The sequence below is a fragment of the Microbulbifer sp. JSM ZJ756 genome, assembly GCF_044383805.1.
GTDB lineage: Bacteria > Pseudomonadota > Gammaproteobacteria > Pseudomonadales > Cellvibrionaceae > Microbulbifer > Microbulbifer zhoushanensis.
This window is the reverse complement of sequence record NZ_JBISER010000012.1, coordinates 1-82,543: the sequence shown is the minus strand read 5'-3', so window position 1 is coordinate 82,543 and position 82,543 is coordinate 1. Positions and strand designations below refer to the sequence as shown.

The window sequence follows — 82,543 nt, the reverse complement described above, 5'->3', positions numbered from 1 at the left end:
GCTACACCACCACCCGTTACTTCGACGCCAACGGCCGCCAGGTGGCCGAGCTGAGCGCGGACAACGTGCTGACCGAGTGGAGCTACAACGCCTTTGGCGAGAAGGCCAGCGAGACCCTGTACATGACCCGCCTGGCATCCGCCGCGCACACTGACCCGAGCGTGCGCCCGACCGGGCTGGGTGATACCCGCACCACCGACATGTCCTACGACCGCATGGGGCGCCTCACCCGCACCGTGTACCCGCAGGTGACAGTGACCTCCGTGGACACCAGCACCGGCGAGCCGGTGGCCACCACAGGAGAGGTGCGCCCGGAGGCAACCACCGTCTACGACGACTTCGGCAACGCCATCGAAGTCACCGACAAGAACGGCAACACCACCTACGCCTGGTACGACGACAAAGACCGCCTGCTGGCGCAGGTGGACCCGGAAGGCTACCTGGTGGAGTGGGACTACGACGCCCAGGACAATGTGCTGGAGCAGCGCGTCTACACCCAGCCGCTGGACACCACCGGCATCACCTCCGCCACCCGCCCGGCCGCGCCGGCCGGCGAGGTGTACACCGTCAACAAGACCTACGACGCGGCCAACCGCGTGATCGAGGAACGCTCACCGCTGGTGGACGTACTCGACAACGACGGCGTACAGACCCGGGAGCGCGTGCTCACCCTGTACACCTACGACGGCAAGGGCAACCAGACCAGCCGCACCGTGGCGGCCGGCACCAGCCAGGAAGCCACCGAGTACAGCTACTACGATGCCGCCGACCGCAAGGTGGCGGTGATCAACAGCGACCGGGTACTGCACACCTACAGCTACGATGAAAACGGCAACCTGACCGAGCGCAAGCGTTACTACAACGCCGTGGCTGCGGGCGTGAACCTGGCGAGCCTGAGTGGCGACACCGCGTTCGCAACGCTGGTGGCAAGCCACACCAACGACCAGGCCACGACCATGGGCTACGACGCCGGCAACCGCCAGACGTCGGAGACCGACCTGATGGACGCGGCCAACGACGCCGACGACATCACCAAGACAATCCGCTACAACGCCCGCGGCGAGCAGACCTGGGCGCAGGACGGTGACGGGTTCGTCACCGAGATGGCCTACGACGCCGCCGGCCGCATCACCAAGAACATCTCCCCGGACGGTACCGGCTCCAGTATCCGTTACGACGCTGCGGGTAACCAGGTGGAGATGTACACCGGTGAAATCGAGAACAATGTCCAGCAGGTGGAAAACATTACCGCCGAGTTCGGCGACATGCTGGTGGTGCAGTGGGATATGCCCCAGGGCGTCGACCAGAAGAGCTGGGTAGTCTGGGGTTCCAGCAGCCAGGAACAGCCGGAGTCTTACAGCTCGCGCAGTGCGGAACTGGGCACCTGGTTCTCGGAGACCGGCGAGGTCTATATTCCCAGCGAGGAGTTCGGCGAGGGCGAGGCACTCTATTTCCGTGTGGTCACCGCCGACCGCGCCGGCAACCTGGCCTGGTCCGAGGAAAAAGTACTGCAGGTACCGCCACTGTTGGGCGATATCGAGGTAGAGCGCGTTGACAGTGACAGCGTCACGATCACTGTGCAGCCCGGCAGTACCGCCAGCAACCTGGTGCTGAATTACGGTGCCGCGGGCAGCACCACCAACCAGGTGGCCATGACTGAAAACGCCGATGGCAGTTTCAGCGTTACCCTGGACAATGTCACCAACCTTGCCGAGCTTTCTTACCGTATCGGTTGGGAAGACGCTAGTGGCAGCAGTTTCCAGAGTGGTGAAAAAACTTTTGTCGCCGACTCCCAGCATGTCGGGGTGAACACCGGGCTGTCACAGACTTCTGTCGTCAGCGGCGAGAATACCAACTACATCATCAACCTCGACAGCAGGGTGCCGGCGGAAGTCGCGAGCCAGTTCTCCACCGTGGTGGCGAGCTGGACCGGCCCCGATGGCACGACTGGTACAGCCGCGGTTGAGGGTGTCGACAACGGCGACGGCACCTGGAGCTATGCCCTGGATCTTGGTACCAGCAGCAGCCCGCTGGCTGCCGGCAGTTACCAGATCACGCTCGAGGGGGCCTACGCCGATGCCACCCTGTTCGGTGCCCAGGAGCTCCTGCTGGACCAGTTCACCGTCGAGGTTGGTGGCGCCGAGCCATTGTCTGGCTCACGCCAGGGACTGAGCTGGCAGGCTGCCGACGTCGGCTCCGAAGGCGCACGTTCCCAGCTGGTCCTGATCGACGGCCAGTGGGTGGAGAGCACCCGGGATGCCGACGGCCAGCTGGTGGTATCGGCTGAGTTGGCGGCCGGTACGCACAGCTATAACGCTTTCTATGGCGAGCAGGTGGGCACGGGCCACAGCCTGGATATCACCAGTACCGAAATCACTGAAGACGTGGAGGATCCCGATAACCCGGAGAATCCCCCTGTCACCAACGTACTGGGCTACGACCAGGACTTCAGCCTGACCCTGGACCCGGCGGAGGTGGCCAATATCAATGGCGACCTGACCCTGTCCTGGCGCGCGGCGGGCAGTGGCCTGGACTTCACAGACAGCACCGTGATGGCGTTCGACGGCACCAGCCACTCGGCCACCCTGGCACAGCTGCAGGAGGGTGCTTACGACGTCAAGCTCAGCTATACCGATGCCGATGGCAACGAGGTGATCGTGCAGTGGCTGCGGCTGGACAGTGACCAGGTCACCAGCGGCACCAGCCAGAACTACCAGGGCAGCAGTCTCACTGTGCTGGGCAGCGAGACCGGCGGCAACCTGGAGGTAACGGCGGCCGGCCACATCTCGTTTGCAACCGGCCTGTATTCCGGTCCCAGCAATGACGAGCGGAATTTTGTCAGCCTGGCAGTGGAGGACAGTGGCCTCGGGCAGGGCGGCCGTGCGGTCGATGGCAAGTCAGCGGGTTACTACACGCAGTATGTTTACAACGCGCTGGACCAGCTGGTTGCCAGCAACGAGGGCGATGGCGTCTGGCGGGAATACGGTGTCGATGCAAACGGCAACCGCGTCGTTACGGAGATTACCGGCGAAAGCGGCACCGCCACCGGACGTGACAGCTACGCGGTGTTCGACGGCCGCAACCGCATGGTGGCCGAGTACGGCGTGGCCACCGAAGTATTTGGCCAGGCTTCCTCACAGCGTGCATTCACCCAGTATGGCTACGATGTACAGGACAAACAGGTCTCTGTGACCGATGCCCGTGGCTATACCACCACACGTGAGTTCAATGCGCTGGGCATGATGACCTGGGAGGATGACAACCGCACCGGGCAATACAGCGGTGTGACACAGCATTTCTATGATCGCCTGGGCAACGAGACCCGGACCATCGACCAGCTGGGCAATGAGACCAGCATGCGTTACGACGACGCCGGTCGCCTGGTGGAGGAGATCAACGGCGAGGGCGAACTCAAGCGTTACACTTACGATGTCTTCGGGCGTCGCCTGTCCATGTCCCTCATCGATACGGTCGGTAACCTCGGGCAGCGCACCACCAGCTTTGAGTACGATCATCGCGATCGCCTGACCCGGCAAACCGATGCCGGTAACCGCAGCCTGGAGTTCGAGTACGACAATCGCGACAACCGTACCGGTAGCCGTGATATTGCCGGCGACTGGACATACCAGGAGTACGATGGCCTCAACCGGGTTGTGTCCACCTCTTATGAGGGCGTGAACGGCAACACCGTTACCGAGACCCGCCAGTACGATGCCTACGGCAACCTGGTTGCCGAAAAAGACGCCGCCGGCCGGGTAACCAGCCATGAGTATGGCGCCTTCAGTCGCAAGGTGGCGACGGTCGACCAGGGTGGTCGCAAGACCGCCTATGAGTATGACGACTTTGGCAACATGATCCGTGAGTTCCGGCCGGTCTCCAACAGTGCGATCAATACCGGCCTGTGGAACTTCGGTTTCGATCCGCTGGACGACAATTTCTATTACAACTTCTCACAGATATTCCGCACGCTGGAACTGGTCGGGGCGAGCAGCACCGGTACAGGTGGGCCGGACATCCGCAAGACCTACGACACATCGGGGAATCTCGAATCTGTCGAGGACATAAAAACCGGCATTTCCACTTTTTACCAGTACGACCTGATGGGCAACCGGATGTCCGAGGTCATTACCGGGGCCGGCGACCACAACCGCAATATCACCTATGGCTACGATGAGTCGGGGCAGATGGTCCGCTGGCATGACAGTGTCACCGGCCAGCACCTCAACTACCTGTGGGATGCTGCGGGCAACCAGAAACATGTCTTTACCGATGCGAGTTACACCGGTGAGGCGGTTGATCACTGGTATGAATATGACGGTGCCAATCGCGTTACTGAAATGCGTGACGGGATTGAGAACAAGGTAATCAGCCAGTTTGGCTATGACGGCCTGGGGCAGCGGGCCACCTGGAACAAGGGCGACGCCGTCGTCTCCTACCAGTACAACCAGAGCGGCTGGGTGACCCGGGCGGAGTGGACCGACCAGGACGGCGAGGATGCCGGTAACTGGTATAGCACCTGGCAATACGACGCCGATGGTAATGTAAGGCGTTACGAAACCTTCAAGGACGGCAGCCGCGAGACCTACAGCTATACAACATACAGCGCCAATGGAATCTCGACTTACAGCGACAGTGATGACCAGAAGACCTACAGCACCTATGACGACTCCGGTCGCCTGCTGAAAACCAAGCTCGTCACCGAGGACGCCACTTATACCTATACCTACTACTACCACGCCGATGGCCGTGAGCAGAAAATCGTGGGCAAGGGTGATGCCAATGGCACCAGCCGCTATACCTACAATGCCAACGACCAGCTGACGCGCCTGGACAAGGGGGAAGGCGACAACCAGGACCGCAGGGAATACCTGACCTTTGTTTACAACAACGACGGCCAGATCCTGTACCGCTACCACGACGAGGGTACCGATAACGACATCAGCGAGACCGAGTTCCAGTATGCCAACGGCCACGCCGTGGGCGAGAAGAAAACCTGGGCCAACGGTGATGTGGAAGAGCAGCTGGATACCGGTGACTACAACCTGATGCAGAACATCGGTGAGGATTACCCGTCCGGCTCCGTCACCACTGTCACTGCGGTTGAGGGTGACAGCCTGCAGTCCATCGCTGCCCGCGTTTACGGCAACCCCAGCCTGTGGTTTGTGCTGGCACAGGCCAACGGCCTGGATCCCAGCCAGCCGATCAAGGGCGGTGTCCGTATCACCGTGCCCAATAGCGTTGAGACCGGCCGTATCGATGCGGATACCCACAAGGTCTACAACGAAAACGACATTATCGGCTCCACGCTGCCGAACCTGAAAACCCCGCAGGACGACGACGATTGCGGCAACATCCTGATGATCATCATTGTGGTGGTCATTGCGGTAGTGGCCACCATCGTGACCGCCGGCCTGGCCGGTGCGCTGCTGGGAGCGGCCGGTACCTTCCTGGGTCTGAGCGGTACCGCGGCCTCGCTGGCCGCCTTCGCCGTGGCAGGCGCGGTGGTGGGTGCGGCGGCCGCCATTGTGCAGCAGGGGCTGTTTATCGCCCTTGGCTACCAGGAGAGCTTCAACTGGAAAGAAGTGGCTGCCGGCGCAGTGGCCGGTGCCTTCAGTGGTGCCGCCCAGGGGCTTGGCGCCGCCGTCAAGGCTGCGGATGTCAGCGCAAAAACCCTGAAGTACGCCAAAACCGCTGCTGCTGCCCTGAAGGTCGCGGGTGCGGCCTCCAAGCAGCTGATCACCAGCGGCAAGATCACCAGCTGGTCCAGCCTGGCTGCCGCCGCCCTGACACCCACAACCAGCCAGGATGGCAGCGTGGCGATCCAGGGCATTGGTGGCCTAAGCTCCAGCACGGTGCAGATGATTACGCCGTGGCTGGATGTGGCCGAAACCTATATCCGTGAGGGCGAGGTAACTACTGGTGACTGGGTCAACGCGGTTGGCAGCACGATCGGTGCAGCGGTAGGCAAGACGGATAAGTTCGAAATTGCCGGGAGTAACCTGGGCGCAGACCTGCTGATTGGCGGCGCTATGAGCCTCGTAGACCGGAATGCCGGTACATCGTACCTGCAGAATGCCATTGGCAACGAAATCGGCAAGTCGATCGGCAACGTGATTGCCAGCAAGAGCGGCCTGCAGCGCTGGGCCACTACACAGCAGAAGCGTGCCAGCAGCGGGCTTGCCGAATATTTCGAGGAGCAGGCCAGGAATACAGCCGCTGCCTCTGGCGCAGTGGCAGTAGGCCGCCCGATGATGGTGCCGGTACTCGAGGCTCCCAAGCTGGAGAACCCGCTCGAGACCCTGACTCCACTCGAGCCGCTGCCACTGGAGGAGCAGGCAGGGCCGGAGACCTATACCTTCCAGTCAGGTGACAACCCGAGCGCGGTTGCCCGGCAGGTGCTAGGCCCGGAGGCTTCCGAGCGTGATGTCCAGCTGTATGTCCAGCAGATGGTCAGCATCAACCCGGAGCTACAGGGTATCAATACCCGTGGTATCCAGGTGGGTACAGAAGTAATCCTGCCTTCGGGCTCCGAGGAGATTACCGCTGCTGCATTGAAGACCTATGGCGGTGATGTTGCTGTCACCGAGCTGGAGAAAATCGCCAATGGGGATCCACAAGCACTGGTCAACCGGGATGGCACACTGAACCTGGAGGCAATTGAGGCGGCGCAGGCGAATTTCCGGAATGCTGGCCTGGAGTTCAACCTGGACGTCAACAACACCCAAACAGAGGAAACCGTTGGCCAACTATCCCGTACAGAGATGGTCGCTGGCGGGCTCTACACCGTGGAGGGTGACCTGGTGCGCCGGGCCCAGGATCTCCAGATCGCCTTCAATGGCAATAACGCACGATTCCTGGATACCTGGGAGGGCGTAGAAAACGTCACTGAGACCTTTGAGCCGATCGCTGGCTCCGACGACGTTGACACTGACGATGCCGTTGAGGATATCGCTGTCCTTGCCAAAAGCGTCAAGGGAATCAATAACCGGCGTGTCTATGACGAAAACGGACGCTACCGGGATGTGGAAACCGGTCGGTTTGCCACTAACCCCTGGGATGACCGGGAAAGCATGGAGGACTACGCCCGCGAGAAGCGCTTTGAAAACGAAACCGATTTTTCCGTAGTCTTTGCCGAAGACAAGCTCTTTGACGAGGATCTTTCCGGACGTATTGATTTCGTCAGCGAGACCTGGGGCGACAGCGAGGACTTTGTAAGGATTGGTGTTGGCCTGGAAGGGTCTACTAATGCCGGGTATAAGTTCGAACTCAACAAGAGTGGTTTCCAGGGTGAGTTGTCAGCTCACGCGACTGCAGAGTTGTCATATCTGGATGCGAAGGGAGACTACGTTTTGCCGAGCGAATACGGCAACACCACATTTGCGGGAAGCGGGTCGATTGGATCTGTCGCCCAGGCGGACGGCCAGTTGAAAGCGGTATTCTCCCGCGGTAGCGGCATTGTTCCCAAGGTGGATGTAAATGCACAGGGTTCCCTGGAGGCAGTTGCCCTGAAGTTCCAGGGCCAGGGCGAAGTGAAATATGAATCCATGTGGGGCATTACCGTATCGGTAAAAACGGAAGGTGACTTCAATGTCGGGGCTATCGGGGTTTCCGGCGAAGCCGGTTTCAAGACTTATGAAACCAAGCCCGGCTTCTCTGCGACCCTTGGTGGCGGTGTCTCTGCGCTGATAGGCGGCAAGCTAAAAACCACTGTAGGAGTACAGTTTGACTATGATAAGCTAACCGAAACAATCGACAGCGCAATTCCCGCGATTGAATCGGCTATCGACACCGGTATTAACACAGTGTCAGACGGCATTGATGAGGTCTCTGAATACTTTGATTTCGATTGGTGGGATGATTAAGCCGGTCGTAACGGGTTGAGAGCGGTTAACACTATGAAATTTCTAGCTTTTTTGTTCGGGTTGTTATTTATGCAACATGTCTATGCTGACAATTGTCGGGAAGTCGTTGACTCGGTGCTGCACCGGGATGCCACGGATGGTGAAAAACTGAACATGTTGCTGGAGAAGGAAAAGCAGTGTTCAGGTGATGCATACTATGAGCTGATCAAAGCCCAGTTTTACGCCAAGAACCGCGATTTCAACAAGGCGATCGAACTGGTCGCCGCTGTTGAAGACACCGGTAAATACCGATATGAGTTTGTTGTTCTGGATGCGAAGGCGCATACGATGATCGGCAAGACTGATACCGCAATCGCAAAGGTCAGGGCGTATCTCCAGGAGGAGCCGGATAACTTCAGGGCGCACCTGTTCCTGGGCGAAATGCTGGTGACTGAAAGCGAGTTCGATGAAGCGGTACGGAGTTTTATCAGCTCCATCAAGTTGAAGCCGACTCCCAAGGCGTATGTTGAGCTGGCCAAGGCTCTGTATATCGTCGACAACTGTGGTGAGGCAATTGTCGCGATAGAGCAGGCTGCGTCGCTCGATAAGGCTACCTACGGTAATACGCAAGCCATGGTGGTTGCATCCCGGTGTTATGCCAAGCAGGGTAAGTTTTTAGTGGCTCGTAACCTGTTGGGTGTGCTGTCCGAGAACAATCCCGAGGCTGAGAATGACAAGCAGTTTCGCCAGGCTGTCGCAATGCTGCGAAGGGATATCAAGGCGGCACAGGAGTCCGGGGACAAGACAACTGACGCGGACAAGCTGAACGTAGAGGATATCTAAAGCCTCCCCGGTTTCCGGGAAGAGCTGACCAGGATGGGATAACCCCGCACTCGCTGCGGGGTTTTTTTATATCGTTGCATTGGTGCGGCTGGTTGAGCCATATCCTGCGGCAGCTATCAAAAGACAGGGCGAGGTGGATGATTCGATGTCCACTTTCGCACCCTGGGTTCACTATCAATTCATGTTGCTTTTTGGGGGGATTATGAGGATTAAAGGTGTAATTGTTTTACTGCTTGTTTTGCTTTGTTCCGGATGTGTCAATGATGGCTATTACTATTCACGCAACCCGGACTTCCGCTTTTACCAGGACGAAGCGGTCATGTTGCTCGGGGTTGTCGGCAGTTATGACCTCAATGTCGTCAAGGGCAAGAATGCCGACGGCAAGCGCTATTCCCTGGTCGTGCATCCCCGCAATCACTCGTCGGAAATAGTCGACGTCTATGCGCTTGCGTTTCCCGCAGGTGAAAGCCTGGCCATCGAATATATACAATTTGAAACCCTGCCCGGTTCCAATGCTGTGCAGGCCAGGTTCCCCTATCTCGATGTCAAGGATCCCAGGTTGATGCGCTTCGATAATGAGGGAGTGTTCTATTACGGGACCGTGGTTACCTCGGACAAGGGTGTCGGCCTCACCGATGAATACCGTGACCAGATGATTGCCCTGGCGAAGAGGAAGTATCCCTCGCTGTTCAGCGGTGCAGAGCCCCGCGAAATCATCTTTCCCTAGGCTCCAATAACCGCCTGCCAGGGCGGGCCGGCAGACCTGAGTGGTGGTCCCCTGACGGGACCGCCCGCTTCCCTTCCTCTCTACTCTTGCCAGTTCTCCTCTCAATTCAACAACCTCGCCAAAAGTGAGACGGGGGTCACATTTTTGACGCTTCGGGTTAAACATTCGTGCCACTTGCTGGATACCACGCGTGATAGGGAGATTTCCACTATTCGACGTGGAATAGGACTCGCAGGGATGTGTAGTTAACGAGAATCTGGATCTTTCGGGTTAGTGCTGGCCGGGCGCACCTGTGCCGTATGCATACCGCAGGATCGGGATAAACACTTTGGGATGCCTGTGAGCGCAGTATGAAATACGCGATTGTTTTGTCTTTGTTTATGGTCCTGGCCGGTTGTGGCGGGGGCGGGTCCGGCGGTGGTGGCGACAGCACCGATCCGGTGCCCAGTGGTTCTGACAGCGGTTCCGGTGACGGCGGGACCTCTGATGGTGGTGGCACCGGGGACAGTGGTTCCGGTAGCGGTGACACTGCTGGCGATGGCTCCGGGACCGGTGGTGATAGTTCTGGGGACACGACTACGGAGCCGGATCCCGTAAACGCACCAGCCGAGCTGGCCGTGACCGGGGTCAATGGCAACAGCATAACCCTCCAGTGGGTGGATATGTCCGATAACGAACAAGAGTTCGTTATTGAGCGAAAGCTGGATGGGGGCACTTTCAGCCGTGTCACAGCCGTCACAGCGGATGTGGAGCAGTACACGGATTCGGGTCTCGCCTACGAAACCACCTACGTTTACCGAATTTACGCCGCCAATAGCGATGTGGTGTCGGAGTATTCCAACCAGGCCACTGTCACCACGGGAGAGCAGTTTGCTGCGAACGCATGGATCAGGACATACCCGGGGGCTAGCGGGGCGATTACGCCGAAGGAGTTGCTGGCACTCGGTGGCGGCCAGTACCTGGTCGTAGGTGAGTCGAATTTCCAGACCCAGTACTTCAGGCTGGACCAGTATGGGCAGGTGGTCTGGGCGAAGGAGTTCACCCAGGCTGAAAATGGCGGGAAAGTGGAGTTTGGCGGTGTAGTAGCGGCCTCAGACGGTAATCCGGTATTCCTGCTCAATGTCCGTCGCTACACGGACATTTACCAGAAGAAGTTGATCAAGGTAAATGCCGCTGATGGTTCCAAATTGTGGGAGAAACACCTTGAGGACGATGCTTATACTAGTGAGCCGACCTTCAGCGAGCTGGAAGCGCTGGATGAGGATCGCGACGGGGTAACCGATGGCTTTGTGGCGGTGGCCCGCCAGAATGCCGTTGAGGATTTCTTTGATATCGTAAAAGTATCCAGCCAGGGGGAGCTGGTCTGGTCGAAGCGCTATACCGTGGACGTGCTCGGCGTCCCGGCCGATGTGCTGCAGGTTGCTGATGGCAGCATTTATGTGGCCTTTGATCGCGCTGAATCCAGCAAGCTGCCGCAGCTGTTCAAGCTGGATGCCTATGGCAACCTGCTCTACCAGCGGAAGTACCCGGTGCTGGATGCCAATTACCACTTCTCCGCCCGCCTGGCCGAGGTCACTGATCCGGATAACCCCGCAGAAGTGCTGTTGGTGGGCACCGCTGATTTTGATCCCGAGGCGGCCGTTGACCTGCGCCCGGTAGTGGTTGCCCTGGATAGCCTGGGCAATATCAGTAGCAGCTATCGTTACACACAGTCAGTCGCCTATGGCGATGTAAGGCGAGTGATACCCACGCCGGGAGGGGATATCTGGATGCTGGGCTCGGGTGCCGGCGGATACTGGGTATCGAAAATGGGACCGGATGGGCTGATCCAGCAGCATCTCAGTGTCGCCGTAAGCGCAGAGTTTTACGGGGAGAGTATTGCAGTGGCCGCGGACGGTGAGCCGGTGGTGTTGAGCAAGAATGGTTTTACCGAGCACAATTCCATGCCGGAACGCGGTGACCTGGCCGTCTGGCGTTTTGCGCCGGTGCAGAGTTTTGCCTTCAGGGACGGGTACAGCGGGACCATTACTGACGAACCGGCAGAACAGGAAAGCGCAACCCTGCAGATGCCCCAGGAAACGACCCTCGTGGGTGAGACTGGTCCTTACTCCAGCAAGGCCCTGGATCTCACGCCGGCGGTAGACTACGCGGTTGACGTGATCACAATCGCCAACGGCACCATGTAGCGATTTGTTGGCAGAGATCGGGTAACAGGTTATCCGGATACGAGTAACCGGCTGGGAAAGCTCCTGGCCGGTTGGCGATTACGGGATTACGACTGCCCCATCGACAGGGCCGGTCGCCCCCGGGGCTACCCCGGGGGCGACCGGCCCTTTTTTCATCTGTTTCCAGCCTGAGTCGGTTCACCGCTAGTGCCTCCGCACTGCGGTATTTGCCGCTTCCTTGCTCACCAGGTAATCCGGATGCAGGTACTTGGTGTAAGTCAGCAACGTATAGTCGTGCGGGTCCGCATGGGCCTGGAACCCCATGGCCCTTGCCAGTCGTTCACCGTGGTGGTTCTCCGCGGATTCAATCGAGTAGATCTCATCGAGACCGTGGCCACTGGCGATTTGGGTCAGTCGATCGAGCAGGGTGCTGCCCAGCCCCTGGTGTTGCCAGTCGTCCGCAACCACGACTGCACATTCGCAGGCATGGCCACTGGCGTCACAGGCATAATGGGCCACGCCCACCGCCCTGGGATCGGAATCGGCATCGGCGATAGCGATCAATGCTTCGTGGATATGGTGGTCGTTGTCAGTAAGCAGGGACAGCAGCTTGTCACTGACCTTGCAACTCCCCCCCAGGAAGCGGTCGCGGCGGAGTTCCGGTGACAGGCCTTCAAACAGTTGTTTTTCCAGGTCACCGTCAGTGCTGCATACGGCGCGGATTTGCACAACGCGACCGTCGTCGAGGGTGACAGTTTCCGGCTGGAAGTTTTCACAATAATAGGCAGACATGGCCATAACCTCCCGCTGCCCAGCACAGCATTATTAATGTGTTACATCGTAAATTTCGCTTATACGATACCTTCGCCGCTACCGGCCTTTTCCGTAGGCTAGGGTGGCACCAGCTGCCCGCAAATACCCGCTAGTCCTATGGGGGCAGCTGTAAATAGGCGTTGTCTATTACCTGCGCGAGCAGGGAGGCAGGGTGGGATGCGCCGGCAGCGGGGCAGATTGCAGCGCCCCAAAAAAAGAACTTACCGGTCAGTTCATGTGTGGTATAGTGCCCGCGCTGGTGACATGCCAGCAGCGTCATCTGTAGGCCGCTCGACCTCCCTGCGGCACCCCTCCTGGAACACTTTCCCAAAAGTCCCCCTGGAACTCACTACTGAATGCCGCACCGAACCGGTCGAACAATTCCCGGTCACATGACGGCAGAGCGAAACGATCCTCTTCGTGATCTCTGGTTTTCCCCGATGTAACCGCCTGGGGCGGGCATCTGTGCGGTCGCGCGCGACGCGACCTGAGGACTGATATGTTATTTGAAGAACTGGGCCTGGCCGATGAGCTGGCCCGCGCGGTAGCTGAACAGGGCTACGAAAAACCCACCCCGATCCAGTCGCAGGCCATTCCTGCGGTGATGCGTGGTGGCGACATTATGGCGGCGGCGCAGACCGGTACCGGCAAGACTGCCGGATTTACCCTGCCGCTGCTGCATCGCCTGATGCAGGGCGACAAGGCCCGCAACAAGCAGGTGCGCGCGCTGGTGCTGACACCGACCCGCGAGCTGGCTGCGCAGGTATTCGACAATGTGCAGCTGTACAGTAAATACCTGCCGATGAAACACGCCTGTGTGTTCGGCGGGGTGAAAATCAACCCGCAGATCTCCCGGCTGCGCGGCGGTGCGGATATCCTCGTAGCCACTCCCGGACGACTGCTGGACCTGCACGGCCAGGGCGCCATCCGCTTTGACGAGCTGGAGGCGCTGGTACTGGACGAGGCCGACCGCATGCTGGACATGGGCTTTATCCACGATATCAAGCGCGTGCTGCGACTGCTGCCGGAACGCCGCCAGAACCTGCTGTTCTCGGCCACCTTCTCTCCGGAGATCCGCCAGCTGGCCCGGGGTCTGGTGCACGACCCGGTGGAAATCGACGTGAGCCCGCGCAACAGCACAGTCGAGTCTGTTCGCCAGACGCTGCACCCGGTGGACAAGGCGCGCAAGCAGAAGCTGCTGAGCCACCTGATCCACGAGAACGGCTGGCACCAGGCGCTGGTATTCAGCCGCACCAAGCACGGTGCCAACCGCCTGGTGAAGCAGCTTGAGGGTGATGATATCCGCGCGGCTGCGATCCATGGCAATAAGAGCCAGAATGCCCGTACCAAGGCCCTGGCGGATTTCAAGAACGGCAAGGTGCAGATCCTGGTGGCGACGGATATCGCTGCCCGCGGTATCGATATCGACCAACTGCCGCAGGTGGTCAACTTCGACCTGCCCAATGTGCCTGAGGATTACGTCCACCGTATCGGCCGTACCGGCCGTGCCGGTGCGCGCGGCCAGGCCGTGTCGCTGGTGAGTGCGGACGAGATCAAGCAGCTGCGGGATATCGAGCGCCTGATCAAGAACCCGATCAAGCGCGAGGAGATCGAGGGCTTCGAGCCTGACCATGCGCTGCCGGAGTCCGGTCGCGCGCCGCGCGGCGGGAACCAGGGCAACAGGAAGCCCGGTAACGGCAAGCCCGGCAATGGCGGTGGTGGAAACCGGCGCGGCAACGGTGGACGTGGTAACGGTGGCAATCGTTCCGATGCCCCGCGCAGCGACAGCCAGCGCCCGCGCCGTCGTCGTCGCCCGTCCCGGTCGACAGAATCGGCCTGACGTTCGTGTTGAGGGCGAACCCGGTGTTCGCCCTCAGTCGATCAGGGCCCGGTAAAGGATCTTGAGGGCGTCGTCGGCAACTGACTGCTGGACGCCGATATGGAAACAGATTTGCGACGGGCTCTGGTCGATCATCTCGATGGGGATATGCGACTTGCCCAGCGCACTCAGCGCATCGACGATCGGGTAGGAGTTGCCCTGCAGGCCCAGCCCCACGGCCGTCAGTATCGACAGGTTGTAAACCACGTCCATAAAGTCCGGTTTCAGCTGCTGCTCGATACGCCGGCGCAGGTCGTTGATGGCCCCGGTCAAATCATCCTGGTTGACCACCACAGCGATATCATCCTTGTCCGTCGGAAAGTGATAAGTCTGGATACCGAACTCCCGCAGGATACCCAGCAGGTCGGCGGTAAATCCCACTTCCTCCCCAAGCATGTCCTTTTCCAGGTAGAGATAAGCCACACTGTCCAGGCGCGCAACACCAACCACTCCCTCTTCCGGCACCCGCTCGAACAGGATGACGGTGCCGGGATCGTCAGGGGCATTGGTATTGCGAATATGAATGGGGATCTTCAGTTCCTTGCAGGGCAGCATGGCGTTCAGGTGGAAAACGTTGAAGCCCTTGCTGGACAGTAACCTTATCTCCTTGAAGGTGAGCCTGGGAATGGCCCTGGCCTCTGGCACCAGGCGCGGGTCGGCCTCGAAAACACCGCTCACATCGGTCCAGTTTTCATAGCTGCCCGCGTAGACACCCTTGGCGATCTCGCCGCCGGTCAGGTCGGAGCCGCCGCGGGAAAACACTGCCACTTCCCCGCTTTTGGTGACGCCGTAAAATCCCGGCACTACCGTAATTTTTTCACTGGCCGCCAGTTTCCGGATATTGACGTAGGCTTCTTCCAGGAGCTTTGCGTTCAGGAACTGCTCGCTGACCAGCATGCCGAAATCCTCCGGCAGGCCGACCTCTGCGTCCATATCCGATTGCTGGAAATACCTGGCAATCACCCGCGCGTTGTAGTGCTCGCCCCGCGAAGCCAGGAATGCCACCCGCCGGTCGCCCCTGAGTTTGCAGTCCAGGTCCTGTTTCAGTGACTCGACCAGGTCGTTGTCGGTGATTTCCAGCTCGTGCATGATTTTGGTGAAGCGCTCGATGACGGCGAGTTTGCTGTCAGCCACCGGGATATTGATGCGCTGTTCGCGGAAATGTGTGCCGTCGGTGGCGATATTAATCAGGTGGTCGGTGAGCTTCTGTTCTCCCGGCTGGCTGCGACCGGGCGCCGACACCACCACGATGCGCCGGCGCTTGTCGCCGGCGACGATCTGGCGGACTTTCTCGATTTGCCCGGCGCTGGCCACCGAGCTGCCGCCGAATTTACTGACGATAATATCTGACATGCTCAACTGCCCTGGCCGCCGACGGTTTTCTGTCGCTGCTCGACAATGGCACCGAGTGCCTCATCCACGATACCCAGTCCCTCCCGCAGCAGCTCTTCCTCGATCAACAGTGACGGCAGGAATTTCAGTACCTGGTCGCGATCGCCGGCAGTCTCGATCAGCAGCTTGCGCTCGAAGGCCTCTCTTGAGGCTGCGCCGGCGACACCGGTCTGCGGCAGCTCCAGGCCCCACACCATACCGATACCGCGCACGCTGGCATCCAGCTGCGGATACTTTTCCACAATGCGCTGCAACTCTTCCTGCATCAGTTCGCCGTTGCGCTTCACCGCCGCGGACAGGTCGTCATTGTCCCAGTAGCCCAGGGCTTCGGTGGCGGCGACAAATGCCAGGTTGTTGCCGCGGAATGTGCCGGTGTGCTCACCCGGCTGCCACTGGTCCACGTCCGGACGCATCAGCAGCAGGGCCATGGGCAGGCCCGCACCAATGGACTTCGACAGGGTCACCATGTCGGGATAAATCCCGGCGCGCTCGAAACTGAAAAAAGTACCCGTGCGGCCGTTGCCTACCTGGATATCGTCAACGATCAGCAGGATATCGAATTCGCGGCACAGGGCCTCCAGTTTCTGCAGCCATTCCACACTGGCGATATTGATACCGCCCTCGCCCTGTACTGTCTCCAGGATAATCGCTGCCGGCAGGTCGACGCCGCTGCTACCGTCCTCGAGGAAGCGGCGCATGTAGTCGATGGTATCCACGCCGGGGCCGAGGAAGCCGTCGTAGGGCATAAACGCCGTATTGCTGCGGGAGCCGTAGGTTTCGTCCTTGTAATCGTAGTTACCGGTAACAGCCAGCGAGCCCAGGGTCAGGCCGTGATAGCCATTGGTGAAGGTGATGATGTTGGAACGCTTCTTCACCAGGCGCGCGAGCTTCATCGCGGTCTCTACCGCGTTGGTGCCGGTAGGGCCGGTGAACTGCACTTTGTAGTGCAGGTTGCGGGGTGCCAGGATGGTATCCCGCAGCTTGGTCAGGAATGCGCGCTTGGCCACCGTGGCCTTGTCCAGGCCATGCACGATGCCACCCCTTTCCAGGTAGTCGATCATCGCACGGGTGACCTTCGGGTTGTTGTGGCCGTAATTCAGGGTTCCGGCGCCGGCAAAAAAGTCCAGGTAGCGGGTGCCCTGTTCATCGAACATCTCCGAGCCGTGCGCGGTGTCGAAGATCGTGGGGAAGGAGCGCACATAGCCGCGCACCTCGGATTCCATTTCTTCAAAGATTCGCATGGGGTTGCTCCTTCTTGCTTTGTGCCGGCATTAAATCAGTGTGTGTCCGGCCTGTTTCAGGGCGCCGGGATCGAACGGGCCCAGCCGCAACAGGGGTTCCGATTCGTGCTCGCCCTCCGATCCGGGGAACAGGGAAGCGTCGAACAGCGGGCTTTCCTCCAGCCGGGTTTCAAACTGCCGGGCGATACTTTTAAACAGTGCGCGGGATGCTGTGTTGGAGGGGGATACAGTGGTCTCCAGGTAGCGCACCTCACCGGGCACCAGTGCGCCCAGCGCGAAGGTGACCATGCGCTTGGCGAGTCCCTGGCCCCGCGCCTCTGCCGCCACACCCACCTGCCACAGGAACCAGGTATCGGGACGTGCCGCCGCACGATAGCCGGTGGTAAAGCCGAGCAGGGATGTGCCCCGTTCCGCCACCACGCAGCAGTCGGGGAAGTCCCGGCACAGCAGCAGGTACAGGTAGCTGGAGTTGCGGTCCAGCGTCCCGGCGTCTACCACCAGTTGCCAGATAGCTGCGCCGTCGGCCACAGTTGGGTGGCGAAAATGGATACTGCTTTCTTCTTCACCGGGCGTCATACAGGTACCTCAATGGCGCCAATGGCCGTTCTGTCCTGGCGTGCAGCCGGGATCAATGACGCAACTAAAAGTCACGCGTCACTGGCTCAGGGTAGTTTGCAATATGCCCATCGACCAATCGGGGAGGGCGGGCCAGCGTCAGGGGGGGCGAGCAGGGGAAAGGGGGCAAGTGGTGGGAGACCGGTAGGGGTGACCGGAAGGGGGCTGGAGAGCCGGCCCGGGGCGCTGTGATCGCGGCACCGGACCGGTTGGCCACCCGATGGGGGAGTTAACCGTCGCTGTGCTGTTCCATATAGTCCAGCGCCAGCCGGGTCAGGGCCTCGGTGCCTACCTGCAGGGCCGCCTCATCCACGAAGAAACGCGGAGAATGGTTACTGGGGGCCTGGGCCGGGTCCTGGCCCGCGGGGGTTACACCCAGGAAGTAGTAGAAGCCCGGTACCTCGTTGGCGAAGAAGGAAAAATCCTCGGCGCCGGTGATCTTGGGAATCTCGATCACTTTCTTTTCCCCGGCAGCCTCGCGCAGGGTCGGCAGTGCCGCCTTGGTCAGGTCCGGGTTGTTGACGGTTACCGGATACCCCTCGTAGATGGTGACATCTGCCTCGGCCCCGGCGCTTCTGGCGATGTTCTCGGCGGTGATGGGCAGCCGCTCGAAAATCCGCTGGCGATTGTCCATGTCGAAATTGCGGATGGTGCCCACCAGCTCCACGTTATCCGGGATGATGTTGTTGCGCACCCCGCCGTCGATCTTGCCGAAAGACACCACCGCGGGTTCCTTGGTAATGTCGATCTGGCGGCTGACAATGGTCTGGGTGCCCATGACGATCTGTGCCGCCGTGGTGATGGGGTCGACGCCGCCCCAGGGACGGGAGCCGTGGGTCTGGCGGCCCTTGACCATAATGCGGAACTTGTCCGAGCTCGCCATCAGCGGGCCGGAGCGGTATCCGATCACGCCGGTGGGCAGGTTGGAGGTCACATGCTGGCCAAAGGCCACGTCCGGCTTGTACTTCTTGAACAGGCCTTCCTTGAGCATCAGCTCGGCACCACCTTCCTCTCCCTCGGGGGCGCCCTCCTCGGCGGGCTGGAACACGAACAGCACATTGCCCTGCAGCTCGTCGCGCATGCCCGCAAGCACTTCCGCAGCGCCCATAAGCATGGCCACATGGGTGTCGTGGCCGCAGGCGTGCATAACGCCGACTTCCTCACCGTTGAAGGTGGTGGTGGCTTTGGAGGCAAACGGCAGGTCGACCTGTTCGGTGACCGGCAGTGCGTCCATATCCGCCCGCAGTGCCACGGTGGGACCGGGTTTTCCACCCTTGAGCAGGCCCACCACGCCGGTGTGGGCAATACCGGTTTCCACTTCCAGGCCCAGTTGCTCCAGGTGCTTCTCGATGTAGCTGGCGGTCTCGACTTCGCGATTGCCCAGCTCCGGGTTCTGGTGGATGTGGCGGCGCCACTCGATCACCTTGTCTTCGGTTTTCTGCAGCAGTTGTTCCGGGTCCGCGGCGGCCGCGGCAGGATTGGTGGCGGCCAGTGCGGCGCCGACCGCCAGTGACAGAAGCGCTCTTTTCACGGTGGTGTCCCCTGATTATTGTTACGTGACCACAAATTCTAACCCGGGGGAAAACCGAGCACCCATGACCAATCCGATCATCCAGCGCCTGCGGGCGCAACTCGAGGAGGGGCGGGACTCGCCGCTGCTGCGCTTTGGCCTCGGCAGTGCGCTGTTCAATGCCGGGGACTATGCCGAGGCCGCCGACCACCTGCAGCGGTGCACCGAGCAGATGCCGGAGCACTCCGCGGCCTGGAAGCTACTGGGCCGCAGCCGCATGGCGCTAGAGGACAGGCCGGGCGCGAAACAGGCATTCGAGCGTGGACTGGAGGTGGCGCGAGAGCGCGGGGATGTGCAGGTGGAACGCGAAATCGGCGTATTCCTGAAAAAGCTGTCTAAAAATTGACCTTTCCGGGCTGTTCAATTAATGTTCAGCGCTTTGGCTGCTGTCATTCGCGGTTGCCAGCCGGGTAGCCGCCGACCCCGTGGTTCGTGCTGTCTGGCCCCATCCCTACGCCCTTGGCGGGGTGGATGCCGTGGCGGACCTGAAGGTCAAGAATACCCGGCTGTGCTGCAGGTGAATGCATGGCAGTATTGTGCGCGATACAGAACAAGACGAAGTTGTGCGTCGATGACTAATCCCAGCTCCCAGTTTCCCACCGGCGATCGCGCCATTGCGAGGTATCGCCGTGGCCGGCATTGAATTCAAGCGCGTAGCCAAGCAGTACCCGGGCAGCCAGCCAACGGTGCCGGGCCTGGACCTGTCCGTGCGGGACGGGGAGTTTATGGTACTGGTAGGGCCCTCCGGCTGCGGCAAGTCCACCACCCTGCGCATGATTGCCGGCCTGGAGTCGGTGAGCGGTGGCGAGCTGTGGATCGGCGATCGGCTGGTCAATGACGTGGCGCCCGGCGAGCGCGACGTGGCAATGGTGTTCCAGAATTACGCCCTCTACCCGCACATGACCGTGTTCGAGAACATGGCCTTCGGCCTGCGGGTGCGCCGGGAGCCGGAAGCGGTTATCCGCGAAAAAATCGAGCGCGCCGCCCAGACCCTGGGGCTCGCCGAGCTGCTGGGGCGCAAGCCCGGGCAGCTGTCCGGGGGGCAGTGCCAGCGTGTGGCCCTGGGGCGCGCCATGGTGCGCGACCCGCAGGTATTCCTGTTCGACGAGCCTCTGTCCAACCTCGACGCCGAGCTGCGGGTGCAGATGCGGGCCAATATCGCCCGGCTGCACCGGGAGTTTGCCACCACCTCGGTTTACGTTACCCACGACCAGGTCGAGGCCATGACCCTCGGCCAGCGCATCGCGATCCTCAACGCCGGGGAGCTGATGCAGGTGGGAACCCCGATGGAACTCTACAACGACCCGGACAATGTGTTCGTGGCCGGTTTCATGGGATCGCCGCCGATGAACATCATCCCGGTGCGCAACGGCGGCGAGCGGGTATCCAACCGGCTGCTGGACCTGTCGCTGGCGGGCCTTTCCGGGTTGGGCGGCGAGCTGCTGCTGGGGCTGCGCCCGGAAAAACTTGAATATGCCGCCGCCGCGCCGGACCACTGGCCGCGCCTGCGCGCCGCTATCGAGATGGTGGAGACCCTGGGTGCGGAAATGCTGGTGCACCTGGGGGTGGGCGAGGAGCGCCTGGTCGCGCGCCTGCCCGGCCTGCGCCCGCTGGCCGCGGGCGAGACCATTGAACTCGCCTTCGACCCGCAGGCGGTCTACCTGTTCGACGCCGGCAGCCGCCAGCGTATCCGGCTGGCGCAGCCGGCCGGGCACGCGGAGCCGGTGCTGTGACCGGCACCGCCAGCGGCCGGGACCTGACCGACGGGGAGTTGCAGTGCAAATTCCCTGTGCGTGGGCGCCTGCCCGCGGGTCACCTGTTGCTGTCGGTGCTTTTCCTCCTGCTTGGCTTTGCCACCCTGCCGGTTGCCGCCCAGCAGCCCGACGAGCTGCTGCTCTGGCACGGCTATCGCGGTGAGGAGCGCCAGGCACTGGAGCAGCTGCTGGAGCAGTACAACCGCAGCCAGCGGGAAACGCGGGTGCGGGCGCTGGCGGTGCCATTTGGCAGTTTTGCCGACAAACTCTCCGCTGCAGTCCCGCGCGGACAGGGGCCGGACCTGTTCATCTTTGGCCATGACCGCATCGGCGGCTGGGCCCGCGCCGGTAACACCGTTGCCCCGGTGGATGACCTGGTTTCCGCAGAAGTCCTGCGGCGCTTCCCCGCCAGCCTGGTGGAGGCGATGCGCTTCGAGGGCCGCCTCTACGGCCTGCCATTCAACTTCAAGAGCACCGCGCTGATCTACAACCGGGCGCTGGTGGACTCCCCTCCCGGGACCACGGACGAGCTGGTGGCCCTGGCCCGCAGCCACACCGACCGCCAGCGCGGCCGCTTCGGACTCGCCTACAACTACACCGAACCCTTCTTTCACGGCGCCCTGCTGAACAGTTTCGGCAGCGGGCCATTCGATCGCTCCGGTCGGCTGGCGCTGGACAGTGACGGCAATATTCGCTCGCTGGAGCAGCTGCTGGGCTGGGTGCGCGAAGAGCGCATCCTGCCGGAAGAGCCCAACAGCACCCTGGTGACCAACCTGTTCAACCAGGGGCGGGCGGCCATGGTAATCAGTGGCCCCTGGATGCTGGGGGAAATCAGCCCGGATATGGATTACGGGGTGGCCCCGCTGCCCTACAACAATGCCAGCGGTGCGCCGCTGGCGCCCTGGATGGCGGTGGAGGGCATTTTCCTGTCCCCGTGGAGCCAGGAGCGGCAGGCGGCCTATGGCCTGATGCGCTACCTGACCGGCGAGGAGGCCGGGTTGCGCATGGCGGTCGCCGGTGGCCAGTTGCCGGCCAACCTGGCCGTTTTCTCCCATCCTGAAGTGATGGCCGACGCCAGTGCCCAGGCATTCCGTCGCCAGCTGGATACCGCGGTCGCTATCCCCAACCTGCCGCAGATGACATTGCTGTGGAAGCCGCTGGAAAACGCCCTGAAAAAAGTGGTGAAGGGCGCGGCCCGGCCGGCGGAGGAAATGCAGCGATTGCAGGGCGAGGTACAGCGGGATGTGGCAGCCCTGGAGCTGGCGCAGCAAAGAAGTGACACACCCCGGTCGGTACCGGGCTGGGTCTGGCTGGCCATCGCACTGTGCCTGTCCGGGCTCGCTGTGCTGCTGTGGCGGCGGCGTCGGCGAATTGCGGCCAGCTGGCGCACCCATCGCACCGCCTACCTGTATATCCTGCCGGCCATGCTGGGCATGCTGCTGCTGGTGTTCTTCCCGCTGCTGTATGGCCTGCTGCTGTCTTTCACGGACACCACCCTGCTGAACGAAAACACCCCGTTTGCCTCCCGTTGGCTGGGACTGGATAACTACGCCAGTATCCTCGGCGACTGGAACCTCTGGTACGGCGAGGGCGACGGGCGCAGCATCAATTACGACAACTTCTACTGGACCCTGCTGGTGACCATTGCCTGGACCGCCAGCAATGTGATCCTGGCCGTGGGGCTGGCCCTGGTACTGGCGCTGGCGCTGGACCGGCCCATTTTCGGGCGTACCTGGTTCAGGGTGCTGTTGATCCTGCCGTGGGCGATTCCCAATTACATCACTGCGCTGGTGTGGAAGGGCATGTTCCACCCGCAATTTGGTGTCATCAACCAGGCGCTGCAGGTGGTGGGGCTGGCGCCGGTGGCCTGGTTCGACTCGGTGGGCACCAGCTTCTTTACCGGGCTGGTGACCAATGTCTGGCTGAGCATCCCGTTTATGATGGTGGTGATCCTGGGCGGCCTGCAGTCGATTCCCCGCGACCTTTATGAGGCGGCGCGGGTAGAGGGTGCCAGTCGCTGGATCCAGTTCCGCCGGATTACCCTGCCGCTGCTGAAACCGGTGCTGGTGCCGGCGGTGATCCTGTCGGTGGTGTGGACGTTCAACATGTTCAATGTGATTTACCTGGTCAGTGACGGGGCGCCGGCGGGCGCCAACGATATCCTGATTACCCGGGCGTTCCGTATCGGGTTCGAGAAATACCAGTACGCTTATGCGGCGGCCTATTCCATGGTGATCCTGGTGTTGCTGCTGTGCTATGCCATGTGGCAGATGCGGGTGTCGCGCACACTGGAGGCGGGCCGATGAGCAGTTCGCGGATCGCCACGGGAGTCCTGGCCGCGGCGGCCGGGCCGGGAGCCACTGCGCGTATTAAAGCCGTGCTGGGTGATATCTTCAGCTGGCGATTTGCCCTGCTGCTGTTTGCCGGCGCCGTGGTCGTCTACCCCCTGCTGTGGGTGGTGAGCCTGGCTTTTTCCGGGCAGCAGTCGCTGCAGCTGGTGGAGCTGCCGGATGATGCCGGCTTCTGGCAGCAGCTGGTGGCGCTGGTACCGCTGCCGCAGCAGTGGTCCCTGGAAAACTTTCGCGCGGTGCTTACTGAGCAGCCGTTTATGCGCTGGCTGCTGAACAGCCTGGTGGTCTCACTGTCCACCACGGTGGTGGGGGTGGCGCTGTCCTGTTCTGCCGCTTACGCGTTTTCCCGTTTCCGTTTCCCCGGTCGCGACCGGGGACTGGTGCTGTTCCTGATTTCCCAGATGTTTCCCGCGGTGCTGATGCTGATTCCGCTCTACGTGATCGTGGTGCAGTGGCTGGGGCTGGGGAACAGCTGGCTGGGGCTGATCCTGGTCTATGCCATTACGGCGCTGCCGTTCTGTGTCTGGATGCTGAAAGGGTACTTCGACACCTTGCCGTACGAGATCGAGGAATCGGCCCTGCTGGAAGGGGCGTCACGGTTCACGATTTTTTACCGGATCATCCTGCCGCTGGCGCGACCGGCGATTGCCGTGACCGGGCTCTTCTCATTTATGACGGCCTGGAACGAGTTCATCCTCGCGTCCATCTTCATGGATGATGAGGCGCTCTACACGGTCCCGGTGGGGCTGCGTTTTTTCGTCAGCGACTATGCGTCGGAATGGGGTTACTTCGCCGCCGGGGCCATCCTGGTGTCGTTGCCGGTGATTGCCCTGTTTATGGCGCTGCAGAGATTCCTGGTATCCGGGTTGTCCGCCGGCGCGGTCAAGGGTTAGGAAGACCGGGACCACTGACCACAGCAGGAATCGAATTCACCTCTTACAATTTCTGGATGCCCGGGTGGGAAGGTGACGCCCGGTTCACTAAAAAAGCTGGTGAAAAATCATCCAGAAAACTGGATTTATCGGGGCGGGGCCCGTAACTTACGCGCCCGCCGACCCCGGGGGAAGATAACAGGAAGACCAATGACAAGTATCGTCGCGGATATCGGTGGCACTAACGCCCGATTTGCCATTGCCAATCCAACCGACACCGGTTACTCGCTGGATGCGCTCAAAGTGGTGAACTGCCGCGAATTCGGCGGTTTTGACGCCGCACTGGAGCACTGGCTTGAGGGGCTGGAACAGCCGGTACCTGAGCGGGCGTGTATCGCCTGTGCCGGACCGGTGGAAAAAAATGACACCGGTGGGCGGGTCTACATGACCAACCTGGGGTGGCATATCGATGCCGCGGGGCTGCGGGCCCGACACGGGCTGGCCGAGGCGCAGCTGATGAATGACTTTGCCGCGCTGGCACTGTCCCTGCCCCTGCTGGGAGAGCATGAATACAAGGTATTGCGCGCCGCGCCCCGGATCGAGGACGCCACCATGGCGGTACTGGGGCCAGGTACCGGGCTGGGGGTCGCCGGCCTGATCCGCGAGGACGGGCGCCATTACGTGGTGGCGGGCGAGGGCGGGCATGCCAACCTGCCGGTGGCGAGCCAGCGGGAAATGGAGCTGCTGCAGATCCTGGTGCGGGAACAGCAGCCGGTGTTCAACGAGTGGATCCTGTCCGGCAGCGGGCTGGTTAACCTCTACCGCGCGGTCTGTGCGCTCAACGGCCGTGAGGCCGAAGAACTCACGCCGCCGGATGTCAGCGGTCGCGGGCTGGAGGGGACTGACCCCATGTGTCGCGAAACACTGATCGATTTTCTCAACTTCCTGGGCAGCACTGCCGGGGATGTAGCCGCCTATTTCGCTGCCCGCGGTGGCGTCTTCCTGGGCGGGGGGATCCTGCCGCGGATCGAGAGCCTGCTCCCCGAGAGCGAGTTCGAACAGCGCTTCCTGGCCAAGGGGCGCCTGCGGGAATGGATGCAGACGGTGCCGGTATACACACTGAATGCCGGTTTCCAGGCCCTGTTGGGGGCGGCGGCCCAGCTGGACCGCTGAGCAACGGGCCATTTGAAGCACTTTTAACCAGAAAACCAGACAAGTGATGGTGCGATCTGACGCCCCAAGAAGGGGCGCCGTGATCTCTCCCCCCTCCTCCCCCCTCGGGGGAGGAGGTCAAGGACGATGGGTAAACCTAGGATTAGGGTACTCACCATAACGATAAGTCCAGGGAGATGATGATGAGTTCTAACAACAAGCGGTTCCGGCCAGCCCTGCTGTCCGCAGCCATCGCAGCCTCTGTGGCCACTTCCATTGGCGCCTACGCACAGGAAGAGGGCGCGAGTTCGCTGGAAGAGGTAACCGTTACCGGTTTCCGCAAGAGTGTGATGGATTCCATCGACACCAAGCGCGATGCCAAGGCCGTTGTTGAGGCCATTTCTGCAGAAGATATCGGCAAACTGCCGGACTCCTCCATTGCCGAATCCATTGCCCGCCTGCCAGGCCTGGCCGCGCAGCGCCTCGATGGCCGCGCCAGCCGGGTGTCTATCCGTGGTTTCGGTGAAAACGAGAGTGCCACCACCTTCAATGGTCGTGAGCAGGTTTCCATCAGCGATAACCGCGGTGTGGAATTCGACCTGTACCCCTCCGAGATCATGAGCGGCGTGACCGTCTACAAGACGCCCACCGCCAGCCTCGAGGCCGAGGGTATCGCCGGTGTCATCGACATGCAGACCGTCAAGCCGCTGGAGCGTGGCGAGCGTGTCGTCAAGGTGAACACCCAGTACGAGATGACCAGCTTCGACAAGCTGAACCCCGATGGTGAGGACGACGGCCATCGCGCGACTTTCTCTTACATCGACCAGTTCGCCGATGACAAGATTGGTGTGGCTTTCGCCTACAACACCATGAGCTCCCCGAACCAGGAAGAGCGCTGGAATTCCTGGGGCTACCCGGAATTCACCGCGGATGATGGCAATACCTACTCCATCCTGGGCGGTGCCAAGCCGTTTGTACGTTCCTCTGTCCTGGATCGCGACAGCACCATGCTGGTGGTCGAGGCGCAGCCGAACGAAAAACTGAACATGACCTTCGATGCCCTGTATGTGGACTTCACTGACGAGAAGATCCTGCGCGGTATCGAGATTCCCTTTGCCTGGGGCCAGGGTTCCATCAGCCCGGAAAGCGCCACCGTGGACCCGTCCAGCGGTTTTATCACCGGTGCCACTACCGAGGGCCAGCGCGTTGTTGTGCGTAACGACCTGGAAACCCGCGCTGCGGACCTGAAGTCTTTCGGCTTCAACACCAAGTACGACCTCACCGATACCCTGCAGATCGAATTCGACGCTGCCCACTCCGCAGTCAAGCGTGATATCTGGAGCTTCGAGAGCTATTCCGGTACCGGACGTGGCGACAGCGAGGGTGTCGCGGACAACCTGTCCTACACCTTTGACGGTGGTAATACCGGCGCCAAGTTTGATCACGACCTGGATTACAGTGACTGGAACCTGATCCAGCTGGGCGGCCCGCTGACCTGGGGTTACAGTGCAGCGCTGAACAGTGAATACGGCCTGGTAGATGGCGACCCCTACGTCAACGCGGCGCAGGACGGCTTCCTGAATACCCCGGAAATCGACGACGAGCTGACCTCCCTCAAGCTGGCTGCCAGCCAGATGGTGGAAGTGGGTATCGTTAACGAAATCTCCTACGGCGTTTCCTACCGTGACCGCGAGAAGTCCAAGAAGTCGGAGGGTTTCTACATGACCCTGTCCAACTTCCCGGGCACCCTGGAAGTTCCGGAAGAGTACCGCCTGGGGACCGCTTCCCTGGATTTCATCGGCATGGGCGACATGATTGCCTATGACGCTGCTGGCCTGCTCAATGATGGTTATTACAACCTGCTGGCCGAATCCCTGACGGACATCAAGCACCTGACCGGCTCCTGGACTGTGGGTGAGGAAATTACCTCTGCCTTCGCCCAGGCCAACTTCGAGACCCAGGTCGCGGGCCTGCCGCTGACCGGTAACGCCGGCCTGCGTTATGTCTACACCGAGCAGAACTCCCAGGGTTTCGCGGCTGAAGCGATTGACGGCCTGGTAGTGGCTACCCCGACCGACATCAGCCACGATTACAGCCACTTCCTGCCGAGCCTGAACCTGGCCCTGGAACTGGACGAGCGCCAGACCCTGCGCTTCGGTGCAGCCCAGACCATCTCCCGTGCCCGCCTGGATGAGATGAACGCTTCTGTCTCGGTTAACTACAACCAGCAGCCGGACGACAACGGCAACTTCTGGAGCATCAGCGGTGGTAACCCGCAGCTGGAGCCGAAAGAAGCGCTGGGCGTGGACCTCTCCTACGAGAACTACTTCAGCGAAGAAGGTTACTTCTCTGTGGCGCTGTTCTGGAAAGACCTGGACCAGTGGACTTTCGACGGCAACTACCAGGTTGAGCTGGCTGGCGTCGCGGATCCGGCTACTGGTGAAGTGCCCGAGTTCTCCACTGCCACCGGCACCGGTAAAGTGAATGGCGGCGGCGGCACCCTGAGTGGCTACGAGCTGGCGGTTACCCTGCCGTTCAACATTTTCTCCGAGAGCCTGGACGGTTTCGGCCTGCTGGCCAGCCATACCGGCCTGGAGTCTGACATCCAGGACCCGAGCGGCAACGACTACCAGCTGCCGGGCCTGTCCGACAGCATCCAGACGCTCACTGCCTACTACGAGAACTACGGTTTCTCCGCCAGGGCCAGCATGCGCAAGCGTGATGACTTCAAGGGCGAGGTATACGGCCTGGGCTTCAGCACCCAGCAGGTTGACGTTGTCGGCGAGACCATTGTCGATGTCCAGCTGGGCTACGACTTTGCCGATGCCGGCATCAGCGGCCTGGAAGGGCTGTCTGTGTACCTGCAGGGTCAGAACCTGACCGATGAACCGTTCACCACCCTGAGTGGTGACAACTCTCTGCAGGTTCGTGACTACCAGAGCTATGGCAGCATCTACCTGCTGGGCTTCAGCTACGAGCTGTAATCCCCGCGGTTAGAGGTTGAGCCAACCAAAGCCCTTGTAATAGTTTTATTACAAGGGCTTTTTTGTTTCTGAAAATCACTACCCATCCCGATTTCAGGTGTACACAGTGAACGACAAAATAATAAGAGAGGTGGTCATACTGGGTGGCGGTACCGCCGGCTGGATGACCGCGGCGCTGCTGGTCAAGATGCTCGGCAAGTCCATCAATATCACCCTGGTGGAGTCCGAAAGGATCGGTACAGTCGGCGTCGGTGAGGCGACCATTCCGCCAATCCTCAATTACAACCAGGCCCTGGGGCTGGATGAGCAGGACTTCCTGCGGGAGACAAAGGGCACGATCAAACTGGGCATCCAGTTTGAGGACTGGTTTCGCCGCGGCGAGAGCTACATGCATGCCTTCGGCTCCATCGGCAAGAACTTCCCCTTCTGCGACTTCCACCATTTCTGGAAGAGAAGCCGCGAGCGGGGTGATGACTCCAGTCTCTGGGATTACTCCCTCAACTACCAGGCTGCAAAGCAAAACAAGTTTGGCCACCTGGCGCAGATCCCGGGAACCAGCCTCCCCGGGATTTCCTATGCCTATCATTTCGATGCGGGCCTGTATGCACAGTACCTGCGCCGTTACGCCGAGAGTAAAGGTGTAAAGCGAATTGAAGGCACGGTGAGTGAGGTCGACGTGAAGCCCGACAATGGGTTCATTGACAGCCTGGTCCTGGAAGGCGGCCAGCGAGTCGGGGGAGATCTCTACGTGGACTGCTCTGGCATGGCGGCGTTACTGATTGAGAAAAAGCTGGGTACCGGGTACGAAGACTGGTCCCACTGGCTGCCGTGCGATCGGGCGCTGGCCGTGCCGAGTGCTGCAGTGAAGCCCATTATTCCCTACACACGCTCCATTGCCCACGAGGCGGGCTGGCAGTGGCGTATACCGCTGCAGCACCGCACGGGCAATGGGATGGTGTATTCCAGCCGTCACTGGAGTGACGACCAGGCCCGTGATGCCCTGCTGGCCAGCCTGGATGCAGAGCCGCTGGATGAGCCGCGCGAGATCCGCTTCCGGACCGGCCGCCGCCGTAAGCAGTGGAACAAGAATGTGGTCAGTATCGGCCTGTCGAGCGGTTTCCTGGAACCGCTGGAGTCCACCAGTATCCACCTGGTGCAGTCGGCGGCAATTCGCCTGGTCAAAAGTTTTCCCCACGCAGGTGTATGCCCGGCGGAGGTGGCCGAGTTCAACCGGCAGTCGCGGGTGGAGTTGGAGCGTATCCGTGACTTTATCATCCTCCATTACAAGGCCAACCAGCGACGGGACAGCGACTTCTGGCGGGAGTGCGAGCGCATGGATATTCCCGCGACACTCGGTGACAAGATTGAGCTATTCCGCAAGACCGGCAAGATGTTTCGGGACTACGACGACCTGTTTACCGAGGTGGCCTGGCAACAGGTGATGATCGGCCAGGGCATCATTCCGGAGGACCACCACACCATCGCCGATTCGCTGTCGGAGGCCCAGCTGGCGGACCTGATGTCCAGCCTCAGGACACTGATCGGGGGGACTGTGCAGAAGCTGCCCGACCACGAGGCCTTCCTGCCGGGTAAGCCGGGTAAATAGTGCCGCAGTGACACCACACTGACGTGTAAATATAAAAAAGATGGAGACTGACAATGATCCGCTACCTGCTTCCGGGCCTTGCCGTTTTGTTGCTGGCAGCCTGCCAGGACAATGCCGAACCCGGTCCGGATTCTTCTGCAATCACCTATGAGCCTCGGTCCTATGTCAAGGTCGAGCACCCGGCATGGTCCCGCAATGCATCTATCTACCAGCTGAATACCCGCCAGTTTACCGAAGAGGGCACGTTCAGCGCTGCGCAGGAACAGTTGCCGCGTATCAAGGCCCTGGGTACCGATATTATCTGGTTGATGCCGATTCACCCGATCGGTGAGGAGAACCGCAAGGGGAAGCTTGGAAGCCCTTATTCGGTGAAGGATTACTACGGCGTTAACCCTGAATTCGGGTCACTGGATGACCTCAGGCAATTTATCGATGCGGCCCATGCACTGGATATGTATGTCATCCTGGACTGGGTAGCCAACCATACCGCCTGGGACAACGGGATGCGTTACCAGCACCCGGAGTGGTATGAGCGGGATCACAATGGCGATTTTCGGCCGACGCCCTGGTGGGACTGGAGCGATATCATCGACCTCGACTACAGCAAGCCCGGCCTGCGCAAGTATATGACGGACGCCATGGCCTATTGGGTCGAGGAGGTCGGCGTTGACGGCTTCCGCGCTGACGTGGCCGGTTTTGTGCCGCTGGATTTCTGGAACACGGTGCGCAGGCGCTTGGACCGGGTCAAACCGGTGTTCATGCTGGCGGAGTGGGAGTCCCGGGACCTGCACGAGCATGCGTTTGATATGACCTATGCCTGGAGCTGGTGGGATACCATGCATGCCATTACCCATGGCAAGGCCGATCTGGGCCGCCTGTTCACGTACTACTCCTGGAATGAAAGCGCCTTTCCGGAAGATTCCTACCGCATGGTGTTTGTCTCCAACCACGACAAGAATTCCTGGGAGGCGACCCAGTACGAAGCCTTTGGTGAGGGCCTTGAGGCAACAATCGTGTTGTCCGTGGTGGGTGAGGGTATGCCGCTGGTCTACAACGGCCAGGAGGCCGGCAACCGCAAGCGCCTGGAGTTTTTTGAGAAGGACCCGATCGAGTGGAAGGCCGATCCCATCGGGGATCTTTACCAGCAGTTACTGCACCTGAAAAAAGAAAATACTGCACTCTGGAACGGTGCTGCCGGCGCAACCATGGTACGGGTGCCGAACTCCCAGCCCCAGCAGGTTTTCAGTTTTGTCCGGGAGAATGACCGGGACAAGGTATTTGCAGTGATGAACTTTTCCGGGGAGCCACGACAGGTGAGCTTTTCCGACACACTCTTTCCGGGTGCTTACACGGAACTGTTCTCACAGCAGGTGGTTGAGCTCGATAAAGGGTTTACCCTGGCCCTGCAGCCCTGGGAGTATCGCGTTTACGTGCGATGAAAAATGTGTGTATCTGCCCGGGGCCAGCCGGCGCTCCCCCGGGCAGTCACGGGAATTTACTGCGGAGGCTGGAACTGCTCCAGCTCGCTCTTGAGCGCCCGGAGTTTCTCCTGCACCCGCGCGGCATTGTCTGGCCCCATGCGGATCATCAGCTTGTGTACGCCGGGTAACCTTTCCATCTTGGGGTCGGCAAACTTGAAGTACACCGATGGGCGCACCAGCTGGATCGGCTGGTCGGCTTCAGGTGCATCGAGGGCCACATCGATGGCTTTCAATACCTGGCTGTGGAAGGTCTTGTCCGGCATCCCCAGCTCGCCGAATGCCTCGGCCAGGCGCGGGTACCAGAACTTGTACAGCGCCATCGCGGCATCGTTGTCCATGTTGGCCAGCAGGCGCACCGGGGTATCGTAGCGCCGGTAATTATCCTCGGAGAGTGTCATTCCGGTGGCGCCTTGCTCCTCAACCGCCAGCGAGCCCCTGGGCGATTTGTATGGGCGGTTCTTGGCCATCATCTGGCCGGAGGAGGCCGCGTTTACAGCGGCAACCCACTTGCGGATGACCTCGTCGGATACCAGCCAGCGTCCCAGGGCGCCATCCGGGGCCAGGCTCAGCAGGTCCTTGCGCACCTCCTCATCACTCTCGTTGAGCGGTGGCAGCTCCCGCTCTGGCTCGGGGGCGGGCTCGGGCTCGGAGGTGTCGGCGACCTCGGGTTCAGGTTCCGGCTCAAGTTCCAGGCCCGGCTCAGGCTCCGGTTCCGGCTCGCTCACGGTGGGGGGCGGCGCCTCGGGTTCAGGGGCGGATGTAAGGTAGAAATAGGCGCCAAGCGCCACCAGGACTACTACCGCAAGCCCGATGATCCAGCCGCGGCTCGAATTCTCTTCTGACATACTCTGGGTCCCCTGTCCTTGAATGGAATGTCTGTCCGGCGTTTTGCGAACACCCGATCTGTAATGTGCCTATAAGGGAGCATAAAACTTCAGACAGCGGGTGCAAGGCGCAGTTTCGTTCCAGGTGGGTGCCCGGGCGGAGTTCCGGCCAGCTCACTGTCTCTACTGCCTCTATATGGCTCTGGAAAAGGTATCCTCGACGCCGGGTCGTCACAATGGCGGTTCAGGATTCCCGCGCTGCGAACAGCCAGCGCACGGCGCGAGCGAACTCCTCCCGCCAGAATGCCTCATTATGCCCGGCGCCCTCTACCAGGCGGGCGCGCCAGCTTCCGGCCGGTCGCTGCTGCCCGAGCAGCCTTTCCATATCGCGGTAGCCCTGCACCATCTCATCACCCTCGGCGCCGCCAACCAGCAGGTACAGGCGTGTGTCATCCCCCCTGGCTGTGTCCCTGGCAAGGGCGTGGAATTGCGGCGCGATCCAGTAGGCGGGGGAGAAAACACCGGCACGGGAGAAGGTTTCGGGGTGCTGCAGCAGGGCATAGTGGGACATCAGGCCGCCCAGTGAGCTGCCCATGATGGCAGTGTGTAGCCGGTCGGGCAGGGTGCGGAAACGGGCATCCACCAGGGGTTTTAGCTGGTTCACTATGAACTCCAGGTAAGCCTGTCCCTCGGCGGGGCCGTATTCAGGGTGATCGAAGGGGACCAGTTCGTGGATGCGGCGCTCATTACCATGGTCAATGCCCACCACGATCAGTTCCAGCCCGGTTTCCGCAGCGAAGCGATTGAGGGTTTCGTCCACGCCCCATTCCCGTGCATAGGCGGTGGCGTTGTCGAACAGGTTCTGGCCGTCGTGCATATACAGAACCGGGTAGCGCCTGTCCCCATCGCTATACCCCGGTGGCAGGTAAAGACGGATGGTGCGCTGGCGACCGAGGCTGTCCATGGTCACTGGCGACAGTATCTGGACATTGCCTGCGACGGTGTGCGCTGGCATGTCACTTTCACCGGTTGCCGCAGCGGGAAGTGCTGCGAGGGTCGCGGCCGCAACGCCGGCCAGCAGCGTGGCAAGCCGGGAAAAAGCTCGGATGGGGGGCATGGTGCCTCCAGCGACGGGAATCATGTCGATTCTGCCACAGATTCCGGCCCGCCACCCACAGTGCAGCCCCCGGCCCCGGCTACGCCCCCGATGCGGGGGAGGTAAGCTCACGGCCGGGCGCTAGAGTAACGGGATAAATTACGACAACTGAGTTCGGACAAGCAGCATTGCTGACAGTGAGCGGAGAGATGATGAAGAAAAGAATTGCAGGTGTGCTGGCAGGCCTGGGCCTGCTGGCGGGCTGTGGCCCGGCGGTCGATACGGCGGTGGCCAAAGATGGCGTGGACCCTTTCTGGCGCAATGCAACCGTGTACTTCATGCTGCCCGACCGCTTTGCCAACGGCAATCCTGGCAACGACCTGGCCTACGGCCGCAGGGATGACGCTGCCCCCTTGCGCGGCTTCATGGGGGGCGACCTGCAGGGGGTAATCGACAAGCTCGAGGTCGGTTATTTCAATGACCTCGGGGTCAACGCCATCTGGATGTCCCCCCTGTACGAGCAGATACAGGGCGCTACCGATGAGGGTACCGGCCGCACTTATGCATATCACGGCTACTGGCCCAGGGACTGGACCGCTGTTGACCGCAATTTCGGTACCGAAGCCGAGTTGGCGCAACTGATTGAGACGGCACGAAGCAAGGGTATTCGTGTGTTGCTGGACGTGGTTATCAATCACACCGGGCCCGTCACCGAACAGGACCCGCTGGCTCCGCAATCCTGGGTCCGGCCCGCCCCGACCTGTGACTGGCAGGGCTTTTCCGGCACAGTGAGCTGCACACTGGTCGAGAACCTGCCGGATATCCTCACCGAGAGTGAAGAACCGGTGGAGCTGCCGCCGCAGCTGCTGGACAAGTGGCAGCGTGAAGGCCGGCTGGAGCAGGAGCTGGCGGAACTCGATGCCTTCTTCGACCGCACCGGATATCCCCGTGCGCCCAAGTACTACCTGGTGAAGTGGGCCACCGACTGGGTGCGCGACTACGGTGTGGACGGGTTCCGCGTGGACACCACCAAGCATGTGGAGCCGGAGGTCTGGGCTCTACTGAAAAAGGAAGCGCGCCAGGCACTGGCTGAGTGGCGGGCAGAAAACCCGCACAAGGCTCCCGGGGATCGTGACTTTTTCATGGTGGGGGAAGTTTACGGTTTCGGCGCCAACGATTTTGGTGTGACCCGTGGGCGCAATTACGATTTCGGCGACCGGCAGGTGGATTTTTACAATTATGGCTTCGACAGCCTGATCAATTTCGACTTCTCCCAGCGCGCCGGTGAAGACTGGGAGACCCTGTTCTCTACCTACGGGGAAAACCTGCACGGCGGTCCGCTCGACGGTGTTGGCGTGCTCAACTACCTGACTTCCCACGACGACATGAATTCCTTCGACCGCAAGCGCCAGCGCGCGCGGGAAGCCGCAACCAAACTGATGCTCGCACCGGGCGCGGTACAGATCTATTACGGTGATGAGCTGGCACGGCCGCTGCACGCTCCTGAAGCCAAGGGGGATGCCCAGTTGCGTAGCGCCATGAACTGGGAAGACCTGGAGCGACAGGATACCCGCGAACTGCTCGAACACTGGCAGAAACTTGGCCAGTTCCGCCGCGCTCACCTGGCGGTTGGTGCGGGCGAGCACCACAAGCTGGCGGACCAACCCTACACCTTCGCCCGCACCCTGGACGGGAAGCCGTCAGTGGTCGTTGCGCTGGACCTGGGCGCCGGTGAGAAACAGGTACCGGTGGGCGACGTCTTTGCCGAAGGCTCGGTATTGAAGGACTTCTATTCGGGCCAGGAGGCCAGGGTGAAGGATGGCGCCGTCACCATCGACAGCGCTTTCGATATGTTGCTGCTGGGACCCGCCAACAAGGGCTGAGTGGCCTGTTGGCATTTACGCGGGCCGGTGGCCCGCGTAAAGCCGCCACCATCCAGGCGGTGGCGGCCAGCCCGGTTCAGCTGCTTGCTTCCGCGGGTTCAGCTGCCGGCGTGGTCACTTCTTCGCTGTCCGTGGAAGTGAACTCGTTACACACCATCACATCCACATCCAGTCCACCGATTACCCGCTCGGCGGTATTGCCGCGCAGCAGGGTGCCGGTGGCCCCGTACTGGTTGAGGGTGCCCATCACCACGACATCCGCATCGATTTCCCCGGCGACGCTGGCCACCACATCGCTGGTATAGCCGCGCCGCACGTGAATACGGCTGGCGGGCACGCCGGTCTTGGACGCCAGCTTCGCCAGTGCGCCACGGTCCGGGTAGAGCATGGAATCCAGGTAGGCATTGACCAGGTGCAGTTCCGCATCATAGCAGCCGGCAATATAGCGGGCGCGCTCGGTGATCTGGCGATTCAGCTGGCGCTGTTTGGCGGTCTTGGCCTGGTAATTGACCGTGGCCAGGACCACCTTGCGCTGGTCTTTGGCACCGGGACGGATCAGTACTACCGGGCAGCGGGCGCCCTTGAGCACCTGCCACTTGGACTCGGCGAAGGTAAAGCGGCGGCTGGTCTTGGCGTGCGCGGGCAGGTAGACCATCTCGGCATTGCAGCGCTTGGACTCCTGGATGATGGCGCCCTGCCAGTCGCTGGACCAGCACACCTGTATTTCGCACTCCAGTCCGGCAGCAGCCACCGGTTCGCGAATTGCCTCGCGGAACCAGTGCTCGTCGCGGAACAGGTGGTCGTTGACCGCCCGGGTATCGACGGCCTCGCCGTCCACGGCGACAAAAACCGCCAGCCGGGGCTGCGGAGAACGCAGGCGGGCGGTAGCCAGTGCGCGTTCCAGCGCCACGTGTTGATCGTCATTGGGGTCGACGACGACGAATATGGTTTTCTGTTGCATTTTCTCTCCTTGATATCGCTGGTTTCTGCCGTGCCAAACCTCTGACCGGTAAGTCAAATTTTACCATGGGACGGGGTCCGGTTTGCAGGGGCGATTATCAGTGGTCTTCATGAAAACTGGTGTGTCGAATACTGCCGGCGATCGCCGTGGGCGTGTTTGAGCTAAATCAAGTGGCAGGTCGAGGAGGGGCGCGAGAGAAGCGGGATGACGAGAAAAGGGGAGAGCGGGCGGCATGGTAACGACGCCCGCTGATGGTCTGAGACCTATTGGCCGATACGGAAAATATGCGCGGCCATCGGCGGTAACCGGAGGTTTACCCGGCCGGCGCCATCCTGCACCTGCAGTTCTGCAGTGCTCGACGGGTCAAGCTGGCCGGCCAGCCCGTAAGTGCCGTCGGCGAGCTGCCACTGTTCAATCAGCGCTGCCGGCACCTGCAGGGCAATGTCGGTGGCCTCGCGGTTGAAACTGGTTACTACCAGCAGCTGCTCGTCGCCGGTCCAGCGGGCAAAGGCGTAGTGCTTGTCGCCATAGCCGTTATCGGTGTCGCGATTGGCAGCATGCAGGTCCATGAATTCACCCTGCAGCGCTTTGCTGTCGGTAGAGAAGTTCAGCAGGCGACGGTAGAAGTCCTGCAGGTCCTTTTCGTACTGCGCCAGGCGGCCGCCATCGAAGCTGCCTCCATCCACCCAGCGGCGCACACTCGGCACTGACCAGTAGTCGAAGATGGTGGTGCGGCTGGCCTTGCCAAAGCCGGCATCCTCACTGGCGGGCTCACCGAACTCCTGGCCGAAGTAGTGCAGGGTGGGCGCCGCGGAGACCGTGGCGGAGACCACCATGGCCGGTTTGCCCATGCGCGCATCGCCGGCAAACTCCGGGCTGGCAATGCGCTGTTCGTCATGGTTTTCCATAAAGCGCAGCATGTGGGGCGCAATGTCCCGCAGTTCGGCCTGGACTGCCGCAACCGTGTCGGTGCTGCCCTCACCCTCCATCACCGCGCGGATGGCATCGTAGGTGCCGACCTTGTCATAGAGGTAATCCATCTTGCCCTGGTGGATGTAGTCGCGGTAGCGCTCCGGGGTATAGATCTCGGCCAGCAGCAGGGTATCCGGGGCTTTCATCTTGATGGACGAGTTCAGGTAGCTCCAGAATTCCACCGGCACCATGCCGGCCATATCGTAGCGGAAGCCGTCGACACCGAAATCGAGCCAGTAGTGGGTGATATCCCGGAATTTTTCCCAGGAATCCGGCACGTCCTTGTCCGCCCAGAATTCCGCGTGGGCCCGATAATTCTTTTCCGCATAGCCCGCCGGTAATTCGGGGAAGTCCTTGCTGTCGTCAGGGCGCACACCGAAGTTGATCTTGACGGTTTCGTACCAGTCATTGATGTCCGGCTGTGCCGCGCGGGCACCGTTGCCGGTCCACTTGGCCGGGCTCTCTGCGAATTTGCCGTCCGCCAGGGGGTGCGGTTCGCCGTCCAGCGGCTGGTAGTCATCGGCTTGCGGGACTTTGAAGTCCTCGCCCACCACATAGTAAAAGTTGTTATCGCGGGTGTAGGTCACCGAGGTGTCGTCTTCGCGACCAAAGTCCTTCACCCCTTCCGGCTTGTCCAAAGATTCATAGGCGCGCGCCACATGGTTGGGCACGATATCGATAATCACTTTGAGGCCGGCGTCATGGCTGCGCTGGATCAGCTGGCGGAATTCCTCCAGTCGCCGGGCCGGATCCTGTGCCAGGTCCGGGTTCACGCTGTAGTAGTCCTTGATCGCATAGGGCGAGCCGGCACGGCCCTTGACCACGTCCGGGTCGTCGTTGCTGATGCCGTACTCGGTGTAGTCACCTACCAGGGCATGGTGCAGGGAGCCGGTATACCAGATATGGGTGGCGCCCAGGTCACTGATTTTGTCCAGGGCCTTGGGGGTGAAGTCATTGAACTTGCCGACACCGTTCTCCTCGATGGTGCCCCAGGGCCTGTTGGTTTCGGTGGTATTGCCGAACAGGCGCGGCAGGGTCTGGTAGATCACCGCTTTTTGTGGGTGGCTGTTTACCGCTGTGGCATCCGTTGCTGGTGCATCCGGTTTTTCCCCGGCGCAGCCGGCGGTTGCGGTGAGGAGCGCGGTGGCGATCAGTTTATTGAATGTTTTCATCAAATCCCGTATTCCCGGTTTGGTGTCTGTTAAGTACGGCCTGTCGATGCCTGGGGGCGTGGCCGCGCGCCCGCGAGGCAAGCGCCTGCGGGCAGCGTTGCTAATTGTTCAGTGCTCGACGGTCAGTTGCAGGGGCTCCCGGCCCCAGTTGAACTTCACCCGCAGCTGGTTGGTGCGCCGGTCCAGCCAGGCCCCTTCGCCGGCCTGCTCCAGCGCGCGTTCACTGCCCAGCACGGGGATCGCCGTGCCGGCGGCCAGAACCTGTGACGGCTGCAAATCCCAGTTGTGGATGTTCAGCTCCACGCTGCGTTGCTGCGGCTCGCCCCGGTAACCGCCGCCGTCCCGGCGGAACCCGAAGCGAATGCCGTCGGCACTGCGCTCGGCCTGGAAATGCAGCCTGGCATAGCGATCGCGCGCAAAGGCGTCGACGGTTTTGCCATCATCCTCGTAGATGTAGCCGCTGGACTCCAGGGATGTCGGGTGGGCGTAGTAGTCCAGTGTCAGGCTTTCACTGGAATAGTCCCGGGTGGTGTCCATGTCGTCTACGGTGGGGATAAAGGCACCGGCGCGCACCAATACCGGTATGGTCTCCAGCTCCACGTCGATGGTCGCCTTCTCGCCACTGTACTGGTCGTCAGTCCAGTAATCGAACCAGACACCACCGGGCGGCAGGCGCAGCTCCACCTCGTCGACACCGGCTTCGGTCACCGGGGCCACCAGGAAGTCATTGCCCCACAGGTAGGCATCCTTGTAATCCATCAGCGCCGGGTCACTTTCGTCGGTGAAGAACAGAGGCCGCATCAGGGGTATGCCGGTCTGGCTGTTCTCGAATGCCAGGGTGTAGTTATACGGCAGCAGGCGGTAACGCAGCTTGATATATTCGCGGGTGATGTTGCGGGTGGTACGGTCGTGGAATACCGGTTCCGGGGCGATATTTTCCTGTGCATGGGGCCGGTAAACCGGCTGGAACACACCGTATTGCAGCCAGCGGATATACAGTTCGCGATCAAATTCCTCGCCGCCGGCAAAGCCGCCCAGGTCCGAGTGGGTATAACCGAAGCCCAGCAGGCCCATCGACAGCGCCAGTTCCACCTGCGGTTTCAGGCCGCCCCATTCGCGGGCAACGTCGCCGGTCCAGGGAATCATGCCGTAGCGCTGTGAGCCGGGGAAGCCGGCGCGCATCATGATAAAGGGGCGGCGTTCCGGGTATGCGGCAGTCTGCTTTTCAAACAGCGTCTGCGCCCAGCGATGGCCGTAGGCGTTGTGCACCTCGTCTGCCATGCCGATGGCATGGACGGTATCGGACGGGTGCACTTCCGGTTCGCCCAGGTCACCCCACCAGCCACTGACCCCCTGTTGCAGCAGTCCGTCGTAGATATTCCAGAACCAGTCGCGCCCGTTCTCGTCGAACACGTCGATCAGCCCGGTGTTGCCGAAATAGAAATCAAAACGCTTGGGTTCACCGGCCAGGTTCTTCGCCAGCGCATCAGCGGCCACCGCCTCATCCCAGCGCCCAGAGCTGGTGAGCACGAACGGTTCGGTCACCAGGATGGTCTCGATACCGCGCTCGCTGAAGTCGGCCATCATTTTTTCCGGCTGCGGGAAAGCTTTCCGGTCCCAGGCCAGGTTGCCCATATGCCCCTGGATGTCGGGACCGAACCAGAACAGGTCCAGTACCACGGCATCCAGCGGGAAATCCTCCTCGGCGAATTTATCCACAGTCGCGCGGACTTCCGCCTCGGTGTGATAGCCGAAGCGGGAGGCAAAGTTGCCCAGGGCCCAGCGCGGCGGCAGCGGTTGGCGACCGGTGACATCGACATAGTTTTCGACCAGTTCCGGATAGCTGCCACCGCTGGCGACAATATAGGAGGTGCGGCCGCCGACGGCCTCGAACTGCAGTACATCCTCCTCACTGGCACCCAGGTCCAGGGTGCCGGTGGCGGAGTTGTCGAACATCAGGATGTACTTGTTGCTGGACATCACTGCCGGCAGGCTGAAATACATCTGCTCGGACTCGGTGGTGTAGCCATAGTGGGCGCGGTTGTAGAGCGGCAGGCGCTTGCCGCGCCGGTCCATGCCCAGCACACGCTCACCGCCACCCAGCAGTTTCTCGCCGTCTTCCAGCGCGAAGCGGAAACCGCGTATGGTCTCGGTGGCAAAGAACCCGGTTTCCTCGCTCAGCAGCTTCTCGCCATCGCGGTGGTAGCTGATAGCGAAGGGTGACTTGTGGATTACCGCGTGCAGGTCCCCGAGGTCGTAGGTCAGCTGGTCTTCGCTTTCCTCGATACGGGCTTCCACCGCCGCGCGTTGCGCGTCGGCGAGGGCAAAGGAGGGTAATTGCTTAACGCCCTCGCGCCGATAATGCACGGCTATCGCATCGTCATTGATCGGCGTCAGGGTGACTTCACCATCGCTGGTTTCAATGGTGAGTGCGTCCCCGTCCAGGTGGTGGTCCAGGTACTGGCGTGATTCCAGTGCAGCGGCGCTGTGGCTGGCAATGGCGCCGGCGAGGGCGCACAGTTGCAGGGTCTGTCTAAACTTCATCATCATCTCTGTCTGGGCCCGGGGCCGATAGGCCGCCGTATTGCCGATCGTTATTGTATTTCCATCACCAGGACGTCGCGGGGCGGGATTTCCAGGCCGTCCAGCGGGTACTGGCGGCCGCTGACGACGTCCACTGCACGCCTGCGATCGCCGAGTACCTCTGCGAAGCGCGCCCGGTTGAAGGGTACCGCGTCCTCCCCCTTGTTCATTGCCACCATCACGACATCATCGGCGTCGTGGCGGAAGTAAACGTAGGTACCGTCGACCGGGGCGAAGTGCGTGACATCGCCGCGGTGGATCACCGGCTGGGTGCGGCGCCAGCGGAACAGCGCGCGGACATAGTCCTGCGCCTGCCGCTGTTGCGCGGTGAGCCCCGCACCGGTAAAGCCATTGGCTTTATCGCCGTCCCAGCCGCCCGGGAAATCGCTGCGCACGATACCGTCGGCGCGGTGGCGGGGGCTGGTCATCAGCAGTTCGTCGCCATAGAAGAACTGCGGGATACCCCGCATGGTGGCAAGGTAGGCCACCGCCATGCGGAACAGGGCCGGCTCGTCATGCAGCTGGCTGAACAGCCGGCTGGTGTCATGGTTGCCACCAAATATCACCAGGCGCTGCGGGTTGGGGTACTGGAAATCGTTGGCGAGTCCCTCATAGAGCTGGATCAGGCCGCTGCTCCAGCTCTCTTCCGCGGTCAGTGCTTCCCGCAATGAATAATGCAGGGGGAAGTCCATCATGCTCTTCAGGCGCCCGCCGGTTGCCGGCTCGCTCTCGCTGCGCTGCCAGTGGGCCACCAGCGCGGCGTTGCGGGTCCACTCCTCGCCGACGATATTGAAGTGCGGGTATTCACGGCGGATGCGCTCTGCCCATTGCTCCAGGAAGCCCGGGTCAGAGTAGGCGTAAGTATCGGCACGGATACCGCTCAGGCCCGCGTACTCGATCCACCACAGGGTATTCTGGATCAGGTAGTTGGCCAGCAGTGGGTGGCGCTGGTTCATGTCGGGCATGGAATCCACAAACCATCCCTCCAGGAACAGGCGCCGGTCGGCGTCGCTCGCGTGGGGGTCGACCGGGGTGAAGCGGCTGTGGTTGGTAATCGCAAACTCACCCCTGCGAGTGCCGGCACCGTTCAGCCAGTCGCTGTCGGGCAGGTCGTCCATCCACCAGTGGCCATCGCCAATATGGTTCAGTACCACGTCCTGGATAACGCCAATGCCTTTCTTGCCGGCGGACGCGACAAATGCACGGAACTCCGCATTGCTGCCGAAGCGCGGGTCGATGCGGTAGTGGTCGGTGGCTGAGTAGCCGTGGTAGGAATAGCCGGGCTGGTCATTTTCCAGCAGCGGGTTGGGCCAGATCGCGGTGAAGCCCAGACCCTCGATGTAGTCCAGCGCCGCCCGCATGCCGGCGATATCCCCGCCGTGGCGCCCCCCGGGCGCGTCGCGGTCGAGGCCCTCCTGTACGCCCTCCGCCGTATCGTTGCCGGGGTCGCCATTGGCAAAGCGGTCCGGCGTGACCAGGTAGATGGCGTCACTGCTGTCGAAGCCACGCTCGCCGCGGGGAGGGGCGGTGCGGGTGCGCAGTTCGTAGTCGAACGAACTGTGGGGGATGCCGTCCTCCTGCAGCCGGATCGCAACCGTGCCCGGCTCGACATCGCTGGCCAGGCGCAGGTTGATAAAAAGGTAGTTGGGATTGTCGGTGGATTCGGTGCCGAGGACTGTCACCCCGGGATGATCCACGGTTGCGGTGAGATCGCCGATATCCTTGCCGTGGAGCATCAGCTGGAGACCGGGTTCCTGCATACCGGCCCACCAGAAGGGAGGCTCTACGCGATCGGGCGCCGCGGCCATGGTGTACTGGCCCGCCGCCAGGGCCAGTACCTGCACCAGTGTGAGTAAGCGCTTCATCACCGTTTCCTCCGGTCGCAAATGGAACTAGACGCCCCATTGTGCGGCACCTGGTGGCGGCAAAGATCCCCCTCCCCGGCAGGGGGAGAGCGCTGGAGCGTGTGCATTCTTGCGAAGGTGACAGCATCCCGTCGACTGCCGGGTCATTCCCCGGGTGTCCGCCATGATGCAGGCCGGCCGCCTACTCCCCCGGCGGGGGAGGATGGAGGGCCACCCCCGCCGTGCCATGATCCGGCAAAATCCTATAAAGGGAAGCTCCGGACCGGGGGCTCCCGCGCAGTCAGCGATGAGTCTTTGCCCCGCCGGCACTGCCCGGCCAGGGGAGCCCTGCACGGTTTCGTGCGCCGATGCCTCGCTGGCTAATGGCCCCGGCCCGTTGTGCGAACCGAGATTCTTCCCACAACGATAACGAAACTCGCAGAGATGAAGATGAAACAGCCCAAGTTACCCTTCTGGCAGGTCTGGAATGTCAGCCTCGGCTTCCTCGGTGTGCAGTTTGGCTTTGCCCTGCAGAATGCCAACGCCAGCCGGATCCTCTCCGACCTGGGCGCGGACCTGCACTCGCTGTCCCTGTTCTGGATCGTCGCGCCCCTGATGGGACTGATTGTGCAGCCGATCGTGGGCTCCGCCTCGGACCGTACCTGGAGCCGCTTCGGTCGCCGCAACCCCTATATCCTGTTCGGTGCCATCGCCGCGGCGGTGGGGATGGCCTTTATGCCCAATGCGGGGATCGTGGTGGCTTTCGTGGCACCGATCCTGTTCGGCGGGGTGATGCTGGCGCTGATGGATGCCGCCTTCAATGTCACCATGCAGCCGTTCCGCGCCCTGGTATCCGATATGGTGCCCTCCGAGCAGCGCACCCTGGGCTACTCGGTGCAGTCGCTGCTGATCAACATTGGCGCCGTGCTGGGATCCATGCTGCCGTTTATCCTCACCAACGTGATCGGCCTGGAGAACACTTCCAGGGCCGGTGAGGTGGCGCCCTCGGTGATCTGGGCCTTCTACATTGGTGCCTCGGTGCTGCTGGGCAGCGTGCTGTGGACCGTGTTCCGCACGAAGGAGTACGCCCCCAGAGAGTACAACGCCTACAAGGGGATCGACGAGAAAGCGCTGGCCCGCGAGCTGGCCGAGCGCAAGACCCTGCTGCAGCGCCTCGGTGGTTTCACCCGCCTGCTGTTCAATATGCCCCGCACCATGCGCCAGCTGGCAGTGGTGCAGTTCTTCTCCTGGTTCGCCCTGTTTATCATGTGGGTGTATACCACCCCGGCCATTACCCAGCATGTCTGGGGCGTGGACGCCAAGTGGTTCGACCACGATTACCTGGCCACCGTGGGCCAGATCCCCGACCATATTGCCGCCGCCAAGGGCGCCGCGGGTGACTGGGTGGGGATTATCTTCGCCGCCTATTCGCTGTTTGCCGCGATCTTTTCCATTGCCCTGACCCGCATCGCCGGTGCCCTGGGCCGCAAGCCCACCTACGCGCTGTCGCTGCTGCTGGGGGGCGTGGGCTATATCAGCTTCCTGCTGTTCAAGGGCGGTGCGCCGACCCAGGTAGACCTGCTGATCACCGAGGTTACGGTGCCCAGCGGCGCGCTGGGGCTGTTGCTGCCGATGGTGGGAGTGGGCATTGCCTGGGCCGCGATCCTGGCCATGCCGTACTCGATCCTGTCCGACTCCCTGCCGGCGAGCAAGACCGGCGTTTACATGGGGATCTTCAATTTCACCATCGCCGCACCGCAGATCCTGTCGGCGCTGGTGGCGGGCCCGATCCTGCACAGCGTGTTCGACAACCAGGCCATTTACATCATCGTGCTGGCCGGTGTGTTCATGATCCTGGGTGCCCTGTCGGTGTTCTTCGTGCGGGAGCCCGAAGTGGCCCCGACCGGGCTGGAACCCGAGCCGGCGGTTGCCTGACCGGCTCCCGTTGTTGCCAACCAAGAAGCCCCTCAATGAGGGGCTTTTGTGTTTTCTGGCCGTCGAGCCTTCGCTTGCCTGTTTTGACAAGCGGGCGCGCCGCTTCATAGACTCCCGGATCTACCCGTAATTGACTGAAACCTGCATGTCATTCCTACAATCCATCGATGCGGCACTCGCCGCGTTCGCCTCGTTTGTCTGGGGCACTCCGCTGCTGGTCCTGCTGGTGGGCGGCGGGCTCTATCTCCTGATCGTCTCCCGCGGCCGGCCCTATCGCCACCTGGGGCACAGTATCGACCTGCTGCGGGGCAAGTACGATAACCCCGATGACCCCGGCCAGGTGCCACACCGGCAGGCGCTGTCCACCGCCCTGTCCGGAACGCTGGGGCTGGGCAATATCGCCGGTGTGGCGATTGCCATCAGTACCGGTGGGCCGGGTGCGATCTTCTGGATGTGGGTGACCGCCCTGGTGGGGGTGGCGACCAAGTTCTACACCGCCAGCCTGTCGGTGATGTATCGCGGGCGGGATGCCGCCGGCGAGCTGCAGGGTGGCCCCATGTATGTGATCCGCGAGGGCCTGGGACGGCGCTGGATGCCGTTGGCGCTGCTGTTTGCGGTGGCCGGGCTGTGCGGCATGCTGCCGGTGTTCCAGTCCAACCAGACCGTGCAGTTGCTGCGGGAATCCTTCGCCGTGCCACTCGGGGTGGTGGGCGAGGACGGTTCGTTGTGGTTCGACTTCGCCATCGGCCTGGTGCTGGCCATCGCCGCCGCGGTGGTGATTGCCGGGCGCATCCAGCGCATCGGCAAGTTTGCCGTGCGCGTGGTGCCGGGCATGGTGCTGTTCTACCTGGCGCTGACGTTTATCGTCATTGGCTATTTCTGGCAGGACGTGCCGGCGGCGCTGTGGCTGATTGTGAGCGACGCCTTTTCCGGGCAGGCGGTGGCCGGTGGTGCACTGGGCGCGGTGATTGCCACCGGTATCAGTCGCGGGGCTTTCTCCAATGAAGCCGGTATCGGCACCGAGTCCCTCGCCCACGGTGCGGCCAAGACCACCGAGCCGATCCGCGAGGGTGTGGTGGCGATGGTGGGCCCGATTGTGGATACGCTGGTGGTGTGTACCTGCACGGCGCTGGTGATCCTGCTGACCGGGGTGTGGCAGCACGGGGAGGGGATCGAGGGCGTATCGCTGACCGCCGAGGCCTTTTCCCAGGTGTTTGGCCACTGGGGACCGGTGTTGCTGTTGTTGATGGTGTTGCCGCTGGCGTTCAGCACCATCGTTACCTTCTGGTATTACGGCGTGAAGTGTTTTGTGTTCCTGTTCGGGACCCGCTACCAGGCGCTGTATACCGCAGCCTATATCGCCCTGATTGTCATCGGCGCGGTGGCGTCCCTGAATGCGGTCAACAGCATCATCATCGGTATGTACGCGGTGATGGCGGTGCCCACCATGACCTCGACCCTGGTACTGGCAAAACGGGTCAACCGGGCCGCCCACGATTACTTCACCACCCACGACCTCGAGGCAAGCGGGGTAAGCAAGGGCTCACCTTCCTGAGGCACCGGGACGCGCTGGTACGCTGGCGCAGTCGCTGAATCGCGCGGCAGTACTCGCAAACGAAAGCCCCCTTCCCGGGCAGGGAAGGGGGCTTTTTTTATGCCCGCCAGGTGAGCGGGTCAGTGGACGATGCTGACCTTGGTGCCCGTTGGTGTATGGGCGAAGAAAATCTTCGCCATATGCCAGGGCAGGCGGATACAGCCGTGGGAGTCGGGCCAGCCCGGCACGCGGCCGGCGTGCATGGTGATGGCACCGTTAACGCGCATCATGAAGTCCATCGAGGCACCGCGGAAGACTGCACCCGGGGGGCGGCGATCGCGGCGCACATCCACATTGCTGCGCATTACATAACCCCGCGGGCTGACATAGTGGCCGTAGAGGTTGGAGCGGTGGTTCACCTTTTTCTCGGAAATACGGAAGGTGCCCGTGGGGGTGCGGTGGCCGGGCTTACCGGTGGATACCGGCGACATTCCCACCAGCCGGCCGCCCTTGTAGTAGTAAGCCATCTGGTCACTCAGGTCGATGCGGATATGTGCCGCTCCGTGCCCCGCGTCGGGCCGGAACCAGGCCGAGCCATTGTGCTGGGATGGATGGCGCTGGTAGGGGTACGCATAGTCGCGGGCCTGGGCCAGCGGCGCCAGTAAGCTGCCGCTGCCGATCAGCAGGGCTGCGGTGATGGAAAAGATCTTGGTTAGCGAACGACGGCTCTGCATTGCACACCTCTCTTGCAAACAGCTGCATCTGCGAGATGAACCCGCCGCGCGCACCTTCGCGAGGCAAAAGGAACCTACACGTCCGGCAGACGCGACAACAGGTTGTGTATTTCCCCAAAGCGGCGACCGGTGTTTCCTGGTCTCTGCCGCAGACTGGGCCCGGGCGGTAAAACCGCGAACGAGTGGTGTGGATAGTAGGGTTGGGGCTGGCGCGCTTTTACACGAATTAGGTATTACGCCCCGATGGGATAGATACAAGGGGCATAGATGGCAGTTAGGGCCGTTCTGGCTGGCGGCCCAGAAGTAAAACTTTGTTTTGTAAAAAGGAAAATTAATCGAACTTTTATTCAGTTTTGGGTCGCAATCTGTAAAATGGGGTTGGATTATTTCGATTCTGAATAAAAAATCCTCTTTCTATAGCAGGCTTTGCAGTAGCTGGAGGCGCCCCGGGGCGTGGCTGTTCAGGGAATCGGGATAGGCAAGCAAACCGGCCCCCAGAGGTACCCGGGCCGAAAATCCACCGGGCTCCAGGAAGACAACAATGAGAAGCCGTAAGACCCTTTCCCCTATCGCGGGACTGCTGCGCCGTATGCGCGCGGCACAGGAACTCTCCGACAAAACCGGCATTCCCGCCGACGAAAGTCTCGACATCATCAATGAAGGTGCACGCCACGGCGGCAAGAACGCCTCCGAAGAAGGCCGTCGCCAGTTCCTCAAGCAGCTGGGCCTGGGCGCCGCAGTGCTGGGCACCGCCGGTGCCGCGGGTACCGCCTCACGCCCGGCGCAGGCCATTGCCGGTGGTGCCACTGACCCGGGCCGTGTCGCCATTATCGGTGGCGGCGTTGCGGGCATCCGCTGTGCGCACCGTCTGTACCAGTACAACGGCGCCACCAGCAAGGTATTCGAGGGCAACACCCGCCTGGGCGGTCGTGTAAACACCAACCGCGATATCTTCGGCCGTCCCGTGGAGCGTGGTGGTGAGCTGATCTCCACCGAGCACAGCTATGCGCGCAACCTGGCCAACCAGCTGGGGCTGGACGTTGAGGACGTGAACGGCAATGCCGTGCCCGGTGGCAATGAGCTGTACTGGGTGAATGGCCAGCGCTATACCGAGCACCAGTTGAATGCCGAGTGGCGCGACGTGTACAAGGTTTTCAAGCAGGCCCAGCAGGATGCGCCCTGGCTGCCCACCTACGACTGGCACAATGCCATGCACAAGGAGCTGGACCATATCGACGTGAACACCTGGCTGGATCACGTGGGTATCGGGGCCAACTCCAATATGGGCCAGGTCTTCCAGGCGGACATCGTGGCGGAATACGGTATACAGCCGGAAGACACCACCGCCCTGAACCTGATCTACCTGCTGGCCTGGAACCCGATCAACACGGCACTGCCGCTGGCGGGCACCGATGAGCGCTTCCGTATCTCCGGTGGTAACGACCAGCTGGTAACGCGCATGGTAGAGGAGTTGCCGGAAGGTACCATCGAGACCGGCCGCAAGCTGATTGCCGTCAAGGGTGATATCAACGGCCCGTACAAGCTGACTTTTGCCGATGGTTACGAGTATGTATGTGATCGGCTGGTACTGGCGCTGCCGTTCTCGGTATTGCGCGATGTGGATATCGATGCGCGCATTTACGACTCCTTCCTGCCGCAGAAGCGCCGTGCGATCGAGGAAATGGGCTTCGGTACCAACGGCAAGCTGGCGGTGCATTGCGCGACCCGTCCGTGGACACAGCCGCAGGTGGTCGACGGCCAGCAGTTCACCCCGAATGGTGTTACCTATGTGGGCCGTCCGGAGCTGTTTGATACCTGGGATTCCACTTCGGTAACCGGCAGCCAGGATGGCATCCTGGTGGACTTCTTCGGTGGCAGCTACGGCAGGGAAATTGGTGGCGACAAGCCGTTCGCGCCGCCGTCGAAGAGGGACCTGGACCACTTCTTCGGCATCGTGGATAACGTATTCCCGGGCACCAGTGATGCCTTTACCGGCACCGCCATGCTGTCCAAGTGGGCCGCGAACCCCTGGTCGAAGGGTTCCTACTCCACCCAGACTTTCGGTGGTTACACCGGCTGGTGGGGGGCGCAGGGCCTGCAGGAAGGCAACATCCATTTCTGTGGCGAACACACCGCCCTGGAAATGTTTGGCTATATCGATGGTGCCATCAGCACCGGCGAGCGGGCCGCACAGGAAATCCACCAGGGCTGACAGCCGCTGGCTGGGTTTTGCCTGCGAGAGGCGTACCGGAAACGGTGCGCCTTTTTTATTACGTAATGGATGTTTTATGCCATATGGCTGCGGTGACCTGCGCTGGATCCCGCACGTCTGTGCGACCGGTCTACGCATGTTGGGAGGCTGACCCTACTATCTGCCGTGTATACAGCCTGTGCCCGGCGGGAGCACCTGTTGGTTTCCCTGGTGAGTGCGGTCTCCGTGCATTTCCCGCGCGGGCGCGAGCAGGTTCCGTGAGGAGTAGAGCCAATGAAACGAGTATCCCTGGGCCTGTTGGCCTGGCTTGTCCTGGTGCCGGCTGTATTAGCAGCGGACCGGAAGCCAACCGAAGAAGAGAAGGCGAAAATTGAGGCGGCGCTCGATTCGGTCAGCTGTGAGCTGGGCGTCATCGAGGTAAAGGATTACGGATACCGGGTAATCAGCGCCAGTTGCGAGGGGCGGGGAAGCTGGGTGGTCAAGCTCGACCAGTCTTTCCAGGTGATCAGCCGCAAGCGCGACGATTGAATCGTGCTCTTGGGGCCCGCCTGACACCCGGATGCACTGCCCGAGGGAATTGCGGGCAGAAAAAAGCCGGCTCGGGGCCGGCGAAGAGAGATGTCAAAAGTGCCATCCATTGCGGTACAAGTGACGAGAGAAATAGGGTGAGGTGAGGCGCCCCGCGGTGACGAATGGCGGTTCAGGGCCGCGGGGTGCCTCGTAAACTGACTGATTCGGGCTACCTGCCGTTCTCTAGTTAATTTTCCGGTAGAGCACGCGGGCACCCGCCACGGGCAGGGCGATGCTGCTGTCGGTGACCTTGCCGGCGAAGCCCGCCGGGGTGATATCGCGTGCGTTGCTAAATTCTGCGGGCAGCTCCAGGGAGCCGGCTTCGTGGCCGAAGTTGGCGACCACAAAAAACTCTTCTGTCCCGGTGCGGCGGTAGAACGCCAGCAGGTCGCCGCCGGTGTCGACGATTTCCTGCTCGGCAGTGGCCAGTCCCGGCCACTCGTGGTGCCACTTGAGCAGCGCGCGGAAGCGGTTCAGCATCGATGCGGAATCGTCCTCCTGCAGGCTTACCGCCTTGTGGTAATGCTCGTCCGGCACCGGCAGCCAGGGCTTGACCCGGGAAAAACCGGCATTGATCTCGCCGCCGTTGGACCAGGGCATGGGAGTGCGACAGCCGTCGCGGCCCTTGAATTCCGGCCACAGGTTGATGCCGTAGGGATCCACCAGGTCCTCGAAGGCGATATCCGCCTCCTCCAAGCCCAGTTCCTCACCCTGGTACAGGCACACGCTGCCGCGCAGGGCCAGCTGGGTCAGCAGGAACATCGGCACGCGTGCCGCAGCCTGTTCCGGGTCAAAGCCCCTGTTCCAGCGGGTCATGGGGCGCGGCACATCGTGGTTGCTGATGGACCAGCAGGGCCAGCCCTCCTCGATCACCCGCTGGTTCTTGCGCAGGGTCTCGCGCAGGAAACCGGCACTGCAATCCTCGGCCAGCAGGTCGAAGGAGTAGGCCATGTGCAGCCGGTTTTCGGTGGTGTAATCGGCCATGATCTTGTGGGTATTGTCGTCGCCCACTTCGCCCACGGTCACGGTTTCCGGGTACTGGTCCATCAGGGCGCGCACGCGCTGCAGGAATGCCAGGTTCTCCGGCTGGGACTTGTCGTGGATGTGCCACTGGTAATGGTAGGTATTCACCGGTGGCTGGCCCTTCTCGTCCAGCTCCAGCGGCCGCGCAGGATTGTCCTGCAGGGACTGGTTGTGGAATGCGTGGTTGATGGCGTCCAGGCGGAAACCATCGACGCCGCGGTCGAGCCAGAACTTCAGATCTGCCAGCAGTTGCTCCTGGACTTCCGGGTTGTGCAGGTTCAGGTCCGGCTGTTCCTTGAGGAAGTTGGTCAGGTAGTACTGGCGACGGCGGGTGCACCAGCGCCAGGCGCTGCCGCCGAAGTTGGACATCCAGTTGTTGGGGGCGCTGCCATCGGGCCGGGGGTCTGCCCAGACATACCAGTCCGCTTTCGGGTTGTCGCGACTGGAGCGGCTCTCCTGGAACCAGGGGTGCTGGTCGGAAGAGTGGCTGAGGATCTGGTCGATGATGATCTTCAGGTCGCGGGCATGGGCTGCCTCGATCAGGTTGTCGAAGTCCTGCAGGTTACCGAAGATCGGGTCCACATCGCGGTAGTCGGACACGTCGTAGCCGAAGTCCACCATCGGCGACTTGAAAAAGGGTGAGATCCAGATGGCATCCACGCCCAGGGACTGCACATAGTCGAGCTTGCTGGTGATACCCGCCAGGTCACCGATACCGTCGCCATTGGCGTCGCAGAAGCTGCGCGGATAGATCTGGTAGATAACGCTGTTGCGCCACCACTCGGTGTTGTTGCCACTCATAACTACGTCCCATCGGCAGTCGTTTCTCAGGATAGGGTCAGTATGGCGATGGCGGGCAACTGATGCCTCCTCCCCGAGTGGGGAGGAGGGCGAGAGAAAGTCAGGAATGACCCTGGTCGGAGGGCTGGTCCTGCACCGAGCGGAGCATCTGCTCGGCCAGGGCAATGGCCTCCTGGCGGTCCTTCACATCCAGTTTCTGGTACAGGCTGCGAATATGGGTCTTGATGGTGCTGGGCGCTACCTTGAAGTGCCGGGCGATACGCTCGTTCGACAGGCCGGAGTGGATGGCGTTGAGCACCTGCCACTCCCGCGGGGTAAGCGGCGAGTGTCGCAGGAAGTCGGGCACCGCATCGCTGTCGAGGATTTCACGGATGATGGTCTCGTCCAGCTCGATCCTGATTCCGCCATCCAGTTCCGGTTGCTGCTGGGCCAGGCGGATCAGTTCCTGGGCCTTGTCCTGCTCGGCTTCACCCAGGCCGCTGTCGATGGCGGCCTTGAGGATCACGATCAGCGGCTTGCCGACCTGCAGGAAGCTGGCCTTGAAATCCCGTTCCACGGCGATGCTGAGGGCCTCGCGGATGGCATGCACGGCGGCCTCGCGCTGTTCCCGCAGCCACAGCAGGTGCGCTTCCAGCACCAGGTTGCGCAGGCAGTCGGTCACCAGGCCGCACTCGCGCGCCACCTGTTGCAGCCGGCTCAACAGCCGGTTGGCGTCAGACCAGCGGTGTACCTCGATCAGGGCGCGCACATGGTTGCGGCCATGGCACTGCTCGAAATGGTTGCTGGGACGGTCCGCCACCGGCTGCGCCTGCTCCAGCCAGGCGGCGATGGCCTGCTGGTCGTTGAGGGCGCGCCAGGCGCGCAGCCGCGCCGCATCGGCATTGGCGACCCAGTCGCGGTGGTAGCGCTCGCCGGCCAGCAGGCGGTCGATGCGCGACAGCCATTCCAGCGACTCGTCCCGCTCGCCGCGGGCCTGGGCCACCTTGAGCAGCAGGCTGTACTCCTGCAGCAGCCAGCGTTCGCCGGCCTTGCGGTTGATCTGCATGCCGCGCCGGGCCGAGGCGGCAGCGTCTTCCAGGCGGCAGTCCTCCCACTCCAGCTGGCCGCCCAGCCGGCAGATAAATTCGGAGATGGGCAGGCCCACCAGGTGGTGTTCCTCCACCAGCCGCTGGGCCCGTTCCTGCAGGGCGGCAGCCTTCTTCAGCAGGCCCTGGGCGATGGCGATCTCGGTCTGCTGGCAGATGGCCCAGGCGGCACTGGGATGGTCATTCTCGGCCAGCGCCAGTGCTTCCACTTCACGCATATGGTCGATGGCATCATCCAGCGCGCCGAGGCAGAAGCCGGTTTCCCCCACCACCAGCAGCGCGGCGATACGCTCGCCCAGCTGGTCGGGGCGCAGCAACTCCAGCGCCTCCTCGGCATACTCCTTGGCTACCAGTGTCTGGCCGCGGGCCACGGCGGCCTGGGCGCGCACGGTGGCAAAGGCACCCTCGAAATCACGCCACTGCTCCGGGTCCTCGCGCTGCAACCAGCTCTCTGCGGCGGTCAGGACCTTCTCGCACTGGTCGTATTCAAAATTATCCCGCGCCAGCTTGGCGGCAATCAGGGTAAAGCGGGCGTTGCGCTGCAGCTTGTCGGCGCCGAGCCAGGTCAGGCAGTCATTGAGGACGCGGATCTGCCCCTCACGCAGGAACTGCTCGCCCTGGGTGTGCAGCAGCTGCTGCAGGCGCTCGGTATCCTCCGCCGCCAGTGCGTGGCGCAGGGCCTCCAGCGGCTGCCCCAGCTCCTGCCAGGTGTCACTGGCGATACGGTGCAGTTCCTGCAGCCGGGTTTTCTCGGTCAGCTGGCGCTGGAGGAAGCGCGCGAACACCGGGTGGTAGCGGAACCACTGGCGACTGGAGTCCTGCGCCTGCAGGAACAGGCCGCGGCGTGCCGTCTGCTCCAGTAGCTGCTGGCCGCCCTCGAGGCCACTCAGGCGCTCCGCCAGGGTGGCATTGACGCGGGTGAGGATGGAGGTGCAGGCGAGCAGCTCGCGCAGTTGTGGCTCCAGCCGTTCCAGCACTTCCTCGGCCAGGTAATCGAGGATATGGGAGTGGCCCTGCTCCAGCTCACCCAGGTATCGATCCACTTCCTCGGCGTTGCGCACGGACAGGGCGAACAGTTGCACCGCCGGGGGCCAGCCCTCGCTGAGCTGGTGCAGCTGCTCGACGCGGTCGTGGTCGAGGCTGAAAGGCAGGCGCTGCTGCAGCAGTTGTGCGGTTTCCGCGACATCCAGGGCCAGCTCGTCGCTGCCCAGCTCCAGCAGGCGGCCCTGGACCCGCAGGGTGGCGAGCCCCAGCGGCGGCTGGCTGCGGCTGGTAAGGACCACGCCGATACCCGCGGGTGCGTGGCGCAGCAGGAAGCGGGTGATGTCGTGCACCGCCTCGCTGTCGATCTGGTGGTAGTCGTCGAGCACGATACGCAGCTCGCTGGGCAGGCCGCGCAGCTCCGCCAGCAGCTGGCTCACTACCAGCGACGGGTCGGGGCGTTGCTGGGCGCTGACCAGGGCGTGGGTTTCAGGCACGCCATTACCGGTGGCGCGGTGGACGCTCTCCACCAGGTAGCGGCAGAACTGGCTCGGTTCGTTATCGCCACTGTCCAGCGAGAACCAGGCCACCGGGCTGTCCTGGTTGGCGGCCCAGGAGGACACCAGGGTGGTCTTGCCATAACCCGCCGGGGCGGTCACCAGCATGACCTGGTCGATATCGCCCCGGTCCAGCAGGGAGAGCAGGCGCGGGCGCGCCAGGGTGTTCTCCGGGCAGTCCGGCAGGCTGTATTTGGAGGCTAGTAGCATCGCTGAGAGTCGGCCCGTTGATTGGTTTTTGTACAGGCGTAATTATGCATGATGAGCATCCCATGGCTACCGCTGCGTGACATCCTCCCTCGCGGGGGAGGATGTCGGCATCGATCCCGGCGCAGGGTGTCCTCCCGGTGGTTTGGCCGGGCGCTTGCAAAACCGTGACCAGATGGTACTTTCGTGTTCAACCTGCGACCAGGTTCCGGTTTTTCAGCGGTGCCATTACACACAATGTGACAAAAACGAGCCGCGCAGATGTCCTGACGTGGCCAGAACAACAAACACAACAACAAAAAAGAACAACCAATCAGGGGCATTCATGACCGATATAGTCATTCTGGCAGCGCCGGGAATGGGGGCGGCAGACGATAGTTTCGCCGAACCGCTGTTCCGCGCCTTGCGCCAGGGGCTGGGGGACGACTGGGGGCGGCTGCACTGCGACACCATTCCCTGCCACGAACACCTGCACACCAACGTCGAGCGCGTCTTCGAGGGGATGAAGAAGCGCGATATGGATTTCCTGCGCGCGCGCCGCTTTATGCTGTACGGCATGGCCGAGAGCGCCGCGCAGTTCTCTTCTTCGCAGCAGCGCGACGGCAACTACGACAAGACCCAGCAGGCCATTTACCGCACCCTGGAAAAGGCCGCCGCCGCTGCCGGCGACACCGCGCCGGTGTTGCTGCTGAGCCATTCCGCCAGTTGTGCGACGCTGTCCAATTACCTGTGGGACGCCCAGCGCCCCACCATCGGCCATGGGGTCTGGCGCGACGGCGGGCCGCGTGGGGTGCACAAGGGCTCGGCCCGCGACCTGTTCCTGCGCCTGAAGACCCTCAGTCACTGGTACACGCTGGGGCCCACCATGCCGCTGTGGTCCGCCGCCCTGCCACGGGAGCAGATCCAGGCGGTGACCGCCGACACCCGCGGTTACAGCTTCCGCTGGAAGAATTTCTACCACCCCGATGACCTGTTCGGATGGCCACTGAAACCCCTCAGCCCCTCCTACAACCAGGCGGTGTACCGGGATTACGAAACCTGTTCGCTGGCAGAAACCGGTGCGGCGCAGTGGGGGCCACAGCTGGTGGCGCACCAGGGATACTGGGACAGTGAGCTGGTGCAGGAGCAGTTGCTGCAGGATCTGCGTGCCCTGTTGCAGCGTACCGGAGGGCGTCCGGTGGCGGGCCGGGGCCACACCGCCGCCACTGCCTAGGTGTCCGGAGCGGTGCCGCTGAATCGTGTGTTCGCCTCTGTATAATGGCGGCTGAATTCAACGTTGGTGGTTTACTCCTATGTCCCTGCAGTTTCATACCGTCCCGGTCACGCCCTTCCAGCAGAACTGCACGCTGCTGTGGTGCAATGACAGCAAGCGCGCCGCGGTGGTCGACCCCGGCGGCGATATCGAGCGTATCCTGGCGGCGGTGGAAGAGCGTGGCCTGGAACTGGAGAAGATCCTGCTCACCCACGGGCACCTGGACCACGTCGGTGGTACCGCCGCGCTGGCGGCGCAGCTGCAGCTGCCCATCGAGGGTCCGCAGCGCGAGGATGCTTTCTGGATCGAGCAGCTGGCGGTGCAGACCCAGATGTTCGGTTTCCCTCCGGTGGAGACCTTTACCCCGGATCGCTGGCTGGAGCAGGGCGACACCGTCACCGTGGGTGAGGAGACGCTGGAGGTGCACCACTGCCCCGGCCATACGCCGGGCCATGTGATCTTCTTCCATCCCGGCAGCCGGCTGGCCCTGGTAGGGGATGTGCTGTTTGCGGGCTCCATTGGCCGTACCGATTTTCCCCGCGGTGACCACGACACCCTTGTCCGGTCTATCCGCGAGAAGCTGTGGCCGCTGGGTGACGACGTGCGCTTTATTCCGGGCCACGGCCCCATGTCGACCCTTGGCCACGAGCGCGAGACCAACCCCTTTGTCGCGGACAAGCGCTTCGGCTGATGTGCCCGCGAAAGCGATTCAGGGCAATGCAGTAAGCCAATGACAGGACCGCGTGCCGCGTGGTCAATCGAGAGGCCAATCATGATAAGACTGAAGAGCCTGCTGATCCCTGCCGCCGCCCTGGTGCCGGTGCTGCTGTCCGGCTGCGCGGTGATTTCCGAGGAGCAGTGCCGCGCGGGCAGTTGGTATGAGCTGGGCGTCCAGGATGGCAGCCGCGGTGTCGGCCAGGCAAAGGTCTTCGAAATGGCGCAGGAGTGCCAGCATTACGGTGTGCGGGTGGACAGTGAGGCCTGGCTGCGCGGCCACGAGGAGGGGGTGGAGGAATACTGCACCGCGGCAAATGGTTTTTCCCAGGGGCGCCGTGGGCGCAATTACCAGGGCGTGTGCACCGGTCCCACCGCCGACCTGTTCCTGAAAGAGTATGAACGTGGGCTGGCGCTCTACCGGGTGGAACAGGAGTACCGCCAGCTGGTCAGCCGCCACGAATACCTGCGGGATGAGCTGTATTCGGTCCGCGCCGCGCTGCGCTCGGCGGAGTCCGAGGAGCAAGTCCAGGTGCTGCAAATGCGTCGCCGGTCCCTGCGCCGCGAGCTGCGAATGCTGGACCTGGAACTGCATCGGTTCGGCGCCCCTGGCGTCAATTTCTGGTACTGAGGAAGTTTGTATGGGTATCTGGCACCGGGAAGTCTCCCTGGCAGAGCTGAACGAGATGTGCAGCGGCTGTATGCCGGCGCACGTGGGCATTGAAGTCACCGAGCTGGGTGACGATTACCTGACCGCCACCATGCCGGTGGACCGGCGCACGCGCCAGCCGTTCGGTATCCTGCACGGGGGTGCCAGTGTGGCGCTGGCGGAAACACTGGGGTCCATTGCCGCCAACCTGGTAGTGGATGGGGAAAAGTTCTACTGCGTCGGCCAGGAGATCAACGCCAATCACTTGCGCCCGGTGGCGGAGGGTGTGGTTACCGGCACCACGCGCCCGGTACACATTGGCCGCAGCAGCCAGGTGTGGGAAATCCGCATTACCGACCCGGCGGGCAAGCTCAACTGTATCTCCCGTATCACCATGGCCGTTCTGCCCCACGGCGACCGATGATCGACGCCGGGCAGTACGTATTCGAGGAAGTGCCGTACCGGCTGGTGCGCTCGCCCCGGCGCAAGCGCCTGGGCCTGGTGCTGGCCGGGGCCGGCGTGGAAGTGCGGATACCGCAGCGCTGCGCGGCGCGCCACGGCCATCGCTTCCTGCAGGAAAATATCCACTGGGTGCGTGCCCAGTTGCTGCAGGCGCGCCAGCGCGCGGCGGAAATTCCCCGGCATCGTTTTGCCTTCGGTGAGGCATTCCCCTGGCTGGGAGGCCGACTGCCGCTGTTGCGCGCCGCGCGCCCGGCAGACGCCGGTATACGCGATGATGCCATCTACCTGTATACCCGCGCGCGCGAGCCCGACGCGCAACAATTGCAGGCCGCCCTGCAGCGGCTCTACCAGCGCGAGGCACTGGCGCAGTTCCAGCAGCGCTCGGCTGAAGTGGCGGCGCGGCTGGGATTGCGCTTCAGCTCGGTAAGGGTACGGCGCACACGCAGCAAATGGGGGCACTGTACCCTGCGTGGCGAATTGCAGTACAACTGGCTGGTGTGCCTTGCGCCGGTAATGGTGGTGGATTACCTGGTGGCGCACGAGGTGTGCCACCTGCGGCACCATAACCACAGCCCGGACTTCTGGGCGCTCGTGGCAAGTGTCTGCCCGGATTACCGCGAGCAGCGGCGCTGGTTGCGGGACAACGGCCACCGGCTGGTACTGTGAGTCCGTTTCGTGCCGGTCCCCTGCGCCATGTTGTCTTTGGTGCCTTGCGCGAATCTGGCGTAAACTGCCATCGAATTCCAAGGTACCGCTGCCATGCAAGTCGAACCCCTGAGCAATGATTTTGAAGACAACTGCGCGCGCTTCCTGCCGGAAGCCGCTGGGCAGGGCTGTGTCTGGGCCCTGGAGGGCGAGGAGGGTTTCGCACTGTGCGCGTCGGAAAAATATCCGGAAACGGATGTGATGCCCTTCTGGTCGCAGCGGGAATTCGCCGAGGTACATATTTCCGGCGACTGGGCCGGCTACCGGGTGGTGGCAGTCGACCTGGAAGAGTTTATGGATGACTGGCTGACCGGCATGCACGACGACGTGCTGCTGGTGGGCATCAACTGGAACGGCGAGCTGGAAGGAATTGAGCTGGAACCGCTCGACCTGCTGGAGCAGCTGGAACAGGAGCTGCAGTAACAGCCTTACAGGCCTGGTGGCGCCGGCATCAACCGGACCGGGTCTGCGGGTTGCCGGCCAGCGGAGAAGATAACGATAACAGGGGTCTCAGGATGGGACAGTTTCTCGGTCTGCGCACTGTAGTTTACGGCGTCTCGGAACTTGCGGAGGCGCGGGGCTGGTATACCCAGGTGCTGGAACTGGAACCCTACTTCGAAAGCGAGGGTTACGTGGGCTTCGACGTCGGTGGCTTCGAACTGGGCCTCAACCCCGATGCCCGCAGTGTCACCAGCCGCGCCGATGGCGTGATCGCCTACTGGGGGGTCACCGATATCGCTGCCGAGGTGGAGCGATTGAACACCCTCGGGGCCCGCCAGCACGGGGAGACCGTGGATGTGGGGGACGGCATCCGGATGGCCAGCTTCCTCGATCCATTCGGTAATATCTTCGGCCTGATCGAGAACCCCCATTTCCGCGAGCGGGCGCCGGCAGCCGCCGGTGCAGAGCAGGAACCATGGAGCCGCGACCAGTGAATAAACCCCCTGTCTCGAGTTATCGCCCATCGGATGCCGGCTTCGCCGCCGAAAGCCTGGTACAGATCGGCCGCGGCTACGTGGTACCCGACCGGGTTGCGCTGATCACCGGCTGTTCCAGTGGTATCGGGCGCGAGCTGGCCCTGGCCCTGCACCGCCGCGGCACCATCGTGATCGCCACCGCGCGACGCCCGGAGAGCCTGCAGGAGCTCGCGGACATGGGCATTGCCACCGAGGCACTGGACGTCAACTCCCAGGCCGACATCAATCGCGTGGTGCATGCGCTCAAGGCCGCTTACGGTCGCCTGGATATCCTCATCAACAATGCCGGTTACGGCCAGATGGGACCGCTGATCGAACTCGATACCCGTGCGCTGGAAAACCAGTTCCGCACCAATGTCTTTGCTCCCATGGCCCTGATCCGTGCCTGTGCGCCGTTGATGCGCTCGGCCCGTCGCGGCCTGATCTGCAACATCGGTTCGGTGTCCGGTGTCCTGCCGACGCCCTTTTCGGGCGCCTACTGCGCCTCCAAGGCGGCACTGCATACGCTGTCCGATGTGCTGCGACTGGAGCTCAAGCCCTTTGGCATCCGCGTGATGACGGTGCAGCCGGGTGCGATTGCGTCCGAATTTGGCCGCCATGCGGAGGTTTCCCTGCGCGGGTTACTGGCGCCGGACTCCTGGTACAAGCGACAGGAAGATGCAGTGCGCGCGCGCGCGCAGGAGTCCCAGCACAACGCCACCCTGGCAAGGGAAATGGCGCGGCAGCTGGTGAAGGAATTGCTGCGCAAGCGCCCCCGGCGCCTGGTGCGGATCGGCAACCGCAGTCGAATGCTGCCGTGGATGGCGCGCTGGCTGCCCCGGCGGCTGCGCGACCGGATACTGGCGCGGCGCTTCCAGCTGACCCGCACTTCCCCCAGCTCCTGAGAGGTACTGCAAGGTCAATTGCCGGCGGCGTCACTCACCGGGGCGGGATGCCAGCCACTCAGCCACTTCCGCATAAGTGCCGCGGAACAGCACAGTGCCGGCATGTTTCTGCATGGTGTGATCGTAGGCGCGGTCGTAGTACTCGCTCAGCAGCGACATCACCACCGGGATATAGCCGTCGCTGTTGCCGCTGCGGGCCAGCTCGGCATTGGCGGCAGCCAGCTGTTCGTCCAGCTGCTGGTGGCGCAGGCCGCCCAGGCGCTTGCGCAGGCGCGCCAGGCTGGTGCGTAATTCTTCCCCCAGGGCTGTGTGCGGTCCTTCATCGGCGTCGGCGAAGCGGGTCAGTGCGGTGCTGACATAGTCGCGCACGATCCGCCGGGCGCGGTCCTCCACCGGCTCGTCCACCAGCACCCGCGGCGCTACATGCATACCCTGGCGCAATATCACCGGCAGCGCGCAGCGCCCGATCAGGCGGCTTTCGTCCTCCAGGAAAACCGGTCCCTGTCCCTCGCCGAGCTTCAGGAGTTCGATACCCAGTTCATTCTCGAAGTCGATCTGCGAAGGCTGGGGAAGGCTGGTACGGCCGAATGATGATCCCCGGTGCCGGGCAATCCCCTCCAGGTCCACCGCGCGGTGGGCATATTGCAGCAGCTCGGTCTTGCCGGACCCGGTGTGGCCGCTCAACACCACAAAGGACAGGCGCGCGCACTGGCGCGCCAGCTCCTCGATCAGGAAAGTGCGCATCGCCTTGTAGCCGCCCTCGACCAGCGGGTAGTCAATGCCGGCCTCGCGCAGCAGCTGCTGGGCGGTGCGCGAGCGCAGCCCGCCGCGGAAGCAGTACAGGTAGCCATTGGGGTGGCGCTCGATAAACCCGCGCCAGGCGGCCAGGCGCTCGGCCCGGACCTCGTCGGTGGCCAGGGTCCAGCCCAGGTCGATCGCGGCCTGCTGGCCGGCCTGTTTGTACTCGGTACCCACCGCCTCCCGTTGGCGATCGTCCAGCAGGGGGTGGTTCTCACTGGTGGGGAAGGCGCCGCGGGCAAATTCCACCGGGGCGCGCACATCCATCAGCGGGATGTCATCCAGGAACAGCTGGCGGTAGTTGTCGGTGTTGTGGCGCAAATCATGACTCCTCTCAAGGCGGCGTGAGTGTAACCTGAAAAGAGGATTTCCACAGGACCAGGTTGCCACGGACGCCGGCTTCCCATGACGCTCGACCAGCTCACGCTCTTCATTATTCTCAGCATTACCATCGCCATGTTTATCTGGGCGAACTGGCGCCATGACATGGTGGCGCTGGGATCGCTCCTCGCCTGTGTGGTGACGGGGCTGGTGGCGCCGGAGGACGCTTTCGATGGTTTTGGCCACCCGGCGGTGGTGACCGTTGCCTGTGTGCTGATCCTCAGTCGCGGCCTGCAGAGCACTGGCGCCATGGATGTCCTGGCCCAACGGCTGATCCCCAGGAGCGGCAGCGTAACCGCAATCATCGCTGCGCTGACCGCGGTCGGGGCGCTGATGTCCGGCTTTATGAACAACGTCGGCGCCATGGCATTGTTGATGCCGGTGGCAGCGGATGTGGCCGAGCGTAACAAGCTGCCACCGGGCAAGGTACTGATGCCGTTATCGTTCGGCACCATCCTGGGGGGCATGACCACCCTGATCGGCACCCCGCCCAACCTGATCGTATCGGGCTTTCGCGACAGCGCCGGTGCCGGCAGTTACGGTATGTTTGATTTCACCCCGGTAGGCCTGGTGGTGGCACTGGTGGGCGTGGCGTTTGTATCGCTGATCGGCTGGCGCCTGGTTCCGTCCCGCACCCAGGCGGGGGCCGCCACCTTTGACACCGGTACCTACCTGACCGAGGCGCTGGTGGAGGAGAAAAGCGCCGCCGATGGGAAAACCCTGTGGGAAATCTCGCAGATGCTGGAAGAGGAGGATGCCCAGGTTGTGGGGGTGGTGCATAACGACACCCGGGTCTCCCCGGCCACGCCGGCGCAACGCATCCGTAGCGGGGATATCCTGATCATGGAGGCGGAACCGGAGGCGCTGACCACGTCGGTTTCGAAGCTGGGTTTGCGCCTGGCGGCAGACCCGGAAGAGGAGGATGCCCAGGACAAGAAGCAGGAACAGCGCCGGGAAAAGAAGGAAAAGAAGAGCCGTCACCGGGAGAGCGGCGATGAGGAAGAGAAAGATAAGGACAAAGAGCGCTCTACCGCCGACGATATCCAGCTGCGGGAACTGGTAGTAATGCCGGATTCGCCACTCACCGGCCGTACATCGCGTATGTTGCGGTTGCCGGCCCGCTATGAAATCAACCTGCTGGCGCTGTCCCGCCAGGGGCGTCGCTCGGTCCGGCGCCTGCGCTCGACCCCGCTGCGGCCCGGTGACGCGCTGCTGATGATGGGCACCGACGACAGCCTGAATACTTTCGCTGCGGAGCAGGGCTGTGTTCCCCTGGCCAAGCGGGATATCAGTATCCCCAACAAGGAAAAAGCCGTGGTCGCCCTGGTGGCCATGGCGCTCGCGGTGGCGGGGGCGGCCTTCGGCCTGCTGCCCGCGGCGATCTCGTTTTCGGCCTGCGTGCTGGCTTTTATGGCGTTGAAAGTGATGCCGTTGCGCAGCGTCTACGAGTCTGTGGACGGTGCGGTAATTGTGTTGCTGGGGGCACTGATTACCGTGGCGGAGGTAATGGAGCAGACCGGCGCCGCGGACCTGATCGCTCGAGTGCTGCTGGATAATATTGCCCAGGGTAACGCAGTGATTACCCTGGTGATCCTGCTGGTGGTAACCATGACCCTGTCGGACTTCATGAACAATGCCGCCACCGCCGCGGTGATGTGCTCGATCGCCATCAGTGCCGCGGCCCAGCTGCAGGTGAACCCCGACAGTTTCCTGATGGCGGTGGCGATCGGCGCATCCTGCGCCTTCCTGACCCCGGTGGGGCACCAGAACAATACGCTGATCCTGGGGCCCGGTGGCTTTAAGTTCAGCGATTACTGGCAGATGGGGCTGCCCATGGAAATCCTGGTGATACTGGTGAGCGTACCTATGCTGTTGTGGGTCTGGCCGCTCTGACCCTGCCAATGGTGCGGGTATTCAGGCGATGGAATCGTCTACCGGTTGCGCCAGCTCCGCCAGGAATTTGCCGCAGAAGCGCAATACATCGGTTACCGTGACGATGCCGGCGAGTTCGCCCTCGCGCATTACCAGCACCGAGCCGATGCCGGTATCGGCCATGGCCGTCAGGATCCGGTCCAGGGGGTCGTGGATATCGGCAATATAGGGGCGCCGGGCACAGAGGTCGTGTACATACAGCTGTTGCTCCTCCAGCCGGTGTCCCGGAGCGTTGGCGCGCTCTATATCGCCCCGCGAGATAATCGTTTCCAGGTCTCCATCCCGGGTTACCGGCAGGTGGTGGACCTCGTGCTCTTCCATCATTTCCAGTGCCGCCTCAACCGTGGCATTGATATCAATATGTAACGGAAAAGGCGTCATGACTGCAGCGAGTGTGGGTATCTGGTGAATATCATGCGGTTTTGACATATGGGCCCCCGGGTTTTTCCAGCCCAAGTAGCATAGGCCATGGGATCGGCAGGGCCAAACAGATGAACTGTGCGCCACCGCAGTATTAGAACAAAAAGTAAGGCTTACCTGATGTTTTTGGAATATTGATTCTTTATGGCTGTGGTTATCCCGTGAGGCAGGCAATACCAGTTGATATTTAGGGGGGAGGGCTTATTATTCTGCCCCCCGCCGCGCAACACCCCAGCGGCCGGAATGTATATAATTGATGCAACGAGTTATCCAACCTTTATTCGGAATTGTGCCTGGAATCTGTTTTTTGGTTCCGTACAGCCCCGGGGCTGGTAATAACACTCCGTTTAACCGTCGTTTTTCCCGTTCAGGTGCGCCAGTATCGATTGGCTGGAAACCTTTACGGGGTTATATGCCCATGCCCTGGGAAAGTAAAAATAACGGCGACGGTATGGTGGTAATACATAAATAAGTATTAAAAAATTTTATTTGTTTAATAGATTCCTGGTTTCCTGCCAGTGCGTGCATGATCCCAGTCAGCCCGCAGCGTTTTGGCAGCGCAGGAATTGTCCCAGCAAGCACTATCAATATTGCAAGAGTCGAGGTGGAGTGAATGTTTCAGGAGTTTGACCAGATTGAGCAGCAGATTGCCGAGCACCAGGCAAAAATAGAGGAGCTGCAGGAGCAGATGGCCCGGGCGGAACGCAAAAAAGACGGTGTAATTGCTTTCGATAAAGCGCTGGTCAACCTGTCGGCTGAATACCAGATGGACGAAGAGGAGTTCTTTGTCGCCCGTGGTGAGGCCATTGTGAACTGGCTCGTGGCCCAGCTCGATGATGAGGATGCACCGGAATATGTGCAGACCCTGAAGGCGCGCGTGGCCCGCTCGCTGAAGCGTAATGGCGAGGCACCGAAGCGTGGGCGTAAGGCTGCCAACGGCAAGGCCAGCGAGCCCAAGCTGGAAGTTGGCCATTACCGCAATCCTTACACCGGCGGAACCGTGGAAAAGAAAAAGCGCAACCCGAAGCAGCTGAACCAGTGGATTGAAGAGCACGGGCTGGAAACAGTGAAAGAGTGGAAGATCTGATTACCTGAGAAAAACCGGGCAGAAGGTTTCTGCCCGGTTTTTTTACGTTCGATATTCCCCTTTCCATTTCCCTTTCCCTTACTCCTGCCTGTCCAGTATCTCGCCAATGAGTTCGCCAACAGTGCTGGACGCCTTACCGTAGCGGTGCTCGCAAAAGGCATTGCCGAGACGGCTGCGTTCAAGGTTGACTTCTACTGTGCGGGCACCGGCCAGATTGGCATATTCAACAAAGCCTGCTGCCGGATAGACATTGCCGGAAGTGCCAACGCTGATAAACAGGTCGCAGCGTGAGAGTGCATCGTAGATGCGATCCATCTGCAGGGGCATTTCCCCGAACCAGACCACATGCGGGCGCAGGGTGCCGGTGCGGTGGCAGCATGCGCAGGGCATATCGACGGTGAGATCGCCGCGGAGGGGGAACAACCGGCCGCTGGCACTACAGCGCATCTTCAGCAGCTCCCCGTGCATATGCACCAGCGCGCGGCTGCCGGCGCGTTCGTGCAGGTCGTCGATATTCTGGGTGACCAGCAGGAAATTTCCGGTACAGGCCTGTTCAAGCTCCGCGAGGGCCTGGTGTGCCGGATTCGGGGCGACTGCCGGCGACAGCAGTTGCCGGCGCCGGGCATTGTAGAAAGCCTGCACCAGTTGCGGGTCCCGCGCGAAGGCTTCCGGGGTGGCCACATCTTCCAGGCGATGGTTTTCCCAAAACCCGTCGCCGCCGCGGAATGTCTGCAGGCCGGATTCCACGGAAATTCCAGCCCCGGTCAGTACAACGATATTCTGGTAGCGCATTGGCAATGCCCGGCTCTGGATCAGTTGCGTGGAAAACCGGTATTGGGCCCGGAGTACCCGAAAACGGGTTGGCCGGGCCGCGGCTCAGTGAAGCTTCATGCGCGGTTTTACAAAGCGGTTGGCCTGTCCCACCAGGTAGATCACCATGGCTTTTGCCCAGCCGTGCACGGCAGCGAGATGCATGCGGTACAGCGAGCGATAGGCGAGCCCGGCAACGCGTCCCTCGATGGTAAGGCTGCCTTTGACCAGCGCTCCCATCAGGTTGCCCACCGCGGTGTGCTTGCTGAGGGATACCAGCGACCCCCGGTCGTTGTAGCGAAATGCCCGCAGGGGTTTTCCTTCAACCCTGGCAATCAGGTTGTGCTCTGCCACGCCAGCCATCTGTTGCGCGGATTGCGCCCGGGGTGGCACGCGGAAATTCCTGGCATCCAGGCAGCCGGCACAGTCGCCTATGGCGAAGATGTCCGGGTCGGTATCCGATACCAGCTCTGGTGAAACCTCAATCTGGTTGAGCTTGTTGGTGGCCAGGCCATCGAGGCGGGAAAGGAAGTCCGGCGCCTTGACGCCCGCTGCCCAGACACGGATGGCCGCCGGGATTTTCTCGCCGTCTGCAGTGGTCAGCCCGTCGGCCGACGCCTCGGCTACCGCACAGCCGGTTATGACCCGTACACCCAGGCGTTGCAGTTCCCGTTCGGCGTTGTTGCCGAGCCGTGCGGGCAGGGCCGGTAACAGGTGGTCTCCCGCCTCGATCAGGGTAATCTGGAGTGCATCGCTGTCGATCTTGCCATAGCGTCCCATCTGCTCTGCGGCATCCACCAGTTCTGCCGCCAGTTCCACGCCCGTGGCTCCGCCGCCGACAATGGCAATCTGCAGGCGCTCGGTGGTGCGGGTTTCCAGCTGCAGGAACCGGTCCAGCAGCAGCCGGTGAAAGCGGCGAGCCTGCTCACTGCTGTCGAGGAAGACGCAGTGTTCGCGCACCCCCGGCGTGTTGAAGTCATTGCTCTGGCTGCCAAGGGCCAGCACCAGGTAGTCGTACTCGAGCTCCCGCGCGGGAACCAGCTCGTGGTCATCCTCGTCGATAACCGGTGACAGGGTAATAACCTTGCGCTCGCGGTCGACAGACTCGAGGCTGCCCAGCTCGAAGTTGAACTGGTTCTTGCGGGCATGTACCTGGTAATTGAGTGCGTCGAGGCCGGTGTCAATCGAGCCGGTGGCCACCTGGTGCAGCAGGGGTTTCCAGATATGGGTGCGGTTCCGGTCCACCAGGGTTACCCGGGCGGCGGGATTTTTCCGGGTGCGGCCGGGCAGTAGCGAACGATTGAAATAGTGCCCGAGACGGGTGGCGAGCTGTAGCCCCCCGGCACCGCCGCCGACGATTACGATCTGCTTCATGGATGGTCTTCCTGTGTCGTTTTTGAATTCGACTCCCCAACTGTGAAGACCTGATTCTGATTAGTTATGGGCGCAGTATCTCGCGCCGGCAGCGGCTTGGCAATGCCGCGCTGGCGCGTGCCACTGCGGGAGCCGGTCAGGCGCGTACCGGCTCAGCGTTCTCCGCGCGGGGGACTGGGCGGGATTGCTCGCCGGCCCGCTGCAGGGTAATCGGCTGGTCACCGGTTATCTCCGTCACACTGCCGATGATGGTCGCATCGGTGCAGCCTACGCGGTGCAGCTCGCGCAGGCAGTCGCCCGCCCGGTCCGACGGTACCGCAGCCAGCAGGCCGCCGCAGGTCTGCGGGTCCGCCAGCAGCGCCCAGTGTGGCAGCGGCTGCCAGGCACGCGGGTTCTGCACCCGGTCGTAAAAGCGCGCATTTTGGGGATGCAGGCTGGATAACCAGCCCGCTTCGACACAGTCGGCGGCTCCCTCGACCAGCGGCAGCTCCTCCGCCACCAGTGACGCACCACACGCCGGCGGGCCGGCCAGCATTTCCAGCAGGTGGCCCAGCAGGCCGAAGCCGGTGACGTCGGTGAGGGCATGGGTGCCATAGCGCCCGAACACATCCGCGGCACCGGCGTTACTGGTCAGCATGGTTGCCAGTGCATGCTCCACCCAGCGCGGGTGGGCGGCACCGGCGCCCTCCGCGGCCAGTACCGCGCCGATGCCCAGGGGCTTGGTGAGTATCAGCTGGTCGCCCACCTGGGCACCGGTCTTTTCAAGCAGCTGGCCGGCATCGGCGAGCCCGTTGACGGTCAGGCCCAGTTGCATTTCGGCACCCTCGGCGGTGTGGCCGCCGCCCAGCGCGCAGTCGTGCCGGTTGAGTTCGTAGATGGCGCCGTCGAGCAATTGCTGCAGGTCACGCTGCACCAGTTCCGGTGCTGCTACCGGCAGGGTGGCCAGCAGCTGCGCGGTCACGGGCCGTGCATGCATGGCAAACAGGTCGGACAGTGCGTGCAGGGTCGCCAGGCGGCCAAAGATCCACGGGTCGTCGATGGGCGCCCGCAGCTGGTCCGAGCTCTGCACCAGCAGCTGGCCGGGGGGCAGCTCCATTACCGCCGCATCGTCACCGGCGCCGCGCAGCAGGAACTGCGACTGCTGGCGCGGCAGTTGCTGCAGTGCCCGCTGCAGGATCTCCGCACCCACCTTGGCGCCACAGCCGTTACAGCGCATCTGTGACAGGGCGGCGCCGCCGCGTTCGCGCACCGCCTCGGGGCGGCGGCGGAACAGTTGCCGTCCGCCGTCGCGGTCCATGTCCACCGGTAACTCGGCAAAGCGGCGCATAAACGCACGGTCGATATGGTCTTTCCAGCGCCACAGGGATCCTCCCGCCAGGGCCAGGCCGTTGCGGGATGCCACCGCGCGCCGGTCGCCGCAGGACAGCAGGCTGAGAAAATCGCGCTGGGGCCGGAAGGCCCGCAGGGGACGCTCGGTTACCGCGGCGCGCAGGTTATGGAACAGCACCGGGCCCTGGCGCACCGCGTAGACACCGGCCTTGGGCAGCGGTGACGGCACGAAGCTGGCGGTGTCGCCGGCGGCGAACACATTGTCAAAGCCTTCGGCGCGCAGGTTCTCGTCGACACGGACAAAACCCCGCTCATCCAGCGCCAGGCCGCAGTCGGCCAGCCACGGGTGGGCCCCCGCATTGGTGCACAGGGCAATTTCATCCAGTGCCAGGGTGCGATCGTCGTCACTGACCAGGCCCTCGTCGGTGACCGCCTGCACACGCCAGTTGCGGTGCACGGTAACTCCCAGCCGGCGCAGTTCACCCGCTACCAGCCGGCGTGCCAGTAGCGGGTAGCCGTCGGGCAGGTGCGCACCGCCATGGACCAGGTGCACCTCGACCCGCCCGGTATAGATCTGTTCTTCCAGCGACCATGCAATAGCCATGGCCAGCTCGCAGCCGCCGGCGCCGCCACCCACCACACCGATACGGATATGCTCGCGGCTCTTCAGTACACGCTGCTGCAGCTGCTGCCAGAAATGGTGGAAGCGGTTGATGGGTTTTACCGGCACTGCGCGCTGGGCACCCGGCAGGTTGCGGGCTGGGCCGGCGCCGATATCCAGTGAAACCAGGTCGTATTCCAGCTCCGGGCGGCCCTCCAGGGAGATGCGTCGGCTGACCGGGTCAATACGGCGTGCACGGGCACGGATAAAGCGGGCGCCCGCGGCGCGACACAGGCGCACCAGGTCGATATGGGTTTCGTCCAGCTGGTAGTGGCCTGCCACCAGCCCCGGCAGCATGCCGGAATAGGCTGTCTGTACGTCGGGGGACACCAGGGTCAGGCGCACACCGGGCAGGGGGTTCATGGCCCACATCTGCAAGACAATGGCGTGGGAGTGTCCGCCGCCGACAAGGACGATGTCCTGGTAATCAGGGTTCTGTTGCATGATCGCTCGCCGGGAAACCCGGGTGAGTGGTTGGTTGAGATAGACAGTCTATCTGTTCGATCCGAATTCGCATGGAAGTCGGGCGCATTATGGCGAAAGCCGGCGACAGCCGCCAAAAAAAATCGTGGCGCTGGTCTTTAATTACCGGGCACAAGTGCGGTTAGCGCTTGCACCAAATTCATTGCTCCCGCGCCAGTGTCATCAATAATGCCAAAGCAGTCCGCCCAGCAAAGTCCCGATCATGTCGCGCGCCTGCTATGGCTGGTGGTGGGAATTGTCGTGGTAACGGGCCTGCTTCAGCTGGTGTTGGCCATGGTGCTGGAACAGCGCCTGGAAACCTGGCTGGAGCAGCGGGGTTACCGCGCCGACATCGGTTACCTGCACCTGTCGATTGCCGACCTGCGTGTGGAAATCCACGGTGTGGAATTGCGCAATCGCGAGGGGCGCGGTTTGCGTGCCCGCGAACTGATGCTCGATTACAGCTGGTGGCAGCTGCTGCGGCGCCGTATGCATTTCCAGCGCGCCTGGCTGGATGGTGTTGAGTTCGACCTGGAATCGCGACCGGGAGAGCAGGTGCGGCGCATCTGGGAAGTCGCCGGCTGGGACCTGGGCGAGGGCGGGCAAAAGCGCGACCGGGATTTTCAGCTGTTGATCGACCAGCTCTATATCCGTGACAGCCAGCTCTGTTATCGCGCCCGCGAAGCCTGGAAGAAACCCAATTGCCTGCAATTCAGTCGCCTGTCGGCACAGGACTGGCGGCTGTCACTACACCGCGAGGGCGACACCCCCCTGCAGGTCGAAGTGGCTGCCGGGAAACTGTCGGCGCGTGACCTACTGGTGCGTGAACAGGGTTCCCGGTCGATCCATACGGTACTGGTAGGGCTTGACCTGACCGATGCGTTGTTTGCCCGGCCCGGTACCCGCATCACTGCCGTGGAACTGGTGGCGGATCGTTTTGGCAGTTGCCTGCCGCAGGAATGGGCCGATGCCTTCCCCGCCTTCGGGCGCATCATCGGGCACTGTGGCATCGCCCGCCGGTTACAGCTGGAGGGCGACCTGTCTTTCAGTTTCGGGTCCGGCGCGCAGGTCGGTTGGCTGCGTGGCAACGGCCAGGGCGTGATCCTGCGCCGCAGTGACCGGCGCTGGCCCGACTGGCGCGCGGAAACCCTGGACATCAACCAGATGGAATACTCCCGCAGCGCAAGCGCGCTCGCCTGGCAGCAGGGCGGTGCCACCGCGTTCGACTGGTGTCCGCCGGCGTGGCGCCGGCCGGGGATGCACTACTGCGTGCGCGCCGGCAGTATGAACCTGCCCGACCCCACCACTATCGACTGGCAGAACCGCCTGGTGATCCACGGTGGCCCGGTGGACCTGCGGCAGGTACAACTGCTGGATGTCGCTGGTGCCAACAACGACCCACTCACTGCCCACAGTGTTTTCGCCTCCTCCCTGGAATACCGTGGCAAGTCACGCCGCCTGTCCCTGGACGCCTTCCAGCTGGAAAGTGCCAGCGGCTGCCTGCCCGGGCGACTGTGGGGGATACCGGATTATTGCGGTCGGCTGGCGGGCCTGAAAACCCCGGAGCGACTCGGTTTTCGCTTCCCCGACAGCACCCGGGACCTGCCCCTGGGTGCCAGCAGTGGCCCCCTGCGCCTGGGGCAGCTGCAACTGTGGCAGAAGCCGGCAGCGGGTCGTCGTGGGGAGCAGAAGCAACTGCTCGAGCTGGAGGCATTGCGCTGGCAGCGGCTTAACCTGCTGGGTGGCGAGACGCCCTACCTGGTGCAGGATTTCTCGCTGGCACACCTGTCGGGTTGTGTCCCCGATGCTGCATTGCCGAAAGACCTGCGCCCCCTTTGCGGGCGCGCACAGCACCTGCAGGGACGCGGCAGCTTTGCCTGGCAGGGCGGCGAAGCGGGATACCTGGTGGCGGGCGAGCTGGTGCTGGAACGACTGCTGCTGGCCGACGGCCTGCACCAGCCCACCGGCCTGCTGCTCACCGGCCTGCACGGGGGGCCGGCAATGTTGCGCCTGGCGGGCGGGGAGAGGGCCACTGGTCCTGGCACGGGGCGCGCCGGGGGAGGTGCGTCGCCGGGAAGCCCGGCTGGTGATGGCGAATTCGCAATCGGGGCAGAAAAGGGCCTGCTGCCGGAAGAATTGGCGCGCTCGCGCCGTGAAGCCGATGGGACGGAAGAGCCGGACGGCCCCGGCACTACAAGCCTTGATAACCCCAACCTGAAGGTGGAGGAATTCACGCTGGCGCAATTACAGGGGTGCCTGCCGCCGGCCTGGGAAGTATTGCTTTATCGCAATTCCGCCGGGATGCCCACCTGTTTCGAGATGGACAAACTCGAGCAGGAGAGCGAACTGCGCCTGGCCTGGGGTGGCGGCCTGTTACTGCAGGCCGGCGATACCAGTGCGGAGCGGGTACTTGCCACCACCCGCGGCGGGCGCGAGCTCCTCTACCTGGAGGCGCTGGAGATACCGGCTGCGAAGGTCCTTTTGCCTGCCGCCGGGCCGCGCCTGGTGGAACTGCCCGGCATGTCCCTGGAGGCGGCCCGCGGTTGCCGGCCGCGGAAGGGCAGTCGCGACACCGGGAACACGGCGGAATGCGCCCGGCTGGAAGACCTGGCCCTGGGGAACAGCTTCAGCATTCGCGCCGACGCGCGCCAGCTGGCCATGGACCTGGGTGAATCCCGGCTGGGACAGGCGCGGCTGCTGGGTGCCGAAGATGAGTACCTGGCGGGGATTGAAGACGCCCGTGTCGGCTTGCTGAAGCTCGACTGGTCGCGGCCGGACAAGATGCCCGACCGGTTACGTGCGCAGGACGTGGCAGTGGCAGAAGTCCACGGTTGCCTGCCGGAGAGTGTCTCCCTGCGGCCGGGATTGCCGCGCTGTGGTTCGGTCGACGATGTGAGGCTGCAGGGCAGTGACGACGCAGCCGAATTGCGACTGGGGGAAACGGTGATGAAAACATCGCCGGTGGCCCGGCCGCTGTGGCGGTTCGAGTCGGCGCGCGTGGCAGAGCTGGGGCTGGATGAGGAGGCGCTGTTGCTGCGCAACCTGGAGCTGCGGGAAGTGCAGGCCTGCGGCATGCGCGAGCTCTTGCCGCCGGCCGTGCGGGCGCGCGGGGTCGGCGACTGCATCGTGGCGCCGCGACTCGAGTTCACCGGTGTCAGCCGCATCGGCCTGGGCGCCGCGGCGCCAATGGTGGAACTGGCAGCGCTACAGCCGGAGCCAATCCGGCTCTGGCAGGAAGGCGGTGATTTCGCCCGTTTTGGCGTGGACCAACTGGGCTGGCAAAGGCTGCGCTGGAGCGGCGGGACAGAGCTGTCCGTCACCGATTTCCGGTTGGGCGGCTTTGTCGGCTGTGATACGGGTCCTGTTGCGCGGGCGGTGGAGCAAGTGGCGGAGGCGCTGGAACCCCCGGCCACCGAACCCTGTATCCGCCTGCGCAGCCTGTCCCTGCCGGGCCGGCAACAATTGTCGCTGGCGGGGCCATTCGGCAGCGATGGCGCCATCGAGCTGGACGGTCTGGTAATCAGTGGCCGCGCCGGGCGGCCGCTGGAAATCCGGCAGCTGCGACTGGACCAGCTGAGCTATGGGGGGGAGTCGCCCTTTATCAGCCTGGCGGGAGCCAGTGGGTGTCTCTCCGCAGACTGGTTCCCGGGTACCGGCCTGACCCCCTGCTACCAGCTGGGTGAGATCCGCGTGGAGCGGCGGGGCGTCGACCCGGCCAACGGTGCCAGTACCATTTACGGCCTGACAGTGGGGGAGGGCCGGTTCACCCAGGACGGTTTCCCGTCCGGGCTGCCTTCCGGGTTGCTGCTGTTTGACTCCCTGGGCGCCGACCGTGTGTATCTTGGCGAAGGCCTCTTCGCGGTCGATGGCCTGTTACTGGATACCATCTCCGGTTGCCTGCCGAGGGGGTACGTGGCGCCGATCCACCACTGCTTTACCCTCGGGCGGCTGGATGTCGACGGCAGTTACCGGGCCGGGGACCAATACCTGCAGCTGGCAAAGCTTGATGCCAACGAGTTGCTGGTACTCGGCACCGATGGGCGGGAGCTGGTGCGGGCCACCGAGATCCATACCGCGCAAGCAGTACTGCGTGAAGGCGAAATCGGGATACCGTGGCTGGAGGCCAGTGAGCTGGGATTCCTGGGGCGCCACGAGGAGGCGCCCGAATTCAAGCGCCATGGCTGGGACAGTGAGGTGCGGCAGTTGCGGGCGGAGCAGGTAACCTATTCAACTGCAGCCAACGCGCTGGAGATCAGCGATCTTGAGATCGAGCGGCCCAAGCTGATCCTGTTCCGCGACAAGGGAGGCGACTTCCCGATTGAAGAGCGATTCGGGAAGCTGTTGGGAGTGGAGGGCGAACCCGAGCCCGCTACCGCGGAACGGCGGCCGTTCCGTTACCGGCTGCATCACGCCACCCTGCAGGGAGGACGCTTTACCTGGCTCGACCGGCAGGGGCAGTTCCGCGCACGGCTGCCTATCCGCCAGATCTACGTAAAGCTGGAAAATGCCGGCAATTATCCCGAGGACGACCCGGCCACGATCGTATTGAAAGGCCGTCCCGGCGGCTATGGCGAGCTGCAGCTGGCGGGTACGCTCGATTACCTGGCGACAGAAAAATGGAATGCCAGCCTGACTGCCAGCATCGCCAACGCCAACCTGATTCCCGCCACGCCGTATATGGCCAACCTGCTGGGCTATAAAATCCTGCAGGGCCAGCTGGATGCTGTTGTCGATATCATCATCCACGAAAACAAGGTGGACGCGGTGGCAGACATGCGCCTGAATAAAATACGGGTGCGCCGGGTGCGTGACAGCGATCAGCTGTCGGTGGAAGAATCAATGATTCCCCTGAACGTCGCTCTCTACCTGTTGCGGGACGGGAAGGGCGATGTCCGCTTCACCATGCCGGTGACTGGCAACCTCTACGACCCGAGTTTTTCCTTCAGCTTTATTTTCAGCGAGCTGTTGCAGCGCGCCATTCTCGAGGCCCTGTTCAGCTATTTTACCCCGCTGGGCTTTTACAGCCTGGGGCAACTGGCATGGCAACGCCTGATGGCAGTGGACTTTGACCCGATTGAATTTGCGCCAGGCAGCGCCGAGCTGAATGATGCCGCCAGGCGGCAGCTCGACGAGGTTGTGGAAACCCTGCAGGAAAGACCGGAGGCGCGTCCCGGTATCTGCGGCATTGCGAATGCCCGCGACTGGCACGCACTGGACCCGCAGACCACGCCACCCATGTGGCACAGTCGCCGGACACGGGAAACACTGTACCGGTACCCGCCGATTGAAAAACTGGAGGAACTGGAACGCCTGGCGCGCCGGCGCAGTCGCACGGTGGCCCGGTTCCTGATTGAGGCCGGTATTTCCGCCGATGAATTTATCCAGTGCGCGCCCGATTACAACGGCCGGGATTTCGACGAGCCGCGGGTGGAGTTTTCCAGTTAGGGGCGCGCGGGCGTTGAATACCCGGCCGTCCACAGATAGTGCGCGGCAATTGCCGGGATTGGAAAACCCAATTGCCAGCTATGGTTGAAAAGCCGTTCATGTGAATGCAGTTTATTGACGTGCGATCCACTTTGCGGGTTTTCCCGATTGTGGCAATACCTGCCAAGTGGCAGAAATCTGCAGCGCAAGCGCTCATCAAAGGGAGACGCCAACATGCCGAAGAACCTCGCCCAGAAACTGATCGAGTCACACCTGGAAAGCGGCACCCTGGAACCGGGCAGGCCGATCGAACTTAAGATCGACCAGACCCTGACCCAGGATGCCACCGGCACCATGGTGATGCTCGAATTCGAAGCGCTGGGGCTGCCGCGGGTCAAGACCGAGGTGTCGGCGCAGTATGTCGACCACAACCTGCTGCAGACAGACTTCAAGAACGCCGACGATCACCTGTTCCTGCAGAGCGCCTGTCGCAAGTTCGGCGCCTGGTACTCGCGCCCGGGCAACGGTGTCAGCCACCCGGTGCATATGTCCTGCTTCGGGGTGCCCGGCAAGACCCTGCTGGGGTCCGACAGCCACACCTGTGCCGCTGGTTCCATGGGCATGCTGGCGATTGGCGCCGGCGGGTTGCAGGTGGCCCTGGCCATGGCGGGTATGCCGTTCTCCGTCACCATGCCCAAAATCATGGGGGTGAAGCTGGAGGGCGAACTGCCACCCTGGGTCAGCGCCAAGGACATTATCCTGGAAATGCTGCGCCGGCATTCGGTCAAGGGCGGGGTCAACAAGGTCATCGAATATTACGGGCCTGGCCTGAAGAACCTCACGGCGATGGATCGCCACGTGATTGCCAATATGGGCCAGGAACTGGGCGCCACCTCCAGCGTGTTCCCTGCCGATGAAACGGTACGCGCCTTCCTGCGCCAGCAGCAGCGCGAGGACGACTTTGTCGAGCTGAAGGCCGACGAGGGGGCTACCTATGACGAGGAAGAGACCATCGACCTGTCTTCGCTGGAGCCGCTGATCGCCTGCCCCTCCAGTCCGGACAATGTGGTGCCGGTGAGCGAAGTGGCGGGCAAGCCAATCTACCAGAGTTATATCGGTTCCTCCGCCAACCCGGGCCTGCGGGATTTTGTGATACCGGCGCGGATGGTGGAGGGCAAACATGTGGACGAGAGCGTCTCGTTCGACATCAACCCCACTTCCCGCCAGTTGCTGGAGGAGATCAGCCGTACGGGTGACCTGGCGCGACTGCTCGAGGCGGGTGCGCGCCTGCACCAGACCGGTTGCGGTGGCTGTATCGGCATGGGCCAGGCTCCGGCCAGCGGCCAGATCAGCCTGCGCACGGTACCGCGCAATTTCCCCGGTCGCTCCGGCACCAAGGAAGACCAGGTTTACCTCTGCAGCCCCGAAACGGCCACCGCCAGCGCACTGCGCGGTGAGATCACCGATCCCCGCGATATGGATATGGACTACCCGCAATTCAGCGAGCCCGATGAGCTGCCGGATATGCGCCCGCTGCTGCAGCCGCCGCAGGAAATCCCGGTGGAAGTGGAGCTGGTCAAGGGCCCCAATATCCAGCCGCTACCGGATTTTGACCCGCTGCCGGAAACATTGAAGGGCCCGATCCTGCTGAAGGCCGGCGACAATGTCTCCACCGACGAGATCCTCCCGGCCGGCGCCGAGATCCTGCCGCTGCGCTCGAATATTCCCGAGATCAGCCGCTACACCTTCTCGCGCATTGACGAGCAGTTTTACGACCGTGCCATGGACCTGGATGGCGACAGTTTTGTGATCGGCGGTGAGAATTACGGCCAGGGTTCCAGCCGCGAGCACGCCGCCATTACCCCCCGTTACCTGGGTGTGCGTTGCGTGATTGCCAAGAGCATGGCGCGCATCCACCGGCGCAACCTGATCAATTTCGGTGTGCTGCCGCTGCTGTTCGACAAACCGGAGGATTACGACCGGCTGGAGCAGGACGCCGAGCTGGAAATCGACAACCCTGCCGACCAGCTGAAGGAGGGTGAGCCGGTGGAAGTCAGGGATGGCAAGAGCGGCGACACCTTCACCGTGGTACACAACCTCTCCGCTGAGGAAATCGATACCCTGAAACAGGGCGGGCTGATCAACAAGACACGCAAGGACCATCCGGATATCGACGCCTGATCCGGTCCCGCCCGGGGTTTATTCGCATGGAAGCGCTGCAGCAGTTCCTGGATATCGACTGGCAGCTGGTATTGCACCACGTGGTTGATATGGCCTGTGCCTATGTGCTGGCTTTGCCCATCGGCTGGGACCGGGAAAAGCGCGAGCGCTCTGCAGGCCTGCGAACTTTCCCGCTGGTGGCGGTGGCCGCCTGTGGTTACACGCTGGTGGGGTTCGCGGTGCTGGACTCCACCGGCGCCGAAGGCCGGGTGATCGAGGGGATCATCACCGGCATGGGCTTTATCGGCGGCGGCGCCATCCTGAAAAGCGTGTCCGAGGGCGAGGGGCGTGTGCAGGGCACGGCGACGGCGGCGAGCCTCTGGGCCACCGGCGCCATCGGCCTGTCGGTGGCCCTGGGCCGCATGGAGATAGCCATCGTGATCAGCGCGCTCACCTTTACCACCCTGCGGGTGGTGACATCGGCCAAGGAGCACCTGCCGGGGGTGAAAAAAACAGAGGATCCCGGCGATTAGGCGGTACTGCTGGTAAGCCGGTCCAGCCGCAGGCGCTCGCGGTGATCGAACAGGCGGCGCGAAGCCACGCTCACCGCGACAAAGGTGCCGAAGCCGGTGCCGGCGGCAATGGTGAACATGATCAGGATCTGGTATTTCACCGCCAGTGCCGGCGCCGTGCCCGCCAGGATCTGGCCGGTCATCATGCCCGGCAGCGAGACAATACCGGCCGCCGCCATCGAGTTGATGATCGGCATCAGCCCCGAGCGCATGGCTTCGCGGCGGATGCTACCGCAGGCGCTGGACCAGGTTTCCCCCAGCATCAGGCGGTTCTCCACCAGCTGGCGCTGTCGCCACAGCCCCTCGGTCAGGCGGTCCAGTCCCAGTGCCACGCCGGTCATGGTGTTGCCCAGCATCATGCCCAGCAGCGGGATTGCGTACTGTGGCTCGTACCAGGGCGTGGGCCCGATCACCGCCACCAGGGTGAGCACGGTAACGCTGAATGCCGAGACAAACATGGCGGCGGTGCCGATGGTAAAGCTCCAGCCGCCGCGCAGTCGTCGCTGCTGCCGCGCCATCACCTCGCGACCGGCCAGCAACAGCATACCCAGCCCCATCAGCGCCACCCACAGCAGGCTGCCGACGGAGAACAGTGCCTCCAGTACCAGGCCCACCAGCGCCAGCTGCACCGCCGTGCGTGTGGCGGCCACCAGCAGTGAGCCGGCCAGGCCCAGTCGGGCCAGGTAAATACAGGTGGCCAGCACCACCACCAGTCCTGCGGCCAGCGCCAGTTGCCACCAGGAGAGGTCAATCACTTCCATTCAGCGCTCCTCCAGCCGGCCATCGGCAATATGGAAATGCCGGTCGGCGACGCGTTCGATCTGCTCCTGGTCGTGGGCGACCCAGAGTGCCGGCAAGCGGCGTTTGTGAATGCACTCCACCAGCCAGTTTTCAGTGGCGCGGGTGGTGTCGGGGTCCAGGTTGGCAGTGGGCTCGTCCAGTAGCAGGGCCGCCGGTTTGAACGACATGGCCCGCACCAGGGCCAGGCGCTGCTTTTCGCCGGACGACAGGCGGTCCACCGACCACTCCCCCGCCTCATCACTGAAGCCCAGTGCGGCCAGCGCCTCGGGCTGCGGTTGTTGCAGGTGTTCCCCCACCGTATCGAACCACCAGGCGCTCTCGGCCGGCACCAGCATCACCTGGCGGCGCCAGGCATGACCACGCATTTCCCCCTGGGCCCGGTGCCCCAGCCGGGCCGTGCCGCCGTGGGGCTCCAGGTCGGCGATCGCCCTCAGCAGCCGTGTCTTGCCGCTGCCGCTGGCCCCGGACAGGCAGATGATCTCGCCGGGCGCCACCTCCAGGGAGGCGGGCTGCAGGAGGTCGGTGGAGAGCTGGTCGAGGGAAAGACGCTGCTCCTTCAAGGTAATTTCCCGCTGTCATGCCCGGGAGTCCGGGGGCTACACACAGCGCTTGGCGCGTCGGGGCGCAATGCCGGGTTATCGGAAAAAAATTTCTTTTTTTGAGTCATAAGTGATTTTTTGTTTCAATATTGGCGCTTATTTTAACTATATAACCTTGGGGTAATCACTATGTCCAAACTCAGCAAACTGGCTGCAATCCTTGTCGCCGGTGGTGTGGCCATGCCACTGGCAGCACAGCCAGTCGCCGAAGTCGGTGCGGTATACCAGGGCAGCTGGGGCTTTCATGGCGAGACCATCAGCCTCGACGCCGATGCCGCCGCGCTCAATGGCATCGCCGACAGCGGGTTCGGAATCGGCGCCAGCTATGCCGGTCGCAAAGGCATGTTCAACTTCTCTGTCGGCGGTAGCATTTTCTTTATTGATGACGAGGACGAGTTCTCCCAGGACGTGGAGAATATCGTAACCGGCGACCAGAGGACGCAAGATTCGAGCATCGATGCCGGCTCGCTGTATATCGACGGCGGCCTGGTGCACTCCTTCAGCGACCGTTTCGAGGCTGGCGTCAACGTCGGTTACCGATACTTTGATATCGACCGCACCATCACCAGCTGTACCGACTGCTACAGCGAGGATATCAGCATCGAGAGCGATAGCTACATCAAGCCATTCGCAAGGTTCCTGTTCACCGACCGGGTACTGGGCTCCCTGGCCTACTACAGCTACAACGGTGACAAGGGTGTGGAAAGCACGCTGCAGTTCTCCGCCGAAGTCCGTATGTAAGCGGTCGCCATGGGCTTTCCCGGGGGCAGTGATCGCTGTCCCCGCAAGTGCCAAAAACGGGTTGCCCAGGCCCACAGTTACTCCCGGCCTTTGAACCCTTCCCGATTCCTCGCCATAATCCGCCTCTCCCAGACAGAATAACGAGATTCACGCTGTATGACTGAACCCTCCGTCTACGAGGCGACCGAGCGCCTGCCGCTGAAGGAATATACCGAGAAGGCGTACCTGGACTACTCCATGTACGTGATTCTCGACCGCGCCCTGCCCAATATCGGCGACGGCCTGAAGCCGGTGCAGCGCCGTATCGTCTACGCGATGAGCGAGCTGGGCCTCAAGAACACGGCCAAGTACAAGAAGTCCGCCCGCACCGTGGGCGACGTGATCGGTAAGTATCACCCGCACGGCGACAGCGCCGTGTACGAGGCCATGGTGCTGATGGCGCAGTCATTTAGCTACCGCTACCCGCTGATCGACGGCCAGGGCAACTGGGGTTCGCCGGATGACCCCAAGTCCTTCGCCGCCATGCGTTACACCGAATCGCGTATGGGCAAATACTCCGAGGTGCTGCTGTCGGAGCTGGGGCAGGGCACCGTGGACTGGCAGCCCAACTTCGACGGCACCATGGACGAGCCATCGGTGCTGCCGGCGCGGGTGCCGAATATCCTGCTGAACGGCACCACCGGCATCGCGGTGGGCATGGCCACCGATATCCCGCCGCACAATCTGCGCGAGGTGGTGAATGCCACCGTGGCGCTGCTGGAGAACCCCAAGGCCACCGTGGCCGAGCTTTGTGAGTATATCCAGGGCCCGGATATGCCTACCGAGGCCGAGATCATCACGCCCCGTGCCGACATCCACAAGGTCTACGAGACCGGCCGTGGCTCGGTGAAGATGCGTGCGATCTGGAACCGGGAGGATGGCGATATCGTCATCACCGCATTGCCGTACCAGGCCAGTGGCGCCAAGGTGCTGGAGCAGATCGCCCAGCAGATGCAGGCCAAGAAACTGCCCATGGTCACCGACCTGCGGGACGAGTCGGACCACGAGAACCCCACCCGCCTGGTGATCGTGCCCAAGTCCAATCGTGTGGATGCCGAGCAGGTGATGAACCACCTGTTCGCCACCACCGACCTGGAAAAAAGCTACCGCATCAACATGAACATGATCGGTATCGACGGGCGCCCACAGGTGAAGAGCCTCGACAAGATCCTGGGTGAGTGGCTCAGCTTCCGTACCGTCACCACCCGCCGCCGCCTGCAATTCCGCCTCGACAAGGTCGAGAAGCGCCTGCACCTGTTGCAGGGCCTGTTGGTGGCCTTCCTGAATATCGATGAGGTGATCGAGATCATCCGCACCCACGATGAGCCGAAGCGGGAACTGATGGACCGCTTCGAACTCACCGACGTGCAGGCGGAATATATCCTCGACACCAAGCTGCGCCAGCTGGCGCGCCTCGAGGAAATGAAGATCCGTGGCGAGCAGGCGGAGCTGGAAAAGGAGCGTGACACGCTCACCAAGACCCTGGACAGCGCCCGTCGCCTGAAAACCCTGATCAAGAAGGAACTGCTGGCCGCCGCCGACGAGTTCGGTGATGACCGTCGCTCACCGATCGTGGAGCGCGAGGAAGCCAAGGCCTTCAACGAGGCGGACCTGCTGACCTCCGACCCCATTACCGTGGTGCTGTCCGAGAAAGGCTGGATCCGCTCCGCCAAGGGCCACGAGATCGACCCGGTGGCCCTCAACTACAAGGCCGGCGACGGCTTCAAGTTCGCCGCCCGCGGCAAGAGCAACCAGCCGGCGCTGCTGCTGGACAGCACCGGCCGCAGTTACGCCATCGCCTCCCATACCCTGCCGTCTGCGCGGGGCCAGGGGGAACCACTGAGTGGCCGCATCAACCCGCCCTCCGGCGCCACCTTCGAGGGCCTGCTGATGGGGGCAGAGGACCGGCGCGTGCTGCTGGCCTCCGACGCCGGCTACGGTTTCGTGGCCAAGCTCGGGGACCTGCAGTCCCGCAACAAGGCGGGCAAGGCCATGCTGACCCTGCCCAAGAATGCCCGGGTGCTGCCGCCCTGTGCCATCGAGAACCCGGACGAGGCACTGCTGGCGGCCGTCACCAGCGAGGGCCGCATGCTGGTATTCCCGGTTTCCGAGCTGCCGGAGCTGTCGAAAGGCAAGGGCAACAAGATCGTCAATATCCCCTCCGCCCGTGCGGCCAGCCGCGATGAGATCGTGGTGGGCGTGGCCGTGCTCGAGGGCAAGGCCCAGCTGGTCATTCACGCCGGCAAGCGTCACACCCGGATCAAGATCTCCGAACTGGACCACTACCTGGGCGAACGGGGCCGGCGCGGCAACAAGCTGCCGCGTGGGTTCCAGAAGGTGGACCGGGTTGAGGTCGAGGACTGAGCCCGCTCCGCCGGGAATGACAACAGCAACTCAAAACAGGCGCCAAATGGCGCCTGTTTTTTTGCATGTGGATACAGGGGATGGTTATATCTGGGCATATATGTCCAGATATAGGCATTGATGGTCAGATGTAACCATATGCCCAGATATGGCCACGCCTATTAATAAACTGTTATGTGTCTGTGAGCTAAGAGCGATCTATAAATGATATATCTCGAGCACAAAGGAAATCGAATTGCTAGCTTTAAGGTTTTTGAATCTGATCAGCCATGGCACATCTGCGAGTTTTCGCCTTTAGAGAGGTTTAGCGAACACGAAGAATTCTTCAAAGCGTTTCAGAAGGAATATCAAAGCAGAGAGGTTGGTAATTTCGATGAGCATTTTGGCAAGCTAGTGGCAAACAACTACAAGTTGGTTTCGGGTAGTAGAGAGTCTGTTCGCTTTACCCTATTGTTTGAAGAGGCGCACGTAAGGTTGCGAGCTCATTTTGTACAAAACACATAACAAGGCCAAGCACGCGGACTCGCTAACGCTCGCTCGGTGTTGGCGGCGTTATACCTAAGACTTACCCACGATTAGTAGACACCCTGTATAGTTAGGTTTCGGCCTAACACGGAGGTGTACCATGGGTAAGAAGAGAGCTCAGGCGTATACGGAAGAGTTTCGCAGAGAGGCGGTCAAGAGGG

The 82,543-nt window shown here is 62.4% G+C and carries 54 protein-coding genes; 33 read left to right on the top strand and 21 right to left on the bottom strand.

Annotated features, from left to right (window positions below; all coding sequences use genetic code 11):
• Window positions 1-41 precede the first annotated feature (41 nt).
• The 4 genes from ACH6CX_RS17135 to ACH6CX_RS17120 all read left to right on the top strand — a co-directional run bounded on the left by ACH6CX_RS17135 (window position 42) and on the right by ACH6CX_RS17120 (window position 11,597).
• Window positions 42-7,862 carry a LysM peptidoglycan-binding domain-containing protein gene (locus ACH6CX_RS17135; protein ID WP_396676036.1) on the top strand — a complete coding sequence of 2,607 codons (7,821 nt, stop codon included), beginning with the start codon at window positions 42-44 and terminating at the stop codon, window positions 7,860-7,862.
• A gap of 69 nt (window positions 7,863-7,931) precedes the next feature.
• Window positions 7,932-8,684 (top strand): tetratricopeptide repeat protein, encoded by a 753-nt coding sequence (locus ACH6CX_RS17130; protein ID WP_237062866.1) that lies wholly within the window; start codon window positions 7,932-7,934, stop codon window positions 8,682-8,684.
• A gap of 202 nt (window positions 8,685-8,886) precedes the next feature.
• Complete coding sequence (locus tag ACH6CX_RS17125; protein ID WP_233006467.1) at window positions 8,887-9,411, top strand: hypothetical protein; 525 nt, start codon at window positions 8,887-8,889, stop codon at window positions 9,409-9,411.
• A 350-nt stretch (window positions 9,412-9,761) separates the two neighbouring features.
• Complete coding sequence (locus ACH6CX_RS17120; RefSeq protein WP_233006466.1) at window positions 9,762-11,597, top strand: fibronectin type III domain-containing protein; 1,836 nt, start codon at window positions 9,762-9,764, stop codon at window positions 11,595-11,597.
• A gap of 183 nt (window positions 11,598-11,780) precedes the next feature.
• Here ACH6CX_RS17120 and ACH6CX_RS17115 read toward each other — a convergent pair whose 3' ends face one another.
• Window positions 11,781-12,368 (bottom strand): GNAT family N-acetyltransferase, encoded by a 588-nt coding sequence (locus tag ACH6CX_RS17115; RefSeq protein ID WP_233006465.1) that lies wholly within the window; start codon window positions 12,366-12,368, stop codon window positions 11,781-11,783.
• A gap of 520 nt (window positions 12,369-12,888) precedes the next feature.
• Here ACH6CX_RS17115 and ACH6CX_RS17110 point away from each other — a divergent pair.
• Window positions 12,889-14,229, top strand: a complete 1,341-nt coding sequence (locus ACH6CX_RS17110) for a DEAD/DEAH box helicase (protein WP_233006464.1) — start codon at window positions 12,889-12,891, stop codon at window positions 14,227-14,229.
• Between the two features lie 33 nt (window positions 14,230-14,262).
• Here ACH6CX_RS17110 and ACH6CX_RS17105 read toward each other — a convergent pair whose 3' ends face one another.
• The 4 genes from ACH6CX_RS17105 to ACH6CX_RS17090 form a co-directional block, all read right to left on the bottom strand.
• Window positions 14,263-15,621: an aspartate kinase gene (locus ACH6CX_RS17105; protein WP_233006463.1), complete on the bottom strand. Its 1,359-nt coding sequence runs from the start codon at window positions 15,619-15,621 to the stop codon at window positions 14,263-14,265.
• 2 nt (window positions 15,622-15,623) lie between these two features.
• The gene (gene ectB, locus ACH6CX_RS17100; protein ID WP_233006462.1) at window positions 15,624-16,901 is read right to left on the bottom strand and encodes a diaminobutyrate--2-oxoglutarate transaminase; all 1,278 of its coding nucleotides are present in this window, start codon (window positions 16,899-16,901) and stop codon (window positions 15,624-15,626) included.
• Between the two features lie 30 nt (window positions 16,902-16,931).
• The gene (gene ectA / locus ACH6CX_RS17095; RefSeq protein WP_233006461.1) at window positions 16,932-17,477 is read right to left on the bottom strand and encodes a diaminobutyrate acetyltransferase; all 546 of its coding nucleotides are present in this window, start codon (window positions 17,475-17,477) and stop codon (window positions 16,932-16,934) included.
• Between the two features lie 268 nt (window positions 17,478-17,745).
• Window positions 17,746-19,047, bottom strand: a complete 1,302-nt coding sequence (locus tag ACH6CX_RS17090; RefSeq protein WP_233006460.1) for an amidohydrolase — start codon at window positions 19,045-19,047, stop codon at window positions 17,746-17,748.
• Between the two features lie 64 nt (window positions 19,048-19,111).
• On the opposite strand from ACH6CX_RS17090, the gene ACH6CX_RS17085 reads away from it, so the two are divergent.
• The 8 genes from ACH6CX_RS17085 (at window position 19,112) to ACH6CX_RS17050 (ending at window position 31,244) form a co-directional block, all read left to right on the top strand.
• A complete protein-coding gene (locus tag ACH6CX_RS17085) occupies window positions 19,112-19,432 on the top strand; it encodes a tetratricopeptide repeat protein (protein WP_233006459.1) in 321 nt (106 codons plus the stop codon).
• 283 nt (window positions 19,433-19,715) lie between these two features.
• A complete protein-coding gene (locus ACH6CX_RS17080) occupies window positions 19,716-20,819 on the top strand; it encodes a sn-glycerol-3-phosphate ABC transporter ATP-binding protein UgpC (protein ID WP_334078591.1) in 1,104 nt (367 codons plus the stop codon).
• Window positions 20,816-23,146 (top strand): extracellular solute-binding protein, encoded by a 2,331-nt coding sequence (locus ACH6CX_RS17075; protein WP_334078592.1) that lies wholly within the window; start codon window positions 20,816-20,818, stop codon window positions 23,144-23,146. Before ACH6CX_RS17080 ends, ACH6CX_RS17075 begins: the two co-directional genes overlap by 4 nt.
• Complete coding sequence (locus ACH6CX_RS17070) at window positions 23,143-24,084, top strand: sugar ABC transporter permease (RefSeq protein ID WP_396676030.1); 942 nt, start codon at window positions 23,143-23,145, stop codon at window positions 24,082-24,084. The genes ACH6CX_RS17075 and ACH6CX_RS17070 overlap by 4 nt, the downstream gene beginning before the upstream one ends.
• A gap of 189 nt (window positions 24,085-24,273) precedes the next feature.
• On the top strand, window positions 24,274-25,236 hold the full coding sequence (gene glk, locus ACH6CX_RS17065) for a glucokinase (RefSeq protein WP_233006455.1): 963 nt from the start codon (window positions 24,274-24,276) through the stop codon (window positions 25,234-25,236).
• Window positions 25,237-25,418: 182 nt separating this feature from the next.
• Window positions 25,419-28,199 carry a TonB-dependent receptor gene (locus ACH6CX_RS17060; RefSeq protein WP_233006454.1) on the top strand — a complete coding sequence of 927 codons (2,781 nt, stop codon included), beginning with the start codon at window positions 25,419-25,421 and terminating at the stop codon, window positions 28,197-28,199.
• A 106-nt stretch (window positions 28,200-28,305) separates the two neighbouring features.
• Window positions 28,306-29,805, top strand: a complete 1,500-nt coding sequence (locus ACH6CX_RS17055) for a tryptophan halogenase family protein (RefSeq protein WP_396676027.1) — start codon at window positions 28,306-28,308, stop codon at window positions 29,803-29,805.
• Window positions 29,806-29,858: 53 nt separating this feature from the next.
• Entirely contained in the window at window positions 29,859-31,244 is a 1,386-nt protein-coding gene (locus ACH6CX_RS17050; RefSeq protein WP_237062842.1) for an alpha-amylase family glycosyl hydrolase, read from the top strand.
• A 56-nt stretch (window positions 31,245-31,300) separates the two neighbouring features.
• Here ACH6CX_RS17050 and ACH6CX_RS17045 read toward each other — a convergent pair whose 3' ends face one another.
• Together ACH6CX_RS17045 and ACH6CX_RS17040 are read right to left on the bottom strand one after the other, a co-directional pair.
• Window positions 31,301-32,131 carry a DUF3014 domain-containing protein gene (locus tag ACH6CX_RS17045; protein ID WP_396676025.1) on the bottom strand — a complete coding sequence of 277 codons (831 nt, stop codon included), beginning with the start codon at window positions 32,129-32,131 and terminating at the stop codon, window positions 31,301-31,303.
• Between the two features lie 223 nt (window positions 32,132-32,354).
• Window positions 32,355-33,227, bottom strand: a complete 873-nt coding sequence (locus tag ACH6CX_RS17040; protein ID WP_396676023.1) for an alpha/beta hydrolase — start codon at window positions 33,225-33,227, stop codon at window positions 32,355-32,357.
• 191 nt (window positions 33,228-33,418) lie between these two features.
• Here ACH6CX_RS17040 and ACH6CX_RS17035 point away from each other — a divergent pair, with 191 nt between their 5' ends.
• Window positions 33,419-35,089: an alpha-amylase family glycosyl hydrolase gene (locus ACH6CX_RS17035; protein WP_396676021.1), complete on the top strand. Its 1,671-nt coding sequence runs from the start codon at window positions 33,419-33,421 to the stop codon at window positions 35,087-35,089.
• 76 nt (window positions 35,090-35,165) lie between these two features.
• Here the strand turns inward: ACH6CX_RS17035 and ACH6CX_RS17030 are convergent, their stop codons facing one another.
• The 4 genes from ACH6CX_RS17030 to ACH6CX_RS17015 form a co-directional block, all read right to left on the bottom strand.
• A complete protein-coding gene (locus ACH6CX_RS17030) occupies window positions 35,166-36,050 on the bottom strand; it encodes a universal stress protein (protein WP_233006448.1) in 885 nt (294 codons plus the stop codon).
• 263 nt (window positions 36,051-36,313) lie between these two features.
• Complete coding sequence (locus ACH6CX_RS17025; protein WP_396676018.1) at window positions 36,314-38,194, bottom strand: alpha-amylase family protein; 1,881 nt, start codon at window positions 38,192-38,194, stop codon at window positions 36,314-36,316.
• A gap of 108 nt (window positions 38,195-38,302) precedes the next feature.
• On the bottom strand, window positions 38,303-40,738 hold the full coding sequence (locus ACH6CX_RS17020) for a TIM-barrel domain-containing protein (protein ID WP_396676016.1): 2,436 nt from the start codon (window positions 40,736-40,738) through the stop codon (window positions 38,303-38,305).
• Window positions 40,739-40,788: 50 nt separating this feature from the next.
• On the bottom strand, window positions 40,789-42,642 hold the full coding sequence (locus tag ACH6CX_RS17015; protein WP_237062827.1) for a glycoside hydrolase family 13 protein: 1,854 nt from the start codon (window positions 42,640-42,642) through the stop codon (window positions 40,789-40,791).
• 429 nt (window positions 42,643-43,071) lie between these two features.
• Between ACH6CX_RS17015 and ACH6CX_RS17010 the strand changes: the two genes are divergently transcribed.
• Both ACH6CX_RS17010 and ACH6CX_RS17005 read left to right on the top strand, forming a co-directional pair.
• Window positions 43,072-44,556 carry an MFS transporter gene (locus ACH6CX_RS17010; protein ID WP_370636813.1) on the top strand — a complete coding sequence of 495 codons (1,485 nt, stop codon included), beginning with the start codon at window positions 43,072-43,074 and terminating at the stop codon, window positions 44,554-44,556.
• A 145-nt stretch (window positions 44,557-44,701) separates the two neighbouring features.
• Window positions 44,702-46,111 (top strand): amino acid carrier protein, encoded by a 1,410-nt coding sequence (locus ACH6CX_RS17005; protein ID WP_334078599.1) that lies wholly within the window; start codon window positions 44,702-44,704, stop codon window positions 46,109-46,111.
• A gap of 119 nt (window positions 46,112-46,230) precedes the next feature.
• Here ACH6CX_RS17005 and ACH6CX_RS17000 read toward each other — a convergent pair whose 3' ends face one another.
• Window positions 46,231-46,824, bottom strand: coding sequence for a L,D-transpeptidase family protein (locus ACH6CX_RS17000; RefSeq protein WP_233006442.1), 594 nt, complete (start codon window positions 46,822-46,824; stop codon window positions 46,231-46,233).
• A gap of 541 nt (window positions 46,825-47,365) precedes the next feature.
• Between ACH6CX_RS17000 and ACH6CX_RS16995 the strand changes: the two genes are divergently transcribed.
• Together ACH6CX_RS16995 and ACH6CX_RS16990 are read left to right on the top strand one after the other, a co-directional pair.
• A complete protein-coding gene (locus ACH6CX_RS16995) occupies window positions 47,366-49,036 on the top strand; it encodes an NAD(P)/FAD-dependent oxidoreductase (protein WP_237062825.1) in 1,671 nt (556 codons plus the stop codon).
• A gap of 273 nt (window positions 49,037-49,309) precedes the next feature.
• Complete coding sequence (locus tag ACH6CX_RS16990; RefSeq protein ID WP_237062823.1) at window positions 49,310-49,564, top strand: hypothetical protein; 255 nt, start codon at window positions 49,310-49,312, stop codon at window positions 49,562-49,564.
• 225 nt (window positions 49,565-49,789) lie between these two features.
• On the opposite strand, the gene ACH6CX_RS16985 is transcribed toward ACH6CX_RS16990, so the two are convergent.
• Together ACH6CX_RS16985 and malT are read right to left on the bottom strand one after the other, a co-directional pair.
• On the bottom strand, window positions 49,790-51,430 hold the full coding sequence (locus ACH6CX_RS16985) for an alpha-amylase family glycosyl hydrolase (protein WP_396676012.1): 1,641 nt from the start codon (window positions 51,428-51,430) through the stop codon (window positions 49,790-49,792).
• 100 nt (window positions 51,431-51,530) lie between these two features.
• Entirely contained in the window at window positions 51,531-54,263 is a 2,733-nt protein-coding gene (gene malT / locus ACH6CX_RS16980; RefSeq protein WP_237062821.1) for an HTH-type transcriptional regulator MalT, read from the bottom strand.
• Window positions 54,264-54,585: 322 nt separating this feature from the next.
• Here malT and ACH6CX_RS16975 point away from each other — a divergent pair, with 322 nt between their 5' ends.
• The 8 genes from ACH6CX_RS16975 to ACH6CX_RS16940 all read left to right on the top strand — a co-directional run bounded on the left by ACH6CX_RS16975 (window position 54,586) and on the right by ACH6CX_RS16940 (window position 59,903).
• Window positions 54,586-55,473, top strand: coding sequence for a hypothetical protein (locus ACH6CX_RS16975; protein ID WP_233006437.1), 888 nt, complete (start codon window positions 54,586-54,588; stop codon window positions 55,471-55,473).
• 79 nt (window positions 55,474-55,552) lie between these two features.
• Entirely contained in the window at window positions 55,553-56,203 is a 651-nt protein-coding gene (locus ACH6CX_RS16970; RefSeq protein ID WP_334078601.1) for an MBL fold metallo-hydrolase, read from the top strand.
• 81 nt (window positions 56,204-56,284) lie between these two features.
• Window positions 56,285-56,857 carry a DUF2799 domain-containing protein gene (locus tag ACH6CX_RS16965; RefSeq protein WP_233006436.1) on the top strand — a complete coding sequence of 191 codons (573 nt, stop codon included), beginning with the start codon at window positions 56,285-56,287 and terminating at the stop codon, window positions 56,855-56,857.
• Between the two features lie 10 nt (window positions 56,858-56,867).
• Window positions 56,868-57,299 carry a hotdog fold thioesterase gene (locus ACH6CX_RS16960; RefSeq protein WP_233006435.1) on the top strand — a complete coding sequence of 144 codons (432 nt, stop codon included), beginning with the start codon at window positions 56,868-56,870 and terminating at the stop codon, window positions 57,297-57,299.
• Window positions 57,296-58,003, top strand: coding sequence for a M48 family metallopeptidase (locus tag ACH6CX_RS16955; RefSeq protein WP_233006434.1), 708 nt, complete (start codon window positions 57,296-57,298; stop codon window positions 58,001-58,003). The genes ACH6CX_RS16960 and ACH6CX_RS16955 overlap by 4 nt, the downstream gene beginning before the upstream one ends.
• 93 nt (window positions 58,004-58,096) lie before the next feature.
• Window positions 58,097-58,465: a DUF2750 domain-containing protein gene (locus tag ACH6CX_RS16950; protein WP_334078602.1), complete on the top strand. Its 369-nt coding sequence runs from the start codon at window positions 58,097-58,099 to the stop codon at window positions 58,463-58,465.
• 92 nt (window positions 58,466-58,557) lie between these two features.
• On the top strand, window positions 58,558-58,977 hold the full coding sequence (locus ACH6CX_RS16945) for a VOC family protein (protein ID WP_233006432.1): 420 nt from the start codon (window positions 58,558-58,560) through the stop codon (window positions 58,975-58,977).
• Window positions 58,974-59,903: an SDR family oxidoreductase gene (locus tag ACH6CX_RS16940; protein ID WP_233006431.1), complete on the top strand. Its 930-nt coding sequence runs from the start codon at window positions 58,974-58,976 to the stop codon at window positions 59,901-59,903. Before ACH6CX_RS16945 ends, ACH6CX_RS16940 begins: the two co-directional genes overlap by 4 nt.
• A gap of 30 nt (window positions 59,904-59,933) precedes the next feature.
• Here the strand turns inward: ACH6CX_RS16940 and mnmH are convergent, their stop codons facing one another.
• Window positions 59,934-61,022 carry a tRNA 2-selenouridine(34) synthase MnmH gene (gene mnmH / locus ACH6CX_RS16935; protein WP_233006430.1) on the bottom strand — a complete coding sequence of 363 codons (1,089 nt, stop codon included), beginning with the start codon at window positions 61,020-61,022 and terminating at the stop codon, window positions 59,934-59,936.
• An 84-nt stretch (window positions 61,023-61,106) separates the two neighbouring features.
• Between mnmH and ACH6CX_RS16930 the strand changes: the two genes are divergently transcribed.
• Window positions 61,107-62,975, top strand: coding sequence for an SLC13 family permease (locus ACH6CX_RS16930; RefSeq protein ID WP_233006429.1), 1,869 nt, complete (start codon window positions 61,107-61,109; stop codon window positions 62,973-62,975).
• Between the two features lie 21 nt (window positions 62,976-62,996).
• Here ACH6CX_RS16930 and ACH6CX_RS16925 read toward each other — a convergent pair whose 3' ends face one another.
• Window positions 62,997-63,443 carry a CBS domain-containing protein gene (locus ACH6CX_RS16925; RefSeq protein ID WP_396676007.1) on the bottom strand — a complete coding sequence of 149 codons (447 nt, stop codon included), beginning with the start codon at window positions 63,441-63,443 and terminating at the stop codon, window positions 62,997-62,999.
• A gap of 604 nt (window positions 63,444-64,047) precedes the next feature.
• Between ACH6CX_RS16925 and ACH6CX_RS16920 the strand changes: the two genes are divergently transcribed.
• Window positions 64,048-64,521 carry a hypothetical protein gene (locus ACH6CX_RS16920; RefSeq protein WP_233006427.1) on the top strand — a complete coding sequence of 158 codons (474 nt, stop codon included), beginning with the start codon at window positions 64,048-64,050 and terminating at the stop codon, window positions 64,519-64,521.
• Window positions 64,522-64,599: 78 nt separating this feature from the next.
• Here ACH6CX_RS16920 and cobB read toward each other — a convergent pair whose 3' ends face one another.
• The 3 genes from cobB to selD form a co-directional block, all read right to left on the bottom strand.
• Window positions 64,600-65,313, bottom strand: coding sequence for a Sir2 family NAD+-dependent deacetylase (cobB, locus tag ACH6CX_RS16915; protein WP_396676005.1), 714 nt, complete (start codon window positions 65,311-65,313; stop codon window positions 64,600-64,602).
• Between the two features lie 84 nt (window positions 65,314-65,397).
• Complete coding sequence (locus tag ACH6CX_RS16910; protein ID WP_233006425.1) at window positions 65,398-66,705, bottom strand: NAD(P)/FAD-dependent oxidoreductase; 1,308 nt, start codon at window positions 66,703-66,705, stop codon at window positions 65,398-65,400.
• Between the two features lie 136 nt (window positions 66,706-66,841).
• Window positions 66,842-69,139 (bottom strand): selenide, water dikinase SelD, encoded by a 2,298-nt coding sequence (gene selD / locus ACH6CX_RS16905; RefSeq protein WP_233006424.1) that lies wholly within the window; start codon window positions 69,137-69,139, stop codon window positions 66,842-66,844.
• 207 nt (window positions 69,140-69,346) lie between these two features.
• Between selD and ACH6CX_RS16900 the strand changes: the two genes are divergently transcribed.
• The 3 genes from ACH6CX_RS16900 (at window position 69,347) to ACH6CX_RS16890 (ending at window position 77,274) form a co-directional block, all read left to right on the top strand.
• Window positions 69,347-74,602, top strand: a complete 5,256-nt coding sequence (locus ACH6CX_RS16900; protein WP_396676002.1) for a DUF748 domain-containing protein — start codon at window positions 69,347-69,349, stop codon at window positions 74,600-74,602.
• Window positions 74,603-74,815: 213 nt separating this feature from the next.
• Complete coding sequence (locus tag ACH6CX_RS16895; RefSeq protein ID WP_233006422.1) at window positions 74,816-76,762, top strand: aconitate hydratase; 1,947 nt, start codon at window positions 74,816-74,818, stop codon at window positions 76,760-76,762.
• A gap of 26 nt (window positions 76,763-76,788) precedes the next feature.
• Window positions 76,789-77,274, top strand: a complete 486-nt coding sequence (locus ACH6CX_RS16890) for an MgtC/SapB family protein (RefSeq protein WP_233006421.1) — start codon at window positions 76,789-76,791, stop codon at window positions 77,272-77,274.
• Here ACH6CX_RS16890 and ACH6CX_RS16885 read toward each other — a convergent pair.
• Window positions 77,271-78,074, bottom strand: a complete 804-nt coding sequence (locus ACH6CX_RS16885; RefSeq protein ID WP_233006420.1) for an ABC transporter permease — start codon at window positions 78,072-78,074, stop codon at window positions 77,271-77,273. The genes ACH6CX_RS16890 and ACH6CX_RS16885 overlap by 4 nt on opposite strands.
• On the bottom strand, window positions 78,075-78,674 hold the full coding sequence (locus ACH6CX_RS16880) for an ATP-binding cassette domain-containing protein (protein WP_233006419.1): 600 nt from the start codon (window positions 78,672-78,674) through the stop codon (window positions 78,075-78,077).
• Between the two features lie 168 nt (window positions 78,675-78,842).
• Here ACH6CX_RS16880 and ACH6CX_RS16875 point away from each other — a divergent pair, with 168 nt between their 5' ends.
• Both ACH6CX_RS16875 and parC read left to right on the top strand, forming a co-directional pair.
• Window positions 78,843-79,454, top strand: a complete 612-nt coding sequence (locus tag ACH6CX_RS16875; RefSeq protein WP_233006418.1) for a hypothetical protein — start codon at window positions 78,843-78,845, stop codon at window positions 79,452-79,454.
• 156 nt (window positions 79,455-79,610) lie between these two features.
• On the top strand, window positions 79,611-81,857 hold the full coding sequence (gene parC / locus ACH6CX_RS16870; RefSeq protein ID WP_233006417.1) for a DNA topoisomerase IV subunit A: 2,247 nt from the start codon (window positions 79,611-79,613) through the stop codon (window positions 81,855-81,857).
• Window positions 81,858-82,543: the final 686 nt, after the last annotated feature.

What these genes read in the sequence shown, in the direction of transcription:
- ACH6CX_RS17130 (WP_237062866.1), top strand. Translation starts at nt 7,932, where the DNA reads ATGCAACATGTCTATGCTGACAATTGTCGGGAAGTCGTTGACTCGGTG.
- ACH6CX_RS17125 (WP_233006467.1), top strand. Translation starts at nt 8,887, where the DNA reads ATGAGGATTAAAGGTGTAATTGTTTTACTGCTTGTTTTGCTTTGTTCC.
- ACH6CX_RS17120 (WP_233006466.1), top strand. Translation starts at nt 9,762, where the DNA reads ATGAAATACGCGATTGTTTTGTCTTTGTTTATGGTCCTGGCCGGTTGT.
- ACH6CX_RS17115 (WP_233006465.1), bottom strand. Translation starts at nt 12,368, where the DNA reads ATGTCTGCCTATTATTGTGAAAACTTCCAGCCGGAAACTGTCACCCTC.
- ACH6CX_RS17110 (WP_233006464.1), top strand. Translation starts at nt 12,889, where the DNA reads ATGTTATTTGAAGAACTGGGCCTGGCCGATGAGCTGGCCCGCGCGGTA.
- ACH6CX_RS17105 (WP_233006463.1), bottom strand. Translation starts at nt 15,621, where the DNA reads ATGTCAGATATTATCGTCAGTAAATTCGGCGGCAGCTCGGTGGCCAGC.
- ectB (WP_233006462.1), bottom strand. Translation starts at nt 16,901, where the DNA reads ATGCGAATCTTTGAAGAAATGGAATCCGAGGTGCGCGGCTATGTGCGC.
- ectA (WP_233006461.1), bottom strand. Translation starts at nt 17,477, where the DNA reads ATGACGCCCGGTGAAGAAGAAAGCAGTATCCATTTTCGCCACCCAACT.
- ACH6CX_RS17085 (WP_233006459.1), top strand. Translation starts at nt 19,112, where the DNA reads ATGACCAATCCGATCATCCAGCGCCTGCGGGCGCAACTCGAGGAGGGG.
- ACH6CX_RS17070 (WP_396676030.1), top strand. Translation starts at nt 23,143, where the DNA reads ATGAGCAGTTCGCGGATCGCCACGGGAGTCCTGGCCGCGGCGGCCGGG.
- glk (WP_233006455.1), top strand. Translation starts at nt 24,274, where the DNA reads ATGACAAGTATCGTCGCGGATATCGGTGGCACTAACGCCCGATTTGCC.
- ACH6CX_RS17060 (WP_233006454.1), top strand. Translation starts at nt 25,419, where the DNA reads ATGAGTTCTAACAACAAGCGGTTCCGGCCAGCCCTGCTGTCCGCAGCC.
- ACH6CX_RS17050 (WP_237062842.1), top strand. Translation starts at nt 29,859, where the DNA reads ATGATCCGCTACCTGCTTCCGGGCCTTGCCGTTTTGTTGCTGGCAGCC.
- ACH6CX_RS17045 (WP_396676025.1), bottom strand. Translation starts at nt 32,131, where the DNA reads ATGTCAGAAGAGAATTCGAGCCGCGGCTGGATCATCGGGCTTGCGGTA.
- ACH6CX_RS17040 (WP_396676023.1), bottom strand. Translation starts at nt 33,227, where the DNA reads ATGCCCCCCATCCGAGCTTTTTCCCGGCTTGCCACGCTGCTGGCCGGC.
- ACH6CX_RS17035 (WP_396676021.1), top strand. Translation starts at nt 33,419, where the DNA reads ATGAAGAAAAGAATTGCAGGTGTGCTGGCAGGCCTGGGCCTGCTGGCG.
- ACH6CX_RS17030 (WP_233006448.1), bottom strand. Translation starts at nt 36,050, where the DNA reads ATGCAACAGAAAACCATATTCGTCGTCGTCGACCCCAATGACGATCAA.
- ACH6CX_RS17025 (WP_396676018.1), bottom strand. Translation starts at nt 38,194, where the DNA reads ATGAAAACATTCAATAAACTGATCGCCACCGCGCTCCTCACCGCAACC.
- ACH6CX_RS17020 (WP_396676016.1), bottom strand. Translation starts at nt 40,738, where the DNA reads ATGAAGTTTAGACAGACCCTGCAACTGTGCGCCCTCGCCGGCGCCATT.
- ACH6CX_RS17015 (WP_237062827.1), bottom strand. Translation starts at nt 42,642, where the DNA reads ATGAAGCGCTTACTCACACTGGTGCAGGTACTGGCCCTGGCGGCGGGC.
- ACH6CX_RS17010 (WP_370636813.1), top strand. Translation starts at nt 43,072, where the DNA reads ATGAAACAGCCCAAGTTACCCTTCTGGCAGGTCTGGAATGTCAGCCTC.
- ACH6CX_RS17005 (WP_334078599.1), top strand. Translation starts at nt 44,702, where the DNA reads ATGTCATTCCTACAATCCATCGATGCGGCACTCGCCGCGTTCGCCTCG.
- ACH6CX_RS17000 (WP_233006442.1), bottom strand. Translation starts at nt 46,824, where the DNA reads ATGCAGAGCCGTCGTTCGCTAACCAAGATCTTTTCCATCACCGCAGCC.
- ACH6CX_RS16995 (WP_237062825.1), top strand. Translation starts at nt 47,366, where the DNA reads ATGAGAAGCCGTAAGACCCTTTCCCCTATCGCGGGACTGCTGCGCCGT.
- ACH6CX_RS16990 (WP_237062823.1), top strand. Translation starts at nt 49,310, where the DNA reads ATGAAACGAGTATCCCTGGGCCTGTTGGCCTGGCTTGTCCTGGTGCCG.
- ACH6CX_RS16985 (WP_396676012.1), bottom strand. Translation starts at nt 51,430, where the DNA reads ATGAGTGGCAACAACACCGAGTGGTGGCGCAACAGCGTTATCTACCAG.
- malT (WP_237062821.1), bottom strand. Translation starts at nt 54,263, where the DNA reads ATGCTACTAGCCTCCAAATACAGCCTGCCGGACTGCCCGGAGAACACC.
- ACH6CX_RS16975 (WP_233006437.1), top strand. Translation starts at nt 54,586, where the DNA reads ATGACCGATATAGTCATTCTGGCAGCGCCGGGAATGGGGGCGGCAGAC.
- ACH6CX_RS16970 (WP_334078601.1), top strand. Translation starts at nt 55,553, where the DNA reads ATGTCCCTGCAGTTTCATACCGTCCCGGTCACGCCCTTCCAGCAGAAC.
- ACH6CX_RS16965 (WP_233006436.1), top strand. Translation starts at nt 56,285, where the DNA reads ATGATAAGACTGAAGAGCCTGCTGATCCCTGCCGCCGCCCTGGTGCCG.
- ACH6CX_RS16960 (WP_233006435.1), top strand. Translation starts at nt 56,868, where the DNA reads ATGGGTATCTGGCACCGGGAAGTCTCCCTGGCAGAGCTGAACGAGATG.
- ACH6CX_RS16955 (WP_233006434.1), top strand. Translation starts at nt 57,296, where the DNA reads ATGATCGACGCCGGGCAGTACGTATTCGAGGAAGTGCCGTACCGGCTG.
- ACH6CX_RS16950 (WP_334078602.1), top strand. Translation starts at nt 58,097, where the DNA reads ATGCAAGTCGAACCCCTGAGCAATGATTTTGAAGACAACTGCGCGCGC.
- ACH6CX_RS16945 (WP_233006432.1), top strand. Translation starts at nt 58,558, where the DNA reads ATGGGACAGTTTCTCGGTCTGCGCACTGTAGTTTACGGCGTCTCGGAA.
- ACH6CX_RS16930 (WP_233006429.1), top strand. Translation starts at nt 61,107, where the DNA reads ATGACGCTCGACCAGCTCACGCTCTTCATTATTCTCAGCATTACCATC.
- ACH6CX_RS16925 (WP_396676007.1), bottom strand. Translation starts at nt 63,443, where the DNA reads ATGTCAAAACCGCATGATATTCACCAGATACCCACACTCGCTGCAGTC.
- ACH6CX_RS16920 (WP_233006427.1), top strand. Translation starts at nt 64,048, where the DNA reads ATGTTTCAGGAGTTTGACCAGATTGAGCAGCAGATTGCCGAGCACCAG.
- cobB (WP_396676005.1), bottom strand. Translation starts at nt 65,313, where the DNA reads ATGCGCTACCAGAATATCGTTGTACTGACCGGGGCTGGAATTTCCGTG.
- ACH6CX_RS16910 (WP_233006425.1), bottom strand. Translation starts at nt 66,705, where the DNA reads ATGAAGCAGATCGTAATCGTCGGCGGCGGTGCCGGGGGGCTACAGCTC.
- selD (WP_233006424.1), bottom strand. Translation starts at nt 69,139, where the DNA reads ATGCAACAGAACCCTGATTACCAGGACATCGTCCTTGTCGGCGGCGGA.
- ACH6CX_RS16900 (WP_396676002.1), top strand. Translation starts at nt 69,347, where the DNA reads ATGCCAAAGCAGTCCGCCCAGCAAAGTCCCGATCATGTCGCGCGCCTG.
- ACH6CX_RS16895 (WP_233006422.1), top strand. Translation starts at nt 74,816, where the DNA reads ATGCCGAAGAACCTCGCCCAGAAACTGATCGAGTCACACCTGGAAAGC.
- ACH6CX_RS16890 (WP_233006421.1), top strand. Translation starts at nt 76,789, where the DNA reads ATGGAAGCGCTGCAGCAGTTCCTGGATATCGACTGGCAGCTGGTATTG.
- ACH6CX_RS16885 (WP_233006420.1), bottom strand. Translation starts at nt 78,074, where the DNA reads ATGGAAGTGATTGACCTCTCCTGGTGGCAACTGGCGCTGGCCGCAGGA.
- ACH6CX_RS16875 (WP_233006418.1), top strand. Translation starts at nt 78,843, where the DNA reads ATGTCCAAACTCAGCAAACTGGCTGCAATCCTTGTCGCCGGTGGTGTG.
- parC (WP_233006417.1), top strand. Translation starts at nt 79,611, where the DNA reads ATGACTGAACCCTCCGTCTACGAGGCGACCGAGCGCCTGCCGCTGAAG.